The organism is Natrinema sp. 1APR25-10V2 (genome assembly GCF_031626495.1).
Lineage (GTDB): Archaea > Halobacteriota > Halobacteria > Halobacteriales > Natrialbaceae > Natrinema.
The window spans coordinates 57672-172470 of sequence record NZ_JAMQOJ010000006.1; the positions used below are offsets into that span (position 1 = coordinate 57672).

102 protein-coding genes and 3 pseudogenes (2 of these 105 only partly in view) are annotated in these 114799 nt (G+C 62.8%); 50 read left to right on the forward strand and 55 right to left on the reverse strand.

The window, feature by feature from the left end; genetic code table 11:
• Positions 1-228, forward strand: partial view of a dihydrolipoyl dehydrogenase gene (lpdA, locus tag NDO75_RS18660; protein ID WP_310908123.1) — the end only. 1176 nt of this gene lie to the left of the window's left edge; the window shows 228 of its 1404 coding nt (coding positions 1177-1404); the start codon falls outside the window, past its left edge; it ends in the stop codon at positions 226-228.
• A gap of 28 nt (positions 229-256) precedes the next feature.
• Here the strand turns inward: lpdA and NDO75_RS18665 are convergent, their stop codons facing one another.
• From NDO75_RS18665 to NDO75_RS18675, 3 genes are all read right to left on the reverse strand, one after another.
• Positions 257-1333 carry a zinc-binding dehydrogenase gene (locus NDO75_RS18665; RefSeq protein ID WP_310908124.1) on the reverse strand — a complete coding sequence of 359 codons (1077 nt, stop codon included), beginning with the start codon at positions 1331-1333 and terminating at the stop codon, positions 257-259.
• A gap of 203 nt (positions 1334-1536) precedes the next feature.
• Positions 1537-1737, reverse strand: coding sequence for a hydantoinase/oxoprolinase N-terminal domain-containing protein (locus NDO75_RS18670; protein ID WP_310908125.1), 201 nt, complete (start codon positions 1735-1737; stop codon positions 1537-1539).
• Between the two features lie 127 nt (positions 1738-1864).
• Positions 1865-2647 carry an acetoacetate decarboxylase family protein gene (locus NDO75_RS18675; RefSeq protein ID WP_310908126.1) on the reverse strand — a complete coding sequence of 261 codons (783 nt, stop codon included), beginning with the start codon at positions 2645-2647 and terminating at the stop codon, positions 1865-1867.
• 147 nt (positions 2648-2794) lie between these two features.
• On the opposite strand from NDO75_RS18675, the gene NDO75_RS18680 reads away from it, so the two are divergent.
• Positions 2795-4027, forward strand: a complete 1233-nt coding sequence (locus NDO75_RS18680) for an acyl-CoA dehydrogenase family protein (protein ID WP_310908127.1) — start codon at positions 2795-2797, stop codon at positions 4025-4027.
• Positions 4028-4112: 85 nt separating this feature from the next.
• On the opposite strand, the gene NDO75_RS18685 is transcribed toward NDO75_RS18680, so the two are convergent.
• Both NDO75_RS18685 and NDO75_RS18690 read right to left on the reverse strand, forming a co-directional pair.
• Positions 4113-5285 carry a thiolase family protein gene (locus tag NDO75_RS18685; protein ID WP_310908128.1) on the reverse strand — a complete coding sequence of 391 codons (1173 nt, stop codon included), beginning with the start codon at positions 5283-5285 and terminating at the stop codon, positions 4113-4115.
• 105 nt (positions 5286-5390) lie between these two features.
• A complete protein-coding gene (locus NDO75_RS18690; protein ID WP_310908129.1) occupies positions 5391-7037 on the reverse strand; it encodes an AMP-binding protein in 1647 nt (548 codons plus the stop codon).
• Positions 7038-7378: 341 nt separating this feature from the next.
• Between NDO75_RS18690 and NDO75_RS18695 the strand changes: the two genes are divergently transcribed.
• The 6 genes from NDO75_RS18695 to NDO75_RS18720 all read left to right on the forward strand — a co-directional run bounded on the left by NDO75_RS18695 (position 7379) and on the right by NDO75_RS18720 (position 14891).
• Positions 7379-8155 carry an SDR family oxidoreductase gene (locus NDO75_RS18695; RefSeq protein WP_310908130.1) on the forward strand — a complete coding sequence of 259 codons (777 nt, stop codon included), beginning with the start codon at positions 7379-7381 and terminating at the stop codon, positions 8153-8155.
• 294 nt (positions 8156-8449) lie between these two features.
• Positions 8450-8923 (forward strand): hypothetical protein, encoded by a 474-nt coding sequence (locus NDO75_RS18700; RefSeq protein ID WP_310908131.1) that lies wholly within the window; start codon positions 8450-8452, stop codon positions 8921-8923.
• Positions 8920-9987 carry a phosphotransferase family protein gene (locus tag NDO75_RS18705; protein WP_310908132.1) on the forward strand — a complete coding sequence of 356 codons (1068 nt, stop codon included), beginning with the start codon at positions 8920-8922 and terminating at the stop codon, positions 9985-9987. The genes NDO75_RS18700 and NDO75_RS18705 overlap by 4 nt, the downstream gene beginning before the upstream one ends.
• 157 nt (positions 9988-10144) lie before the next feature.
• The gene (locus tag NDO75_RS18710; protein WP_310908133.1) at positions 10145-12217 is read left to right on the forward strand and encodes a hydantoinase/oxoprolinase family protein; all 2073 of its coding nucleotides are present in this window, start codon (positions 10145-10147) and stop codon (positions 12215-12217) included.
• Positions 12214-13893: a hydantoinase B/oxoprolinase family protein gene (locus NDO75_RS18715; protein WP_310908134.1), complete on the forward strand. Its 1680-nt coding sequence runs from the start codon at positions 12214-12216 to the stop codon at positions 13891-13893. Before NDO75_RS18710 ends, NDO75_RS18715 begins: the two co-directional genes overlap by 4 nt.
• Entirely contained in the window at positions 13890-14891 is a 1002-nt protein-coding gene (locus NDO75_RS18720) for an LLM class flavin-dependent oxidoreductase (protein WP_310908135.1), read from the forward strand. The genes NDO75_RS18715 and NDO75_RS18720 overlap by 4 nt, the downstream gene beginning before the upstream one ends.
• A gap of 71 nt (positions 14892-14962) precedes the next feature.
• On the opposite strand, the gene NDO75_RS18725 is transcribed toward NDO75_RS18720, so the two are convergent.
• The 3 genes from NDO75_RS18725 to NDO75_RS18735 all read right to left on the reverse strand — a co-directional run bounded on the left by NDO75_RS18725 (position 14963) and on the right by NDO75_RS18735 (position 18643).
• Entirely contained in the window at positions 14963-16417 is a 1455-nt protein-coding gene (locus NDO75_RS18725; RefSeq protein ID WP_310908136.1) for a dihydrolipoamide acetyltransferase family protein, read from the reverse strand.
• A 259-nt stretch (positions 16418-16676) separates the two neighbouring features.
• Complete coding sequence (locus NDO75_RS18730) at positions 16677-17642, reverse strand: transketolase C-terminal domain-containing protein (RefSeq protein WP_310908137.1); 966 nt, start codon at positions 17640-17642, stop codon at positions 16677-16679.
• Positions 17643-17644: 2 nt separating this feature from the next.
• Positions 17645-18643: a thiamine pyrophosphate-dependent dehydrogenase E1 component subunit alpha gene (locus tag NDO75_RS18735; RefSeq protein WP_310908138.1), complete on the reverse strand. Its 999-nt coding sequence runs from the start codon at positions 18641-18643 to the stop codon at positions 17645-17647.
• 169 nt (positions 18644-18812) lie between these two features.
• On the opposite strand from NDO75_RS18735, the gene NDO75_RS18740 reads away from it, so the two are divergent.
• The gene (locus tag NDO75_RS18740; protein WP_310908139.1) at positions 18813-19562 is read left to right on the forward strand and encodes an SDR family NAD(P)-dependent oxidoreductase; all 750 of its coding nucleotides are present in this window, start codon (positions 18813-18815) and stop codon (positions 19560-19562) included.
• A gap of 613 nt (positions 19563-20175) precedes the next feature.
• Here the strand turns inward: NDO75_RS18740 and NDO75_RS18745 are convergent.
• The 4 genes from NDO75_RS18745 to NDO75_RS18760 form a co-directional block, all read right to left on the reverse strand.
• Positions 20176-21345, reverse strand: a complete 1170-nt coding sequence (locus NDO75_RS18745) for a thiolase family protein (RefSeq protein ID WP_310908140.1) — start codon at positions 21343-21345, stop codon at positions 20176-20178.
• 477 nt (positions 21346-21822) lie between these two features.
• Entirely contained in the window at positions 21823-23502 is a 1680-nt protein-coding gene (locus NDO75_RS18750; RefSeq protein ID WP_310908141.1) for an AMP-binding protein, read from the reverse strand.
• 127 nt (positions 23503-23629) lie between these two features.
• Complete coding sequence (locus tag NDO75_RS18755) at positions 23630-24619, reverse strand: MBL fold metallo-hydrolase (RefSeq protein ID WP_310908142.1); 990 nt, start codon at positions 24617-24619, stop codon at positions 23630-23632.
• Positions 24620-24783: 164 nt separating this feature from the next.
• A complete protein-coding gene (locus NDO75_RS18760; protein WP_310908143.1) occupies positions 24784-25782 on the reverse strand; it encodes a TIGR04024 family LLM class F420-dependent oxidoreductase in 999 nt (332 codons plus the stop codon).
• A 237-nt stretch (positions 25783-26019) separates the two neighbouring features.
• Here NDO75_RS18760 and NDO75_RS18765 point away from each other — a divergent pair, with 237 nt between their 5' ends.
• Together NDO75_RS18765 and NDO75_RS18770 are read left to right on the forward strand one after the other, a co-directional pair.
• Entirely contained in the window at positions 26020-26820 is an 801-nt protein-coding gene (locus tag NDO75_RS18765; RefSeq protein WP_310908144.1) for an enoyl-CoA hydratase-related protein, read from the forward strand.
• A gap of 93 nt (positions 26821-26913) precedes the next feature.
• On the forward strand, positions 26914-27159 hold the full coding sequence (locus tag NDO75_RS18770; protein WP_310908145.1) for a hypothetical protein: 246 nt from the start codon (positions 26914-26916) through the stop codon (positions 27157-27159).
• A gap of 507 nt (positions 27160-27666) precedes the next feature.
• Here NDO75_RS18770 and NDO75_RS18775 read toward each other — a convergent pair.
• Positions 27667-28542: a 3-hydroxyacyl-CoA dehydrogenase family protein gene (locus NDO75_RS18775; protein WP_310908146.1), complete on the reverse strand. Its 876-nt coding sequence runs from the start codon at positions 28540-28542 to the stop codon at positions 27667-27669.
• Between the two features lie 218 nt (positions 28543-28760).
• Between NDO75_RS18775 and NDO75_RS18780 the strand changes: the two genes are divergently transcribed.
• Together NDO75_RS18780 and NDO75_RS18785 are read left to right on the forward strand one after the other, a co-directional pair.
• The gene (locus NDO75_RS18780; protein ID WP_310908147.1) at positions 28761-29984 is read left to right on the forward strand and encodes an acyl-CoA dehydrogenase family protein; all 1224 of its coding nucleotides are present in this window, start codon (positions 28761-28763) and stop codon (positions 29982-29984) included.
• Between the two features lie 219 nt (positions 29985-30203).
• Entirely contained in the window at positions 30204-30689 is a 486-nt protein-coding gene (locus tag NDO75_RS18785; RefSeq protein WP_310908148.1) for an AsnC family transcriptional regulator, read from the forward strand.
• Positions 30690-30782: 93 nt separating this feature from the next.
• Here NDO75_RS18785 and NDO75_RS18790 read toward each other — a convergent pair whose 3' ends face one another.
• The 3 genes from NDO75_RS18790 to NDO75_RS18800 all read right to left on the reverse strand — a co-directional run bounded on the left by NDO75_RS18790 (position 30783) and on the right by NDO75_RS18800 (position 34963).
• On the reverse strand, positions 30783-32636 hold the full coding sequence (locus NDO75_RS18790) for an archaea-specific SMC-related protein (RefSeq protein ID WP_310908149.1): 1854 nt from the start codon (positions 32634-32636) through the stop codon (positions 30783-30785).
• 2 nt (positions 32637-32638) lie between these two features.
• Positions 32639-33223 carry a rod-determining factor RdfA gene (gene rdfA, locus NDO75_RS18795; protein ID WP_310908150.1) on the reverse strand — a complete coding sequence of 195 codons (585 nt, stop codon included), beginning with the start codon at positions 33221-33223 and terminating at the stop codon, positions 32639-32641.
• A gap of 81 nt (positions 33224-33304) precedes the next feature.
• A complete protein-coding gene (locus NDO75_RS18800) occupies positions 33305-34963 on the reverse strand; it encodes a class I adenylate-forming enzyme family protein (RefSeq protein ID WP_310908151.1) in 1659 nt (552 codons plus the stop codon).
• Between the two features lie 213 nt (positions 34964-35176).
• On the opposite strand from NDO75_RS18800, the gene NDO75_RS18805 reads away from it, so the two are divergent.
• Positions 35177-36148 carry an NADPH:quinone oxidoreductase family protein gene (locus NDO75_RS18805; protein WP_310908152.1) on the forward strand — a complete coding sequence of 324 codons (972 nt, stop codon included), beginning with the start codon at positions 35177-35179 and terminating at the stop codon, positions 36146-36148.
• Between the two features lie 485 nt (positions 36149-36633).
• Here NDO75_RS18805 and NDO75_RS18810 read toward each other — a convergent pair whose 3' ends face one another.
• Entirely contained in the window at positions 36634-37089 is a 456-nt protein-coding gene (locus tag NDO75_RS18810) for a PaaI family thioesterase (protein ID WP_310908153.1), read from the reverse strand.
• Positions 37090-37266: 177 nt separating this feature from the next.
• Here NDO75_RS18810 and NDO75_RS18815 point away from each other — a divergent pair, with 177 nt between their 5' ends.
• Together NDO75_RS18815 and NDO75_RS18820 are read left to right on the forward strand one after the other, a co-directional pair.
• Positions 37267-38247, forward strand: a complete 981-nt coding sequence (locus tag NDO75_RS18815) for an LLM class flavin-dependent oxidoreductase (RefSeq protein WP_310908154.1) — start codon at positions 37267-37269, stop codon at positions 38245-38247.
• 97 nt (positions 38248-38344) lie between these two features.
• Positions 38345-38812 carry a cupin domain-containing protein gene (locus tag NDO75_RS18820; protein WP_310908155.1) on the forward strand — a complete coding sequence of 156 codons (468 nt, stop codon included), beginning with the start codon at positions 38345-38347 and terminating at the stop codon, positions 38810-38812.
• 136 nt (positions 38813-38948) lie between these two features.
• Here NDO75_RS18820 and NDO75_RS18825 read toward each other — a convergent pair whose 3' ends face one another.
• A complete protein-coding gene (locus NDO75_RS18825; protein WP_310908156.1) occupies positions 38949-39491 on the reverse strand; it encodes a hypothetical protein in 543 nt (180 codons plus the stop codon).
• Between the two features lie 232 nt (positions 39492-39723).
• Between NDO75_RS18825 and NDO75_RS18830 the strand changes: the two genes are divergently transcribed.
• A complete protein-coding gene (locus NDO75_RS18830) occupies positions 39724-40722 on the forward strand; it encodes an LLM class flavin-dependent oxidoreductase (RefSeq protein WP_310908157.1) in 999 nt (332 codons plus the stop codon).
• Positions 40723-40876: 154 nt separating this feature from the next.
• On the opposite strand, the gene NDO75_RS18835 is transcribed toward NDO75_RS18830, so the two are convergent.
• Positions 40877-41932 carry a phosphotransferase family protein gene (locus NDO75_RS18835; RefSeq protein WP_310908158.1) on the reverse strand — a complete coding sequence of 352 codons (1056 nt, stop codon included), beginning with the start codon at positions 41930-41932 and terminating at the stop codon, positions 40877-40879.
• Positions 41933-42120: 188 nt separating this feature from the next.
• On the opposite strand from NDO75_RS18835, the gene NDO75_RS18840 reads away from it, so the two are divergent.
• Positions 42121-43329, forward strand: a complete 1209-nt coding sequence (locus NDO75_RS18840) for an acyl-CoA dehydrogenase family protein (protein ID WP_310908159.1) — start codon at positions 42121-42123, stop codon at positions 43327-43329.
• A gap of 19 nt (positions 43330-43348) precedes the next feature.
• Here NDO75_RS18840 and NDO75_RS18845 read toward each other — a convergent pair whose 3' ends face one another.
• The 3 genes from NDO75_RS18845 to NDO75_RS18855 all read right to left on the reverse strand — a co-directional run bounded on the left by NDO75_RS18845 (position 43349) and on the right by NDO75_RS18855 (position 46210).
• Complete coding sequence (locus tag NDO75_RS18845) at positions 43349-44539, reverse strand: iron-containing alcohol dehydrogenase family protein (RefSeq protein WP_310908160.1); 1191 nt, start codon at positions 44537-44539, stop codon at positions 43349-43351.
• 106 nt (positions 44540-44645) lie between these two features.
• Positions 44646-45041: a zinc ribbon domain-containing protein gene (locus tag NDO75_RS18850; RefSeq protein WP_310908161.1), complete on the reverse strand. Its 396-nt coding sequence runs from the start codon at positions 45039-45041 to the stop codon at positions 44646-44648.
• The gene (locus NDO75_RS18855; protein WP_345784909.1) at positions 45038-46210 is read right to left on the reverse strand and encodes a thiolase domain-containing protein; all 1173 of its coding nucleotides are present in this window, start codon (positions 46208-46210) and stop codon (positions 45038-45040) included. The genes NDO75_RS18850 and NDO75_RS18855 overlap by 4 nt, the downstream gene beginning before the upstream one ends.
• A gap of 156 nt (positions 46211-46366) precedes the next feature.
• Between NDO75_RS18855 and NDO75_RS18860 the strand changes: the two genes are divergently transcribed.
• From NDO75_RS18860 to NDO75_RS18870, 3 genes are all read left to right on the forward strand, one after another.
• Positions 46367-48010, forward strand: coding sequence for an AMP-binding protein (locus NDO75_RS18860; RefSeq protein WP_310908163.1), 1644 nt, complete (start codon positions 46367-46369; stop codon positions 48008-48010).
• A gap of 137 nt (positions 48011-48147) precedes the next feature.
• Positions 48148-48579, forward strand: a complete 432-nt coding sequence (locus NDO75_RS18865; RefSeq protein WP_310908164.1) for a cupin domain-containing protein — start codon at positions 48148-48150, stop codon at positions 48577-48579.
• Between the two features lie 628 nt (positions 48580-49207).
• The gene (locus NDO75_RS18870) at positions 49208-50002 is read left to right on the forward strand and encodes an enoyl-CoA hydratase/isomerase family protein (RefSeq protein ID WP_310908165.1); all 795 of its coding nucleotides are present in this window, start codon (positions 49208-49210) and stop codon (positions 50000-50002) included.
• A gap of 156 nt (positions 50003-50158) precedes the next feature.
• On the opposite strand, the gene NDO75_RS18875 is transcribed toward NDO75_RS18870, so the two are convergent.
• Complete coding sequence (locus NDO75_RS18875) at positions 50159-51391, reverse strand: hydroxyacid-oxoacid transhydrogenase (protein WP_310908166.1); 1233 nt, start codon at positions 51389-51391, stop codon at positions 50159-50161.
• A gap of 217 nt (positions 51392-51608) precedes the next feature.
• Complete coding sequence (locus NDO75_RS18880; protein ID WP_310908167.1) at positions 51609-52382, reverse strand: SDR family oxidoreductase; 774 nt, start codon at positions 52380-52382, stop codon at positions 51609-51611.
• 187 nt (positions 52383-52569) lie between these two features.
• Here NDO75_RS18880 and hisD point away from each other — a divergent pair, with 187 nt between their 5' ends.
• Positions 52570-53871, forward strand: coding sequence for a histidinol dehydrogenase (gene hisD, locus NDO75_RS18885; protein WP_310908168.1), 1302 nt, complete (start codon positions 52570-52572; stop codon positions 53869-53871).
• A gap of 170 nt (positions 53872-54041) precedes the next feature.
• Here the strand turns inward: hisD and NDO75_RS18890 are convergent, their stop codons facing one another.
• On the reverse strand, positions 54042-55793 hold the full coding sequence (locus tag NDO75_RS18890; protein WP_310908169.1) for an adenine deaminase C-terminal domain-containing protein: 1752 nt from the start codon (positions 55791-55793) through the stop codon (positions 54042-54044).
• 232 nt (positions 55794-56025) lie between these two features.
• Here NDO75_RS18890 and NDO75_RS18895 point away from each other — a divergent pair, with 232 nt between their 5' ends.
• Positions 56026-56787, forward strand: coding sequence for an enoyl-CoA hydratase/isomerase family protein (locus NDO75_RS18895; RefSeq protein WP_310908170.1), 762 nt, complete (start codon positions 56026-56028; stop codon positions 56785-56787).
• A 13-nt stretch (positions 56788-56800) separates the two neighbouring features.
• Here the strand turns inward: NDO75_RS18895 and NDO75_RS18900 are convergent, their stop codons facing one another.
• The 8 genes from NDO75_RS18900 to NDO75_RS18935 form a co-directional block, all read right to left on the reverse strand.
• Positions 56801-57589, reverse strand: coding sequence for an enoyl-CoA hydratase/isomerase family protein (locus NDO75_RS18900; RefSeq protein WP_310908171.1), 789 nt, complete (start codon positions 57587-57589; stop codon positions 56801-56803).
• 75 nt (positions 57590-57664) lie between these two features.
• The gene (locus tag NDO75_RS18905; protein ID WP_310908172.1) at positions 57665-58348 is read right to left on the reverse strand and encodes a cyclase family protein; all 684 of its coding nucleotides are present in this window, start codon (positions 58346-58348) and stop codon (positions 57665-57667) included.
• 46 nt (positions 58349-58394) lie between these two features.
• The gene (locus NDO75_RS18910; RefSeq protein WP_310908173.1) at positions 58395-59111 is read right to left on the reverse strand and encodes an ATP-binding cassette domain-containing protein; all 717 of its coding nucleotides are present in this window, start codon (positions 59109-59111) and stop codon (positions 58395-58397) included.
• A complete protein-coding gene (locus NDO75_RS18915; RefSeq protein WP_310908174.1) occupies positions 59111-59857 on the reverse strand; it encodes an ABC transporter ATP-binding protein in 747 nt (248 codons plus the stop codon). Before NDO75_RS18915 ends, NDO75_RS18910 begins: the two co-directional genes overlap by 1 nt.
• Positions 59857-60897 carry a branched-chain amino acid ABC transporter permease gene (locus NDO75_RS18920; protein WP_310908175.1) on the reverse strand — a complete coding sequence of 347 codons (1041 nt, stop codon included), beginning with the start codon at positions 60895-60897 and terminating at the stop codon, positions 59857-59859. The genes NDO75_RS18915 and NDO75_RS18920 overlap by 1 nt, the downstream gene beginning before the upstream one ends.
• Positions 60894-61817 (reverse strand): branched-chain amino acid ABC transporter permease, encoded by a 924-nt coding sequence (locus tag NDO75_RS18925; protein WP_310908176.1) that lies wholly within the window; start codon positions 61815-61817, stop codon positions 60894-60896. The genes NDO75_RS18920 and NDO75_RS18925 overlap by 4 nt, the downstream gene beginning before the upstream one ends.
• Before the next feature lie 22 nt (positions 61818-61839).
• Complete coding sequence (locus NDO75_RS18930; RefSeq protein ID WP_310908177.1) at positions 61840-63219, reverse strand: ABC transporter substrate-binding protein; 1380 nt, start codon at positions 63217-63219, stop codon at positions 61840-61842.
• A gap of 122 nt (positions 63220-63341) precedes the next feature.
• Positions 63342-65024, reverse strand: a complete 1683-nt coding sequence (locus NDO75_RS18935; protein WP_310908178.1) for an AMP-binding protein — start codon at positions 65022-65024, stop codon at positions 63342-63344.
• Between the two features lie 228 nt (positions 65025-65252).
• On the opposite strand from NDO75_RS18935, the gene NDO75_RS18940 reads away from it, so the two are divergent.
• Positions 65253-66431 (forward strand): MFS transporter, encoded by a 1179-nt coding sequence (locus tag NDO75_RS18940; RefSeq protein ID WP_310908481.1) that lies wholly within the window; start codon positions 65253-65255, stop codon positions 66429-66431.
• Positions 66432-66479: 48 nt separating this feature from the next.
• Here NDO75_RS18940 and NDO75_RS18945 read toward each other — a convergent pair.
• A pseudogene (locus NDO75_RS18945) lies at positions 66480-67619 on the reverse strand (3-hydroxyacyl-CoA dehydrogenase NAD-binding domain-containing protein); the annotation flags it as partial.
• 213 nt (positions 67620-67832) lie between these two features.
• Positions 67833-68249, reverse strand: coding sequence for a cobalamin B12-binding domain-containing protein (locus NDO75_RS18950; protein ID WP_310908180.1), 417 nt, complete (start codon positions 68247-68249; stop codon positions 67833-67835).
• Between the two features lie 148 nt (positions 68250-68397).
• Here NDO75_RS18950 and NDO75_RS18955 point away from each other — a divergent pair, with 148 nt between their 5' ends.
• Positions 68398-69648 (forward strand): transposase, encoded by a 1251-nt coding sequence (locus NDO75_RS18955; RefSeq protein ID WP_310908181.1) that lies wholly within the window; start codon positions 68398-68400, stop codon positions 69646-69648.
• Positions 69649-69892: 244 nt separating this feature from the next.
• On the opposite strand, the gene NDO75_RS18960 is transcribed toward NDO75_RS18955, so the two are convergent.
• Positions 69893-71590 (reverse strand): methylmalonyl-CoA mutase family protein, encoded by a 1698-nt coding sequence (locus NDO75_RS18960; protein ID WP_310908182.1) that lies wholly within the window; start codon positions 71588-71590, stop codon positions 69893-69895.
• Positions 71591-72342: 752 nt separating this feature from the next.
• Between NDO75_RS18960 and NDO75_RS18965 the strand changes: the two genes are divergently transcribed.
• The gene (locus tag NDO75_RS18965) at positions 72343-73539 is read left to right on the forward strand and encodes a hypothetical protein (protein WP_310908183.1); all 1197 of its coding nucleotides are present in this window, start codon (positions 72343-72345) and stop codon (positions 73537-73539) included.
• 150 nt (positions 73540-73689) lie between these two features.
• Here NDO75_RS18965 and NDO75_RS18970 read toward each other — a convergent pair whose 3' ends face one another.
• Positions 73690-74031, reverse strand: coding sequence for a HalOD1 output domain-containing protein (locus NDO75_RS18970; protein WP_310908184.1), 342 nt, complete (start codon positions 74029-74031; stop codon positions 73690-73692).
• A gap of 43 nt (positions 74032-74074) precedes the next feature.
• On the opposite strand from NDO75_RS18970, the gene NDO75_RS18975 reads away from it, so the two are divergent.
• Positions 74075-74299, forward strand: a complete 225-nt coding sequence (locus tag NDO75_RS18975) for a DeoR family transcriptional regulator (RefSeq protein ID WP_310908185.1) — start codon at positions 74075-74077, stop codon at positions 74297-74299.
• 362 nt (positions 74300-74661) lie between these two features.
• Here the strand turns inward: NDO75_RS18975 and NDO75_RS18980 are convergent, their stop codons facing one another.
• Positions 74662-75807, reverse strand: coding sequence for a hypothetical protein (locus tag NDO75_RS18980; RefSeq protein ID WP_310908186.1), 1146 nt, complete (start codon positions 75805-75807; stop codon positions 74662-74664).
• A gap of 832 nt (positions 75808-76639) precedes the next feature.
• Here NDO75_RS18980 and NDO75_RS18985 point away from each other — a divergent pair.
• Positions 76640-77461 (forward strand): ArsR family transcriptional regulator, encoded by an 822-nt coding sequence (locus NDO75_RS18985; protein ID WP_310908187.1) that lies wholly within the window; start codon positions 76640-76642, stop codon positions 77459-77461.
• A 730-nt stretch (positions 77462-78191) separates the two neighbouring features.
• On the opposite strand, the gene NDO75_RS18990 is transcribed toward NDO75_RS18985, so the two are convergent.
• Complete coding sequence (locus NDO75_RS18990; RefSeq protein WP_310908188.1) at positions 78192-78719, reverse strand: pantetheine-phosphate adenylyltransferase; 528 nt, start codon at positions 78717-78719, stop codon at positions 78192-78194.
• A 440-nt stretch (positions 78720-79159) separates the two neighbouring features.
• On the opposite strand from NDO75_RS18990, the gene NDO75_RS18995 reads away from it, so the two are divergent.
• Positions 79160-79321, forward strand: coding sequence for a hypothetical protein (locus NDO75_RS18995; RefSeq protein ID WP_310908189.1), 162 nt, complete (start codon positions 79160-79162; stop codon positions 79319-79321).
• A 1449-nt stretch (positions 79322-80770) separates the two neighbouring features.
• Here NDO75_RS18995 and NDO75_RS19000 read toward each other — a convergent pair.
• Positions 80771-81415 (reverse strand): MBL fold metallo-hydrolase, encoded by a 645-nt coding sequence (locus NDO75_RS19000; protein WP_310908190.1) that lies wholly within the window; start codon positions 81413-81415, stop codon positions 80771-80773.
• Positions 81416-81478: 63 nt separating this feature from the next.
• On the opposite strand from NDO75_RS19000, the gene NDO75_RS19005 reads away from it, so the two are divergent.
• The gene (locus NDO75_RS19005; RefSeq protein ID WP_310908191.1) at positions 81479-81613 is read left to right on the forward strand and encodes a hypothetical protein; all 135 of its coding nucleotides are present in this window, start codon (positions 81479-81481) and stop codon (positions 81611-81613) included.
• A 328-nt stretch (positions 81614-81941) separates the two neighbouring features.
• On the forward strand, positions 81942-82544 hold the full coding sequence (locus NDO75_RS19010; protein ID WP_310908192.1) for a PaaI family thioesterase: 603 nt from the start codon (positions 81942-81944) through the stop codon (positions 82542-82544).
• Positions 82545-82727: 183 nt separating this feature from the next.
• Here the strand turns inward: NDO75_RS19010 and NDO75_RS19015 are convergent, their stop codons facing one another.
• Positions 82728-83879: a hypothetical protein gene (locus tag NDO75_RS19015; protein ID WP_310908193.1), complete on the reverse strand. Its 1152-nt coding sequence runs from the start codon at positions 83877-83879 to the stop codon at positions 82728-82730.
• Positions 83880-84588: 709 nt separating this feature from the next.
• Positions 84589-85887, reverse strand: a complete 1299-nt coding sequence (locus tag NDO75_RS19020; protein ID WP_310908194.1) for a transposase — start codon at positions 85885-85887, stop codon at positions 84589-84591.
• Positions 85888-85937: 50 nt separating this feature from the next.
• Here NDO75_RS19020 and NDO75_RS19025 point away from each other — a divergent pair, with 50 nt between their 5' ends.
• Positions 85938-86081 (forward strand): hypothetical protein, encoded by a 144-nt coding sequence (locus NDO75_RS19025; protein ID WP_310908195.1) that lies wholly within the window; start codon positions 85938-85940, stop codon positions 86079-86081.
• Positions 86082-87755: 1674 nt separating this feature from the next.
• Here the strand turns inward: NDO75_RS19025 and NDO75_RS19030 are convergent.
• Both NDO75_RS19030 and NDO75_RS19035 read right to left on the reverse strand, forming a co-directional pair.
• Positions 87756-87944: a hypothetical protein gene (locus NDO75_RS19030; protein WP_310908196.1), complete on the reverse strand. Its 189-nt coding sequence runs from the start codon at positions 87942-87944 to the stop codon at positions 87756-87758.
• Positions 87945-87977: 33 nt separating this feature from the next.
• The gene (locus tag NDO75_RS19035; protein ID WP_310908197.1) at positions 87978-88268 is read right to left on the reverse strand and encodes a HalOD1 output domain-containing protein; all 291 of its coding nucleotides are present in this window, start codon (positions 88266-88268) and stop codon (positions 87978-87980) included.
• 425 nt (positions 88269-88693) lie between these two features.
• On the opposite strand from NDO75_RS19035, the gene NDO75_RS19040 reads away from it, so the two are divergent.
• Positions 88694-89044, forward strand: a complete 351-nt coding sequence (locus NDO75_RS19040) for a nuclear transport factor 2 family protein (RefSeq protein ID WP_310908198.1) — start codon at positions 88694-88696, stop codon at positions 89042-89044.
• A 73-nt stretch (positions 89045-89117) separates the two neighbouring features.
• Here the strand turns inward: NDO75_RS19040 and NDO75_RS19045 are convergent, their stop codons facing one another.
• Together NDO75_RS19045 and NDO75_RS19050 are read right to left on the reverse strand one after the other, a co-directional pair.
• Positions 89118-89318: a hypothetical protein gene (locus NDO75_RS19045; RefSeq protein WP_310908199.1), complete on the reverse strand. Its 201-nt coding sequence runs from the start codon at positions 89316-89318 to the stop codon at positions 89118-89120.
• Between the two features lie 421 nt (positions 89319-89739).
• Entirely contained in the window at positions 89740-90093 is a 354-nt protein-coding gene (locus NDO75_RS19050; RefSeq protein WP_310908200.1) for a DUF5658 family protein, read from the reverse strand.
• A 176-nt stretch (positions 90094-90269) separates the two neighbouring features.
• Here NDO75_RS19050 and NDO75_RS19055 point away from each other — a divergent pair, with 176 nt between their 5' ends.
• Complete coding sequence (locus NDO75_RS19055) at positions 90270-90620, forward strand: hypothetical protein (protein ID WP_310908201.1); 351 nt, start codon at positions 90270-90272, stop codon at positions 90618-90620.
• Positions 90621-90876: 256 nt separating this feature from the next.
• Here NDO75_RS19055 and NDO75_RS19060 read toward each other — a convergent pair whose 3' ends face one another.
• The 5 genes from NDO75_RS19060 to NDO75_RS19080 all read right to left on the reverse strand — a co-directional run bounded on the left by NDO75_RS19060 (position 90877) and on the right by NDO75_RS19080 (position 96214).
• Positions 90877-91458 (reverse strand): CDP-alcohol phosphatidyltransferase family protein, encoded by a 582-nt coding sequence (locus NDO75_RS19060; RefSeq protein ID WP_310908202.1) that lies wholly within the window; start codon positions 91456-91458, stop codon positions 90877-90879.
• Between the two features lies 1 nt (position 91459).
• Complete coding sequence (locus NDO75_RS19065) at positions 91460-92032, reverse strand: GNAT family N-acetyltransferase (protein ID WP_310908203.1); 573 nt, start codon at positions 92030-92032, stop codon at positions 91460-91462.
• A 301-nt stretch (positions 92033-92333) separates the two neighbouring features.
• The gene (locus NDO75_RS19070) at positions 92334-94472 is read right to left on the reverse strand and encodes a multicopper oxidase domain-containing protein (RefSeq protein ID WP_310908204.1); all 2139 of its coding nucleotides are present in this window, start codon (positions 94470-94472) and stop codon (positions 92334-92336) included.
• A gap of 44 nt (positions 94473-94516) precedes the next feature.
• Entirely contained in the window at positions 94517-95305 is a 789-nt protein-coding gene (locus NDO75_RS19075; protein WP_310908205.1) for a hypothetical protein, read from the reverse strand.
• Positions 95306-95935: 630 nt separating this feature from the next.
• On the reverse strand, positions 95936-96214 hold the full coding sequence (locus NDO75_RS19080) for a hypothetical protein (RefSeq protein ID WP_310908206.1): 279 nt from the start codon (positions 96212-96214) through the stop codon (positions 95936-95938).
• A 64-nt stretch (positions 96215-96278) separates the two neighbouring features.
• Between NDO75_RS19080 and NDO75_RS19085 the strand changes: the two are divergent.
• The 5 genes and pseudogenes from NDO75_RS19085 to NDO75_RS19105 form a co-directional block, all read left to right on the forward strand.
• A pseudogene (locus NDO75_RS19085) lies at positions 96279-96626 on the forward strand (PIN domain-containing protein); the annotation flags it as partial.
• Between the two features lie 88 nt (positions 96627-96714).
• The gene (locus tag NDO75_RS19090) at positions 96715-97059 is read left to right on the forward strand and encodes a HalOD1 output domain-containing protein (protein WP_310908208.1); all 345 of its coding nucleotides are present in this window, start codon (positions 96715-96717) and stop codon (positions 97057-97059) included.
• A 600-nt stretch (positions 97060-97659) separates the two neighbouring features.
• Positions 97660-97821: pseudogene (locus NDO75_RS19095) on the forward strand (helix-turn-helix domain-containing protein); the annotation flags it as partial.
• 276 nt (positions 97822-98097) lie between these two features.
• Positions 98098-98271, forward strand: coding sequence for a DUF1059 domain-containing protein (locus NDO75_RS19100; RefSeq protein WP_310908209.1), 174 nt, complete (start codon positions 98098-98100; stop codon positions 98269-98271).
• A 253-nt stretch (positions 98272-98524) separates the two neighbouring features.
• Entirely contained in the window at positions 98525-98932 is a 408-nt protein-coding gene (locus NDO75_RS19105; RefSeq protein ID WP_310908210.1) for a universal stress protein, read from the forward strand.
• Between the two features lie 396 nt (positions 98933-99328).
• Here NDO75_RS19105 and NDO75_RS19110 read toward each other — a convergent pair whose 3' ends face one another.
• On the reverse strand, positions 99329-100834 hold the full coding sequence (locus NDO75_RS19110) for an amidase family protein (protein WP_310908211.1): 1506 nt from the start codon (positions 100832-100834) through the stop codon (positions 99329-99331).
• Positions 100835-101127: 293 nt separating this feature from the next.
• On the opposite strand from NDO75_RS19110, the gene NDO75_RS19115 reads away from it, so the two are divergent.
• The 3 genes from NDO75_RS19115 (at position 101128) to NDO75_RS19125 (ending at position 105204) form a co-directional block, all read left to right on the forward strand.
• Positions 101128-102012 carry an oxygenase MpaB family protein gene (locus tag NDO75_RS19115; RefSeq protein WP_310908212.1) on the forward strand — a complete coding sequence of 295 codons (885 nt, stop codon included), beginning with the start codon at positions 101128-101130 and terminating at the stop codon, positions 102010-102012.
• Positions 102013-102186: 174 nt separating this feature from the next.
• Positions 102187-103590: a carotenoid oxygenase family protein gene (locus NDO75_RS19120; protein ID WP_310908213.1), complete on the forward strand. Its 1404-nt coding sequence runs from the start codon at positions 102187-102189 to the stop codon at positions 103588-103590.
• Positions 103591-103839: 249 nt separating this feature from the next.
• Positions 103840-105204 (forward strand): flavin monoamine oxidase family protein, encoded by a 1365-nt coding sequence (locus NDO75_RS19125; protein WP_310908214.1) that lies wholly within the window; start codon positions 103840-103842, stop codon positions 105202-105204.
• 320 nt (positions 105205-105524) lie between these two features.
• Here NDO75_RS19125 and NDO75_RS19130 read toward each other — a convergent pair whose 3' ends face one another.
• On the reverse strand, positions 105525-107039 hold the full coding sequence (locus tag NDO75_RS19130; RefSeq protein ID WP_310908215.1) for an aldehyde dehydrogenase family protein: 1515 nt from the start codon (positions 107037-107039) through the stop codon (positions 105525-105527).
• Between the two features lie 573 nt (positions 107040-107612).
• Here NDO75_RS19130 and NDO75_RS19135 point away from each other — a divergent pair.
• Positions 107613-108029 carry a universal stress protein gene (locus tag NDO75_RS19135; protein ID WP_310908216.1) on the forward strand — a complete coding sequence of 139 codons (417 nt, stop codon included), beginning with the start codon at positions 107613-107615 and terminating at the stop codon, positions 108027-108029.
• Positions 108030-108118: 89 nt separating this feature from the next.
• Here the strand turns inward: NDO75_RS19135 and NDO75_RS19140 are convergent, their stop codons facing one another.
• Positions 108119-108403 carry a hypothetical protein gene (locus tag NDO75_RS19140; protein WP_310908217.1) on the reverse strand — a complete coding sequence of 95 codons (285 nt, stop codon included), beginning with the start codon at positions 108401-108403 and terminating at the stop codon, positions 108119-108121.
• Positions 108404-108465: 62 nt separating this feature from the next.
• Positions 108466-109017 (reverse strand): hypothetical protein, encoded by a 552-nt coding sequence (locus NDO75_RS19145; protein WP_310908218.1) that lies wholly within the window; start codon positions 109015-109017, stop codon positions 108466-108468.
• 399 nt (positions 109018-109416) lie between these two features.
• Here NDO75_RS19145 and NDO75_RS19150 point away from each other — a divergent pair, with 399 nt between their 5' ends.
• The 7 genes from NDO75_RS19150 to NDO75_RS19180 form a co-directional block, all read left to right on the forward strand.
• Positions 109417-109542 carry a hypothetical protein gene (locus NDO75_RS19150; RefSeq protein ID WP_255473514.1) on the forward strand — a complete coding sequence of 42 codons (126 nt, stop codon included), beginning with the start codon at positions 109417-109419 and terminating at the stop codon, positions 109540-109542.
• On the forward strand, positions 109543-110769 hold the full coding sequence (locus NDO75_RS19155) for a transposase (RefSeq protein ID WP_310908219.1): 1227 nt from the start codon (positions 109543-109545) through the stop codon (positions 110767-110769).
• A 730-nt stretch (positions 110770-111499) separates the two neighbouring features.
• Positions 111500-112021 (forward strand): VTT domain-containing protein, encoded by a 522-nt coding sequence (locus tag NDO75_RS19160; RefSeq protein WP_310908482.1) that lies wholly within the window; start codon positions 111500-111502, stop codon positions 112019-112021.
• 360 nt (positions 112022-112381) lie between these two features.
• On the forward strand, positions 112382-113386 hold the full coding sequence (locus NDO75_RS19165; protein ID WP_310908220.1) for an ornithine cyclodeaminase family protein: 1005 nt from the start codon (positions 112382-112384) through the stop codon (positions 113384-113386).
• Positions 113387-113541: 155 nt separating this feature from the next.
• Complete coding sequence (locus NDO75_RS19170) at positions 113542-113727, forward strand: hypothetical protein (protein ID WP_310908221.1); 186 nt, start codon at positions 113542-113544, stop codon at positions 113725-113727.
• 296 nt (positions 113728-114023) lie between these two features.
• The gene (gene tnpA / locus NDO75_RS19175; RefSeq protein ID WP_310908222.1) at positions 114024-114428 is read left to right on the forward strand and encodes an IS200/IS605 family transposase; all 405 of its coding nucleotides are present in this window, start codon (positions 114024-114026) and stop codon (positions 114426-114428) included.
• 1 nt (position 114429) lies between these two features.
• Positions 114430-114799, forward strand: the beginning of a protein-coding gene (locus NDO75_RS19180) for a transposase (RefSeq protein WP_310908223.1). The gene runs 872 nt beyond the window's last position; 370 of the gene's 1242 nt are visible here — the first part of the coding sequence; the start codon lies at positions 114430-114432; its stop codon lies beyond the right edge, outside the window.

Consider the following 114799-nt stretch of genomic DNA (forward strand, 5'->3'; position numbering starts at 1 on the left):
GGGTTCGTCCGCGTCGTCGCCGGCGAGGACACCGGCCGGATCCTCGGGGCACAGATCGTCGGCCCGGAAGCCTCCGAGTTGATCGGTGAACTGGGGTTAGCGGTCGAGACGGGGATGACGCCCGAGGACGTCGCCGGAACGGTCCACATGCACCCGACGCTCTCGGAGGGAGTCATGGAGGCCTGTGAGAACGCGCTCGGGCAGGCGATACACACGCTGAATCGGTGATCGGACGACGGCTCGTCGCCGCGTTCGATCAGGGCTCGACGAGGACTTTGATCTGCTCGCTGCTGGGGTCGCGAAGCTCCTCGAATGCTGACCCGACACTGTCCAACGGCACCGTCTCGGTAATCATCGGTTCGGGATCGATGCGCTCGTCGGCGATCAGCTCCAATGCGGCGGTGAACTCGGACTGTGAGGCCAGCGGTCCGCCCTGGAACCCGAACGATCCGACGAGTTCCCGTTCCGCCTGCATAATGTCGTTGGGATGAATCGGTACTTCCTCCTCGAAGACGCTGAGGACGACGACGGTTTCGCCGTACGCGGTGCTCCGGAGCGCGTCGGTGAGGGTCGTGGCCGTTCCCGCACATTCGAAGGCCGCCTCTACTCGGTCGGTCTCTCGCTGAATGTACTCGACCGCGTCGACGTCTGTCGGATCGAGGACGACGTCGGCGCCGAGGGCCGTCGCGGCTTCCCGACGGGCCGCTCGAGGTTCGCTAACGTAGATGGCGCGAGCACCGGCCGCTGCGGCACCCGCGATCACGCCGAGGCCGATCGGCCCGGCGCCGAACACCGCGACGCGATCGGTCGGTCCGACCCCTGCTCGGCGGACGCCCCGAAGCGATACGCCGAGTGGTTCAGCTAGTGCCGCGTGGCGCAGCGACACGTCGTCGGGAACGGGAACCGCCATCGACGACGGGACGACGATCCGATCGGCGAAGCCGCGACTGGAGACGACGCCGCCGTCACCGCGCTCGCAGAGGTGGTATTTCCCCGTCGCACAGTAGCGACAATCGTGGCAGGCGGCGACCATATTCAGGGTGACGCGGTCGCCCGCTTGGAGATCGTCGACGTCGTTACCGACTTCTGAAACGGTACCGGCGACCTCGTGTCCCATCGGCTTTGGCAGGTACTCGTCCCACTCGGTCTCCGGAATAGAGTGATCGGTCCCTTCAGCGCGAATCGGTACGGGTCCGACCTCGTATTCGTGGAGATCAGTGCCGCAGATTCCGGTGTACTCGACGTCGACCGCGACCGTTCCCGCGGATACGGCACGCGGTTCGACGTCGTCGATACGGAGGTCTCCAGGCCCGTGCAGGTATACGGCGTCCATCGTTCGATCTGAATATCTGTTCTTTCTCCGCTAAGGTAAAGCTATGTGTCCGCAAGGACGCGGCTAGCGGGGTTTGTAGTCAGCCCGTGATCGAACCTCGAGGCGGTTCGCTGAGCACCAGGAGAGAGATCCTCTCGAGTGAGGACTGTAGTACGAAACGACTGCGGCGAACTCTCCTGCGCGGAGCGCGCAGCGAGACGGCGCTACGTGAGGCCGATGTAGGTGCCACGGATGTATTTGTTCTCCTGGGATTCCGTCGCGGGCCCCTCGAAGGAGTCGAAGAACCCCTTCGAGAAGTCGTCCGGTGTGGACAGGGCTTTCGACTCCGTCACCCGCCCGTCTTCGTCGATGACGACGGTATCGGTATGGGTCCAAACGGTGTCGACGTTGCATAGGTCTCCCATAGCGCATACTATCGAACAGAATGCGTCGTAAAAAGCGTTCGCCTTGTCGGACCGTTCTGAGACTCTAATTCCGGCGATGTCGTCTCGAGAAGTGGGGATAAAATGTGTGTGGCTTTCGCTGACGGCCTCAGTTGGACGTGTTGTCCAACTCGGGCCAATCGTTGCTCCGTCCGGTTCCGTAGGCGTACGGGAGAAACGACTCGGGGTCGACGGTGGTCACGTTCTCCTGCGTCGTGCGCAGGTCCGCTTCGGTGTACGACGCGCCGAGCACCGACTCGATCTCGAGGTCACCGAGCGGACCGTCGGGACTTCCGAGCGAAAGGGACCCGGTGCCGGATTCGTACGCGTTGAGGTCGCTATTCAGCGTAACTCGGACTAACGTCGGATCGAACTGGAACCCCCGTCCGGTCGCGTCGGGGAGCGCTTTGTAGTGATAGACCGTCTGCGAACTCGGCTCGGGCTGACGTTCCGTCTTCAGGGTCGCGTCGATCTCGATGATCGACTCGCCGTTCCGGGTAACTCGTCCGCTCACCTCGCTTCCGTCACGTTCGAGCGAAACGGCCGCCTTCTTCTTCGGTTCGCCGAACAGCTCTCGACCCCACGTAATCGCGGCCTCCGTCGACATCGGCATGGTCAGGCAGTACTCCCCGACATGGCCGTCGTGCCGCGCTCGGACGTAGATTCCGCCGCCACGGAACGAGCCGACGCAGTTACTTCGTCTGACGTCGACGACGTCGGCCCGTATCACCGGCTCTTCGGTCGGTTCGAGACCGGGCGGGAGAATCCGCTCGACCGTCGACTCGCGAGTGCGAAACCTGATCGCCACCTGCGTCGCGTCGACGAATCGATTCTCTGCCATCCGCTCCTGGATCGCTTCAATTTCGTCTCTCGATCGGACGAATCCGGACATAGGCGGGGGTTATCGGCCCGGATATTTACGGTTTGCCTCATTGGGAGTCAGTGAGACAGGACGTCGTCGCTCGAGTTCTAACGGTATCCGAAGCCGACCGCCACAGCTACCCGAACGGTAATGTATCAGTTCCGAATGTCACTAGGTATGGATTTCCGGATCCCGGAGCAGCTCCAGCAGTTGCTCGACGAACTCGACGCGTTCATCGAGGACGAGATCGAACCCCTTCAACAGGAACACGAGCGGTTCTTCGATCACCGACGCGAAGACGCGCGCACGAACTGGGAGGACGGTACGCCGACGGCCGAGTGGGAGGCGTTGCTCGAGGAGATGCGCCGCCGCGCCGACGAGGCCGGCCTCTACCGATACATGCTCCCGGAGGAGTACGGCGGCCGGGACGGGAGCAACCTCGGGATGGCGCTGATCCGCGAACACCTCGCCAGGAAGGGGATCGGGTTGCACAACGTCCTACAACAGGAGGCCGCCATCGTCGGCAACTTCAACGTCCCCGAGTTACTGATCGAGTTCGGGAGCGAGGAGCGAAAGGAGCGCCACCTCGAAGACCTGATCACCGGCGAGACGACCGCCGCGTTCGGACTGACCGAACCCGAACACGGCAGCGACGCGACGCACATGGACACGACCGCCGAGAAGGACGGCGACGAGTGGGTGATCAACGGGGCGAAGCGGTACAACAGCGGCATGCACACCGCTGACTACGACGTCATCTTCGCACGGACGGACGGGGAGGACGGCGACCACGAGGGGATCACGGCGTTCTGGGTCCCGACCGACGCGGACGGCCTCGAGGTCGACTACTTCCACTGGACGTTCAACATGCCGACCGACCACGCCGAGGTGACCCTCGACGACGTGCGCGTCCCCGAGGACGCGGTCCTGGGCGAAGAGGGCAGGGGACTCCAGCAGGCCTCGTATTTCGTCCACGAGGGTCGCATCAGGCAGGCCGCCTCGAGCGTCGGGGCCGCCCAGTACTGTATCGACGAGGCCGTCGAGTTCGCGAAGGAACGCCACACCTGGGACGAACCGCTCGCGAAGCGGCAGGGAATCCAGTTTCCGCTGGCCGACCTGCACACGGAGGCCGAGATGGTCCGAAACCTGGTGTACAAGACGGCGTGGCAACTGGACGAGGACAGTCAACAGAGCGTGAGCGACAAGGTCTCGATGGCGAACTACCGCGCGAACCTCCTCGCGTGCGACGCCGCCGATCGGGCGATGCAGGTACACGGCGGACAGGGGTACACTCGCCACAAGCCGTTCGAACACATCTACCGCCACCACCGCCGCTACCGGATCACCGAGGGGTCGGAGGAGATCCAGAAGCGCAACGTCGCCGGTCACCTATTCGGCTACCTCGGCTAGCGAGTCGAACCGACGCTCGCGGTTTTGTAGCGGACCGAGGAAAATTGTACGTTCGAATCGAGAGTTCGATCAGCGGATCAGCCCCTTACACTCGTTCGATGATCGTCGCGACGCCCTGTCCGAATCCGATGCACATCGTCGACAGCGCGGTATCTTGGCCGGTCCGTTCGAGTTCGTGGACGAGTTTGGTGACGAGTGCGGATCCGGTCGCGCCGAGCGGGTGGCCGTGAGCGATCGCCCCGCCGTTGACGTTCGTGTCCTCCCAGGAGGCCCCCGTCTCCTCGAGCCACGCGAGGACCACTGGCGCGAACGCTTCGTTGACCTCGAAGAGATCGATGTCCGAGAGCGTCATGTCTACTTTCTCTAACACGCGTTCGGTCGCGGGGATCGGGCCCGTAAGCATCGTCACTGGATCGACGCCGACGACCTCGGTCTGGACGATCCGGGCCATCGGTTCCCAGCCGTGTTCCGCGGCGGCTTCCTCGCTCGCGATCAGTAGCGCACTGGCGCCGTCAACGATCCCCGAGGAGTTGCCCGGGTGGATGACGCCATCGCCCTCCTCGCGGAACGACAGCGGCAGTTCGGAGAGGGTCTCGAGGTCGGTGCCGGGACGCGGGTGTTCGTCCTGCTCGACGACGATTTCTTCGCCGTCGAGTTCCGTCTCGACCGGGGCGAGTTGTGAGTCGAATCGCCCCTCTTCGTTTGCCTGCCCCCAGCGACGCTGGGAGTCGACCGCGATCTCGTCCACCTCGCTCCGGCTGAATCCCCACTGTTCCGCGATCCGTTCCGCGCTCTCTCCTTGGTGAACGAGCTCCTCGTAGTGTTCGAAGTAGGTGTCGGCCATATCCGGCTCCGCCGTCCCGGCGTCGCCGCTCCGATTGCTCGACATCGGCACGCGCGTCATGTGTTCGACGCCACCGGCGACGACGACGTCGTGGAATCCGGCGCGGACGTTCGCCGCGGCCAGATTGACCGTCTGCTGACCCGATCCGCACATGCGGTCGAACTGGAAGCCGGGAATGTGGTCGCCCCATCCGGCGACCATCGGCGCGATTCGTCCAATGTTCGATCCCTGCTCGAACACGGGCTTGACACACCCGTACATGACGTCCTCTATCGTCTCGGGGTCGAATCCGTTGCGTTCGCGTAACGCCTTCAACGGTTCGGCCGCGAGGTCCTGCGGGTGGGTGTCCCTGAACGATCCGTCGCGCTTTCCGAACGGCGTTCTGACGGCGTCGACGATCACTGCTTCGGTCATATGCCAATCGTCATCGCATGACATATTAGGGATTTGGGTCGTCGACGATCGAGCGAGGGAGTCGGCATCCGCTGCGAGCGTCAATACGGCGGGCGTCTTCCGCGGCTACGAGTCCAGTTCCGATCGCTTGATTTTCCCGCTCGAGGTCTTCGGGAGCTCGGCGACGAGTTCGATCTCGCGCGGGTACTCGTGTTTCGAGAGTCGCGATCGGGCGAACGACTGGAGATCCGACGCCAGCGCTTCCGAAGGGGTCGCACTCGACGTAGGGACGACGACCGCTTTGACGATGCGGCCGCGAGTTTCGTGCGGTGCGCCGACGACCGCTACCTCTTCGACGGCGTCGTGCTTCAGCAACGTTTCCTCGACTTCTTCCGGGCCGATCCGGTAGCCGGCGGAGATGATCACCTGATCCGCCCGCGAAACGTACCAGAAGTAGCCGTCCTCGTCGCGTCTGGCAAGGTCACCGGTCCGCCACCACCGACCGCTGTAGGCCGTGATCGACGTTTCGGACTTCCCCCAGTACCCGCTCGCGCGAGCGTTCTCGTCGCGCTCGACGGCGATTTCGCCGACCTCGCCGATACCGACGTCGTTCCCGTCTTCGCCGAGCAGCGCCACCTCGTAGCCGGGAACCGGCTTGCCCATACTCCCGGGTTTGATCTCCCAGTCGGGGAACGGGTAGTTGGCGACGACCATCCCCGATTCCGTTTGCCCGTAGGCGTCCAGCGGCTGCGTCCCGAACGCGTCGTCGCACCACTCGACGGTCGACTCGTCCAGCGATTCGCCGGCGGAGACGAGCACCCGGAGATCGATATCGTATTCGTCGGGCGACGCAGCCGACGCCCGGAGCTTTCGAAGCCCCGTCGGCGGTACCATCGCGTTCGTCACCTCGAACTGTTCGAATGTCTCGAGCAGTCGTTCGGGATCGAACGGACCGCGGTAGCAGCCGACGGCGGTCCCGCGTAACCCCGCCGCGAGCATCCCGACGGTGAAGCCGTACGACCACGCCGGCGACGCCGCGACGAAGTAGCTGTCCGCCGATCGCAGATCCACCACGTGCTCGAAGTACGAGTGGAGCCGAACCGTTCCCTCGTGCGTCGACGGACACCCCTTCGGTTGACCCGTCGTTCCGCTCGTGTATTTGATGGCGTACGTGTCGCTCGGATGGCTGTCGACCGTTTCGAACTCCGTCCCGGAACGTCGGATTGCGTCGTACGACTCGAGTTCGATCCCGTCCGGTCGATCGTCGGGATCGATTGCGTCGGTCCCGTCGACGACGAGGACGGTCTCGAGCGTCGGCACCATCTCACCGTCGAGCTTCGGGACGTGTTCGGCCGACGTCACCAGCACCGACGCGCCGGAATCCGCTAGCCGATACTGTAACGCTTCGGGACCGAACAGCGGCGCCAGTGGCACGTAGACCCGTCCAGATTTGATGACGCCGTACGCGGTGGCGTAGAGCTCCAACTGGGCCGGAAGCATGGCGGCGATCCGATCGCGCGGCTCCGCTGTTTCAGCGAGGTAGTTTGCCACTCTGTTGGACGCGTCGTCGAGTTCCGAAAAGGAATACGTCTCCTTCGAACCGGTCTCGAAGTCGCGCAATCGGAGGCCGATTTCCTCGGAGTCACCGTGGCGGCCGAGCGCCTCCTCGGCCACGTTCAACGACCGACGGTCACCCACCGTGACTAGGTCGTCCCAACAGCGTTCGCGGTCGTACAGTTCGACGACGGATTCGTATATGCTCTCGTACGTCATTCTATGCTCGAGTTATCTGCCTGAAGCCGGCCGCAGACGCTACCAGTGCGGTCGCGTTCGGATTCCTTGCCGTAGTCTCCGTCAACTCACTTCGATTCATGTTCCTAGTAGGCGATACCCACGGTCCATTGTGAAACTATCGCAGGGACGCTGTCGACGTCCGTCCTCTCCGTTCGACGGGAAGGGGAAGTGCTGTCATCGACGATCGTCTCGCGAGAACGCGAACCGTGGGTCGGCCGTCCGTCACCAGTTCGAGGCGATTGGACTGTTGTCTCGGAGAGTGACTGCGATCGGATCCATTCCGTAACGTTATATGAGCCGCCCCAAAACCTTGGGACTGTATGTCAGCCACCTCCTTCGCAGAGAAGTTCGACTTTACGGACGATGTCGTAGTTGTCACCGGCGGTGCGAGCGGAATCGGCAAAGCAGTCTGCGAAACGTTCGCGGCGCAGGGCGCAAACGTCACCGTCGCCGACGTGGACGTCGGCGGCGCCGAAGAGACCGCTGCTGCGCTGGAAGACGAGTACGATACTCGAGCCATCGCGATCGAGACGGACGTCTCCTCGTACGACGAAGCGGAAGACATGATCGACGCCACCGTCGGCGAGTTCGGTTCGATCGACGTGCTGGTAAACAACGCCGGCCTGAGCACGGGAACGTCGTCGTTCCTCGAGTCGACCCCAGAGGACTGGGACCGGTCGGTCGGCGTCACGTATTTCGGGACGATGAACTGTACGCACGCGGCGCTTCCCTACATGATCGAACAGGAGAGCGGGTGCGTCATCAACTACGCCAGCGACTCGTACAAGGGGAACGATCCCAGCCTCGCCGTCTACGGTGGCGCGAAAGCGGCCAACGTCGCGTTCACGATGAACGTCGCGAAGGAGGTCGGCGAACACGGCGTCCGGTTGAACGTCGTCTCGCCGGGGACGACCGAAACGCCCGCGACCGAGGACTGGCTCGCCGAATACGGCGACAAGGTACGCGAATCGTACGCGCTCGGCAGACTCGGTGAACCAGAGGACATCGCCGACACGGTCGTCTTCCTCGCCAGCGACGCCGCCGACTGGATCACCGCCGAAGTGGTGAGCGTCAACGGCGGTTACATCCGGGGCTGATCCCGACTTTCGACGACGTGACACTCGCCGCTGGTGCGGACAGTACTGGTCGGTTTCGACACAGTATGAGCGCCGTCGATGCGAGTTTCGTGAACTGAAGCGGCCCCGTCGACCACTGTGACGGCTGAACCGCCTTCCTCGATGGACCACACCGCCACCACCGCCGCTACCGGATCACCGAGGGCTCGGAGGTGATTCGGAAGCGCAACGTCGCCGGTCACCTGTTCGGCTACCCCGGGTAGCACCGCGAGACGACCCGCAGGTTTTTGTAACGATACCGTACTATACCGTGGTATGCCATACCTCGACCCCGAGCGGATACTGGACCGATTCGCCACCTTCACGCGCGAGGAAGTGCGACCCGCCGTCGGCGACGACGAGTTCGTCCACGCGCAGGTCGGATCGATGGCCTCGACGCTCCAGTTCTTGGCCGGCGAAGTCGCCGGCCGTGAGACGGCCGTTCGGACGCAGCGCCGAGCCCTCTGCGAGAGCCTGGACGAACTCGAGTCGGTGCTCGAGCGAGACGACGTTGACTCGCCGACGGTGCAAAGCGCGATCGACGACGCTCGCGGTGAACTGGATACCGTCGACGGGCCGACTCGGGACGTCGAAGAGACGCTGGTGACCGCTGCGGACGACGTCCTGGCGACGATCGACGCGGAGTTAGACGGGGACGCCGCTGCGATCGCTCGGCGACCGCTGTACGAGTTCCTCCGTACTCGCGTCGACGAGCAACTCCGACTGCTCGGTCGGGAGGGCGACGAATGACGGAGTTTTCCTCGGACACGCTCTCGACGTACCTCTCCGACACGCTCGGCGACGGAGAGGTGTCCGTCGACGACATCGTCGCTCACACTGAAGGGTGGTCGCGGGACACGGTTTCGTTCACGGCTCGCTATCGCGAGGGCGGCGACGAGGTGACCGAGCGACTCGTCCTGCGGGCGGAGAACGAACTCCAGCACGACGCCGACGCGGAATCGCTGCCCGGCAACGACATCCGGACGGAGTACGAGACGCTCGCGGCGGCGCAGGACGCACCCGTGCCGGTCCCGCGGGTCCGCTGGTTCGACGAGGCCGGCGGACCGTTCGAACGCGGCCTCTTCGTCATGGACCATCTCGAGGGAGAGCCGCCGATCACGTGGGATCCGCGCGATAGACGGGAACTCTACGACGCGTGGGACTCCCCGGACCGGACGCTTCCGGACCAGTTCGTCGATGCCACCGCGGGCGTCCACGCGATCGACGGATCGGCGGTGCCGGGGATCGAGGACGTGCCACCGGACGAGGTCGTCACACGCGAGATCGACCGCTGGGAGGAACTGTACCGGAACGCCGAAATGAAGCGGGAGCCGGCAGTCGAGGAGGCGATCCGCTGGTTCCGCGCGAACGAACCGACCGTTCCCGAAACGACGCTTGTCCACGGCGACTTCCGGATCGGAAACGCCCTCATCGACGACGATCGGATCACCGGACTGCTCGACTGGGAGTTCGCCCGCGTCGGCGATCCGCTGTTCGACCTCGGCTACGCGAGCACGCGGTACTTCGCCGGCAAACTCGTCGAGCCGATCGAGCGGCCCGAACTCGCCTGTTCGCTGCTCGAGCGGGAGTGGTTCTACGACGAGTACGAGCGCCGGACGGGACGGACAGTCGACCGCGAGCGCGTCCGCTACTGGCAGGCGTTCTCGGCGTTCGTCATGCTCACTATCTGCTGCTGGGGCGCCAATCAGTACGATACCGGCGCGAGCGACGACGTCCGCAACGCCTGGTTCCAGTACCCCGTTCCGGGATTGATCGAGGACCTGCTCGCGATCATCGAGGACGACCGTCTCTGAGAGTCCCCCGCTCGAATCGAGAGATCCTCGCGTCTTCGTTCGGTCGTTTCACGACTAGGTATGATCGTCCCGCCGGGATCGTGGCTTTTGAACTCCATTGCTAACATTCACCACAACATATATTGGACCGGCTGTGGACTCCGGGGACGAACAGCACATGTATACACTTGGCATAGACATCGGGGGTACCTTCACGGACTTCACGCTGGTCGATCGAGAGTCCGGCGAAGTCACCGTCGACAAGGAGCCGACGACGCCGGCAAACCCGGCTGAGGGGGCGCTGACCGGCGCTCATCGAATTCTCGAGGACAACGGCGTCGCGTTCGAGGAACTCGACACCGTCATCCACGGGACGACGTTGGTCTCGAACACGCTCATCGAAGGCACCGGCGCGACGACGGGGCTGCTGACGACCGAGGGGTTCCGCGATACGCTGGAACTGCGACGCGGGTCGCGCTACGACATGTTCGATTGGGAGATGGAGTACCCCGACCCGCTGGTACCCCGCCAGCGCCGACTCGAGTTGAACGAGCGTCTGAACGACGCGGGCGAAGTCGTCGAACCGCTCGACCGCGAAGAGGTCCGCGAGCGGACTCGGACGCTGGTCGAGGACCACGACGTCGATTCCGTCGCCGTCTCGCTGTTGCACTCCTACGAGTCCGACGAGCACGAGCGGGCTGTGGCGGACGTCATCGAGGACGAATACCCCGATCTAAACGTCTCACTGTCATCGGAGGTCGTTCCCGTCATCAGGGAGTACGAGCGGACGTCGACCACCGTCATCAACGCCTACGTCTCACCCGTTGTGGCGGACTACCTCGACTTCTTGCGGTCTGAACTGGAAACAGAGGGATTCGCGGGCGAAGTCTACATGATGACGTCGTCGGGCGGTGTCGTCGACGTTCGAACGGCGAAGGCAGAACCGATCCGACTCGTCGAATCCGGACCGGCGGCGGGCGTCCTCGCCTCGCGTATCTTCGGCGAGAACCACGATCAGGAGGACGTCTTCTCGTTCGACATGGGCGGCACCACGGCGAAGGGATCGATCGTCGAGGGCGGCGACGTGCGGATGAAGTACAAGGCCGACGTCGCTCGCGTCCACCGGTTCAAGGAGGGAAGCGGCTACGACCTCGTCTCGCCGCTGATCGATCTGACCGAGATCGGAGCCGGCGGCGGCTCGATCGCCTCCGTGAACGACGTCGGGCTCATCGAGGTCGGCCCGGAGTCGTCCGGGTCCGATCCCGGCCCGATCTGCTACAATCAGGGCGGCGAGGAGCCGACGGTGACGGACGCGTCGCTGTTACTCGGCTACCTCAACCCCGAGAACTTCTACGGCGGACGGATGGATCTGGCAGCGGAGAAGACCGAGTCCATCTTCGCCGAGGATCTCGCCGAGCCGCTGGACGTGTCGATCACGGAGGCGGCGTGGCGCGTGTTCGAGGTCGTCAACGAGAACATGGCGACGGCGTTTCGCCGCTACGCCGCCTCTCGCGGCCTCGATACGCGCGGTCTCTCGATGACCGCATTGGGCGGCGCAGGCCCCTCGCACGCGTTCCGGGTCGCCCGTAAACTCGACATCGACGAGGTCGTCTGCCCGTACGGTGCGGGCGTCGGTTCGTCGATCGGGCTCACGGAAGCGCCCCGTATGTACGAGGCGAGTTCGACGAGCCAGGCCGTCCTCGAGGCGCTGTCCGCCGAGGACTTCGACCGACAGTTCGCGTCCCTCCGGGAGGAGGCCGCTGACGTCCTCGAGCGGGCCGGAATCGATCCGGACGAGACCGAGGCGTCGCTCAGCCTCGACATGCGCCACGTCGACCAGGGACACGAGATCAAGGTCCCTCTCGAGGGATGCGACGTCGACGACGTGACGCCCGACGTCGCTCGCGAGGCGTTCGAGCGGACCTACCAGGAGACGTTCAACCGCGAGACTCTGGAGTTCCCGGTCGAGGTACTCACCTACCGACTCGAACTCAGCGAGGCCGACCGCACCGCCGAAACCGCACAGCTCGCCGTTCCGGAGGACGGGAACGACGAACCGGACAGCCGCGACGTCTACTTCGGCGCTGAGGAGGGAACCATCGCGACCGACGTCTACCGCTGGGACGGACTCGAGGCGGGCCAGACGATGGAGGGTCCCGTCGTCGTCGAGGCCGACCAGACGACGGTCGTCGCCGATCCCGACTCGAGCATCACCGTGGCCGACAACTACGACATCACCATCGAACTATGAGCACGACAGACGACACCGACACGGCCGATTCGGCAGGCCTGGAGACCCAGGTGCTGTGGAACCGACTCCAAGCGACCGCCGACGAGATGTACGACGCCGCCGAACGGCTGGCGTACTCCTTCTCTATTCGAGAGGGAGCCGACGCGTCGACGGCGGTCATGACGGCCGACGGCGACGCGATCGGCCTCTCAGACCAGTCCGTCCCCGTTCTCTCGGGGGCGCTCTCCCGAACGACGAGGCTCATCCTCGAGGATCACTTCCCGCCGGAAACGCTGGAACCGGGCGATACCATCATCACGAACGATCCCTGGATCGGCGGCGGCCACCTGTCCGACGTGGTCGTCCTGAATCCCGTTTTCCACGACGGAGAGCTCGTCGGAATCGTGGGCAGTCTCGGTCACACCGACGACGTCGGCGGGAACCGCGGCGGCTGGTCGACGGATGCGGAACAGGTGTACGAGGAGGGGATCCTGATTCCGCCGACGAAACTCTACGAGGCCGGCGACCGAAACGACGCGGTCGATTCCCTCATTCGGAGCAACGTCCGGATTCCCCACCAGGCGCTCGGCGATCTCGAGGCGTTGCGATCGGGGAACACGGTCGGCGAGGAACGCGTTCGCGAAATCGTCGACGAACGGGGCCCCGAGACCTTCGACCGCGTCGCGAGCGAGGTCATCGACCGCACGGAGCACGCGCTACGCGAGAAACTCGCAGACCTACCCGACGGCACCTACGAGGACTCGATCGAGTTCGCCATCGCCGACCACGACCTCGAGATCCAGGTCGCCGCGACGATCGACGGTGACGCCCTCGAAATCGACTTCGACGGGACGTCCGCGCAGGTCGACGGCGGCATCAACTGTCCGTTCGGGAACATCGTCACCATCACCGAGTATATCGTGAAGTGCATGCTGGTTCCCGACCTCCCGAACGCGGAAGGGTTCTTCCGCCCCATCGAGGTGACCGCACCGGAGGGTTCGATCCTCAACTGCGATCGGCCAAAGGCGACGATGGGGCGCCACCTCACCTACTCGCGGGCGGAGGACGCGCTCATCCGCGCCTTGGGACAGGTCGTCCCCGAATCGGCGCTCTCGGAGATGGCGGGCATTCAACTCGCGCCGTTCTCGGGCGCCGACGAGAACGGCGAGGAGTTCATCGCCGTCGGCGGGACGGCCGGCGGCCTCCCGCCCAGCACCGACAAAGACGGCATATCCGGCGTCTACTTCCCGTACAACGGGCAGAACACGCCGGTCGAGATGTTCGAGCGGTACAGTCCGCTTCTCTGGGAGGAGACGGCGTTAGTTCCCGACACTGAGGGGGCCGGCGAACATCGCTCCGGACCGGCGATGCGGACATCGTACTCCAATCCGACGGACAGACCGGTGTACTTCGCGCTCACCTCCGGCCGGGCCGACCGCGATCCGTCGGGCTTCCGCGGCGGTCGATCGGGAAAGCGGGCCACCACTGCCTCTTCAGACGACGAGAAGGAGGTGCCGCCGAACGGCCCCGGCGTGCTCGAGCCCGGCGAGACGCTCACGCTCGTCTCGGCGACGCCGGGTGGATACGGCGATCCGGAGGACCGCGACCCCGAGGCCGTCGAGGCGGACATCGAACGGGGACTAATCACCGAAGAGCGCGCCCGCGAAGTCTACGGCTACGAGCCCGACGACTCATGAAGTTCGGAGGGTTCGTTGCCACCGATTCGGTCGCCGATGCGACCGAGTACGCCCGCTCGCTCGAGCGGTGGGGCTGGGACGCCCTCTGGGCGATCGATTCTCAGCAGCTCTACACCGACCTCTACGTCACGCTCACGGCGTGTGCGATGGAGACCGACGAACTGACGATCGCGCCCGGCATCACCAATCCCAAGAGCCGACACCCCTCGGTGACGGCGAACGCGATCGCCTCGCTCGAGCAGATCGCCGACGGCCGAACCGTCTTGGGGATCGGTGCCGGCGATAGCGCCGTCTACTCGGTCGGCGAACAACCGGCCACCGTCGACGAGCTGGCGGAGAGCGCCGGGAAACTCCGGCGACTGCTCCGCGGCGAGGAGGTCACGTTCGGCGGCGAACCCTTCCGCCTCGAGTCCCGCCAGCGGGACGGCACCGTCTACGTCGCCGCCGAGGGGCCGAAGACGCTTCGAATGGCCGGCGAAGTGGCCGATGGCGTCATCTTCGGCGGCGGGCCGAACCCCGACACCGTCGAGAATCTCGGGTTGGCAAATATCCGTGAGGGGGCTAAACGGGCCGGGCGGTCGCTCGACGATCTCGATATCGTGACCCTCACGCCGACCTGCGTGGCCGATACGCGGGCCGAGGCGGTCGAGAAGCTCAAGCCGGTCATCGAACCCATCGCCTACCACAACTTCAGTTTCTCCGTCGAGGACGCGCCGAGCGAGGTCCGCGATGAACTGCGCTCGCTCGTCGACGCCCACGACATGCAGGAGCACGGCGACGAAGAGGCGACCGCGCTGGACGACATCGGCGACGAGGTGTGGGAGTACCTCGGCGACCGCTTCGCTGTCGCGGGGCCGGCCGAGGCGTGTCGCGAGCGGCTGCGGGCGCTCGAGGATCTCGGCGTCGATCACGTAATGTGTCTGTTTCCGCCCGAGCGGTCCGCGGAGAACGAGCGGTTCCACGACGAGGTCCTTGCGGATTCCGAGTTCGGGCCCTGACGGGGATCGACCAGCGGAGGGCCCTATTCGCCGCCTGTTTTGTCGAGCACTCGTCACGGTTTCGGCCCGGTTTACACGGCGTCGAACGCCCGACCGGGGTACTCGAGGTACTCGGCGAGTCGATCGAGGAAGGCGCCCGAGTCCGCGCCGTCGAGCACGCGGTGGTCGATCGTGAGGCTGAACGTGATCGCCCGCTCGAAGTCGACCTCGCCGTCGCGCTCGACTGGGATCGGCTTGCGGCGGCCGAGCGCGAGGATCGCCACCTCGGGCGGATTGATGATCGAGTAGGAGACGTCCATGTCGAAGACCCCGACGTTGGTGACGGTGAAGGTCCCGCCCTGGATATCCGACGGCGCGTGTTCGTTCTCGAGGACCGCTTCGACGAGTCGTCGCCGCTCGGACGCTAACTCCTCGAGGTCGCGACCCGGCACGTCGTCGATCACTGGCACCATGAGCCCGCGCTCACTGTCGACCGCGTAGCCGACGTTGACCTCGTCGATGAGGCGGTGTTCGCCGTCCTCGAAGTGCGCGTTGAACTCGGGGAGGTCCTCGAGCGTCCGGCCGACGAAGTGGAGGATGAGGTCGTTCAGCGAGACGTCGACACCCTTCTCCTCGAGTCGATCTCTGACCTCCTCGAGGCGCTCGATGCCGATGTCGCGCGTCCCCATGACGTGCGGTTTCTCTCGAGCGCTCTCGCTCAGCCGCTCCGCGATCGTCTTTCGAGCGCCGGTGAGCTCCCGCGACTCCGTGACGGTGAGACCGCCGGCGGTCGCCTCCTCGCTCGCGCCGGTCGTCTCCTCGGCCCCCGAACCGGTTTCGCGGCTCGTGAATTCCTCGACGTCGCTCTCGGTGATCGCACCCTGCGGTCCGGTTCCCTCGACTCGCGTCAGATCGACCCCGGCCTCCTCCGCGCGCCGTTTCGCCCGCGGCGTCGCCTTCACGTCCGTCGACGCGCTCGCTTCGCTCCCATCGCCGTCGTCCGCCGGCTCGACTTCGCCGCCCGCCGCCGGTTCCGCTTCGGCGGACTCGAGGTACTCCTCGACGTCGCTCTCGGTGACCGCTCCCTGCGGTCCGGTCCCGTCGATCCCCACGAGGTCGATGTCTTCCTCGTTGGCGCGCCGTTTCGCCCGCGGCGTCGCTTTGACCTCCGCGGCCGCCGATCCGCCGTTAGCTTCTGCCCCCTTAGCGGAATCGGCATCTGTGTCGGACGTCGACTCGCCGCTCGATACAGGTTCGCTACTCTCCTCGCCGCCTTCGAGTTCCGACAGCGAGGGTGCCTGTTCGTCCTCCTCGCCGATCACCGCGAGCGGTTTCCCCACTTCGATCGCGATCTCTTCGCCTTCCTCGACGTACTGAGCGAGCAGGGTCCCGCTCGCGGACGCTTCGATCTCGGCGCTCGCCTTGTCCGACTCGAGGACGGCGACGATCTCTCCTTCCGTGACGCGGTCGCCTTCGTCGACCTCCCAGGAGACCAGATCGCCGTAGTCGCTCAGTCCGAGCTTCGGGATCCGCACTACCTCTACCATGGTGGTATCGTGGTCCACCCTGATATTTAAAATCTCACCAAGCCCGGTCCGCTTTCCGTCGCCGGTTGTTACGCTACCGAGGGCCCGTTTGGTACGACAGTCTCGTATTCGCCGCGCTCGCCGACAGAGGTGTTCGCTTCTCTCGAAGCCATCGAACTAGAAACGTACCGGCTCACGTCCTCACCTCCGCCGAGCGAATGCTCGGAGACGACCGATCGACGGTCACGAGACCGCGGACGGGGACTGCGTCCCCGCGTCGTCAGAAGAGCGACTCGATTCCGTCGGCGATGCGGTCCGCGGATGGCAGAACCTCCTGTTCGAGAACGGGGCTAAGCGGGATCGGCACGTCCTTCACGCCGATCGTCTTCGGCGGCGCATCGAGGCTGAAGAAATCGTTCTCGACGATCTCGTTCGCGATGTGGCCCTGCGTTCCGTATCTCTCCACGGTCTCGTCGACGACCACTAACCGCCCCGTCTTGCGGACACTCTCGGCGATGGTCTCCGTGTCGAGCGGCGCGAACGTCCGGGGGTTGACTATCTCGACGTCCGCGTCGACATCGGCGGCGGCTTCCTTCGCTCGGTGGAACATGAGCTGTGTGGCAACGACGGTGACGTCCTCGCCCTCCTCCTCGACTGCGGCCTCTCCGAGCGGGAGCGTGTACTCGTCTTCGGGAACCTCGCCTTTCGTCTCGCTCAGCATCTTGTGCGGGAGGAAGAAGACCGGGTTATCGTCCCTGATAGCGCTCTTGAACAGCCCTTTCGCGTCGTACGGCGTCGTCGCGGTGACGACGACCCAGCCCGGAACGTTCCCGAGCCACGAATGGACGGACTGGGAGTGTTGGGCGCCCGCGCCGATGCCGGCCCCAGAGGGGGCGAAGATCGTGAGCGGCGCCTCGATCTGGCCGCCGCTGACGTAGGGCTGCTTCGGGATCTGGTTGAAGACCTCGTCCCCGGCCGTCGCCGCGAAGTCGGCGAACTGTAGCTCCGCGACCGGACGGATGCCGCCGACGGCGGCGCCGAGCGCCATCCCCGCGATACCGATCTCCGAGAGGGGCGTGTTGCGAACCCGATCGCGACCGTGTTTCTCGTACAGCCCTTCGGTCTCGCCGAAGTTGCCGCCGAACTCCTCGACGTCCTCGCCGAACAGAATGACGTCGTCGTCCCGTTCCAGTTCCTCGTCGATCGCCTCCGCGATCGCCTCGACGTACGTGATCTCCCGCGCCATCGTCACTCACCCTGCCCGTAGAGGGGCGTTCTGTAGACGTGATCGTAGGCCGCTTCTGGCTCCGGTTCGGGGCTCTCTCGAGCGAATTCGACGGCTTCCTCCACTTCCGATTCGATGTTCGCGATCATGTCTTCGATTTCGCCCTCGGTCACGATATCGTTCTCGAGCAACCGCTCGCGGTAGTTCTCGATCGGATCCTTCTCCTCCTTGAGTCGTTCGTACTCCTCCTCGTCGCGATACGTCTCCTTGTCGCCCTCGAAGTGAGGAACGAGTCTGACGACGCGGCTCTCGATGACCGACGGCCCTTCGCCGTTCCGGGCGCGTTCGATCGCGTCGGAGACCGCGCGGTGCACTTCCTCCACGTCGCTCCCGTCGATGCTCTCGGTCGGCATATTGTGCGGGATCCCGTAGTCGGAGAGGTTGTCCGGCGAGAGCGACTCGGCCGGCGTCGATATCGCCCACTGGTTGTTCTCGATGACGAAGACGACCGGGAGGTCCCAGTAGGCGGCGAAGACGAGCGCCGTGTGGAACGAGCCGCGACTCGTCCCGCCGTCGCCGATAGTCGTCACCGCGACGTTGTCGGTCCCTTTCATCTCTTCGGCCAGCGCGAGCCCGACCGCCGGGTTCTGTCCGGAGCCGATGGTCGCGGCGTGGCCGTACAGCTTCCGGTCGACGTCGGAGACGTGCATCTGCCCGCCGTGGCCCTTGTTAGACCCGTCGACGCGTCCGTACAGTTCCGCCATGATCTCGGTCAGCGGAACGCCCTTCGCGATGTACTGACCGATGAGTCGCGCACCGCCGACGGCCAGCCAGTCGTCCTCTCGCATCGCGGCCCCCATTCCGACGTGTGATCCCTCGTGTCCACCGCTCAGGTGGACGAACCCGGGTATTTCTCCGTCGCCAAATCGGTCCTTCGTTTCTTCCTCGAAGATGTCGATGCGGAGCATCTCCTCGAGGAAGTCCCTCGCCGTATCGTCGTCGACGCTAATCTCCTGTGCCATGCGCTATCACATATTGGGTTGCTTCGGTGAACCGTATAAAACTACCCCAGATGGTACATATGCCAGGAAGTGCCACTCTATGGTACAACGGAGGTATGATGAAGTCGGGAGAGATTCGGCGGAGGTCCATCCATACTTTCTTGTGGGAGACACGCATCTTTGGGGGCGAATGCGAGGGTTACGAGACAAGACTGCGGTCATCACCGGCGGTGCGTCGGGTATCGGCCGTGCGACGGCGCATCGGCTGGCCGAGGAGGGCGTCGACGTGGTCGTTACCGACGTCGACGACGACGGCGGCGAGGAAACCGTCGAACGGATCGAGGCGAACGAGGCGGCGGACGGGGTGGCCGAATTCCGATCGCTCGACGTCAGCGACTACGATCGGTTCGAGGAGTGTCTGCTCGCCGCCGCCGAAACGCACGACGGCCTGGACATTCTGTTCAACAACGCCGGAATCGGCGAGGCTCGCTCGTTCCGCGAGACGACACGGGAACACAGGGACGACCTGATCGACGTGAACCTGAACGGCGTCTGGAACGGCTGCCACGCCGCACTTCCCGTTTTCGAGGAGAGCGGCGGCGGGGCGATCATCAACACGGCATCGATGGCGGGATGGAAGCCGGCGCCCATCACGACCTATGCGCTCACGAAGGCGGCGGTACTTCACTTCACGCGATCCGTGGCCGGCGAGTTCGCACAGTACGACGTGCGCATCAACGCGGTCTGTCCGGGCCTGGTCGACACGGCGATGACCGACGAGTGGTACTCCGAAGCGGAGCAGGAGGCCATGCGTCGCCAGACCGCGCTCGACCGCTGGGGCGATCCGGAAGAGATCGCGTCCTGTGTCGCGTTCTTGGCCAGCGAAGACGCCTCGTACGTGACCGGCCGCGCGATGAAAGTCGACGCCGGATACGTCTGAACGAGTGGGAGACGCTCGCTCGTCGACGTCGTTCGATCGGACCTACGCGGAATCGAAGGACGATGGTCGCGATCGAGCGAGGACGCAGCCCGGCTCGAGGACGCTTTTGAGGCTCGTCCGGAGTCATCGTCTCCCGCCGATGGTGATCCCATCGTGGGGCTGACGAAGGTCGGTACGACGTCCTATCGCCGAACGAGTTGTTTGATACCGCACCACACACTTATGGTCGCCGCTGATGAATCTCCGTAACGCAGGGGTAGATCGCAGCCGCACAACCAGCCAAATCCATCCGTTGTCATCTCCCCTGCTCATGAAACCCCGTGTCGGGCCGGTTTCCCCGGCCTTTCACCGTTCTCCGCGCGATATCCGCACGAGTCGGATCTCCTCGCCCCGCTCTGTTCAGGTCGGAAGTTCGATCCAGCTTCTCCCTCGCCAGAGAGCGAAGCCGAACGAGCGCAGTGGCAGTGCGAGTTCCGCGTGCTCTGTGGCCCCGCTCTCGCCGGCTATGAGCGCGGAGCCGACAGCACGAGCGGTCATCACGATACGAATAGCGTTCTCTGTTACCCGCTGAAAACGAGCGAATCGGCGCAGTTAGCAGGACACGCGGTCGCCGCTAGACCCGCTCGAGGATGGTAGCGACGCCCTGGCCGAAGCCGATGCACATCGCCGACAGCGCGGTGTCCTGTCCGGTGCGCTCGAGTTCGTGAGCGAGCTTCGTCATGAGCATCGCGCCGGTCGCGCCCAGCGGGTGGCCGTGGGCGATCGCGCCGCCGTTGACGTTGACGTCCTCCCAGGACGCCCCCGTCTCCTCGAGCCAGGCCGCGACGACCGACGCGAACGCCTCGTTGACCTCGAACAGATCGATATCCGCGAGGTCCATGTCGGCCTGCTCGAGGACGTTCTCGGTCGCCGGAATCGGTCCCTTCAGCATCGTGATCGGATCGACGCCGACGACCTCGGTCTGGACGATGCGGGCCATCGGTTCCCAGCCGTGTTCCTCGGCGGCCTCCTCGCTGGCGATCAACAACGCTGCCGAGCCGTCGACGATCCCCGAGGAGTTGCCGGGGTGGTGGAAGCCCTCGCCCTCCTCGCGGAACGACAGCGGCAGTTCGGCGAGCGTCTCCTCGTCGGTGCCGGGACGCGGATGTTCGTCCTGCTCGACGACGATTTCCTCGCCGTCGAGTTCGGTCTCGACGGGCGTGATCTGCTCGTCGTAACGACCTTCGTCCCACGCTCGCTTCCAGCGGCGCTGGGAGTCGGCGGCAATCTCGTCGAGCTCCGAGCGCGAGAAGCCGTACTCCTCGGCGATGCGCTCCGCTCCCTCCCCTTGATGGGTCAGCTCGTCGAAGTACTCGAAGTAGGTGTCGGTGACGGAGCCTTCCCCGTCGGCGCCCTCGGCGCCGTCCGACCCCATCGGGACGCGTGTCATGTGTTCGACCCCGCCCGCGATGAGCACGTCGTGCTGACCGGCCATGACGTTCGCCGCGGCGAAGTTGGTCGCCTGCTGGCCCGAGCCACACATCCGGTTCAACTGGACGCCGGGGACGATATCGCCCCAGCCGGCGACCATCGGTGCAAGTCTGGCGATATTGAGCCCCTGCTCGTCTACGGGTGTCACACAGCCGTAGATGACGTCTTCGATCGTCTCCGGCTCGAAGCCGTTGCGCTCGCGCAGCGCCTCGAGCGGTTCGGCGGCCAGGTCCTGCGGATGTGTATCCCGGAACGATCCGTCTCGCTTGCCAAACGGCGTTCGCACTGCATCGACGATTACAGCGTTTCTCATGGGTGCGTGTGTCACTACCACTCGCGGTAGTAATAGGCTTTGTTTATGATTTGTAATATGTAAAACCGATCTCTGACCGGTCTGTTCGTCGTAATTCGATCGTGCCACTCTGTCACTCCCAGCGCCCGAATTTGGTATCTGCGCTACCTCAAAGCATTTCGACGTGGCTATAACGTCCTATGGGTGTTATTAAGAAAGGTCGTCGGTGGCATTTCGAATGAGGTGATTACGCATTCTCCACGACTCACTCTCCGGAGTGATCGGGTGCCGATCGACGGTGGAGAATCGCGCCGGCTATGGAGCGAGCCGACAGTGCTCGGTGTACTACGCCCTCGCGACTGCTCCGATCGTACTGTCAGGGAGACGCGCTGACGAGCGCGTGTACTTCTCCCGCTCACATGCACCTCCGAGCCGATATCACCGCACACAGGGGAGAACGGGAATCGTACGAGACTGTCCTCGAGTCTCAATACACGTTTACGAGTTCGCGACGCCCTCACGCTCGCGGAGGGACTTCCGTCGGATCTTCCCGGTGGAGGTCTTGGGGAGTTCCTCGATGAACTGGATCTCACGCGGGTATTCATAGGGCGCTAATCTGTCTTTGACGCGCGTCTCGAGCGTCTCCTCGAGTTCGGCCGTCGGCCGACCGTCGTCTGCAACGACGACGAACGCTTTCGGGACCGTTCCTCGTTCGTCGTCCGGGATACCGATTACTGCGACGTCGGCGACGCTCGCGTGGCTCGCTATCGTCTCTTCGATCTCCTCGGGACTCACGCGGTAGCCCGACGTGATGATCACGTCGTCTTTGCGACCCTCGAACGAGAAGAACCCGTCTTCGTCGACCGAGCCGAGGTCTTCGGTCAGCAGCCAGCCGTTCCGGACTTTCCGATCGGTCAGGTCCCGTTTCTTCCAGTACTCCTCGAAGCAGACCGGATCGCCCTCGTATCGGACTGCGATCTCGCCGATTTCGCCTGGTTCGTCGATCGGCTCGGCCGTCTCCGGATCGACGATCGCTACCTCGTGGCCCGGCGCGGCGAGCCCCATCTTCCCAGGCCGGGGGCGTTTCAACGAGCTACAGTCGCCGATGACGAGGTTCGCTTCGGTCTGCCCGAAGAGCTCTTCGAGGGGCGCTCCGTCGAACGTGTCCGCCACCCAATCGACGACGCTCTCGCCGACCGCTTCGCCGCCCGCACCGACTCGGTGGACGGACGCCAGGTCGTATTTCTCCGCCGGAGCATCGAGTTGCATCATCATCCGCAGGGCCGTCGGCGGCGCCCCGAAGTCCGTCACTTCGTACCGTTCGAGGAGTTCGAACGCCGACTCGGCGTCGAACCTATCGGCGTCGTAGGCGACCACCGGTCGTCCGTAGTACAGCGCCGGCATCACGAGCGAGAACAGCGAGCCGATCCACGACCACTCGACGGGCGTCCAGAACACGGTCCCGTCCGTCGTCCCCCTATCGATGAACGCCTCGGCGAACGTCGGCAGGTGACCGAGGAGTAGCCGATGAGCGTGCAGTACCCCCTTCGGGTCGCCGGTCGTCCCGCTCGTGTAGATGATGATCGCGTCGTCGTCGGCGTTCGTCGCCGTCGTCTCGAACCGCCGTGACGCTCGCGTCTCGAGCGCGTCCCACGACGTCTCCGTCGCCGTCGGTTCGGTATCGACTGTCACCACCGTCTCCAGCGCTTCGAGGTCGTCGCGCACGGACCGGAGCGTCTCCGCGCTCGCGTTGCCGACGACACAGGCCGTCGCGCGGCAGTCGTCGAGTCGGTAGGCGAGGGCGTCGTCCCCGAACTGCGTGCTGAGCGGCACCGAGACGGCGCCGAGCTTCCACGCCGCGACGTGGGCGACGGCGGCTTCCGGTCGCTGTCCGAGGCAGATCCCGATTCGATCGCCCGCGGCGACGCCCTCTTCCGAGAGGTAGTTCGCGAGGCGATTCGCGTCGCGCTGGACGTCCCGAAACGCGACCGCCCGGCGGTCGCCCGACTCGTTTTCGGCGAAGAACGCGACGCGGCCGCGCTCTCGAGCCCACCGGTCACAGACGTACTCCGCCATGTTGAGCATCTCGGGGATCTCCCACTCGAAGGACTCGCGAAGCTGCTCGTAGCTCTCCCACTCACGTTCGTAGAAGTGATACTGATCGATCCGTGACACCATGTGGCAAGGGGATCACGGCGCTCGTATTAATAGTATCGTCCGTCGAACGGCGCTGCTCGGCAACGAGTGCTCTCCCGAGCGGACCGGACGAGGGGACTCACTCTGAGCTCGAAGCCGTCGCACACCGCTACTTTTTCTCGTAGAACCGGACGCCGTCTTCGAGAACGCTTCGGACGTCCCCGCGATCCTCGAGATACGCGACGAGTCCGACGGTTTCCGCGAAGATACGACCGATGCCGCGTTTCGTGCCCGCTCTCTCCGCCGCGATCTGGAAGGCCGTCGTTCGACCCGATTCGATCCGATCGAGACACCGATCGAGTTTGGACTCTAGATCGGCGATCGATCTGTCGAGGCACTCCTCGTACTGCTCGTGTACCGGCCCGTGACCCGGGAGGACGCGCTTGAACTGATACGTCTTGAGGCGCTCTAGGGTCGCACAGAACGTTCGCACGCTGTCTTCGACACCGTCGTCGAAGTTGACGAGTAGCGCCGGGGCACGGAACGGTTCGATCGCCATGTCGCCGGAAAACACCACTCGTTCGCCACCGAGAGTCGTCCCGAAACAGCAGTGGCCAATGTGATGGCCGGGTGAGTAGATCGGTTCGATCTCGCGCGTCCCGACGGTGAACGGATCGTCTCCGATCCAGACGTCGACCCCGTCTGCGGGGAGCGACTCGCGCACCGTGCGGTGAGCGGTAAGCAAGCGGTCGCTGGCGGAATCGAGGTATTCGGGTTCGAGGCCGGCCTCGAGCAGATTCGCTCGCGTTCTCTCGGCGACCGCTTCCATGTCTCGCTCGAATCGATCTCGTAATTGCTTCGGCGCGTAGACGGTCGGCGATCCGACCTCGAGCAGTGTCGGCGTCTGGCCGACGTGATCCGTGTGACCGTGCGTGAGCACCACGTGTTCGATATCCGACGGCTCGTAACCGTGGTCGCCCAGTTCCGCGTGTAGTTCCTCGGAACCGCGCTCACCGGGCGTACCCGCGTCAATGAGAATCGGCTCGTCGCCCGGTATCACGTACGCCGCCGCGTGACCAGGCGGCCACTCGACGGAGAACTCCAGTCGGTGGACGATCGCATCGCGATCGCCGACGGCCGTCCGATCTGACTCGCTCATAGCGATAGCTGTAGTGAACCACGATCGATAAGTTTCGATTAGCGGCAAAGCCGTCCCCTACCGGCGACGTCGCTCGGCGAGCGGAGGCCTGTCATCCTATCGTGGCGCACGTAGCGGTCGGCCGAAGGCCGAATCCCCCCTCTCATCGAGACCGGTCGATCGAATTACGGCGCCATCGCTACCATGGTCTCGCGTATCTCCTCGGGGTCCGCCCCCCGCGGGAACGAGATATAGATCGCGTCGACGCCGTCGATATCCTCGAATCGTTCTAGCTGCTCCCGGGCCTCCTCGGGCGTCCCGGCGGCCCCCATCTGATCGCGGAGCTCCGACTGTACCAGCTCCGTGGCGTGCTCGCGGTCCCCCCGTTGCCAGGCGTCGTAGATCTCGTGGGCGAGTTCCTCGCGTCCCTGCCGCGCGAGGTTGTCGCGGTAGAACGTCCCCATTCCGCCGAGGTAGAACGCGATGTGCTGGGCGACGAGTTCGCGAGCGCGCTCGCCGTCCTCAAGGGCGCAACAGCTCACGGAGAGGGTGACGCGGCTGTCGTCCGGATCCCTATCGCCGAGTTCGGCGCCTCGACGGAGATCCGCGAGCCGTTCCGCGACTCCCTCTCGGGTGTAGTTGACGGCGTGCCAGCCGTCGGCGAAGCGGCCGGCGAGTTCGACGGCCTTCGGCCCGAGACCGGCGGCGTCGACCGGCGGTGTGGGATCGGGTGCGTCACAGCGGAGCCGAAAGCCGTCGAGGCTGAAGTACTCGCCGTCGTAGGAGACCGGGTCGCCGGCGAGGACTTCCTTGACGATCTCGATCGTCTCTCGGGTGCGACGGAGCGGGTTACCGAACTCCATTCCGTGCCAGTTCTCGACAACGATCGGGCCGCTGGGACCGACGCCCAGGCGGAACCGGCCGTCGCTGGCCTCCTGTAGCGTCGCGGCCGTCTGGCCCAGCAGGGCCGGCGATCGAGAGTAGACGTTGGCGATGCTCGTTCCGAGACCGATCTCATCGGTCCGCTCGGCGGCCGTCGCGATCGGCGTGACCACGTCACGGCCCCACGATTCCGGAAACCAGGCGCGATCGTATCCTAACTCCTCCGCAGTTACCGCCTGATCAACGAGATCGTCGAGCGTGGGCTGTGCACCGACCGGGAGAAAGACGTCTCGGTCCGTCATACGACTCACACGTTGGTTCCCGTCGTCTTAAATGTGCATCCCCGACCGAGCGACGATTTCGACTCCTCGATCGGCTCTACCGATCCACAGCGGGTGACTGCGGACTGACGGCGAATCCTCGCCGGGCGAGTACTCGAGTCAACTCGACGCCGCTGATTTTCCCCGACACCGAACCGAACTGTTCAACCGCTCTGATTGAACAGGAGAATTATAACACTCGATTGTATTACTGGTAACATGGCGCGTTCACTACCGGAGTGTGAAAACTTCGTCCTCGAAAGAGATGACAACGTATTGTCAATCACGATCGACAGCACAACGAAATTCAACTCGCTCAACGACACGATGGGCGACGAACTGCTCGAGTTAGCGGCGTTCCTCAACGTCGACGACGGTACGCGATGTGCCGTCATGACAGGTTCCGACGGCGTATTCTGCGCCGGCGCCGACGTCGAGGGCTTCGCCGAAGACGGCCACCGACCCGATTCCGTTCGACGCGGTGCGTCGATCCTCCACGATGCCATCGTCCAGTTCCATCAGGCGGACGTGCCGTTGATCACCGGGGTCAACGGCGTCGCGACCGGTGCCGGACTCGGAATCGCACTTCTGGGAGATATCGTCCTGATCAGCGAGGACGCTCGCTTCGAGTACGCCTACCCGCGTCTCGGGCTGCCGGGCGACGGCGGTGCGACGTTCCACCTGCCTCGATTCGTCGGTCTTCGGAAAGCGAAGGACATCGCCTTGCTCGATCGGCCGATCACGCCGGACGAGGCGGTCGAGTGGGGGTTGGCGACCGAATCGGTTCCCGACGACGAACTGGACGGCCGGCTCGACGAGCTAGCCCACGAACTGGCGTCCGGACCGACGCGAGCGTACGGGGCCGCGAAGCAGCTCCTCACGCGGAGTTTCGATCGATCGCTCGAGGAACAGCTCGCGGCGGAGACCGACGCAATCGCGACGGCGGCGGAGACCAACGACCACGCCGAGGGCGTCGCTGCGTTCGTGGAGAAGCGCGAACCGGAATTCGAGGGGCATTGAGCCGGGCTCGGTCGACCGATTTCCATCCCGAACGCGGTTTTCCGCCGAAGAAATATACAAACGGACGGAGCACACACTCTGTTACAGAATACCATGACAGAGAAAGTCGTACTATCGCGGATAGAGCATGTTCCGTCGGACGCGAGGGTCTACCATTACGATGAACTCTCCGAGAAGGCAAAAGAGTGTCTTCCCCGTCTGATCCGGACTGATACTTCAGAACTGGCCGGTTCCGAACAGGTCGTCGCCGCGTTCGAATCGTACGACCTCGTCAAGTTCGTCGATTACTACCGGATCACGGTTCGCGAGGAACCGCCATCGGCATCGCCCCCTCGCTGACTATTCCTCGTCTCTCTGTCTCGAGCGACACGACCGATAGCTTTCGGTATCACTGTCCCGTCGTCGCCAAAGCCGGTGCTACTTCTCCATGCCAAATTGTACCATACACCTCTTCGATTTGATTTCGCACACTATTCTCGTCCGACGAGATAGAGATAACACCCTAAGCCCGTTATTCTCTTCGATCGGACGATGGATCTCGAACACTTTCACTCGTACGGCGATCACCGAACATAAAAAGTCGACTTTCGCGACGGGGTTCCGTGCCATCTGACCGGAAAGATCGATACAGCGTCCGAAGCGGTTCTGTTCCTCGTCTCAGTAATTGCGGCCAATCGAGTCGCCGACGCCTCGCTCTAATTTCGTCGATATCGATTCTGCTGCGATACGCGGGTTACGGAGACGGTAGATGGCGATCGCGACCGGAATATGCCGCTATCTGATCGGCTGACTGGCGATCCGGATACCTCAAAACTGACGCTGAAAGCCGACTGTCGATCGGTAGAACTACTCCTCGCCGCTCACACCCACGATCTCGCCGTCCTCCCAGACGTAGAACCCCTCGCCCGTCTTTCGACCGAGTTTACCGGCGCGGAGTTTGCGTTTCAACAGTTGGGGTGGCTTGAACCGTTCGCCCAACTCTTCTCGAAGATACTCCATCACTTCGACGTTGACGTCGACGCCGGTGTGATCGACGAGTTCGATCGGCCCCATCGGGAGGTTGTACCCCAGCCGCATCGTCTCGTCGATGTCCTCGATACTCGCCACGCCCTCCTGGGCCATGCGGATCGCCTCGAGGCTGAACATCGCGCCGAGGCGCGACGACGCGAACCCGGGGACGTCGTTGACGGTCGTGGGCGTCTTCCCGATGCTCTCGACGTAGTGGTCCGCGAGCTCCTTCGTGTCCGCGCTCGTCTGTTCCGCGACGACGATCTCCACCAACGGCATGATGTGCGCCGGATTAAAGAAGTGGAGCCCGATGCAGCGAGACGGCTCCTCGAGGACGCTCGCGATCTCCGTGACCGAGAGCGACGAGGTGTTCGTCGCCACGACGGCGTCGTCGGGTGTGAACTCCTCGACCTCCTCGAAGACGTCCTGCTTGAGATCGAGCTGTTCAGGGACCGCCTCGATGACGAAATCGGCCTCCTCGACGGCAGCCTCGAGCGAGACCGTTCCGGTAATTCGCTCGATCGCGTCTTCCTTCTCGGCCGGCGTGATCTTTTCGCGCTTGATCCCTTCCTCGAGGTTCGCCTCAATGCGCTCGAGGCCTTTTTCGACGAGTTCCTGTTCGATGTCGCGGACGATAACAGAGTGTCCGCCGAGAGCACTGACGTGAGCGATACCGTTACCCATAGAGCCCGCTCCGAGGACTGCAACCTTCATGCTATGTCAAACCTCACCGCTTACATCCGGGTCCTTCGTAATATAGTTATTGCAGACCGTCAGGCTTCGCGGGCCTTCGAGATGTGAACTCCCCCCACGTGCCGACTGACGTTCCGTCCGCAGGCGCTTGACCGACACCGAACGCGGTTGGAAACCCAGCACGGGGTGGGGGTGATCCGAAGCTATTTGACTTCCGCGGTACGTCTTGTAGCTACCCTATGTGTGCAGCACCCGCAGACAGCGGTGTCTCTTTCGATACCGGCGACGAAACCGAGCTGATCCTCGAGAACCTCGATCAATTCATCGAGCAGGAGATCGAACCGCTCGAGGACGAGCACGAAGCCCTCCTCGCGAACCCCAGAGTCGGTCACGAGGAAGACGGTCGTCTCACTGACGAGTATCTCGATCTCATCGAAACGGTTCGGAAGACGTCGGCCGAGGCCGGATTCTACGCGATGAACATGCCCGAAGACGTGGGCGGCTCCGGCGTATCGACCGTAACGTGGTACCGCGCGATCACGCATGTCTTCTCCAAGGGACGCGGACTGAACGAGCACGTGCTGGCGGGTCCCGAGGGGCCGAAGCCGCTGTTGCTGTTAGCCGACGACGAACAGCGCACCGAGTACGTCGAACCCGTCGTCCGCGGCGAGCAGTCGACGGCGTTCGCCCAGACGGAGCCGACGGCGGGGTCGGACTCGCCCGCGATGCAGACGTCGGCCGAACGGGACGGCGACGAGTGGATACTCAACGGACAGAAGCAGTGGATCACGAACGCCCCGTACGCAGACTTCGCCCAGGTCTTCGCGCGGACGTCGCCGCCGGACGAAGCCGGACGCTACGGCGGGATCACCTGCTTCATCGTCGAGGAGGATGAGTGGGAACTCGGCTCGATCAACAACACGCCGGCCCAGCTCGGCCAACAGGCGGAGCTCCGCTTCGACGACGTCCGAATCCCGAACGAACGCGTTCTGGGGGAGGTCGGGGACGCCTTCTACGCCGCGATGGACTTCCTCTCGCTCGGTCGCCTGGAACTCGGCGCACAGGCCGTCGGGTTGGCGGACTACGTGCTGGATCGGGCGACCGAGTACGCACAAGAGCGCGAGGCCTTCGGCCAGCCCATCGGGAACTTCCAGCAGGTTTCTTCGAAGGTCGCCCGCGGCCGGGCAAACCGCTACGCGGCCGACTCCGCGGGACTCCGCTGTGCGTGGGCGATGGACCGGGACCGACCGGTCGTCGAGGAAACGTCGATATTCAAGTGGCTCGCGACGCAGACCTACTGGAACGCCGCAGACGCCGCCGTCCAGATCCACGGCGGCAACGGGCTCAGCGAAGAGTACGGCTTCATGGATCACCTCAACTACGCGCGACTCCTCCGCATCGTCGAGGGGACCGACGAACTCCAGCTTAACACGATCGCCAAGCAGAACGGCCTCCTCGAGTAAAGTCGACTATCACGGGAGTCAGTGAGTACCTGTCGTAATCGAGAGCGATATCCGGGGCACAATCGCCGTTTCGCTCCCGCGCAGGGCCGAGTCGGCAGTGATACCGAGACGATGGAAGCGCTTCGGCCGTATTCGGACGGCTTTCCCGACGGGGAACCGCCGTCCACCGACCCCGGTCCACCGCGAGAGTTTAAGAGGTTGTAGTCGAATCACTCGGGCATGTCAGACGGCTCCCGCGACGACCTTCTCGAACTGGACGAAATCGATCGACGTATCCTCGAGATACTGGCGAACGACCCGCGGAGCCCGTACGCGGACATCGCGGACGAACTCGCCGAACACGGTATCGATATGAGCAGCGAAGGCGTTCGCCGACGGGTGACGTCGCTGCTCGAGAACATGACGAGCTTCTTCCTGCCTCGGCCGGAGCGAAACAGCTGGGAGATCGTCCTCGTGACAGTTCGGACGGCCGACGAACCCGATGCGAAACAGGAGGTCTTCGACGCGATGTCGGACATGGACTTCTGGTTCGTCGCGGAGGGCTTCGGTACCGTCGATCTGTACGCGATCGCCACCGCGAAATCGAACCTCGAGATAGACGACTTACTCGTTCAAGTGAGAGGGCTTGAGTCCGTGACCGAGATGGATCACTTCATCGAAACCGACCGTGCCGTAAACATAAGAAACTACCTTCCTGTTTATTGAAGGGGTCCTATGAGGACTTCTCTCAGCGTCTCTAGTGGAGAAAACGGTAGCAATGTTGCGATAGATTAAACGACAGAAGATTGTGGCGCCTACTTATCCTCGAACGGGCGGTTCGAACGCGATCGTATCGAACGTCGCGTCGACGGCGGATTCCGGATGAACTGTCGCGACCAAATAGTCGGTTTCGTCGGCGAAGTGGTCGACCAGTCTCTGCGTCCGTTCCGCGTCGAAAGCGCCCAGTGAATCCAGGACCAGCACCGGCGTGATCTCCGCGACGTCATACGTGATGAACCCGGCTAGCGCGAGCACCAGCCCGACCATCTCCCGCTCGCTCTCGGCGAGGTGGTCGAGAGAGTCCTGCTGGGTCTTTCCGTCGACCTCTCGGGCGATCACGAGTTCGAACTCGCCGTCGAGCCACACGCGCTCGATCCGCTCGAACTCGAGCGCGTCCAACAGTTCGTCCATCGTCCCGTTGAACACCTCTCGGAGTTCGCTCTCGAGGTTCTCGATCCGGTCGGTCAGCGCCGTGATCTCGTCGCTCAACTCCTCGATCTCGTCGCGTTTGCGTTCGATTTCCGCCTGCGTCTCTCGCAGCGATTCACACGTGTCTTCGAGCCGCTCGATCTCCCGCCGGAGCGTCTGGATTTCGACGCGCGTCTCCTCGATCTCCTCGGTGAGCGCCGACTGCTCGGAGCGCTGATCGGCCGCCTGTTCGGCGATCTCGTCGTCGAGTTCGTCGAGCCGGTCGCGAACGGTCCGGAGCTGGCTCCGCCGGTCGTCGAGCGAGTCGCGCCGACTCGCCAGCTTCTGCTCGACGTCTCGCTTCTCCGATTCGAGCTCCTGCAGTTTCGTTTCCGACCGCCGGACTTCCTCGATCTGTTCGGTTAGTTCGTCGATCTCGGGTTCGCGTTCCCGCTTTCGCCGCTTGTCTTCCTTGACGAGTTCCGTCAGTTCGTCGACCGTCTCATCCAAGTCCTCGAGGGGGGCGGAGCGGCCGCAGGTCCAGCAGGTCACCTCGTCGCCCATGAGGCCGGTATCGCGGCCGAGCGCGCCGGTGAACTCGGAGTCGAGCATCTCTCGATTCGCGGTCAGGACCGACTGCAAGACGTCGAGCCGTCGGGTCACGTCGTCGAGTTCGGACCGGACGCTCTCGCGTTCTTGTTTGAGTTGCTCGAGATCGTTCGATTCGACGGCCTCCCGCGTCGATTCGATGTCGGCTTCGATCTCGGTTCCCCGTTCCTCGAGCCGGTCGATAGCGCTCTCGAGTTGCTCGATCTGCGTCTCGTGCTCGGTTTCGTCCGAGCGGAGGTCGGCTCGCTCGTCGCGGAGTTCCTGGAGGCCGTCATCGTCTTCGGTGCTGTCGGCCTCTTGCTCGTCGTAGAGTTCCTCGAGGGTCGTCTCGAGTTCGTCGAGTCGGTCGCGCTTTTCGGCGAGTTCGCGTTCGCGGTCTCCGAGGCGTTCGTCGACGTCGCCGGCCGATTCCACGTCGCCGGCGAGTTCCCGCTTCCGGCGCATCTTCGACGCGCGTTCCTCCTCGAGCGCCTCGATGTTCATCGGTTCCTTCAGTAGCGTCTCGATGTCTTCGTTGCGAGCGACGGCGCTCCTGAGGGAGTTCGTCTCCAGTAACGCCGCGAACCGCTCGAGGAGGGTGACGTCGTCGGAGTCGCTGATCCAGGCCTCACCGCTCGTTTCGACGCCGGCCTCGGTCCGGCGAGCGGTCCGTTCGACGCGCCGATCGCCGATCGAGAGCACTGCACGCGCCTCCTCGGTTCCGCTTCGGATCGGAACCGTCCTGGCTCCGAGAGCGAAGAGGAGGCCCTTGAGCAGCGAACTCTTGTTCGCTGCGTTGGGCCCCTGAATGAACGTCGTTCCCTCGGTAACCGAGATCTCTTTCCGTTCGATGCCACCGATGTTTTCGAGTTCGAGGTGTAGTGTTCGTTCAGACATGGTTATTCATTGCAGCGACAGACGTAGCCGCGACGAATCGCTCGTTCGGCGGGGACGCGGGCGTGACAGTTCTCGCACTCGAGTTCGGCGGTGACTGACACGGCGACATCGCCCCCGGCGGTCAATTGACCCTTATTCGTGAGCGATTGGACGGCCTCCGACATCTTCGAATCGGCGTGATTCCGGGCGATTTCGATCGCGTCCTGTTCCCACTCGCCGCTCGCGAGTTCGACGTCGGAGTCCAGACACTCCTTCAGATGGGTCCGGATTACGCCATAGGACACGAAGTCCTTCCGTAGTCGATCGATCGGGACGCCGGCGTTGGCCAGCTCCGTCGCGACTTCCTCTGCGATCGTCTCGTCCGATCGGAGCCGTTCGTACTTCGACTCGGCCTCGTCCCCCAGCGTCGAGAGGCCCGCGCGGTCCATCTCGCGGCGCAGCATGAGCGTGTTGAACCACTCTGCGAGCTGTCGATATCCCTTGCGTTGCGGTGGATCCGCCTGCCACTGCTCGAGCAACTCCTCCTCGTATCTGTCCATCCCGTACTCGTCTAATATTCGGCATACTTTACACCCGTATTCGCTCATTGGTCGTAGCTACGTCCGGGTACAAATAAAAACCCCGATTCGAGCAAGCTGCGGAAACGCTATTGATCGCGATCGGCGTCTTCAGTCGCTCGAGTCGGGACTCCGGACTCGCTCTCGGAGCTCCGTCTTGACCACTTTGCCGACCGGATTCCGGGGGACCTCCTCGACGACCTCCAGCCGCTCGGGCCGCTTGTAGACGGCGACGTCGTCGCCCATGTACTCCGTGATGTCCTCGAGTCGGAGGTCTTCGCCCGACTGTGGCACTGCGAAGACCGCCACCCGCTCGCCCAGGTCTTCGTGCGGTTCGCCGACGACGGCGGCGTCGGCGACCTTCGGATGCTCGATGACGATGTTCTCGACTTCCTTCGCGCTGATGGTGAACCCGCCTCGGATGATGACGTCCTTCTTCCGGTCGAAGAAGCTCATGTAATCGTCCTCCTCGACCTGGAACAGATCGCCGGTGTAGAAGTAGCCGTCCGCGTCGAACGCGTCCGCCGTGAGCTCGGGCTGGTTGTAATAGCCGGCCATGAGTCCCGGGCCCTTGAACGCGACTTCACCGACCTCGCCCGGCTCGGTCACTTCCTCGCCGCTCTCGGGGTCGACGATACGGATGTCGACGGTATCGATTCGCGGGTCGTCGATACCCCAGTCGACGTCCTCGGCGAACCGCGGAAAGTCCGTCGCGCGCCGCTCGAGGGGCGTCGTCTTCGGACCGCTGATGGCCGACGTCCCCTCGTTCTGGCCCCAGATGTTGATGATCTCGATCCCCCACCGCTCGTTGAACTCCTGCATCGCCCACTCCGAGGGAGCGGCCGAGCCGGTCGTGATCGTCTCGACGTCGCTCAGGTCGAACTCGTCCACGTCGGGGTGTTTGAGCAACTGGTTCAGCATCGCGGGTACGAGGATGGTGAACGTGACGCCCTCGTCCTGCATCTGCTCGACCATCAGCCCGAGGTCGATGGGGTGGTGAAGCACGAGCGTTCCCCGAGCGAGCAGCCACGGCACGTAATTGACGCCGAGCGCGGTCATGTTGACCAACGGCGCCGCACAGAGGACCACGTCCCCCTCGTTCATGTCACATAGCGGCGGCGTCGGGTTCGACTGCCAGTTGTTGTGCGTCATCGGGCACGCCTTGGGATCGGCGGTCGTCCCCGACGTCCACTGGAGGTTGAACACCTCGTTGGCACCGACCTCGACGTCGTCGAGCGCCGCGGTATCCGCGTCGGCGGTCGTAAACTCGCGAACGTCCGCGAACGAGATGACGTCCTCGAGCGTCGCCGACTCGTCGGCGAACGCCGTCGCCATCTCGACGTGGTCGAATCCGTTAAACTCCCGCGGCCCGACGTAGGCGACGGCCTCCGTCACGTCCACTACGTGCTCGAGTTCGTGTCGCCGCCACTGGATCGGCATGGGCGACAGGACGGCGCCCGCCCGGGCGACCGCCAGATACAACATGGCCAACTCCCACGTGTTTGGCAACTGCGCCACGACGAAGTCGTCCTTTCCAATGCCGCGCTCGCGAAGCGACGCCGCGACGGCGTCGACGGCGTCGGCGAACTCCGCGTACGTCAGTCGCTCGGGTTCCCGGTCGACCAACTCCGGCGTGTTCGGCGGATCGACGACGGCCGTCCGATCGGGATACCGGTCGACGGTGTCCGCGAACCGCTCGAGTAGCGTCTCGTCGCCCCAGGCGCCCGCTTCCTCGTACCGTGCTATCTGCTCGGGATCGTGTAACTCCATGGACACTGTATATAGCCAACACATACCGTGATAGATGTTTTGCCCACCGACACCGCGCCGGTGAGGGAAACGAGCGTACGCGTCGACGACCGTTCTCTGCTCGCGTCGACGCTATTAAAGGCGCGAAGGAATCGCGACGTTCGTGGCCGGTCGGCCGCTGACCGACGCTCACCACGGTCGACACTTATCATGGTGCCGTCCGAATCGGTGGACGTGAACGCTATCGAAGTCGCAGAACACGGTGACAGTACCGTACTCAAACTCGTCGACAAACCGATCCCGGAACCCGAACTTGGCGAGGTCCGAATTCGGGTGGAGGCGGCGGGTATCAACTTCGCCGACGTCATGCAGCGCCGCGGCACGTATCCCGGCGGTCCCGAACCACCGTACGTCCCCGGAGCGGAGGCCGCTGGAACGGTCGACGCGGTCGGAGAGGGCGTCGACGCCGAGGTCGGCGACCGGGTCGTCGCCATGCCTGGTGGCGGCGGGTACGCGGAGTACGTCACGGCGAGCGAAGAGTTGCTGTTCCCGGTCCCCGACGGAATGGGGTTCGCCGAAGCGGCCGGTTTTCCCGTCCAGTTTCTCACCGCTCATTCCTGTCTCTTCGAGTGGGGCGAACTCGAGGAAGGCGAGTCGGTGTTGGTCCAGGCGGCCGCGGGCGGAGTCGGGACGGCTGCTATCCAACTCGCCTCTCGGGCCGACGCGACGGTGTTCGGCACCGCGAGCACCGACGCGAAACTCAATCTCGCGGCCGACCTCGGTTGTGATCACCCGATTAACTACACCGAGACGGACTTTCGCGACGTGGTCGACCGCGAAACCGACGGTGACGGCGTCGACCTCGTTTTAGAGAGCGTCGGCGACGACGTCTTCGAGCGGAGCCTCGATGCGCTCGCCCACTTCGGTCGGCTCGTCACCTACGGCGTCGCCAGCGGCACTCCAGCGGCCGCCGAGAACAAGCGGCTGCTCTTCGAGAACAAGAGCGTCCGCGGCTTCCACCTCGGGCAGGCACTCGCGCGTGACCCGGCCCGGATCACGACGGCCGTTTCGGATCTGACGGTAGGGTTCTCGAGCGGCGACCTCGAGGTGATTGTCGGCAGTGATTTCGCGCTCGAGGACGCCGCGGCGGCTCACCGGTTCATCGAGGAGCGAAAGAGCACCGGGAAAGTCGTCCTGACGCCGTGACGGTCGGTCTCTAGTCGAGCCATCTCCGGTCTCCGCCTCGACCGGAACGATCTAGCGGACGCGTTGTGACCACTCGAACCGCCGAACGAATCCGGGTCACGGATCGCCACGTCAGCGACGTCGACTCCACTCTTAGGAACGGCCGACACGGACGGACGGACGGACGGGCGTTACCTTCGGTTCCGCTGCTGATCTCAGATCAGATTTGATGAATTTAATCATTTAAATAAATCTCATATAAATTTATATTGCCGGCGGCAATTTTGACGAGTTCTCTGTCTGTTCACGGATCAATTCGGATTTTATCGCCCAATTATCCCGGAATTCGACCGGATCGGTGAGTGTAGTTTCGATCGTTGGCCGTGACGGTAGCGAAGATAAATTATAATTCAGTTCCGTATACTTCGCTCACGCGTCGTTGGGGAAGGTCGACAGTGATGATCGCGACCAGGCGGACCTCGACCGACCGTTGGCCTCGTACTGCGTCAGTCGCTGCTATCGCCGCGGCCGCTCAGCCAGGGGTTATCGTCGGACTCGCTACCGCCCTCAGTCGACGAACGGCCGACCTTATAGACGCCGCGGGCGGTCGCCACGCACGTATCGTCCGCATCGCGGACTTCGATATCGACCGGCGCGACCTGTCCGCCGTGTCGAACGACGGTCGCGGTCGCCCGAAGGTCGCTCCGGACGGGTGCGAGGTAGTCGATGCGCATATCGATAGTCGGGCAGACTTCTCCGACGGCAGAGATAGCTGCCATTCCGCCGACGTGGTCCGCCAACGCGTAGGTGGCGCCGCCGTGTGCGATCTCGGTGTGCTGGTTCGAAGAGAGGTCGTCTCGAAACGGTAACCGCGCCTCGGCGCGGCCGTCTTCCGCCTCCACCAGTTCGATGCCGAGGAGTTGGGCGAACGGATTAGAGTCCGTAATCGTGAACGGATCCATCGAACGCGTCGACCACGTCGAGCGAGAAAAGTGTCCGGTTCGCGAACACCGATTCCGACTCGAGATACGGGCGAACGAGGTCGTTCTGCGCTGTCAGTCGATATGGCGGCGTAATCCGCGCACTGAACAGTCCGTTCAACCGACTGGTTTTTCTGGTTTGATGGTGTGCTATGATCCGTGCCAACGGATTTACTACTGCCGCAGTCGAGGGGATCGAACACCGAACTGGCGGTTCGCGCGGAGGAACTCGGGTACGACGGCCTCTGGCTCGGCGAACTCTGGGGATCGAGTTCCGTCGTCGAACTGACCGACATCGCGAACCACACCGACACCGTCGACATCGGCACGGCGATCGTCAACGTCTTCTCGCGAACGCCCGCCGTCCTGGCGATGACCGCCGCGTCGCTGGCCCGCGTCTCGGACGGCCGCTTCCGGCTCGGCGTCGGCACGTCGACGCGAAAGGCCGTCGAAGATCTGCACGGAATGGCGTGGAACGATCCGAACCCGGTCAGACGGGCCCACGAGACCATCGAACTCACCAAGGCGTTCCTCGAGGGCGATGGACGCGTCGAATACGAGGGCGAGATCTTCGACGTCCGGGATTTCCCGTCGCTGAACGTCGACGTTCCGATCTACCACGCGGCGCTCGGGAAGGCGAACCGGCGCGTCGTCGCCCGACTGTGCGACGGCTGGATTCCCCACAACGTTCCGTTCCCCGACCTCGAGGACGAGTTCGAGTACATCGTCGAGCAGATGGGCGAAGCGGGACGCGACGCGACGATCGACGTCGCGCCGTACGTTCCCGCAGCCGTCAGCGACGATCCCGACGAGGCCAGGGACACCATTCGCGGTCACGTCGCGTACTACGTCGGCAACGGACGAGGGTACGAACGGGCGGTCGCACAGCGGTTTCCCGACGGCGCCGCTGCCGTCGCCGAGGCTTGGCGCGACGGCGATCGAGCGGCCGCCGCCGGAAACGTCACCGACGAGATGGTCGACGCGCTCGGCGTCGCGGGAACGCCCGGCCAAGCGCGCGACCAGTTCCGTGAGATCGCTGCCATCGACTGCGTCAGTCGCCCGATGGTGACCATCCCGAGCAACGCGGACGATCGGATCGTCGAACGGACTATCGAAGAGTTAGCGCCAGCGCGGTACTGAGACCGGAAGCGACGCGGCGTCGAGCGCCGTTCCCCGGCCGATACTCGAGCCGGGTCCGACCCTCGAGTATATGACGGTGGCTCTCGATCCTTCGATCGTGAACAAAGTCACGATCACCGACGTCGACCGGCGCATCGACTCGGCGACCGTCTGCCGCCCGCTCACCGGTGCGTTGGACGCGTCGAACGTCGCGATCAATCACTACGAACTCGCGCCCGGCGATAGCTTCGCCTACGGATACCATGCCCATGACACGCAGGAGGAAGTGTTCGTCGTCACTTCGGGGACGGTGACCTTCGAAACCGAGGAGGGAGAGACCGTCGTCGAAGCGGGCGAGGCAATCAGGTTCGCACCGGGGGAGTACCAACAGGGAACGAACACCGGAGACGAACGAGTCGAAGCGATCGCTCTCGGTGCTCCACAGGACGGTGGCGGCCTCGACCTATTGTGCGACTGCGAAACCTGCGGCGAGCGCACGCCGCACACGATCGAATGGTCCGACGACCGCGAGGCGAAACTGACCGTGTGTCTGGACTGCGGTGACCGGACTGGCCGGTTCGACTGACCCGCGGTCGAGGCTCCGAGCGCCGTGCTTGCTCCCAGAAGGCGCCTCCGGAGGCCGCGTTGCGATTCAGCAGGCTGCTATCGGGAACATGCCGAGTCAGAGCTTCGAGCAGCGGTCCCTTTTCGGTAGGCGTCCGTCATCGTTCCGAAACGCAGTCGATCTCGAGCGCGTCGAGCCAGTCGAGGAGCGCGTCGAGGACAAAGATACGAAGGAGTATCAGGTCCCCGCGGTAGCCCGTGTCGACTGCGTCGTCGACCTCGGCTTCGTGGATTGATTTTACGTCCCCCAGTTCCTCTCGTGCGGTCCGTACCCGATCCGCGAGCGCGTCGATCTCTTCCCGTTGTTCGGGGAGCGGTAAGTGATGTAAGAAGCCCAGTTTCATCACTAACTGCGGTTGGAGCGGCGAACTCGAGAGACCGTCGACCGGGTCCCGAAGCAACGACTGGAGCCGAGCGATTCCCGACTCGGTGATCCGGTACGTACCCCCGTCGGTGAGCGTGAGTCCGACGTGACCGGCTTCCTCGAGCCTCGTCATCGTGGGACCGAGGACGCCGGTGCTCGCACCCCAGTAGTTACCGAAGTTGTGCTGGAGGGTCTCGTGAACCGCTCGAACCGTTGCGGTCTCTTCTTCGGCCAGTACGCCGAGCGCGCCGAGCGTCGCGAGTTCACGTTGGTTCATACGGACAATGTCCGCGTCGGGCGTGATAAACATGTGACTGTGTTTCACATCCCGTGAATACGACACCCGTCCCCGGCGTCGCTCCAAGACGGCGGCAACCCACGGCGTTCCCCTCCGAGGCGTTCCGCAGCGACTACTTCGCTGGCCGGATAGTGTAGCTTTTACTATACTTGGTATTCGCAAACGGAGATGAGCACGAAGCTTGAAGCCCACGGCGACGAACTGACGACCGATGCCCGAATTCGGACTCGTTCTCCCCGACGAGTTTTCCCACGTCTCGCTCGAGCGGACGCTGGCGTTCGCCAGGCGCGCCGACGAAGCGGGCCTCCACTCGGTCTGGAAACAGGAGGCCTCCGGAAGCAACGGGATCGCCACGCTCGCCGCGATCACGCAGTGTACGACCGACATCCGGATCGGAACCGGCGTGGCCAGCGTCTACTCCCGGACCCCCACGTTGCTCGGGATGAGCGCCGCGACGCTTCAGCGGCTCTCGGACGGCCGCGCGCTACTCGGGCTCGGTGTGAGTTCGCCGCCACTCGTCGAACGGTGGCACGGGCTGTCGTTCGACCGGCCCCTCCGACGGCTCCGAGAGGCGATCGAGATCATTCGCCGAACGACGGCCGGCGGGACCGTCGAATACAGCGGGGAGGTGTTCGATATCGGTCCGTACACCATGGCGCTCGAGACGTCCGCCGACGTCCCGATCTTCAACGCCGCGATCGGCGACGCAAACAGACGGCTTACCGGGGAGTACGCGGACGGCTGGTTGCCGGCGTTCGTCCCCCAGTCATTGTTTTCGGCCGCCGTCGCGGACGTTCGCGAGAGTGCGCAAGCGGCCGGCCGAGAGCCGGACGACGTGGTCGTGGCTCCGTGGGTGCCGACCGCAGTCGATGCGGACCCGGAGAGTGCCGAACGACGAGTGCGGTATCTCCTCGCACAGGAAATGGCGATGGGATACAACGAGCAGGTGAACGCACACGGCTTCGGAGACGCTCCCGACAGGGCACACGACCTGTTCCGTGAGGGCAACCGCGAGGAAGCGGTCGCCGCTGTCTCGGACCGGATGGTCTCGGAACTGACCGTCGCTGGAACCGAATCGGACGTTCGCGACCAGTTTCGGCGGTACTTCGAGGCCGGAGCCGACGTGATCATCGCGATGCCCTCGATGGACGCGTCTGCCACCGAAATCGAGCATCTGATCGATACACTCGGTGCGATTTCGAACGAGTAATCAACGCTCGGACGATATCGCTCCCCGGTCATAGTAGCTATCGATCGACCGCAGAGTCACGGCCGCTCAGCCGATCGATCGCTGCGGACGCCCGCGATGGCGATCCTCGTGGAACAGTACAGACTCTCGTTCGCCTTGCCGACGAATCGGCAATTCAGAATTCCCTCTCGCCGTCGATGACTTCCTTCGCCCGCCGGCTGATCTCGGGGACGAGCGACCCCATCTTGGGATAGAGATCGTCGTTGCTGTTCCCGTTCAGATACCGGGCATAGAACATCTCACACACCGCGATGAGCATGTAGAGTCCCAGTCCAACGTAGAATCGGCGGTTCGTGAACTCGAGGCCGGACTGCCGCTCGTATCGGTCGAGGAGTTCCGTACGGCTCAGATATCCCGGTCGGTCGAGAAACGCCGGCATGAGGTCGTCGATCAACGGTTCGGTGTCCCAGTAACAGAGCATCCAGCCGAGATCGGTCGACGGATCCCCGAGGGTTCCCATCTCCCAGTCCAGCACGGCGTCGATCTCCGGCGGCGTCCCCGGCGCGTACATGACGTTGTCGAGCTTGTAGTCGCCGTGAACGAGCGTGTGCTCGTAGTCTTCGGGCACGTTCGCCTCGAGCCACTCGCCGATCTCCTCGATGTGTGGGACCTCGCGTTCGTCTCTCGTCGTCTCGTACGCCCAGTCGAACTGCTTGCCCCAGCGTTCGATCTGCCGCTCCGTGTACCCCTCGGGACGGCCGAGATCGCCCAGCCCGACCGCTTCGTAGTCGATCGTATGGATCTCAGCGAGCGTGTCGATGAGCGTCTCGCTGACCCGACGGCGCTGCTCGGGCGTCGCGAACCGATCGGGTTCGTGATCGCGGATAACGGTCCCCTCGAGTCGATCCATCAGATAGAACTCACCGCCGATCACAGACGTGTCGTCACAGCTGAGCACAGGCGTCGGGACTGGGACGTCAGTCCCGGCGAGGGCGGAGATGACGCGGTACTCTCGGAGGACATCGTGAGCCGTGTCGGCCGTCTCTCCGGCGGGTGGACGGCGCATGACGAAGTCTCGGTCACCCCACTCGATGAACAACGTCTCGTTCGAGTGTCCTTCGTCGTGGTACTGAACGGTGACGGACCTGGCGTCGCCGAGCTCTCGTTCGAGATACGCTTTCAACGCGTCTTCGTCGACGAGTCGCTCGAGATAGGTTTCGTTTTCGGCCATTGTCGTCCCCTCGACACTCGTCACCAAGCCAGTTTAATCTTAACCCCGTTACCGAAGCCTATTGGCGTCGAACGCCCGACGAGTCGCCGTCGGGGACCGCGTCGGACTCGAGCCGGTCGACCGCGACGGTCTCTGGTCGCGGCCTCCCCGAAGATAAATATATGTCACTTTCTATCAAGCATATTGGTATGGAGTACCAAGACTCCGAACGAGCGAGGGAGCTAGCGCAGCGAGCACGAGCGTTCGTCGACGAGGAGGTCATTCCCCGAGAGCGCGAACTCGAGGGTGGGACGAAAGTTCCCGACGACGTCATCTCCGACCTCCGCGAGGAGGCTCGAGAGCGAGGCCTGTACGCGCCCCAGATCGACGAAGAACACGGCGGCATGGGTGTTGAATTCCGTGACGTCCTCCCGCTTTTCGAGGAAGCGGGGCGCAGCCTCCTCGCCCCGCCGGCGATGCGCGTCGACGCTCCCGACGAGGGTAACATGCACACGCTCGAACTCGCGGGCACCGAAGACCAGCAGAAACGGTGGCTCGAGCCGCTCCTCCGTGGCGAACTCACGTCCGCGTTCTCTATGACTGAACCCCGCCAGGGAGGTGGCGCGGACCCGAAGATGATCAAGACGACCGCGAAGAGAGACGGTGACGAGTGGGTGATCAACGGCCACAAGTGGTGGATCACGAACGGCGGCGAAGCGGATTTCTTCATCACGCTGGCCCGAACGGATCAGGAGAGTCACCCATACGAAGGCTGTTCGCTCATCGTCGTGCCCGGCGATACACCCGGCCTCGAGGTGAAGCGAGACATTCCGCACATGGGTGACGATATCACGTCTATGGTTCACTCGGAAATGCTCTACGAGGACGTCCGCGTTCCGGCGGAGAACCTCTTGGGGGAGGAAGGCGAAGGGTTCACCATCGCACAGAAACGTCTCGGTCCGGCGCGACTCACTCACTGTATGCGATACTCGGGTATGGCCGCCCGGGCGTTGGAAGTCGCGAAAGCGTACACGAGCGACCGCGAGGGGTTCGGTGGTCCGATCGCCGACAAACAGGACATCAGATTCGACATCGCGGAAGCCGAGACGAATCTGCACGCCGCGCGGACGATGGTGCGCCACGCTGCCGACCAGATTTCCCGCGGCGATCAGGCCCGCGTTCCGGTGTCCATGTGTAAGTTCTTCACCGCCAACGTCACGGAAGACGCGATCAATACGGCCCTGCAGCTCTGTGGCGCCAGCGGGATCGGCAAGGACCTCCCCATCGCCGACTTCTACGAGAACGTTCGACAGTTCCGCATCGTCGACGGCCCCGATGAGGTTCACAAACGCGTGATCGCCCGCGACGCGTACGAGGACGTCGACATGGACGAACTTGATCCGCTTCCGACCTTCTAGGTCGGACCGAACCGGCACCTCACCACGCGTTACGAAGCACCGCCTCGAGCTCGTCCTCGGTCGGCTCGAGTCCCTCGGGCGCGTTCTCCATCATGACGTCATTCGCCACGTCGGCCGCGACGTCCGGCAAATCGGACTCGTACAGATCGTCGATGGATCGAAGCCGCGACGGGAGCCCGAGCGCGTCGCGCACGCCCGTGACGGCTTCGACGACCGCGCTCGCGGTTTCCTCGGCGGTATCCGCCTCGTCGACGTCGAGACCTTCGGCGAGGAGATCGCGGCGGCCGTCGACGGTATCGAACAGGTATCGGAGCGCATGCGGGGCGATGATTCCGTGGGCCCCTCCCTGCTGGATCGCGTACCCGCGGGCGATACCGTGACCGAACGAGTGGATGACCGACGGAGTGAGCGTCTCAGCGCCTAACGCGCCGTACTGCGCGAGCACGGTTCCCATAATCGAGTCGTGTAGCGTCTCCTCGCTCCGGTCGCCGTCGCCGAGCCGCCGTAAGCCTCGGTCGAGAAGGCGCAGGCTCCGAACCGCGGTCCCGTCCGTTATCGGCGTAGCGTTGCGCGCGTACAGCGATTCGACGGCCTTGTCGAACCCGTTCATGGCCGACGCACAGAGGATCTCGTGCGGCGTCGTCTCGAAGAGCGCCGGGTCGTAGAACAGCGCGTTCGGCATCAGCCGATCGTCGATGAGCGCGCCCCGAGTGAGTCCGCCCTCGCGAGCGGTAACACCGGCCACCGCGGAGAGGTCCGACCCCGCGAGCGTCGTCGGTATCGCAGCGATCGGCGTGAGCTCCGTCTCCGGAATCGGAACCGTCCGCTCGCGCTCGAACGTCGATCGGATCTCGTCCGGAGACGCGTCGCTGGCCGCGACGACGCTCATCACCTTTGCGATGTCGAGACTGCTTCCGCCGCCGAGACTTACGAGCGCATCGACCTCCTCGTCACGCATCCGCTCGACGCCCTCGAATACGGTCGACAGTCGTTTGTCCGGTGTCGTCTCGTCGAACACGTCCGCGAGTCGGTCGCCGGTCCCATCGACGACGGGGCCGATGACTTCGTCGACCGAACCCACCGTCGATCCGCAGACGATCAACGCCCGCTCGACCCCGATCCGCTCGAGTTCGTCGCTGATTCGCTCGACGCAGTTTCGACCGTAGACGATGGTCCCCGGATCGTACGAGAATCGGTAGCCGGTTGACATACGCTAGCATAACAACAGACGTTGCGATATATATGTACAGGACAGTGACGCACCTCGCTCGCCGTCTCGCGTACGAGAGTCGCTTGCGGTCGGTGAACGCGGTGGATCAGTTCGGCTCGAAAACCGGAGCGACGGATCCAGCGTCGTCGACCGTCTCGGTCAGTTCGACGGTCTCCCCGATATTGACCCCCTCCGGAACGTGGGCCATTACTCGGGCGTCGCCGAGCGTGACGAGTGCGACCTGGTACGGGCCGTCGAAGTCCTCGGGGACGACCTCGAGCGTGGTCTCGGTGTACACCTCGCCCGCGGTCGGGAGTTCGGTGGTCGCGAGCGTCCGGCTTCCGCACTGCGCGCAGGCCGCCTTTGGCGCGCCGGTGAGGTGACCGCAGTCCCCGCACCGCTGTCCGAGGAGCGTCCCGTCGCGGAGCGCCTCCTCCCACTCGCCGTATGTCAGGCGGTTTTCCGCTGCTTCGTCGTCGGTCGTTAGATCCTGCTCGCTCATGCTGAAGCCTCCATGACGGTCACGAACGTGGTGGCGGTATCGCCGCCGAGGTTGTGTGCGATTCCGGTCTTCGCGTCCTCGACCTGTCGTTGGCCGGCCTCGCCGCGGAGTTGCTCCGTCAATTCGACGATCTGTGCGGTTCCCGTCGCGCCGATCGGATGCCCCTTCGCCTTGAGTCCGCCGCTCGGGTTGACCGGGACCTCGCCGCCGAGCGCCGTGAGCCCCGTTTCCGCTGCGGTTCCGCCTTCGCCTTCGTCGACGAGACCGAGCGCCTCGATCGCCAGTACTTCCGCGCCGGTGAAGCAGTCGTGGACCTCCGCGAAGTCGACGTCGGCGGCCTCGATATTGGCTTGCTCGTACGCTTCCGTCGCCGCATCGCGTGCCGCTCTCGTCTCCGTCAGCCCCTCCTTGTCGGCGATCGGCACGATGTCCGTCGCGTGTCCGAGGCCGGTGACGCTCACGCCGGCTCCGTCGTAGCTGTCCGCGAGCTCGGGGGACGTAACGACGACCGCGGACGCACCGTCGGAGAACGGGCAGCAGTCCATGAGATGGAACGGGTCCGCGATGATCGGACTCTCGAGGACGTCGTCGACGGTCGCGTCTTCCCCGAAGTGGGCGCGGGGGTTCAGACTGCCGTGATGCTGGTTCTTGACCGCGACCTCGGCCAACTGTTCCGAGGTCGTTCCGTGCTCGTGCATGTAGCGCTTCGTGAGGAGCGCGAAGATCCCGGGGAATGTGATCCCCGTCGGTTGCTCGTACTGCCGGTGGGCCGCGCTCGCGAAAATCTTCGTCATCTCGGCGGTGTCTTTCCCGGTCGTCGGCGTACACCGTTCGACGCCGCCGACCAGTACCGCGTCGTGGACGCCGTTCTCGACCGCCTGAACGGCGTGTTTGAACGCGTTCGAGGACGTTGCACACGCATCCTCGAACCGCTGACACGGGATCCCGCGGAGGCCGATGTGACTCGCCAGCGCGGGGGCGAGGTGAGACGCGTTCTCCGTCATTCCGCCCAGCGTATTTCCGAGATAGAAGGCATCGATCTCGTCCTGTTCGATCCCGGCGTCGTCGAGCGCCGGCAACGCGGCGTCGGCGAACAGCTCCGGTAACGGTTGCTCGTGCGGTCCGAATTTCGTCATTCCAGCTCCGATTACTGTGGCTCGCTCTACCATACACACCGGTTTTCTGCCTCGATTAGCATAAAGCTGAGGCGGCCTCAGCATCGGTTTCCACTGACGGTTCGCACGTTACTGTCTTGATAGTCGGTCACCGATCGCAGTCGACGGGCCGTAACTTTATGACAGATACTGTGTAATATGCCGGTAGTCATGTTAACAGGGGACGAGTACGAAACGGTATACGAGTCGTTCGACTGGGAGGGGGTCCTCGAGTCGTACGATTGGGACGCGCCGGACGAGTTGAACACGGCCCACGAAGCCTGCGATCGGCACGCCGGATCCGGCGATGTCGGCTTCGCGTGGGTCTCGGAAGAGGGGGAGCTTTCGGAGTTCACGTTCGCCGAACTGCGCGACGCCTCGAACCGCGTCGCGAACGCGCTGACGGAACTCGGTGTCGAGCGCGGCGATCGGGTCACGACGTTGCTCCCGAAGATTCCGGAGACGATCATCACCGTCCTCGGTATCTGGAAGACGGGCGCGGTTCACGTTCCGCTCTTCACCGCGTTCGAGAAACAGGCCCTGGAATTCCGCATCAACGACTGTGAACCTGAACTGCTGGTGTACCACACCGATCACGACGATACGGTCGCGACGCTGGACGTCGACGACGAACTTGAACGGATCAGCGTCGGCGATGGTGACGCGCAGGCCGCCGACCGTTCCTACGACGAACTCGTCGGCGACCGGTCGACCGAGTACGACGTCGTCCGGACGAGCATGGACGATCCGTCGACTATGCAGTACACCTCCGGGACGACTGGTCCCCCGAAGGGCGTCGTCCTGTCCCACAAGGTGTTACCCGCCCTCTACCCGCACACGAAATACGCGCTGGACGTCACCGAGGACGATCTCGTCTGGGGCGCCGCGGACCCGAGCTGGTCGTACGGGCTCTTCACGACCGGATTCGCACCGATGGCGTTCGGGGCGACTCGGCTACTGCACTCCGGACAGTTCGACGCGGATCGATGGATAGAGATCCTAGACGAACACGACGTCACTGTCCTGGGCGCCGCGCCGAGCGCGTATCGCGGTATCATTGCGGCGGGCGACGACGTCCTCGAGGGGCGATCGTTCGACGAGCTACGAGTGCTGAGCAGTGCCGGTGAACCGTTGAACCCGGAAGTGTACAACTGGTTCGAGGACCATCTCGGTCTACGAATTCACGACACGTACGGGCTCACCGAGGCGGGCATGATCGTCAACAACTACGCCGGGCTCGACTTGGAAGTCAAAGCCGGCTCGATGGGACGTCCCGCCCCTGGCTACGAGGTCGAACTGCTCGATCCCGAGACGCGGGAGCCGGTCGGCACCGACGAGATCGGCGAGGTCGCAGTGAAACCTCGAGAGTGGGTGATCATGGACCGATATTGGGAGATGCCCGAGAAAACGGAAGACGCGTTCCACGACGGCTGGCTGCTCACCGACGATCTCGCCCGAAGGGACGACGACGGGTACTTCTGGTATGAAGGCCGGAGCGACGACGTCATCATCTCGTCCGGCTACCGAATCGGTCCGTTCGAGGTCGAAAGCAGCCTCATGGAGCACCCGATCGTCGCAGAAGCGGCCGCGATCGGCGTCCCCGACGACCAGCGCGGGCAGATCGTCAAGGCGTTCGTCGTGCCGGTCGAAACTCCGGACGATCCGGACGAGACGCTCGCGGACCTCAAGTCCCACGTCAAGGAGGGGCTAGCGCGACACGCCTACCCCCGCGAGATCGAGTTCGTCGATGAGCTCCCGACGACGGCGACCGGTAAAATCCAGCGATACAAACTGGAGGAGCGCGAGACTGAGTAGTCGCGGTCGATGACCGACGACGGTACGGGGAATTGACCTCATCGACGAGCGCGTCTATCCAGCGGCAGCGCGCGGCCCGCGATCGTCCGATAGTAAACGGAAAATTATAGTCCCCTTGTATTGTGATTTCATTCGTCATGGAGTACAACGTCGCCGACACCGAAGACGTACCGATCACTGACCTCTCTAAGATCGACGAGATGCCGCCGGACCTCGACATCCGCGCCGTCGACGAGGAACTCGACTGCCAGAACACCGCGGTCAAGATCTGGTACTTCGACGAGGGCGAAGAGATCGGCTACCACGCCCACGCCGAGCAGGAGGAACTGTTCTACGTCCTCGAGGGGACGTTCTCGCTGAAGTTGGGTCGCTCGGGCGAGGAGGAGTTCGTCGAGGCCGACGAGGGAACCTTCTGGGTTGCCGCACCGAAGATCGGGCGCGGCCACCGCTGTGTGAGCGAAGACGGCGGCGCTGTGCTCGCGTTCGGCGCGCCGGCGGTCGAGGACCCTGGGCTCGATCCACACTCGCTCTCCGACGAGGAAATCGACGAGGCGCTCGAGGATTCCTGACTCGAGACACACCTTTGCAAAAACCGGATTGCTCGTCCAGATGCTCTCGTTGACGGGGACTTCGTATATCTCCTTACCTCGTGAGTCCCCGGTAGCGAAAGCGCCTGTCGACCGTATGCCCTCTCACGAATCATGTAAAAGCCCTGTACGTACTGCTATATCCAAAACATGTATCGTTCCGTGAGTATCGGCCTTTCTCTGATATCGATCAAATAACGGGCTTAGGGTGTTATTAGAACCTCGCCAGAGTTGCGTTACAAACGATAACAGTGCGCATTTGAGTGGCGGTCGTTATCGCAAGGTAGACAGTTTCACGGTTGATGTATTCGCTCCCCTCGGCAGATGATCCGTCTCCGGTCCGTGGCTACTCGCTCACCGTACCCGTAAAATCGGTAGGCGGAGCTGGTTGACACGGATGTGGATGGCTGGGTTGACTGTGGTTTTGCTCCGCCAAGCCCTGTTATGTTATGGCATATCATAAAAGCTCGTCTGCCGACCCGCTCCGCTTGCCGTTTAATTATGGGAGCCCGTTTCGGCGGTAAACGTTGCACCCCTTACTCAGTATGATAGACGATACGATAATTCGTCTACGAGAACACCTTTATGGTCGTCCGTTGACGGCTAGGGTATGCGAGACGAACTCGACACGACTATCGTTCAGTTCGACGAAGAGACCGGAATCGGACACCTGACGCTGAACCGCCCTGACGCACTGAACGCGCTGAGCGACCAACTCCGAAACGACATCGTTGACGGACTGCGGCGCCTCGAAGCGGAGAACGACGCAGACGACGCAGTAGTCCTGCGCGCTGTGATTATCGAGGGTGCGGACGACAACTTCTGTGCCGGTGCGGACATAACCGAGTTCAGCGGGGACGCCGCCGGCGCGAGGTCCGATCGCGAGCACTACGAGTTCATCAGGGACTTCCCCGTCCCCGTCATCGCGAAGATCCGCGGCTACTGTCTGGGTGGCGGCTTCGAGACCGCGATGAGTTGTGACTTCCGGTTCGCTCACCATGACGCTCGGTTCGGGCTTCCGGAAGTCGACCTCGGGATCATACCTGGGGCCGGCGGCGCGCAGTTCATCAGTCGGCTGAACAATCCATCAGTCGCAATGGAGATCGCGATGACCGGCGACCATATCTCCGCGGAGCGAGCCAACGAACTCGAACTCGTTAACCGCGTCTACGGCGACGACCTCGACGACGCTACTCGAGAGTTCGCCGAAACGATCGCATCGAAGCCGCCGCTCGCGATTCAGGCGATCAAGGACTCGGCTCGCGCGGCGACGGAAGTCGGACTGGCGGAGGGCCGGAAGTACGATCGGCGTCTCGTCGAACCGTTGTTCGCCACGGAGGACTTCGAGAAGGGAGCGCGGGCGTTCGCCGAGGACGAGTACGAGCCGGAGTTCAAGGGTCGGTAATCAATAGCGGAACGGCGCACGTACGTCGATTCGACGATTCTCTCGGCGCGTGACACGCTGGCACTCGATCGCGTCGTTCGACCGGTTGCTTGTATTAGTCTCGTCGGATGGAGAATATCCCGAGATCGGCATCCGAACGCCGGACCTTCCGGACTTTCACAGGGCCTGCGCGAAGATCGCTTCGAGGTCGTCCCCGGAGACACGGCGCGGATTGCCGACCAGTAGCCGTTGAATCTCTGCCGTTTTCTCCGCGAGGCGCGGAACGTCGTCCTCTGTGACGCCGAGTTCGGCGAGCCCCGACGGGATCTCGATATCCGAACTCAGCGCCTCGACGGCAGCTGCGGCGCGGTCGCTGGCATCGCGATCGCTCATCCCCTCGACTGGTTCGCCGAGGAGTTCCGCGATCGTCCCGTAGCGATCGGCCGCCGCTGGTGCGTTATATCGCATGACCTCGGGGAGGAGAACTGCCACGGTGACGCCGTGTGGCGTGTGGTTCTCTCCGGCGACCGGATAGGCCATCGCGTGGGTCGCCCCCAGGCCGGCGTTGGTGAACGCGATCCCGGCCAGCAGGCTTCCGAGCGCCATGTCGCGCCGCGCCTCGACGTCGGAGCCGTTATTGACCGCCCGTCGTAGGCTGGTGCCGATGAGTTCGATGGCCTTCTCGGCGAACAGATCGGTCACCCGGGTCCGGCCGCCGTAGTCGGGTCGCTCGCCGGCCCGTTCGGGCGACGGCTTCGCATCGTAGCGTCGCGTGGTGTACGCTTCGATCGCGTGCGTGAGCGCGTCCATCCCGGAGGACGCGGTGACCGCCGGCGGAAGCGACACCGTGAGGAGCGGATCGACGATCGCGAGATCGGGATACAGGTGTCTACTCGAAATGCCCACTTTGAGCTCCCGATCCGGCAGGGAAACGACCGCTGCGGGCGAACTCTCCGAACCGGTGCCGGCGGTGGTCGGAACCGCGAAGACGAACGTCTCGGAGTCCGGGACCCCAACGCCGTCGCCGATCGGCGGAGCGACGTACTCGAGCACGTCGCGGTCCGTCGGGGCGAGCGCCCCGGACACCTTCGCCACGTCGAGAGAACTCCCCCCGCCAACGCCGACGATGCCGTCGGGATCGAGCTCCGTTGCGGTCTCGATCGCCGATTCGTAAACGCCGACGTCCGGGTCCGGTTCGACTCCGTCGAACACGTCCACGTCGACGTCGTCGGGGACGGACGCTCGGACCGTTTCGACGACGCCGGCTTCCCGTAGCTGTTCGTCGGTGACGATCAGAACGCTCGAGACGTTCCGAGTCGCGATCTCGTCACCCAGTTCTTCCGTCGCACCGTTCCCGAACTTGACGTGATCGGCGACCGCGAACTCCCATACCGTGTCAGACTCATACATACTCTGATGTGGGATTCAAAGAGGAGGTACTTAACAGTATGCTGGGACCACCGATAGCGCGGCACCGCAAAGGGACCGGCGTCGAAGCGGGCGAGGCCGGTCCGTCTCATGGAACTGATATCCTTAGACCGAACCGGCCGAAATGCTCTTTCGGCCTCCCTCGCGGCCTCGGCTACGACGGAAACGGCTCTCTGCTGTGTGCGTCCGACGAGCGTCGCTAGTACCAGACCGTGCCGGCGTCGACGTTGATATCCTGTGCAGTGACGTGGCGCGCCCGCGGTCCGAGCAGGAACGACACCGTGTCCGCCACGTCCTCGGCGTCGACGAGTTCGCCGAGGGCCGCGTCGTCCGTGAACACCCTCTGCTTGGCCTCCTCGTAGGAGATACCGCGTTCCTCGGCTTGCCTAGTGATCACGTCCTCGATCCGCGGGCCCTCGGTCGCGCCGGGACAGACGGCGTTTACGGTGACGTCGTCGTCGCCCAGTTCGAACGCCAGCGTCCGCGTAAGTCCGATCACGGCCATCTTCGACGCCACGTACGGCGTCCGTCCCTCGAGTGGGCGCTTGCCGCTGATCGAGGAGATGTTGACGATACTTCCGCGGTCGCTCTCCGCCAGAAGGGGGGCCGCGTGCTTCGAGACGAGAAACGGTCCCCTCGCGTTGACTGCCATCGTCCGGTCCCAATCGTCGGCATCGGTGTCGGTCACCGGTGCGGTCGGCCCGGCGATTCCGGCGTTGTTCACGACGCCGTCGAGCACGCCGAACGCGTCCGCGGTTCGTTCTATCAGTTCCTCGATCGACGATTCGTCGGTCACGTCAGTTCGGACCGGGAATGCCCGGTCTCCAGCGTCGGCCGTCGCGGCGATCTCCTCGATACCGTCGCTTCGCGCCGCCAGAGCGACGTTGGCGCCTTCCTCGAGCAACTGGCGTGCGATCGTCCGACCGATTCCGCGACTCGCACCGGTGACGATGAACGTCTGTCCGTCGTGCATGACCAGTCTTTCCGGGGCCGGGATAATAACCTCTCCCCGGCCGCGCCGTCAGCAATCGCTTTCGACCGCCTCATGCCTGCGACGGGATAATGAACCGGAAGCGTCAGTGAGTGCCCCGACGCCGACGCGTCGGCGATGATTGGTCCATATATTTAACTATCAGCGGTGCAGTTGTAACTGCGTGACTATGTCTACCACAGTCGAGTATCTCAAACAGGCCGACGACGCGTCGATCGAGATCGATCGGGACGTAACGGACGCGGTGCGCGATATCCTCTCCGGAGTGAGAGACCGAGGCGACGACGCGCTCTTCGAGTTCACGGAGCGGTTCGACGGCGTCGAGGTCGACGATTTCCGCGTTAGCGACGACGAGATCGAGGCCGCCGCCGCGGAACTGACCGCCGCCGAGACGGAGGCGATCGAGAACACGATCGAGAACGTCCGCGCGTTTCACGAGGAACAGCGCGAACACATCGAGGGGTTCGAGAAGGAGTTCGAGGAAGGCGTTCGTCTCGGTCAGCGCATCGTCCCCGTCGAATCCGCGGGGACGTACGTTCCCGGGGGCCGCCACCCGCTCGTCGCCGCGCCCGCGATGTCGATCGTCCCGGCCGAAGTCGCCGGCGTCGATCGGATCGTCACGTGTGCACCGCCACAGGACGACGGGGGTATCCAGCCGGCGCAACTGTACGCGATGGATCGGGCCGGTGCCGACGAGATCTACCGAATCGGCGGCGCACAGGCCATCGGTGCCATGGCCTACGGGACGGAGACGGTCCCGGAAGTCGCGAAGATCACGGGGCCCGGAAACGTCTTCACCACCGAAGCGAAGCGTCAGGTCTTCGGTCACGTCGGTATCGATTTTCTCGCCGGCCCGACGGAGGTGCTCATCCTCACGGATGAGACCGCCGATCCCGAACTGGTCGCGACGGACCTGCTCGCACAGGCTGAACACGACCCGAACTCCCGTCCGATCCTCGTCTCGACCGATCAGCGGATCGCCGAGGAGGCCGTCGACGATCTGTACGAGCAGTTGCCCGACCTCCGCACGGAGGACGTCGCACGGGAGTGCTGGGAGGAGAACGGCGAGGTGATCGTCGCCGAGACGTTGGACGACGCGGTCGCCGTCGCCAACGACTACGCGATCGAACACCTGCAGGTGATGATCGATGAGCCGCGGTCGATCGTCGACGACCTCACCAACTACGGCTCGCTGTTCCTCGGCGACCACTCGCCAGTCGTCTTCGGTGACAAAGCCGTCGGGACGAACCACAGCCTCCCGACCCTCGAGGTCGCCCGCTACAGCGGCGGGATCTGGGTCGGTACCTACCTGAAGACGCTGACCCATCAGGAGGCGACCGAGGAGGGCGCGGCACGCGTCGCTCCGCTGGCGGCCAAAATCTGCGAACTCGAGGGAACGCACGCCCACCAGCTCTCGGCGGAGGCGCGCCTTCGACCGGACGTCGGTCCCGATTACGGGCAGCGGGAGTGACCGGTGATCGCGCTCCGATAAGCGAACCGGAGGGTGTGCGAAGACGACTCTCGTGCGACAGTGTACCGTTTCGCTCTCCAGTATCCGATGACGGGACTACCGCCGCCGCTTCCGACCGACCGATGCAAATACAGCCTCGAGAGGGCGAGCGGTCGAGGGTCCACCGGCGATCACGTCGCCGGATCGAGGCCGACCGTTTTCCGTTCGAACACGTCCTCGTAGCCGGAAAACGACATCCTGAGCGACGGCACACCGGTGAAAGGCAGGGCTTGCAGGATGAGTGCAGGCTCGTCGAGACGCGCCCCTAACTCGCGGAGCGTCTCAGTCACGGCAGCGACCCGTTCGGCGCTCTCGGCGATATCGCAGTCCGCACAGCGGGCTCCGATCGGGGTCGGGAAGGTGACTCGGGAGGTCTCTGCGTCTCGGACGACCCATCCGCCGCCTACTTCGACCACGTCCGCGATCGCGCGTCGCATCGCGTCTTCGTCGGCACCGACGGCGAGCACGCCGGGGGTCTGCCACGTGTGGGACGTCGCGACCGCCCCCGCCTCGAGACCGAAACCGGAGAGGAACCCCGTAAAGCCGGCGCCGGTTCCGTCCGGCGTCCGGTCGAAGAGGGCGACCTTGAGCGCGTCGCGATCGGGCGTCGCGATGAACTGACCGTCCGAGGTCGCCGGCTCGACGGTCGTTTCGCTGGTCACCGTCCCGCCCTCGCACTGGATCGCTCTCACTTCACCGTCCGAACCGGCCGTGGTCGGGACGCGCAGCGCCGATTCGTCCACCGTCAGCGATATCGAATCGCGGAACCAGTCGGGATACGTTCGCGGACGGGGTTCGACGACCGCCGTTCCGCCGTCGACGACGATTTCGCCGCCGCTGATGACCGTCTCGACGGCGACCGTCTCGAGATCGTCGAGGACGACGATATCGGCTCGCGAACCGGGAGACAACGACCCTACCTCGGGAAGGCCGAAGTGGCGAGCCGGGTTGAGCGTCGCCATTCGGACCGCGTCGACCGGCGCTATCCCCGCTTCGATGGCCCGTCGAACGACCGCGTCCATGTATCCCTCGGCGACGATATCGGTCGGCCATATCCAGTCCGTCGAGAGCGAGAGCTCGGCCGGCCCGAACTGCTCGTAGGCGTCGGCGAGCGCGTCGATGTCGTCCCGAAATGTGCCGTAGCGACCGACCGCGTGGATCCCGTTTTCGAGGCGCTCGGCGACGCCCTCGCTCGAGACCATCTCGTGATCGTCGGTGATCGCCGTAGCGAAAGCGGTCAGCCGGCGACCGGCACAGCCGGCGCCGTGACCGCTCACCGTTTTGCCTAGCGTCCGGGCTCGCGCGGCGAGTTGCTCGACCGGCGATGAGCGCCCGACGATCTGTACCCAGGGAATCTCGCCGATACCGACGATTCGATCCTCCGAGAGCAGGGCGGACAACTCCTCGCGGTCCGCGTCGTCGAACTGTTCGTATCCGACGCTGAACGCGTCGAGGAACGCCTGCGGCGGCACGGTCGCGAAGACCTGAACCGGAAGCTCGTCCGTCGCCTCGAGGAGCTGTCGGACGCCGGATTCGCCGAAGCAACTCCCGAACTCGCAGGTCTCGGTTACGACGCTCGTGGTTCCGGTCTCGAGCACACGGTGGTAGGCCCGCTCGAACGGCTGGAACGAGTCGATATGCACGTGCGCGTTGACGAAGCCGGGAGTGATTATCTGCCCTTCGGCGTCGACGATCGTCGTTTCCGGCCCCGTGACGTCGCCGGCGTCGTCCGTGACTGCCGCGACCAGACCGCCTCGGACGGCGATATCACGATCTACGATCGTCCGCGGCTCGGGCAGCACCACTCGTCCGTTCGCGACGACGAGGTCAGCGTGGGCGGTTCCGAGCGCGACGCTCTGGGGCCCGTCGGCGTCGTTCGTCATGTGTTGCCCCTCGTTTCTCGCGAGAGTTCGTCCGGAGAGCGAGCAGGGCTTCTATCGGTACGGCGCGACGGTGTGAGAAGTGAGGGCATACAGTGCAGTGGGAACACCACCCATATAAAACCGTACTCCGACGGAACCCGTCTTCCGATCGCTGCGTCGATAGACGCTCGGTCTGAGCTACGAAACCCATTCGATAACAACACCTAACTTTCCGGCCGAGAATATCATTGGTATGAGTGAACATAACATCCGCGTTGAAGAATCGGACGGACGAGCCACGGTCACGATCGATCGGCCCGAGAAAGCCAACTCCCTCACCGGCGCAATGTTCGTCGAGATCGGCGACGCGGTCGCCGAGTTAGCGGACGCCGGCGTCGATGTGGTGACGATCCGCGGCGCGGACGGGACCTTTTCCGCCGGCGTGGACATGTCGGACGTCCCCGAGTGGGGATCGGAGAATCCGCTCGCCGTTCGCGACCAGCTCGAATCGGTCCACGACGCGCTGCGGACCATCGAGGAACTGGACGCGCCCGTCGTCGCCGCGCTCGAGGGGCACGTGCTCGGCGGCGGCCTCGAGCTGGCTCTCGCCTGCGATATCCGTATCGCAGACGACTCCGCCCGGTTCGGGCTGCCGGAGTCCGAGATGGGCCTCGCGATGGACCTCGGCGGCGCACAGAAGCTTCCTGGATTCGTCGGCGAGGGGCTGACGAAGTACCTCGTCATGACCGGTCGATCGATCGACGCCGAGCGCGCCTACGACGCGGGGCTGATCGAAGAACTCCACGACGCGTCGTCGTTCGACGCCGAACTGCGGGCGCTCGAGGACGATCTCGCCGGAAAGCCCACATACGTCCACGGACTCGCCAAGCGCCAAGTTCACTCGGCCCGGCCGCCGAACATAGAGGAGTCGATGCAGCAGGCGATCCACCACGCCATCGCCGCTTATCAGGAGGAAGAGACCCAGCGACGGGTCACCGACTTCCTCGAGGACTGATCGCGTTCCGCGGCTATCGCCCCTCGAACTCCGCGTCCCGTCCCTCGAGTTGCGCTTCGAACCCCTCTTTCCGGTCGCGTGTCCCGTACACCTGCATCGCCAGCCTGTGTTCGGTCGAGAGGCCGTCCTCGAGGGGGACGTCGAACGTCGCCTGGAACGCCTCGAGGGCGTTCTCGAGGCCCAGCGGTGCCTTCTCGGTCAGCTCGTCGGCCAGTTCCCTCGCTCGGTCGTCGACCTCCGCTTCGGGGACGACGTCCGTGACGAGGTTACACTGCGCCGCCTCTTCGGGATCGATGTAGTCGCCCGTCAGGACCAGTTCTTTCGCTTTTCCGAGCCCGACGATCCGCGGCAGGCGCTGGGTGGAGCCCTGGTGGGGGAAGATGCCCAGATTCACCTCGATGATGCCATACTTCGCCTCCTCGCCCAGCACGCGGAGGTCCGCGGGGAGGGTCAGCTCAAACCCGCCGGCGATGCCGGCGCCTTTGATGCCCGCGACGATGGGGGTCGTCGTCTCGTCGATCGTGTCCAGCAGCTCGCGGAACGCGCGGTGGAACTCGTCGTGGTCCGCCACGTCCTTCGCGTGCATCATCTCGAGCTGGAACCCGGCACAGAACACCGAGCCCTCGCCGAGCAGGGTCGCCGCGCGAACGTCGTCGTCGGCGTCTACGTTCTCGATAGCGGCCGTGAGGTCCGCGACTGTCGCTTCGTTCATGGCGTTTCGCTTCTCCGGGCGAGCGATGATCACGTCGGCGCGGTGGCCGTCGTGCTCGATACGGACGTGGCCGTTTCCGATTTCGGACATACGAGGTTCTTATTCGGCAACAGCAAAAACGTTTTGTCGCTCACACTCGAGCGACAGGTCAGAACTCGTGATTTCCTACGGCGAGGTCGTTCGGGTCGCCACGAATCGCGCTGGTGCTCCGTCGCCCCCCGCGAGAGCCAGCGGAAAGCCGAAGACGATCGGACGAGTGCCGACCAGCGAACGCGGGATCCTGAGGTGTTCCGCGATGAGGACGCCCTCGGCCAGCAGCGTCTGATGGACGGGATAGTCGTCCCAGTCGTCGGGCCGCGTCGCCCGGGGCCGATCGGGACTCGGAGTGTCCACGGCCAGCAGCGACACGTCCTGCTCGAGCAACCAGTCGCCGACGTCGGCCGCGAGCCACGGATAGCGCTCGTACTCCTCGTCGCCGTAGCGCTCGCCCCAGCCCGTCCGGACGAGGAGAACGTCTCCTGATCGAACGTCGTCCGCGGCCGCCGCCAACTCGTCCACAGTGATCGCCTCGGACTCGTCGCGGCTCACGTCCGCAACAGTCGCGTCGCCGACGAAGCGCTCGAGCGACAGCTCGTCGATCGTCGCACCGTTCGGAATCATGTGGCGGGGCGCGTCGACGTGCGTCCCGACGTGGGTCGGCGTTCCGATCCACTGGGCGTTGACGCCGTCGCGATCGACGTCGCTGAGCGTCTCGAACTCGGGCGCCGGGAGCGCCGCCGAGTGCGGTACGTCGGCGTCGAACGGCTGGGTGAGGTCTATCCAGTCAGCGTTATCGAATCGGTTAGTCATCGGTCTCTCTGAAGGTGGTATATGGGGAGCCGCGGTCGGTGACCGGTCAGCCGCCACCGATGATCTGCATCAGCTCTTCGTCGTCGGTAATCTCTCCGGCCACGTCCGTCTCGGCGATGATCTCGCCGCGTTCGATGACGTACAGCCGGTCGACGAAGTCTTTGACCTGATTGATCTGCGATTCGGCGACGAACACGGCGATGCCGAGCTCGTCACGGATCACCGAGATGCTCTCGGTGAGGTCTTGCTTGATGCTCGGCGCGAGGCCCTCGAACGGTTCGTCCAACAGGACCAGCTCCGGCTCGGCGACGAGCGCGCGAGAGACGGTGACCATCTGCTGTTGGCCGCCGGAGAGCTTCCCCGCTGGCTGATCGAGGAACCGCTCCATGGCGGGGAAGATATCGAGGACGACCTCGAGACGGTCGTCGATATCGATTCCGTCGTCGTCGCTCCCCCACAGCGCCATTTCGATGTTCTCTCGTGCCGTCAGCTTCGATATCAACCGCCGGTCTTCGGGGGCGAAGCCGATGCCGAGGCGCTTGCGCTCGTGCGTCGGGTACACCGTGATGTCCTCGCCGCGGAACGACACCGAGCCGCGCTGGACGTGTTGGAGCCCCATCACGGATTTGAACGTCGAGGTCTTCCCGGCACCGTTCCGACCGATGATCCCGACGACTTCGGTCTCGTCGACCGCCAGGTCGATCTCGCGGAGGACAGTGATGCCCTCGATCGATGCATCGAGTCCCTCTAGTTCGAGCAGCATCACTCTTCACCCCGAATACGCTGTTTGACCGTCTCGTCCTCGAGCACTTCCTCCGGCGAGCCGTCGATTATCTTTCGGCCCTGATCCATTGCGACGACGCGCTCGGCGTAGTCGGCGATGAGTTCCATGTCGTGCTCGATGAACAACACGGCTGAGTCGGACGTCTCGAAGTAGTTCTGCAGTCGGTCCATGATCGCGTACTTATTTTCGGTGGCGACGCCGCTCGTCGGTTCGTCGAGGATGAGCAGTTTCGGTCGCATGGCGACGCTCATACAGACGTCGAGGATCTTCTTGTCGCCGTGGGGAATCGCTTCGGCGTACGCCTCTTGCTGATCGGCGAGGCCGAACTCGTCCAGCAGCGCGATCGCTTCGGCGCGAGTGTCGTTCTCCCAGTTGAGTACGGTAAACAGGGAGTTGTTCCGCTGCTCTCGGGAGAGGATCGCCGACCGGACGTTCTCGACCAGCGTGAGATCGTCGCAGACTCGCGGGATCTGGAACGACCGGACCAGCCCCGCCCTCGCGCGATCGTGGACCGGCGATCCGTTCAGCTGTCTCCCGTTGAAGACGATATCCCCGGCTGTCGGATCGAGAACGCCGGTGAGCAGGTTGACGAAGGTCGTCTTGCCGGCCCCGTTCGGACCGATGATCCCGACGATCTCGCCGCTACCGATCTCGAAATCCATCTCGTCGACAGCCCTGAGATCGCCGAACTCCTTCGTCAACTTCTGTGTTTCGAGTACCGACATTATCGCTCACCTCCGTCATTTCGATACTGACGAACGCGCCGACGGACACGGGCGCCTATGCCCGAGAGCCCCTCGGGTTCGAACACGATCACGAGGAACAGGACGAGCCCCATCAGGAAGTGCCAGTACTCAGTCAGCTGTTGAGCCTGACTGCGGATGAGGATGAACGCTCCTGCCCCAGTGATGGGTCCGAAGAACCATCCCGTGCCGCCGAGGACGGTCATGAACGCCAGTTCGCCGGAGCGAGACCAGTGGAGGACGGTCCCGGGCGTGACGTGGCCGTTGAGAATGGCGTACATCGCACCCCCCAAGCCGGTGAACAGACCCGACACGATGCTCGCGTACCAGCGGTAGCGTCGAACTGGAATTCCGATGGCTCGCGCCCGTTCCGGGTCGTCGCGGATCGTCTTGAGCGTGAGGCCGAAGGGGGAGTGCATGAACGTCCACAGCAGTACCATCGTGATCACGAACGCGATCAGGATGACGTAGTAGAGGACGCCCATCAGGTAGCCCGCGTACCCCCAGCTCGCGAGGTAGTCGACGCCGGCGATGGTCGGCGTCGTGATCGGAACGCCGTCGGTCCCGCCGGTGACGGTGTAGAGCTTCACCGTGATCACGTAGATCAGGTGAGCGAGCGCCAACATCAACAGCGCGTAATACACTTCGGTGTGTCGGACTGAGATGTACCCGATGACGACTGCGATTAGGCCCGCTGTGAGGACGCCGAGGGGCACGAGCAGCAGTAGCTCACTCATTCCGGTGTACTCCATCGCGAGGCCGATCGCGTACGCCGAGCCGCCGAAGAACGCCGCGTGCCCGAACGACAGCAGTCCGGTATAGCCGAGCAGGACGTTGTACGCGAGTGCGGCGATGGCGAACGCGAGGATCTGGCCGAGCAAGAACACCTCGTACTGGCCCGTCCCGGGCAGGTAGGGGAAGGCGAACGCGCCGACGAGGAGCACGGCGCCCGCCACGCTGGCCGGGTTACGGAGGCGTTGCCTGATGTCGATCGCGATTCCGGTGGTGGTATCCTGACTCATACTTCGATCTCTCCGAACAGGCCGGTCGGTTTGACCAGCATCACGGCCGCCATCAGCAGGAACACGATGGCGAGCTCTAACACTGGCACGTAGTACGACCCGTACGCTTGCACCATCCCGATGATGAGGGAGGCGGCGATCGCTCCTTTGAGGCTCCCCAGTCCGCCGATGACCAACACGGCGAACGCGAGGATGACGAACTCGAACGCGAGGCCGGTCGTCATAGAGGCGGTGGGCAGGTAGAGCGCGCCACCGAGCGCCGCTAGCGCGATACCGATGACGAACACTTTGAGGTGGATCGACCGCGTGTCGATTCCGGTGAAGCTAACGGCCTCGTCGTCCTCGGCCATCGCGAGCGTGATCTTCCCGAGACGCGTCTCTTCGAAGAAGTAGTAGAGCGTCGCAGCGACCAAGGCGGTGACGAGGATGGTCAGTACTGCCCACCACGGGTACGTCTGTCCGGACAGATTGAACGTTCCGAGGAGGTTCGACGGCGCCGTCGCGCTCACCGGCTGTCCGCCCCAGACGTACTTCATTGCGTCTTCCATCATCAGAATAACGCCGAACGTCGCCAGCAGCTGGTAGTCGTCTTCCAGACCGTACAGCGGCCGGAACGCGGTCCGTTCCATCGCCAGGCCGATCGCCGAAACGACCGCCGGCACGACGATGACCAACAGCACGAGAAAGACGACGAATAACCCCGCGAAGCCGAGGGCACCGCCGATCGCCCCGACGGTCGCGTGAATGAGACTCGCCGCCAGATACGCCCCGAGGGGCAGGAAGGCAGCGTGGGCAAGGTTCAGGAAGTTGAGCATGCCGTATATCAGCGACAGCCCAGTGCCGAGCAGGAATAACGTCGCGGCTCCCGATAACCCGTTGAGGATTATTATCAACTGTTCGCTGATGAATTGGTGGATCATAGTTTGGCCTACTGACGGTGGGTTAGAAACTGTCGATCCACTCGGAGGTGGTCATCGACGCCGGCGGATTAACGTATTCGGGAGTGATCCAGACGGTGTCCCGGAGGGCGACGCGACCATCTCGCTGCTCCGAAAATCCGTAGAAGGACGGTTCGACGACGTTGTGACTCCCCTGCGGCATATTGACGAACCCACTCGGCGAGTTAAAGCCGATACCCTCCATCGACTTCACCCACTGGTCTTTCGTCGGGTACTGACCGCTCAGGTTGTACGCTCGTTCGATCGAGTAGACGTACGCCCAGATCGCCTGCCAAGCGTGGAAGGCCCCGTGAGCGTACGGCGGTTCGTTGTACTCGTTTTGGTAATTCTTGACGAATTCCTCGTGGAGCGTATTCCACTGCTGATCGCCGAACGGATAGTGCGGGCCACGAGCGCCGAAAAGGATTCCCTCCGGGATTTCGTCCGGAATGTTCCCGATAACGTGACTCCCCGCGGTGAAACAGGGGATGGTATCGTCGAACAGGCCCTGGTTGTTCGCCTGTGTGATGAAGTTCACAGCATCACCGCCCCAGTGACTCGAGTAGATAAAGTCCGGGTTGATGTCGTTGAGCGCACTGATCGTCGAACTGTAATCGTCGTTCGGGAACGGAGTGAACCGCGACTCGACGAGTTCGACGTCGATTCCCAGACTCTCGACGGCCTGACTGAAGAGGTCCCAGTTGTTTCGACCGAAGGCGTAGTCCTGATTGACACCGGCGACGGTCTGGACATCGGGGAGCGCGTTCTGCAGCAGCCGTGCCGCACCGACGGCGTCCGTCGAACTGCTCGCACACGTTCGGAACACGTACTGTGGGTCTTTATTCGCTTTGTCGAACAGGTCCGTCGTCCCCGTGTCCCAGACGACCGTCGGCTGACCGAGCTCCTCTGCGATCGGGGCGACCGATAGGATGTTCGCGCTCGAGATGTAGCCGACGATCACGTCGAAGTCCTCCTGTGTCGCCAGCCGCCGGTACTGCTGGACGACCTCGTCGACGTTCTCGTCGAACTCCTCCATCTCGATCTCCCGCTCGCCCAGGATCCCACCCTCCTGGTTGATCCGGTCGACGACCATCCGCGCGGACTGCATCATCGGCGTACCGAACACGGAGGCCGGACCGGACGTGAACCCGATGCAGGCCATTCGGAGCGGTTCGCTGGGAATTTCGCCGCCGCCCGTACTGCCGCCACCCTGTTGCGCGGGGTTGCTACAGCCGGCGAGCCCCATTGACGCCGCGACGGTCGCCGTACCTGCGCCTTTCATAAAGCGCCGCCGACCGATTTTCTCTCTGATATTTGGCACTCCGCTCTTTACGATCTCTCCGTCTGGATCAAATGACGATGCCATCGTGTGCCGAATTAGCATGGTACATGATAAACATTATCCCTAGGATGAAACAGTATCGTAATGACAGTTAAGAGCAGAATATGTTAGATACGGATGATATCCCCGCCGATGAAAGGCGAATCGAGAAATCGACGAAGCGATCAGAGTATCCCTTCGCGCTCCTCGAGCGAGGTGCGTCGGATCTTTCCGGAGGAAGTTTTGGGGAGTTCGTCGACGAACTCGATCCGCTGGGGGTACTCGTACTTCGCGAGCCGGTCGCGGACGTCCTGCCGGAGGGACTCCTCGAGACCCTCCGACGCTTCGAACCCGTCCGCGAGCACGACGAACGCCTTCGGAACCTCACCGCGCTCGTCGTCGGGGACACCGATGACGCCCGCGTCTGCGACCGCGTCGGTGTTCGCTAGCGCCTCCTCTATCTCGACGGGACCGATGCGGTAGCCCGCGCTGATGATGACGCTGTCCTTCCGCGAGACGAACTCGAGGTAGCCGTCCTCGTCGAGACAGCCGAGGTCTTCCGTGAGCAGCCAGCCGTTGCGGACCTTCTCGCCCGTCTTGTCCGGTTTGTTCCAATATTCCTTGAAGCAGACCGGATTACCCTCGTATCGGACGGCGATTTCGCCTACGTCGCCGGTTTCGACCGTCTGTTCGGCCGTCTCCGGATCGACGATCGCGATCTCGTGGCCGGGAGCCCGCCGCCCGATCTTCCCCTCGCGGAACTCAGTGAGTTTCGTACAGTCGCCGACGAGCATGTTGGCCTCAGTCTGGCCGTACGCTTCGTGGACCGCGGCCCCGTCGAAGACGTCCCGGGCCCACTCCACGATCGACTGTCCGAGCGATTCGCCGCCGCTGGGGAGACACCGAATGCTGGAGACGTCCCATCGGTCCGGATCGTCCATCTGTTCCATCATTCGGAGGGCTGTCGCCGGGCCGAAGAAGACGGTGACACCGTAGCGTTCGATGATCCCCATCGCGGTCTCGGGATCGAACTGTTCGTCGGCGCTGTAGGCGACGACCGGGCGCCCATAGAACATGGCCGGGAAGACGACGTCGAACAGCGTCGCTACCCAGGCCCACTCCGACGGCGTCCAGAAGACGTCACTGTCGTGCAACTCCATGTTACAGAATCCAGTGATGACCAGCGGGAGGTTCCCGAGGAGGACCCGGTGTGCGTGTCGGACGCCCTTCGGATCGCCCGTCGTCCCCGACGTGTAGATGATGATGGCGTCGTCCTCGGCGTCGGTCTCTACGGTCTCGAACTCTCGGGAGTGAGCGTCTACCAACTCCCGGAACGCGACCTCGTCTGCTTCGGGGTCGACATCGCCGACGGTGACGATGGTCTCCAGCGACGGGGAGTCGGTCGCCACGCTCCGGACCGTCTCGACGTTCGTACCGTCGACGAAACAGGCGACCGCGTCGGCGTCGTTCAGCCGGTAGGAGACGGCGTCGGTGCCGAACAGCGTACTCAACGGAACGGAAACCGCGCCTAGCTTCCAGCATGCCACGTGCGCGATGACCGTTTCGGGCCGTTGGCGCATGTTGATGGCGATCCGGTCGCCCCGTTCGACGCCCCGATCACGCATGGCGTTGGCCAGCGCGTTGGTGGCGTTTCGGACCCGCCGGAACGTGTACGTTTCACTCCCACCATCGCCGTCGTCGGCGAACAGCGCAACCCTCTCTTCGTCTTCGGCCCAGCGGTCGCACACGTACGTCGCCATATTGAACGTTTCCGGCACCTCCCACTCGAACTCCTCGAGGAGCCGGTCGTAGTCGTCCCAGTCGCGCTCGTAGAAGTGGTACGCCTCGAGCCGATCCGTGGTACTCATACAGTGATAGATAACCAGGTGAGTAATACAAGTTATGGTAAGATATATCATGACAAGACGGAGTGGACGGTTCGAATCCGGCGCTCGGCGCTGGTGTCTCTCTCAGTCTGATCCCGGTCGCCGCCAACCCATCGGTACAACTATAAATAACAGGCTCGGCTAGTTTCCCAGCCAGTACAGTATGCGTACACGTTACTCAGTGGTGCGAGGAGCATGGGTGTGAGCGAAATGGTCACGCAGCGCACTCGAGCGGGCGTTTTCGCGGCGTGTTTTCTCGCTTCGGCCGGAATGAACGCGTACATGATCGCCCCGGCGAGCATCATTCCGCTGCTCGTGGAGGCGTTCGACGTCGACAAGGCCGGGGCGGGGATCGCCATCAGCGCGGCCGTATTAGGGTCTGTCGTCGTCCAGATCCCGTTCGGCTTCCTGATGGATCGCTACGACAACCGACTGCTGATGACCGCTGGAACAGCCGTGTTCGTGCCGGTCGCGATCGCGGGTTCATTTGCGACGAGTTATCCGCTCTTTCTCGTGAGTCGGGCCGTCGCGGGAGTCGCCGGCGGTGCCGTGTTCGTCCTCGGAACCAACGTCGTCGCGCAGGTGTTTGCCGGGGAGCGACAGGGGGTCGTGACGACGGTGTTCATCGCGAGTGCCCCCCTTGGATTCGCGATCAGCCAGTTCGGCGGTCCGCTCCTCGCTGCCGCGTTCGGCTGGCAGGCCGTGTTCGTCGCCTACCCGCTCCTCTCCGCGCTGGGCTATCTAGTCTTTCGCCTCTCGAGACCGACGGCGATCCGCACCGGCGATCGGACCTCGATCCGGGAGTTCGGCAATGCGTTACGAAATCGAGCGGTGCTGCTCGTCTCGCTCTCCGGGTTCTGCTCGTACGTCCTTTACATCTTCATGAACTCGTGGATGCCGACGTACGCGACCGAACGGCTGCCGCTGACGCTCGGCGAAGCGGGGGCGATAACGGCGCTGTTGCCGGCCGTCGGCATGCTCGCGCGACCCGCCGGCGGCTGGCTTTCGGACTACGTCGGCTATCGTCGACGGTTGATCGTCGTCTGCTCGCTCGCGTTCGCGCTCCCGGCGTTTTTCATCGTCTCGCGGACGATCTCGATGCTCCTCTTCTCGGCCGTGATGCTCGGTGTCGGCTTCTCACTCCAGTTCGGTATGGGCGTCTACTACGTCTACACGCGAGAACTCGCCGCAGACGGGACCGGTGGGACGAGCCTCGCCGTGTTCACGTCGATCGCGTTCAGCGGCACGCTCGTCTCCCCGACATTGGGCGGCTGGCTGATCGGCGCGTTCTCGTGGGAGATGACGTTCTTCCTGTACGCCCTGATCGGCATCGCTGGAATCGGCGTGCTGTTCCTCACGCGCGACTCGAGTCCGGGTCCGACTGGGTGATCAGGCCGAACCCTCGCTTCCGCCGTCCGCATCCGGACCGCCTTCGATGGCCCACTCTTCCAGCCGGTCCGCGGGGGCGTATCGAACCGCACCCGTCTCGTCGTGTAGCGCGATGAGGAGATCTCGAAGCCGATCGTAGCCGTGTTCGGCGGCTAGACGCGTCGGTCCCTCCGGGAAGCCAGCGCCGAGACGCAGCCCCTCGTCGATCTCGTTTGGATCGGCCGCGTCGGCCGCGACGAGTTTCGCCGCCTCGTTGATCCCGACGGCGACTAGCCGCGCTTCGATCTCCTCGCGCACTGCGTCGTTCGGCACGTCCGCACCGCTGTCTTCCCAGTCGTAGAAGCCGCGTCCGGCCTTCTTTCCGAACGCCCCGTCCTCGACCTTCGCCTCGAGCAGCGGACATGGGGCGTACCCCTCACCGAGGGTTTCGTGCATGTACTCGAGTACGTCGACTGCGACGTCGATCCCAATCTGATCACAGAGTTCGAAACAGCCCATTGGGAGGTCGAGGCCGAATTTGGCGGTGCTGTCGACCTCGGCGACGGTGGCGTCGTCCTCGTGGACGATCCAGGCGGCTTCGTTGAGCATCGGCACGAGGACGCGATTGACGATGAATCCGGGGGTATCCTTGCGGACTCGGATCGGGGTCTTGTCGAACGACTCGGTCAGGGCTTCGGCGAGATCGAGCGTCTCCTCGGCCGTGTGTTCGCCCCGAATGACTTCGACGAGCGGCATCCGTACGGGTGGATTGAAGAAGTGCATCCCGCAGAACCGCGCCGGGTCGTCGACCGTTTCGGACAGTTCGCTGATCGAGAGCGTCGACGTGTTCGTCGCGTACACCACGTCGTCGGGGGCGTGGGCGTCGAGTTCTCGGTACACATCCTTTTTCAGAGCCATTCGCTCAGGGACGGCCTCGATAACGACGTCCGCGTCCCGCACCGCGGCCTCGACGTCGACGAACGTCTCGATGCGTTCGAGCGCCGCCGCGGCGTCGTCCTCCGCGATCCGTCCGGCGTCGACGAGTTTCGTCAGACTCTGCTCGATTCGGTCGTAGCCGTCCCGAACGAGGTCCCCCGAGACGTCTCTGAGGTGGATCGTGTATCCGGAGAGGGCCGCGACTTCAGCGATTCCGTGGCCCATGCTTCCCGCACCGATGACCGCGATCGTATCGATCTCTGTCGTGTCCATGGAAAGCGTTCACTAGCTGATCGTCGTTCGATCGTATAAAATAGGGTGACGGTCCTGCCACGAATCGAAACCGCATACCGGATTCCGCCACCGCGTGCACAGCCTGTTTTCGGGGGAACCATTTCTGTCTCGCGAGAGCGTCTAGTGGACCGTAGCGACAGCCGCGGGGACCTCTCTCGGCAGCCGACGATCGGCCACTCGCTCCTCCGTCGGTCAGCGCTCCGGAGCGTTCTCCCGGACGAATTCGACCGTCTCTTCGATCGACGTACCCGGGCCGAAGATCGCCGCGACGCCCTCGTCTCTGAGCCCCAACCGGTCTTCTTCGGGGATTACGCCGCCGACGAGGACCAGCGTATCGTCCGCGGCGTCGTACTCCTCGAGCCCGTCCATGATCTTCGGGACGAGCGTGTCGTGGGCGCCCGAGAGGATGGAGATCCCGAGGACGTCGACGTCCTCTTGGACGGCGGCCTGGATGATCTCGTCGGGGGACTTGTGCAATCCGGAGTAGATAACCTCGAACCCGGCGTCGCGGAACGCACGCGCGATAACGTGCGCACCGCGGTCGTGACCGTCGAGTCCGACTTTCGCGACCAGGCACCGAATCGATTGCTGTTTGGTCTCAGTGCTCATGGGAGGATCTATCTTTCCTCAAGGAGAGAACCCCGCCGTTTACGGCGGGAGCGAATCCGACACTTCCCACACAAACCACCGTCGATGGCACGGTGGATATTCAACGCTAATCCGTAGCATTAAGTAACTTTACCTACATAGGCTATATATGGCGATTCGGGCCACTCGTACCTACGTTGGTTCCATTCAGAACCACAGACAGGTCTGCGATGGCCTTGACTCGCTCGGAGATTCCGCCTCGAAAATCTGGAACGTCGCACGATGGACAGCCGACCGCGTATGGGACGAAATCGGTAAAATCCCAGACGAAGGTCCGCTCAAATCGTATATGAAGAACCAAGCGTGCTGGAAAGACTTGAATGCACAATCCAGTCAGAAAGTCATCGAAGAACTTTCTGACGCTTTCCAGTCATGGTTCGACCTGCGACACAAAGACGACAAGGCGAATCCCCCCGGCTACCGCAAACACGGCGATGAACGACCACGTTCCACGGTCACGTTCAAAGCAGACGGGTTCAAACACGACCCCGAGAACAACAGAGTCCGACTCTCGAAAGGCTCGAACCTCAAAGAACACTTCTCGGACTTCATCCTCTGCGAATACCAGACTCGTCCCGACGTTGACCTTTCGGAAGTCAACAAGGTACAGAACGTTCGCACTGTCTGGAACGGCGATGAGTGGGAACTACACTTTGTCTGCAAAGTCAGTCTCGAAACCAACGACTCAGCAGGCGACGAAGTGGCCGGTATTGACCTCGGTATCAAGAATATCGCCACGGTCGCGTTCCCTGACGAGTACGTCCTGTACCCCGGCAACTCACTCAAGCAGGACAAGCACTACTTTAAGCGTTCTGAGTACGACACGGAAGGTGAAAACGGCCCGTCTGAGAAGTCGATGTGGGCGCGTCAGAAACTTGCTGACCGGGAGTCACACTTCTACCACGTCCTCTCAGACACCATCATCACAGAGTGCGTCGAACGTGATGTTGGAACGCTCGCAGTGAGTTGGCCCGAGAACGTTCGTGACTCAGATTGGGGGAAGACTGGGAACAAGAAGTTGCATACGTGGGCGTTCGACCGTATCTACCAGTACCTCGAATACAAAGGCGAAAAACGCGGTGTTGAGGTGTTGAAGGAGGACGAGTGGGACACCTCAAAGACCTGCTCGAAGTGTGGTGACGACACTAAGTCCAACCGCAAACATCGTGGGCTGTACGTCTGCTCGTCGTGCGGGTTAGTCGGAAACGCGGATTGCAACGGGGCAGAGAATATGCGCCAGAAGATAACTCCGAGTCCTCATGGTGAGGATAGGAGTAACGGCTGTGTGGCACAGCCATCGGTACACCTGTTCGACCGCGAGAGTGGGATGTTTCACACGAGAGAACAGGCCGTGTCGTAAACCATCAAATATCCCACCTTCGGTACGGGAAGCCCCGTTGTTTACGACGGGGAGGATGTCACTCTCGTCGGGCCTATTGTTCTATCGGACACGCAGACGGTCCGCCGTCACCCATCGTCGAGCAGGTGCGCGGCCGAACGGAACTGATTTTCCCCAGTCCGCCGATCGATCGTTAGCTGAAAGCGAGGGCGCTAAGCCCCCGTCCTCAAGGAGCGACCGAAGAGAGCGAGTAGGCAGAGGTAGTTCACACGGGGGCGACCTCTTCCTGATAGCTGCCGTGGTGGTCCTCGAAGACCGCCATTATCTCGCCCATCGTCGCGTAGGCCTTCACGGCGTCGACGACGTACGGCATGACGTTCTCGTCGTTCTCGATCGCGTCGGAGAGCGCCTCGAGGGTCGCATCGACGGCTTCGTCATCGCGTTCGTCTTTGACGCGCTCGAGGCGGTCGAGTTGGCGGTCCCGCGTCGTTTCGTCGATCTGGAGGATCTCCGGCGACGTGTCCTCCGCGATCGTGTACTCGTTGACGCCGACGACGACCTCCTCGCCGCGCTCGACGCGCTCCTGGTACTCGTATGAGGCCTCGTGGATCTCGCGGTGGAAGTAGCCCCGTTCGATCCCGGTGAGGACGCCGTCGCGGATCGAGCCGTCGCCCATCTCGCGGATCTCCTCGAGGTAGTCCATGATCTCGGTTTCCATCTCGTTGGTGAGCGTTTCGATGGCGAAACTCCCGCCCATGGGGTCGACGATGTCGGCCGCGCCGGACTCTTCGGCGATGATTTGCTGCGTTCGGAGGGCGACGCGGACGGCCTTCTCGCTGGGCAGCGCCAGCGCCTCGTCGAAGCTGTTGGTGTGTAACGACTGGGTGCCACCGAGGACGCCGGCCAAGGCCTGAATGGTGACGCGGACGATGTTGTTGAGCGGTTGCTGAGCCGTTAGCGACTGGCCCGCCGTCTGCGTATGGAATTTCATCCGCTTGGACTCGTCGGCCTCGGCGCCGTACCAGTCGTCCATCACGCGGGCATAGAGGCGGCGCGACGCCCGGAACTTCGCGACCTCCTCGAAGATGGAGTTGTGCGAGTTGAAAAAGAAGGAGAGCAGCGGCGCGAAGTCGTCGATGTCGAGCCCGCGGTCGAGACAGTCCTCGACGTAGGCGAAGCCGTCGGCGAGCGTAAATGCGGCCTCCTGGGCGGCCGTCGAGCCGGCCTCGCGGATGTGGTAACCCGAAATCGAGACGGGATGGAACTTCGGCGTCTCCTCGACGGCGAACTCGATCGTGTCCGTGACGACCTCGAGTGCGGGCTCCGGCGGGATGACCCACTCCTTCTGGGCGATGAACTCTTTGAGCATATCGTTCTGGAGCGTGCCCCTGATCTCCTCGCGGGGTACGCCTTGCTGATCGGCGAGCGCGATGTACATCGCATAGATCACCGGCGCGGAGGGGTTGATCGTGAACGACGTCGAGACCTCGCCGATGTCGATCCCGTCGAACAGCACTTCCATGTCGGCGAGCGTGTCGACGGCGACGCCCTCCTTCCCGACTTCACCCTCGCTCATCTGGTGATCGGAGTCGATGCCCATCAGCGACGGCATGTCGAACGCCGTCGACAGCCCCGTCTGGCCCTCGTCGATCAGATAATGAAAGCGCTCGTTTGTCTCCTCGGCGGTGCCGAAGCCGGCGAACTGTCGCATCGTCCACGTCCGCCCGCGGTACATCGTCGGATACGGCCCGCGCGTATACGGTGGTTCCCCGGGAAATCCGAGGTCGTCCTCGAAATCGAGGTCAGCAATATCGCCGGGGGTGTAGAGTCGGTCGACCTCGTGATTCGAGACAGTCGCAAATCGGTCCTTTCGCTCGCCGCGTTCCAGCGACGGCTCGAGCGTGTCCGCTTCCCACTCTTCGCGCCGCTCTCGGATCTCCTCGAGCTCTCGATCATCGTACATTGATATGATCATCCGTACCAATATTCTAAAGCTTTGTCCTCGAACTTCCAAACTGGCCTTTTGACACCCTTGGTGAGAAATAAGCGTCCAATTGTAATTGATATATGCATATATAATCAATATGCAGGATCGAACACCCGAATAGACCGTCGACCCGGACAAAGCACGAAGGGGAGACACCGTAGTCTATGGCACCTAGATGTTGCTACTGGTTCCTAGTACTAGGTGCAGCTTATGGCTCGCTTTCAATGACCAGCCGTCACCTCCTTTGTGAGCAAAATCGTCGGCTTCCGCTATCGCTGGTTTTCCCTGGGCGCGCATTAGGCCGGAGCATGCTGGATAATGAGCGTGCGGCCGCCACTTCCCCTCAGTACGACCGGAAGAAAACGCCTGGCACCGACTTTTAAGGAACTGACCGATGAACCCGGTCGGCTCCGTGTCGACGGCGCGCCCGTCAGCACTGTCACCACCGCAGCGGACAGCACCGTCAAGGCTCCCGGCGCTGTACCGGGATCGGCCACCGGGAGCGATGTTCCCGTCGTTGCCGCTCATGATGGCAGCGGCTCGAGCCGAGTCCGCGCGCTAAGACCTTTTCACATCGTGAAATCGCGGCCTAGTGGTAGCCCCCGTCATACAGTAGATAGTTTCGTATGTTGAAGCATCGAGGAGATGATTGATGGCAAGAAAGTATAACTGTGTGGACATGGTCGGCTTCACGTAGCGCGATTTCGGAGAGCGAACGAAGGGGGAGCATGAGTAAGACACCAGCATTCGATACAGTACAGAGTAATGATAGTGGTCCGGCCCATCCACGAGCAGTCATCCACAAGCGGATCCTCTCGGTCGCAGAGGACCGACCGGGGGCGTCGATGGATGAGATCGCTGCAGCGGTCAGCGCTGCGTCGCCTCCGTTGGTTGAACAGGTCCTCGAAGAATACGGCGATCCAGGCAGGCCTACAGCCGACGCCGCCGAGACCAGAGCGGACGGTTCCGCAGCACAGGCGTCGACATCCGACGCCGACCATGAGCCGATCGAGAACCACGAGACAGCGATCGACGACACAACTGTGAACAACCACGAGGAAAGTCCCGAACTATCGATCCCCGAACCGGACGAAGTGACCGAGAAACAATTGGAGACGTTACATGCGATCCGCGACTGGCCGAACGCGACGCAGGCGACGCTCGCTGAGCGTCTGGGCGTGACCAGCGCGACGATCAGCCAGCGGGTCAACGGGATCGATGGCTTCGACTGGGCGACCCGCCGGGCGTTCGTCGATCGGTTCTTCGCTCAGGCCGAGTCGGCAGGCGACGAGGCCGAGGCAGTCGCCGACTCGGTCACTACGTCGCCGGAGCCAGCCGAGGATGACACGCCGACGAACGACACTGCCGCCGCAGCGAGTGCGGCTACGAGCGATGAGACTGACGAGGAGGCCGCCGACGATGACGCAGCCACCGATACGGCATCGACCGGTACGCCGACCGCAGCAGCACACAGCGGCGACACCGCGTCCGAGGCCGTCGACCGTGATGCGACGGCAAACGACGCGCCGAACGCAGCGCCGTCCACGGATCGACCGACGAGCCCCAACGCGGAGGCACCCAGCCAAGTACCTGCTGACGACCGCACGAGCACCGATCGGGCGGCCGAGAGAGGCAGCGAGAGCGAAGCGGTGGGACAGCCGACCGAACAAACGGTCGCGGCGCTCGCCGACAACGTCGCCGACCTTGCCGCCCGCCTCGAGCGGCTCGAAGGACAACTCGTGCGCGGCCGCCAGCACACGGTCGATCCAGCGCTCGCTCATAAGGTGCTTCGCGCCTGTTTCCGCTCCGACGAGATCTCGGCCGCCGAGGAGGTCGAACTCGTGGACGGGATTCTCGCCGCGGACAGTGCGGTGATAAGCCCACCGGACGAACCATCGGCGTCGGACTCCTCGAGTCCGGACTAGTGCGGTCAGAGCTGTCGCCGACGCTTCTCGCGGCCGCGACCCGATGAAGGTAGTATCCCTCGACCCGAGAGGACCACCCAGGGTGACCTCCGCCCAAAGACGGCCGAAGGCGCTATCGGCCCGTATCAGCCGTGCGTACCGTATCCCGTGTCAGCGTTCGTGATAATCGATCGTCCCGTCTTCGTACACGCTGATCCGATAACCGGCATACGTGAACGACAGCTGCAACTGCTCTGTGTCCGCGCTGGCAACCAGTCGCTCTAGCGCGTCGGGGTCAATCGTGTCGTGCAGCGGCGGCAGATGGGTCGGCGGTTCTCCCGTTTCGTCGGCAACAGCAGAGATAATTCGGTGAAGTACGGTCATTGGCTCAGTCGATGGTGGGGGCGACGCCTTGAGACTCGCAGTGCGAATCGTTGCTACTAGCTCCATTTGCATAAGCTCCACCATGCGCGTTAAAGCAAACACGGCAGTCACCAGTTCCGAAACCATCATATCACTGTATCGAATGGTGGACGGTATTGGTGATCACCCTTACATGGCGGAAGACGATGACGGCGGCTCGTTCGGGAAGCGACACTCGGACGAGGATCTCGTGGCGTTCATCGCCGCCGAAGAGGTAGTGACGACTCGAGAGGTGGCGGACCACTTCGACTACCACCTGCAGACTGCGCGGCGGCGGTTGAAGCAGTTGCATGCGGACGATCGCGTCCGACGCAAGGACGTCGGGAAACGGTTCGTCTGGTGGCTGCCCCGAGACTAGCACCGGCAGCAAACCACTAGACGGGGCCGTAGTGACACGCAGCGAGCGGAAGCCCACCCCTTTAGGGATGGGAGGATGTCAAATCCGGTGGACTTCGTCTATGTGGCCCGCCAGCGACGCTGCAACACAGCGCGCACCTCTGTGTCCGAGAGCGGAATTCCGTCGCGGATAGCCTCTTCACTCCTCGTATGCGTGGCGACCTAGCGCCGGTGCGGACGCCCTCCCTGCCCTACCATGTCACTCGGCCGTCGGCCTGCGTACTCATCGCAAACCGGACAGTAGCACCCGTCTCTTCGGTCATTCCGGGCTGAGACTGGTGATCAACCACTGCCTCGGTTCGAGGTAGCGCTCCAGGCTTCTCGTCACGTCTCATCGCTGTCAGCCGCAGCAGGCGCATCGGTGGCGACTACCGCCGAGAGCCGTCGGCGCCACTCCTGTTGTTCCTCGAGTTCCGCATGCAGCGTCTCGAGACGGGCGTCGATGTCGCCCACCTCCTCTCGAACCTCATCCACGACGGTCTCGATCTGCGTATCGACCCGCGCGAACTCCGCCTCGACCTCATCTGCCGCGGGAGCGGTCGCCTCCAGCTCGGTGAGCCGCGTTCGAAGCTCCTCCCGTTCGGTGGCGGCCGACTCCAGGTCGTCACGGAGGTCACCGAGTTCCGTGTGGATCTCCTCGAGGAGCTGTTGGGCCGTCCCTTCCTCGTCGAGGAACTCCTCCAGTGCGTCGAGATAGGCGGCGAACGTGTCCATTCGCTCCTGGACATGGTTCAGCCGCACTTCGAGGCTGGTCTCCGACCGCTGCCGATCTATGTACTCACAGAGCGTCGCTACGTCGGTGGGGTCAGCGGTGCCGGCCTCGAGTTCCGCGACGAGTGCCCCCAGGAGCGAGTCAGTCTGTCGCCCGGACGTCGTGTTCTCGGCATCTTCCTCACCGTCGGCGCCCGAGAGCAGTTCCGCGAACTCGACCTCATCGTCGGAAAAGCTCACGGTACACGGCTCGGTAAACTCGAACGTCCCGGTCCCGAGATCGGTCGCGGTCTCGTCCGCGTCGGCCGTATACTGCTGGCGGAGCTGCTCGAACTCCGCGGCGGCACTTCTGCCATCGGCTTTGGCGGTCTCAGCGACCTCGAGATCGAAGGCGTCCGGATCGACTACCCAGTACGTGACGCTATCGATACAGTCGTGATCGAGCGCCTTGACGACCGACTCCGGCTCGATCCGCGTTTCGAGGAGGAGCTCGATCTCGGTATCAGCCGAGCTGAACTCCTCGAGTTGCGGCCGCGCGCTGCGGATATCGAGGGCGTTATCGAGCTCGACCAGGATGCGTTCCCGGTGGGCCAGTTCCGAGTACGAGTCGTCGAACTGGATCCAAACGTAATACAGAGTCGCATCTGGACTCACGACTCGAGACGTTTCCGTCAGTAGGGCTTCAACCGCCTTCCGTCGCTCTGGCGCCGACTCGCTCGACGCATCGCTGGCAGGCAGTAAATTCTCGGTGTCTGTCATCTCCTTCCCCTGCTCCGGCGAAATAACAACCGTGCGTATATATCTATCTACTAATCAATCCTAGCTAGCACTAATATCCGCACCTACCGGTCGCAACCCACCGGTCCGGTCGCACTGGCGACCCTCCACCGACGGACTGGCACCCCCGGGTCGTGATTCCCGTGCAGGGCGCCTGAGCGAGACTGTACGACCTAGATTAGCGACGCCCCTCGGCTGCGAGCGCCGCCGCGGCGGTAAGCACGACCCAGCGTACAGGTCGCCGGCGCAGCATCGGTTTCCCCACCGATATCCGCGCTGCCAGCGTGAGCACTTCGATGTGGCGTGATCACCGTCGGCGTGCACCTATTCGTCGGTCCCGGGATTCGAGACGTAGAACGACGGTTCTGGTGAACGATCGTCTGAACCCATTCGATCTGTGCTGGGATAATTCGACGGACCAAGAATTAAAGCCACTGCCAGCATGGTCTTTCTCCTTCTGCCAACGTCGGTATGCACTTTCGGTCTGTCTCACAGCCAGTCGAGTTCGCCCACTGCTACCGTTTTCTACAGGCGCGGAAGGCGAGTGCCTCCGGGTCGGTCGAATGCCCGGCGATGTGCCGTCATGCCGAGACGCCTGCGCGCCGCGACTCACTCGTCCTCGAGCCGGTTCATTCCCTCGCTTAAAACTCTACTAGTTCGTCTGCTTTTCATCACTCAAACAGCTAGTGGTCGATCCGACTTCTGACCGCTGAGAAGATGCGAGCTTCAACGAAAATTGATGGATTTAAATTCTGAAACTGTAGATGCGAGTGGAGCCATTCTCCTTATTACCCAACAAGAATATTCCTTTGTAATGGATTCGCAGGACGAAGAACTCATTCGATTACTTGCTGACGCTACTAACCGAGCGATATTAACCGCTCTCAACGATGCTCCTCAGGAACTCGCTGTGACCGAACTCGCCGACCGACTCGGTTCGGCGGACGAAGCCGAACTCGAGCGGACGGTCATCTCGCTCCACCACAAGTACCTCCCCCGACTTGACGAAGCGGGGCTGGTCGAGTACGACCGCGAGAACAATGTCGTCACCAAGGGGGACTCCTCGGCAGTGACCGCCGATTGGATGGACATCGACGTCTGCGACGTGCTGCTCTCTGAGGTACGGACAGGCCGTAGACCCGACGAGAGTACCGTTGGACGACTCGAAGGGCGAGAAGCCGTGTACGACTACAGCCGAGAGCTGGCCGATCGAGCCGAAGACGAACTGTTTCTGATTTACGCCTCCGACGAACTACTCAGCGAGGAGTGTCTGCCGTCCGCAGAGAGAGCCATCGACCGGGGAGTTGAGTTTTACGCTGGGACGGAAAACCAAGAGGCCAGGGAGTTCTTTCGGGAGTGTCTGCCGGATGCGACAGTATGGGACCCGCAACTGGATTGGATGTACGAACAGGCGAGCTACCCCAAGCTGAGTCGACTGATCGTCGCTGATCGAGAGAACGTCGTTGTCGGACTGTGGGACGAAGATGCCGATGAGACGAAAACGGAGATCGCGATGATCGGTGAAGGAAAGACCAATCCCTTGGTGGTCCTCGTTCGCGAACTGCTCGGTCCTCGGCTGGATCATCTCGATTACCAGAGCGACGAGTTCCTCGACGATCTTCCGTTCGAATCGTAACCAGAAATCTGCAATCTGGTAGGTTCACTCTACCTCTACGACGTTCTCCACACCTTAGCTGATATCGTGTTCGATGAAGCGATTGACGGCCAGCTGCCTGGTCCATTCGACGAGTTCGGGACCGGCTTATTCGATAGGACGGTGACGTCGATCAGTGCACGACAATCAGGAGCCTTCCTCGTCGATCGATACGCGTCTCGCTGATGTTGGCCGTGGCTTTTCTGATAAATGCGAGTGTTCTGTACCGCCGACCGTGGTCAGCGGTTTCTGCCCCCTCCTAGATGCGTCACTGGAAGGTCCGAGATCGAGTGTGACAATCTGGCAATTGACTCCACGTTGGGACGATCTCGGACATGGCGAGGTCTGTCTCGGAGCAGATCGGTGTCGGGTCTTCGACCAGATCCTTTCCCCTCGCCAGAGAATCTTTAACATTGCGAGGTGATAATACTGTTGGCCGTTTGATGCCATCAATAACTGTTAATAGTTATCACCGAAAAGAACTAGTTGCTTCTAGCCCCCATTCAGACGCACACTCCTTCCCCCCTGCTTTCGGGTTCCAACTGTCCCCTGTGAGCATTGCTGTCCTGCTCGCTGTCACCTCTTTGAGAAAGCGTCAGGTCGAATCTCCGATTGAAGGCGCGTATAGATGACAACGGCGGGTCACGGACTGGTGTTTCCATCACAGATGGCGCAGGCGAAAGCCCACGGCTTTAGCCGTGCGATGAAGCCGTCACTTCGGATCAGTGAGTAACTGTCCGTGCGCGTCGATCTCACCGTTTCGGATACGGGTGCTACTGATCCGAACTCCGTCGTCGGCGGTGACGAACGGGGCGGTGTGAATCTCGAGGGGTGCGAGCCCGTCGGTCACCCGTTGCTCGTTCAGTTCGTGAGCGCGGTGCTGGGCTTTTCCTTCGGGGGAGACGATCAGCGCATTGATGTCCTCGCGGGTCGCCGCTGGACCGTGCGTATCCTCCAGTTTGATGATCTCGTGCGACGCGGTGTAGGCACCACTCAGTTGGTCCAATTCGCTCTCGAGTGCGTCGCGTCGCTGGTCGAACGGGCCGAGGAGTTCGGCGTGGGTCGGATCGCTCCGTGTCCGTTTCGCCAGCGCCGTCGCCGTCAGGGCGACGATCACGTGGCCATCGCCTGTCCCGTCGTGGCTCGCGGTCTGGAAGGCTTTGTGCAGGAGTGCGCGGTGGCCGTCGTGGATCGGCGTGAACGTTCCGCCGAGGATCGCGATGCGGTCACTGTCGTTCATGGGTGGCTGTACGTAATTCATTCACGTATATTGATTGGATACGCGATTGCGGCGGCTATCCACTTCACAGGCGGTACGAGGCGGATAGTCCGGCCTTTGCGGTCGGGGAGGAAGCCGACGCCGGATGACACTAACCACGTTCCGTCGGGGTCGTGCCCCGGGGTACTCGCCTTGCATGTCCATCGAACGAACGCCCATGACGCCTGACCCGCAAGTCGGATCCGGTCTGCGCAGTAGGTGGTGGACGGGTGAGGTCGTCGCTCACACAGAATTAAGCTGTCGCGGTGTGCGTTTGTGGGTGGTCTCTGTGTGGGGCCGTGTGGCAGGACTCGTGGTATCGATATTCATGGGTCAGCCAGTGTTAATATCGACTAACAATGGCCAGAAGAAGGCTGGGAATGGCCGTTAAACCTATACGCACTGTGTAGAACGTGTTCTCTATGATTGATGGGTCACTCTGCCAACCCGACCGATCGCCGGACGTAACGCAGGTCAAGATCGCCCAGCACTTGGATGCGGCACTCGTCGCAGAGGAGGCCAGCGAGAAGGACTACCACGTCCGGGAGGCGCTCCAACTCTTCGCCGCGCGAGAGCAACTCTGAGGGGATAGCGGCCCCACTCCTCGAAGGCTCGATTTCCTTCTCGAAAGCGAATCGCCGATACGTGTGGCCCTTAGTAGGAGATGTTCGTAGTGGCAGCGTCCGTGTTCGAGCCCTTTTCGAAGAATAGGTCCAGTAGCTACCTATTGTTCTGTCTCACTCTCTGAGTGCCGCTTTCAGTCACCGAGCCCACGAACAGCACGCTTGGCAGCGTTTTCGCTACGCGCGGTGAAGGCGAACGATCCCTCGCTGACGGACGGCCGGCGGAAGCAGACACCGTCGCATCGACAACCGAGTCACGTACCACCAGTGTGGCCAGTCTGGTGCCTGCTTTCACCTTGGGTCCGACGGGCCAACGGCCGCGCCCGCTTTTGCGACGGCCGCGAGAATGCCCGTCAGCACCAGCCCGACGCCAGTGAGGACGAGCGCGCAGAGGCGCGTACGTGAGAGTACAGTCTGCACCGCCGCCGAGTATGAGGCGTTACCGACATCCAGCCGGACTGGGCACGCGACCGGACGTGGCCACTTACCCGGACCGCGACCTCCGGTGCATGCCTGTCCACAGTGAAACGATCGAAGCCTGGCCAGCGACAGCAGCGCAGCCGTATGCAGTCGGAGAACGATGCGAAAGGTGGAACACGACGTCTGCAGTGGGGGTGCTGTTCCCTGGTATCCCTGTCAGCCGGTCCGTCATACCGGCTAATCGTCCTGATACAAGTCAGTCTAATAATGGTTTGGGTACGTATGCGGACTAGCGGATGAGAGCCACTCACTGAGCCACGGCCACGCGGTCGACGTATGCACGTGCGGCAGGAGGGGGGCTCTCAGACGCTGTGCGTATTCGGCGCCACAACCCGGCGGTGTGTCCGCACTGACATCCTCCCACGGCTAAAGACGTGGGGTTTCCCCACTGGGGGTTGAACCCACGTAAGTCAGGGTAGCTCGAAGCGGGGCTGCTCGGCGATAGGTGATGGGACGTTCCGCACCTAGTACTAGCAGGCTGGCGGGCCCAACGGGGGACCAACGTAGCTCGCCGGTTGGGCGAGGTGACTGCTGAACCTCACGGCGCGCCCTCTCAAGGCGGTTTTCGGACGAGTCAGGCCGGGGGGTGTACGAGTGCGCGCCGCTTCTGACGTGTCCGATCGGCGGCGGAAGCGGAGTGGCCAGTAGCTATATCAATTCGAGATGGCCACTCACGCCTGGGACGGGGCAGCCGCTCACTGCGTAGGGTCGCCGCCGAGTGCCTCTGACAGCGACACTTGGCGCCCCGTCCCGCATGCTCTCGCTATGTCACAGTGGGTCATCGCCAGACAGCACTAGCACCGGCAGGCGCAGCACCCGGTGCATCAAGTCCGCCTCCGTACTGGCCACGACTGCCGGACATCGAGGCAGGTTGAGTTGATTTCACAGGCGAAACATGGTGAGCGCCTCGGGGCGTGCCCTCGAGGGACTTCACGTTGTCTTCGGTTGATCGAAATCTTCGATGAGCGTCTCGACCGGGTCGTGTCCGTTTTCAGTGACGTTCGCCCCGTGGCTGAGCAGGACCGTCTCGAACTCGTACTCGGCGAGGACCGCGACACTGTCGCGTGCCTGCTCGTCGTCGGCGTTGTAGTCCGCGTCGATGACGGCGAACGGGCCGCTCCAGTCCCCCGCCGCGGCGAACGGCGAGTCAGCGGCGACGACGGTATCGCCCGCCACGAGGATCTCCTCGTAGAGATAGGACATATTGCCGGGCGTGTGGCCGGGTGCCGCAATCGGTCGAATGCCCCAGTAGGTGTCGTTAGATGCCAGCGGGGTGTCGACCTCGAGGCCGGCCGCCTCGAGAGCCGCGACGTCGTCAGCCGGGGCAGCAACGACAAGCCCGTCGATGGCAGCGCGCAACGCCGGGACACCGCCGTAGTGGTCGGCATCGCCGTGTTCGACGATGACAATGTTGATCTCGTGATCAGTGGCGATGTCGGCCAGTTGGTCGGTTGTAGCCTCGCTCCCGGCACCGAATAGGATCGTGGCTTGATCGGTGTCGAGCACGTGGACCCCGAGCGGTTCGTCATACGTCCAGTCGAGTTCGTAGCTATAGACCTCAGGTCGGATTTCCATACCACTGCTCATCTCACTACGATCATTGTTACTGTGCCTCATATAGTGCGAGGGGATGATACAATGATCGCGAAAGCCCACAAGTTCAGCCGTTCGGAGGACGTCACAGCGGTCGACTTCCGCCACAGCAGCGCGTTTGCGGGTATGCCGTCGTCGGTCAGCGGGATGTGCCTGGATGAGATTCTCGGCTATCGATGAACGGACAGCGTTACATCGGCAAACGAGCCGTCGGTAAGAACAATCAGAGTCCGCTATCCATGGTGGGGGCTGTTGTGGCTCAGCCCGAAACACAGGTCGTACTCAAGAGAACCAACGGTGAGATGGAACCTGCGAATCCCCCAGAAGACGTGGGGTTACCCCTCAGTGAGGGACGCCCACGACTAAAGTCGTGGGAGAAGTCACACAGCGGTCGAGCTAGCGTCGATCCCTCCTCTCAGTCTCGTCCATGCACGTAGACGGCTTCGAATATTCCAGTACGCCTGCCGGAGGCATAACCTCCACATAGTAATCTATCGTATCGGGTGCCATGACAGACACCGAGGACGACACGCGGATGGTCGAGTTATCAGTACCAGCGGCCGAGTACGACCGCCTTCAAACGGTGAGCGACGATCCCGACACGGTTCTCGCGGACGCCCTGCGCCGGGAACTGCGCGTCCGGGAGGGGATGGCCGCCGTCGAGGCGCGGCGGCGCGGGGAGGCCGACGAGTCGATTGATCTCCCGTCGCCGGGCCCGCCATCGGACTCCCCCATCGGCACCCTGCTCGGCTGGGAAATCGAGTCGCTCGGTGATGGCGAGGCCGTTCTCTCGATGGAGGCGACCAGCCGGCACGCGAACCGCGGCGGCCCCGTCCAGGGCGGCGTCATCACTGCACTGGCGGACACGACGACCGCGGTCGCGTTCATGACGACCCTTGAGGAAGGTGAGTCGACGACGAACATCGAACTCAAGATCAACTTCCTCCGGCCGGTGTTCGAAGACCGCCTCGAGGCGACGGCCACCGTCGTCAACCGGGGTCGAACCCTCGGTCTCGTCCAATGTGATGTGCATACGTCGGAGGGGAAACTCGTCGCGCGGCTCTCGACCACCTACATGGTGCTGCGTGGCGATCAGGCTGAGGGACGGTGAGGGGAGCGCTGTAGCCCTCCCCAGGAACGCAGCGGTTGGTCGCATTCCGAACCGCGAGTCGGCGTGGCAGCACAGCAATCCGTTATTCTGCGCAACGCACTCCCCATCAGCCTCTACCTCTTGGCGTGGTTTGCGGGAACAGCGAGCCGGCCGATACGAGGGCCAGTGGGTGGCGCGTAAGACTCAGAAATGGTAGCCGTACTGGGCGGTGAGCTGGTAGGCGGCCGTCCCCCAGATGTAGTTCTGCCCCGGCCACCAGGTTCGGGCGGTGTTGAAGCCGGCGACGAGCACGCCCCGTCCCGGGGCTGCGGGATCCGATCGATAGCTCACCGAGCCGCTGTCGCCGTCGGCCATGTCGCGTTCGTCGCCCCACCGGAGTTGACCGTGTCGACACGTCTCGCCGGTGAGACACGTGACGGCGTCGATCCCCTCGATCCGGCCGGTCGTGTGGCCGGTCCGAGCGCCGACTTTTTCGAGCGATTTCCCCCGCGCAGCGAGGTCGGCCAGCCCCAGCCGCGTGAACTGACCGCGGACGCGCTGTCGCGTCGGGCCGGCGATCACGCTGGCGGGGCGACACGGGCCGTCCGAAGCGACCGTCAACACGTCTGCAGTCGGATGCGCGGCGGTGACGCGACCCAGGGGCACCGTCTGGCCGCTGGCAAGCGGGAGCCAGAGCTCGCCGTCGGTGGGTGTCGCCCCCGGAACGGCATGGCTGGCCGTCGCGAACAGCGTCCGCTCGGCGCGCGGATCGTAGAGCGCAGGCGTCAGCGTCGCCAGACTGGCCGTGAGTCCGGACTTCGCCCGACAAGTGATGCCACCGGGAACGGGGCCGTTATCGATGTGCTCAGCGAATCTAAGGGGACGTTTCGACCGATCGGCAGCCTGGGCTGCATCCTGTTCGATCGTTTCGACGTCATAGGCGATCCCCTCGAGGAGTTCCTCGAGGATCGGGCGGGTCCGGTCGAACGCCGCTGCCGACACGCCGACCGAGATGGTCGCCCCCGGATCGCGGTAGTCGCCGGGGACGACCATACTGCCAAGATAGCCGGGGAGGCGCGTCCGGGCGAGACGCCGGTTGAGGTCACACGCCGTCGTGACCGCGGCGTGCCAGTCGGCGGGGACGGTCTTCGTCCGCTCCTCGAGCGTCCACGGCTCGGCCGGCTCCGGCCTGACGAGGGCGGTGGTGATCTCGACCTCGCCCGCAGCGTCGAGGACATCCTCGACGCCCAGCACCTGTGCGATGCCGAGCGCGTAGCCGGCCGTGCCGACCGTCCGGAGGAACTCACGGCGGTCGCGTCCGCCCGCAGCGCGCTGGTCTCGGGATGATGGAGTCATCGTTGCCTGTGGGGCCCCTCACCGGGCGCGCCCACGCGCCACGGCGTCTCCTTCCCCTCTCGGACCGCGTGCAATGTCTAGTCGTGAAAACCATGTTGCTAGTTCTCAGTCTGTGAAAAGCTACCACTTCTGCTGCTGCGCGGTGGGGTGATGGCCGTGCCTGTCGGCAGCGCAGCGAGCCCGAGCGCCGCGCTCGTCAGAGCCACAGCCCCAGTCGGTGTTCTGGCTTCCGTTGACCGGCGATACCTCGACATCGAGTGCTTCGAGCGACGTACCGGGCGAATGGATCGCCTCGGGGACGAGTGGGACGAGACGCCGAAGGGTCTCGGCACCACGGCCGATTGTTGGCCTTTCGAACGCCCTCGAGGCCTCCGGTCTGCGCAATCTGGGATTCGGAGACCGAATGCATCGCGGAGATCTCCAGCAATTATGATAGGTTCAATAGCTACCTATTGTATCTGAACTACCTATTATTGCTGTCTCCCTGAGACCACTCGTACAGAGGGCCGGTGACCAACGCGTTCGTGGGAAACACGGTGCCTAACGAGGGGACAGTCGGGGCATCCGTTATGGCCATTCACCACACCTCCCATTGGCCGTCGCTCTGCGGTACTACGCCGGAGTTCGGCCGGACAGCATGCGAGGGTACCTGACGCTCTTGACATCCTCCCACCCCTAAAGGGGTGGGATTCCTCCGGTGGGATGTTGGCTATGCCGTACCCACGGAGGCAAGTTTCCCGTCGTCGGTACTCTGGTTTGTGCGCTCCTCGTTGGGACTTGCCCTCTCGGGAGAGCGTGACGACTCCGACCACGTATAGTCGTCCCACTTGAGGCGCACGGGCCGTGCCATCGACCCGACTTCTCTGCCAGCCTGTCGTTCGAGGAACGTCCGCGAGGCACCGAGGTCGGCGTGTCCCTCGTAGCCACACGAACACCGGAACACGTCGCCGTCCCACTCTGTATCGTCTCGCTCGCCACACACGGGGCACTCCGCCGTCGTGTATGCTTCTGACTCGATTTCGACCGCGATGCCGTACTCCTCGGCGGTCGTGGCGAGACGGTCGATGAACGAGCGATACGCCCAGAATTGGTGCGTTTTCTCGTTCACCCGCGCCGACCACTGTTCCGACAGCACATCGGTGAGGTCGCCCACGTATACGGTGGCAACGCCCTCGTCGTACAGTCGTCCCATCAAGTCTCGCACGAGCGTGTCCTGTGCGTGGTCGCGTCGACGTGTCCGCTTGCGGTAGAGGCGTCGAATCCGTCGGCTACTGTACCGTCCCTCGCGGAGTGTCGATTGCAAGCGGGCGATTTCCTCGGTGGTTTCGCGGAAGCGGGCGAACAGGTCACGGCCCTCGTAGAGGTACTGCTGGCCGGTCGTGGTAGTACAGGCGACGAGGTTGTTCGCACCCACGTCCAAGGCAGCCGATTCCTCGGCTAGTGGTGAATCCCGTCGAGAATCAGGCACGGTGATGGGTTGAATGGCCCTGAACGTGTCGTCCACCTCGTCGTAGTACAGTTCCAACCGACCCTGTTCGCCCTCCCATTTCGGGTCGCCAGCGACTTCGAGGCGTAGGCGCTCGTGGTAGCCAAGTCCGTACTCGTCTTTTCGGTCTTGGCCGACAGGGATTTCGAGGCGGCTCCGTTCGCCGATTTCGAGGATGTACTGGTCGTTGCGGATGAACGTGCGGAGTTCCCGACCCTCATCCTCGTTGCCCCAGTAGCCCGGCGGGGCGGTGTATTCGCCGTCTTCTCGGGCGGCGAAGAACGACCGCCACGCCTCGCTGTTCTTGCGGATGACCTGTTGGGCGGTGGCGGAGCCGAGGACGCCGACGTACTGCTTGCGGTAGTCGGCGGTATCCCACACCGTATCGCCCTCGAAGAAGTTCTGACGACGTTCGTAGTTCAGTTCGTTCCACAGGCTGGCGGAGGCGTCCAACAGGTCGCGGAGCAGTTGCTCGTCCTGCCTGGAGAGCGGGCGCACCGCGAACGTGTTGGTTCGCCTCATAACAACAGACATTTGTAGTTCTATGTCTAAATGTCTTTTGGACATAGACGATGCGACCGAACATCGACATTTCTCACACGTTAAACGGGCGCGTGAAAGACTACGCCGAACAGCAGGACGTGAGCCTCGAAGAAGCCTATCAGGAGATTATCGAAGCGGGGCTGGAAGCGGTGGAACCTCCAGACGAGCAATAGCGTGTGGATTGCCGAGCCACGCTGTCGCTTACACCCACCCCTAAAGGGGTGGGCTTCCGCTCGCTACGTGTCAGTTGGAGGCAAGGACAGGACCCCGACGCTGGTGATCGTCAGATCGGCGTCGAGCAGTGCGTGTTTGGGTGAGCCCCCTATATCCTGTCCGACTTCACGTATCACGAACCGCTATCTAAATCTACTGGCCGGCAGTCTAGCCCTAGAGCCGTGACTGCAGCGGCATTCGACCGAAGCGATGCGCCGCGGTCGCCTATCATCGTACCCCCGGCTGCCCCGATATTACGCGCGCAAAAAATACGCTGTAGATGTTAGAATCTACTAGTAGGTACTACTAGTGCACTAGCCCTGCAGCCTCTGAGAGTTAGGTATGGCGCTGGTCGATCGGGAAGCACCGCCGGGGAAGGGCTCATCTTTGATCAGCGAGGAAGTCCCGCCGTTTACCGCGGGGAGGAATCGCGTCACTTGACTGTTTGTCCGACATTACAGCAGTCCTTCAATGAGGGCGGGGAAGATGTCACTGGGTGTGTCGAAGGGGAAGGGGGAGTAGTAGGCAGGACACCATGCCAGGAGAGCGGTCGGTGGTGAATGCCGCCCTGCCTATCTCCAACCAGATGGCCGATATATTATAGTTCTTTCCCCGAGCCAGTTTAATGTTCGAAAATGTTGGCCGAAACTCAGCGGTGGTGTTCTCGTCCCAAGTCGGGCCAGGGCTGAGGTCGACTACCAGTCTGCCGAGTGGCTTCCTCTCGTAGGGAAGCCGCGCCGTGTACGGCGGGGAGAATGTCACGGTATCGAGCAACCGGGAAGCTACTACGGCTACCTCGGAAGAGATGGCGAAGGATTCCACCATCACATCAGTGAGGCCACAGACACCGTCTACGTAACCCCGAACCGCCGTCGCCCGGCTCGCGGGTGGTCCGACCGTGCGGATAGCCGTGGACCGTGGCGGTAAACAGACTCAACTGACGCCTCGCAGTGGGGGCCGAACTTTCCGCCCGACCCCGCTCAATGGAGACGAACAGATAGCTATCCGGTCAGAATTTCTCTGATGGGTACATTTAACAGAGTGAGATTCAATCTAGCACGTATATATAATATATAATTACTATATATGGAAAGAGAGTGTTTAAGAATACAACTAGTGGGCAGGGAAATCAGGGGGGACGTGTGCGCGTAACTGCCCCTCAAAGGACGAACGCCTCGCCCTGGCGCTCGGTCAACCGGTTCGCGTCGGCCACCGTCTCGGTCACCACGTCGACGTTCACCCATGATGGGCATAAATCCCTTTCGCCGACTGGCCGGCACCCAGCGACGCGCCTCTGTTCTCGGCCGTTCGCTCGCCCTCTTTCGGGAGGCCCGCGCCGCTGTCCGTGACGAGGGGCCGGTCGCCACTGCCAGTGGTATATGACCTAATGAAAGTCTCATACGTTGAAACACGCTGATACGTTTTTTTTTCGCTATCCGCGATTCTCTCAGGTGATGGAAGCGCAATGCGAATCGCTCTTGATTCGGTGCCTTCGCTGTGGATCGACGAAAATCGGCTGCGTACCGAAGGACGGCAGGGCCACACCGCAGAATCGGAACTCGTGTTCGAGCTGTGGCAATAACCGTTTTCGGGTGGTGGAAGGGGACGCCTGACCAGAGCGCCCCGTTAGACCATTACGGCCACCGTTCGTGACGAGCCGTTGCTCGTCGGATAGGGGCGCCGCCGGCCGTTACCGGGACCGGCTGGGTGGTCGCATCGGTAGCGATCGGTTCGTCGGTTAACTCGCGCTCACGGTTGGCGAGTACATCGAGGATGCGCTGGCCGTGGCGGGCTGACGGACTGCTGGTCGGCCAGTCGGCCATGACGGCCGCTCACCGACACTCCACCGCTAGCGGCTACTCACACGGCTCCTCCTCGACGGCGTCTGCCGTCGAGTGGCTGTCGACCTGCAACGAGTCGTCATCGACGACATCAACACCGCCAGCACTGTCGACGCGGACCGTATAGCCTAGATAGCGGAACACCAACTCACCATCAGATCCGTCGCTGGTAGAGAACAACGCGTCGAGCGCATCCGTCTCGATGACGTCGTGAAGCGGTGGCGTTAATTCTACCGGATCAACGTTTTCTCGAGCAGCCACTTGTTGGACGACGCTCAGACTGACTGCCTCCCCCTCTCCTCTCATGGCATGCGCTGCAATACCCCCGTATAAGAAAATAGTGGATTTGTCGGACTCATGTCAGACGTTTATTTCATAGAAGTAGCCCCATTTCCCTACAGAACCACTCGAAAAAGACGCCTATCGATAGCTCACCTGAATACGGAAACCGGTCCCGAACCGGGAGCGGGACCGCGCAACGTCGGTAGGTCGCGAGCGGCGAGCAGTGCTGGCAGCGTCCCACTGGGGGTTAGGACGCCGACACTGTGAACTAGTCCCACGGACACGGAGCCGGCTCTTGCCTATCGCGGGCGTCGATCGCGGCAAGGGCGGCGAGTGGATCGAGCGCCGCTGTGTCGGCGGTCTCCGTCACCAATCAACAACTCAACAGAAACGTTATGGCATACTCTGTCAAAGCGTCTCACACCCACGAGACGAGTGGGGGACAGACCATGCCACCGACCGAAGATATCCTAGAACACCACCTCGAGGCCTTCGAGGCACAGGACCTCGACGCCGTCATGGAGGACTATACCGATGAGTCGACGGTCGTCACCACTATGGGAACGTTCCGCGGGCGCGAGGAGATCGAGGGCTTGTTCGAGGACCTGTTCGACGAGTTCGACGATCCGGACGCATCGATCACGATGGACGAACAACGCGTCGAGGGCGAGTTCGGGTATATCGTCTGGCACGGTGAGACACCGGCCAACGAATACGAGTTCGCGACAGACACCTTTCACATCCCCGAGGACGTGATCCGCTTCCAGACGTTTGCGGGACAGATCACCCCGAAAGAGTGACCGCCGGCCACCGTCCACCGGCGGCCGGCCTGGAAGCGGTGTCCCGACAGCGCCTCACCCGGCCGCGGCCCGGCTACTGCCTACGGCTGGCCGGCGACTCGAGCGACCGGATCCCCGCAACTTCGAGGGCCGGACTCGTCGCCACTTCCTCGAGTTCAAGCGTTGCATGAACAGGACAGTAGTAGACCACGTCCGCCGTACCCGCGGTCACATTGATCACCTCGATCCGGTGGGTCGCGTCATCAGCGCAGGTCGGCCACCATTCGCAGGACATGTTGTATGCTAACTACTCCCACAGTATAGTAGTTCGCTGCCAGTCCCGGTTCAGTCTCTCCCTGCAAGGGGCGTAGGGTCCGCTTGGACGCGCCCGTTCCGCAGCATGATCGATGGGACGCCGTGCGGGGCTGCCGCGCGAAACACCCGCTGTCCACGCCGGTACCGACCGTGACCCGTCGACGGACACCACCACCGAGCGGCGGCCTGGACCGCCCATCCGTCGGCGGGGCGCTATCGCACTGGCGCGTAGGGACCGCGCCGCGACTGGGCTCTCGGTCCAAACGACGCGGTGGTTCGTGAGGGGAGTCGGGGTGTCGGCTGCCACGGGTCACCGAAGGCGCGTCCCTGGGCGCCTGTCCGACGTGTCTGCTGGGAATCGGTGGGCGATCTGCGTCTCGTTGCCGCCACACTGGCTGCGCTCAGACTAGCGTCGCTCCGGAGAGTCCGAGATGCAGATTCCAGACCGAGACGAACCCGCCGACTAACACCAATCCGATCGGCACGCCGCTTTGCCACTTCCGAGGAGTAACGCGATAGAGGCCGTAGAACGCCCCCAATCCGAGTATCTTCACCGGCACGAGGATCCAGATGCCTGCGGCGTTAATCGCCGTGGCAAGCACGGGGTTCCCTTCAACGAGGGCCGATGTCGCGAGCAAGTACACCGTACTCACAACGTCGGCGATACCGAAGAGGAGCACGGCAAGCGCCCAAAGCGTGGAATGCATAGACGACCGGGAGAACAGCCCCTCGAGTGTGTGGGCGACGGAGTGCATGGACGCACGTGCTCGACATGACAATAATAGAAATTACCGCGACACGGCCGCTTAGCCGGTGCCTTCTTCACCTCTCCCTCGCGCCCTTCAGTCAAATGATCACGTGCCGCTCTCGGTCGGTGCAGGGCCGGCAGGGAATTCAAGCCCCAGGCCACCGATACGCGAGACTGACGGCCATGACGCACTCGAGCAACGACAGCCGTGTGATCAGCCCGGGTGACCGCGTCCGGGCCGACGATCGCTCCGGGCTCCTCTTCGTCGTCTGTCGGACCGGGATTCCGGCGGCGGAGTGGGCCGACGGTAAGGGGCAGAGCGTTGCCGACACGCAGTGTCGGCCGGCGGCCGACGCGCCGCGAGACGACGAGATCATCGTCACCGTTCAGGACCTCGCCCTCGAGTTGCACTACGGTGACGCGGTCCGTGACTGGGAACCTTGGGAGGTCGGCGAACGGGTGCGCGCCGATCGGGCAGCAGACGCACCAACGCTCGTCCCGTATCCGCGCTCTCGGCTCACCCCGGTCGAGTAGCTGGCACCGGGCCCATGGGCCCGCGGTGCTCACCGCCGCTCGACGGAGCCACAGCGTGCGGCACACTGATCGACACCCCTCGGTACCAGCTCGACAGCGACTGCGTTGTGGCGCGCGGGGAACGACGGGCAGAGCCGCCGTGTCGGCACCACCCTGCCCATCCCCGGCAGGCCGAAGACGGCGACCCAGACAGCAGCACCGTGACGTCGCACTCTCGGCTCGCCTGCGTCTCGATCTCCGAAGCGAGAGCGACCGCTTAGACGAGCGTACCGGCCGTAATGAGCGAGCCTACGACGACCGCACCAACGAACTGCGGCCGCGTCACGTAGATCCGAAACGAGGCGATCATGAGCGGCGTGACGCCGACGATCGCGAGTGCGCCGAGCAGCGCCGGGACGACCTGCAGTGCAACCCCCACGCGGACGACAAGTGCCCAGGCGGCGATATGAAAGGCCGTGAGGCCGCGATAGTACGGTGGGCCGTCGGTCAGAGTCGCACTGTCGCCCGCATACCGGGCGAGCCGCATGACGCCACACCCAACGACGGCCGTCCCGGCGAGGCTCTCGAGCACCGGTGGCCCGGCGAGGAGCGTGGACACGATGATCCCCGTCGGCACGAGGTAGATCACCACGTCTGCCAGCGCGTCGAGGTGGTGCCCGAGCGCCGACCCGAAGCCACGGCGCGCCAGCCAGCCGTCGGCCTTGTCACAGAGAAATGCGACCAGCAGCGTCAGCGTGGCCGCGTCAGGCTGGCCGAGGAGGAACAGGTTGACGGCGAGCCACCCCACGCCCAGGCCGGCGAGCGTGGCATAATCGGCGAGTGCGAGTCGCTGGAACACCTTACACCCGCCCTCTGTGCTGCCACCCGAACAGTCGATAGTACGAGCGGACCCCCGTGCGCTCGAAGCCGACCCCCCGGAGCACCTGCTTTGAGGGGGCGTTATCGATGCCGACGAGCGTCTGCACAGATGATTGCGCCGTCTGCTCGGCGACGACCGCGAGCGCGCGAGCGACAAGCGCCGTTGCGACGCCCTGCCGCCGCCACTCGGGAGCAACGGACAGCCCCCAGAAGTACGCGCCCGGGAAGTCGATCGGTCGCTCGAGCGGCTCGACGTAGAACGTACGGTCGAGTGTGATGGGTTGGACGCCGACGACACGCTCGTCCGCGACTGCGGCGACGACTAGGTCATGGTCGGCCAACGCTGGCCGATTCAGCCGCCCCGAGAGGGAAAACTCCTCAGGCGAACCGACGCGGAGCGAGACTTCCTCTGGAACGGATCTCGCCGGGAGCGGGCTCTCGAGCGCGTGGTCGAATTGGGCGAGCCGTGAGAACACCACCCCGATATCGGCCAGTGAGTCGAACAGGTGCCGGCCGACCGACGTCCGAGTAAGTTTCCAGACTGGGATAGTCACTAAATAGAGTGATTATGTCTATATAATATGTTTTCTGGTTGGCTCGCTGAATCCACCACCGTCGGTAATTGTTCCACTCTGCCCAGTCGTATCGCCAGCCTGTATCTCCCAGCGGACCGTTTCCTCGCGGTCCGCGACGCTGACACTCCCCGGGCCCGCGGCCGGTTCGTGGCGGCGGCCGTGCGTCCGGTCCGAGCATTTCACGGACAAGAACCACCAAGGGATTGGGATTGGTTGTTCCGTCACCGGCCAGTCCAATTTCCGGTTGCGTCCCTCCGTCGGGGATGGAGAGCGGGGTAACTTATGACCCACTCAGTCGCCAGAGAGAGAGAATCACGCCAATACACACGCCTGTCCCAATTGAGAACGGAAGCAGAAGTGAACTGCCTCGCTGTCTCGCGCTCGCCGCAGCGGGGGCGTCTTGAGCCGTATCCGACGTGTCCTGCGTTGGGTCAGCGGGCGACCCGATAACGAGGCGGCCATGCATTCCTTTCTGCTCATGTTGGGGGAGCGAACAGTGAACCAGTAACGATTGCTCAAAGCTGGGGGTGATGAACGTCCCGGTCACCGTTCCGTTCGCTCGGGCTTCGAGATTGAACATCTTCATCGGGTAGGTCGCCTCCGGGAGGCCATGGATCATCCATTGATGGCGGACATCGTCGTGGTTCTCGAGGGTCACTGTCACCCGTGTGCAAGGCTCTGCGGTAATCGTGTCTGTACTAAACCCGAACATTTCGCCCTCGTCAGCATACTCCGTCCCTGCTTTGATGGTGACGTGCTTGTTGCCCTGTACGTTCGTACAGCCATACGGCAATGTTTCCGTGTTCTCGTTGACGATGGTGCCATCGTCCACCATCGTCATCGCCATCATCCCGTCCATCTCGTCGTTATGCCGTATATGGGCACCATGCCGAACCGCATCAGGGATGATTGTCTCAGGCGAGCTGGGACTGAACGTCTCGTCGGTAAAGTACGGAATCTCACCGTCGTAGTATGACGTGTTGAAGTACCGCGTCAGATTCGTGGGTGTCCGTGGCATCCCAGTTGACCCATTCAAGTATCGCTCATACGTGATCGTGGTGATGCCACCACCCGGACTAATTCCATCAGTCGTAATGGCCTTCTCCCGATGGTCGTGAGTGAACCAGACGCCCGGTCCGTAACTGTTCACGCCGTCGTCGGTCGTGTCGAGACGGAGCGTGAGTCGCTGCGCGGGCGAGATTTGCACGACATCACGCTTCGTCTGCTGTCCCGCAGGCACGTCGACACCGTCTGTTGCAGTGATATTGACTTTGTGACCGTGCGTATGAAGCGATACCGTGCCGGGCCCTGCGTTCGAGACGTGGAGCTTGTACTCCTTGTCCGGTTCGACGATGAGCTGCGATTCCTGTACCGTGTACGGGTACGACCGCCCATTGAGCAAGAAGTAATCTGCCGTCTCATCGGTCGCATCGTACTCCCGGTTGATCGTCCGTGCGATGGTGCGTGGCTCGTTGTACTTCTGCGGGATCTCAGAGAGGGTCTTATCGAGACTCTGGTAGTGGAGGTCATACTCCGCCGCATACTCCTCACGGACAGCTTTCGATGGATGCCGGACCTTGCCACCGCCAAAGTTGAACGTCTGTACTGTGTTGTTCGACCGGTTTTCTTCGATGATGAACTGGCCGTTCAACCCCATTTCGACGTGGACGTTCGGAACAACGTGGCAGTGATAGAACATCGTCCCTGCCTCACGAGGTGTGAACTCGTATGTCCGTTCGTCGCCCGGCTGAATGGGGCGCTCACCCGTCTGCGGGACACCATCATTCCCGGAGCCGTTTGCCTCGTACGGATGGTCGACACCGTGGAAATGGATGGTGTGGGGCATGTAATGCGTGTTCTCGACGGTAACGTACACGGTGTCACCCTCTTCGACCCTCAGAGGGGGACTCATGGTTTTGATGGCGGCATCGGCCTTGGAGCCAGCATCAACCATTCCCCGTGTCTTTGGGGAGAACGTCCACATTGCGGGCTCAACGCCGGGCGCGATCTGTTCCGTGTTGGTGGCGTTGTACTCATTGACGCCCGTAATTTCGAGTGTGATGTGGATTTCGTCTGGGTCGCCGTCCCCGTCACGGTCGTTCTTCTTGACGACAGCGTTCCGATTCAATCCCGACTTCATCAGCGTCTCCATCCCGACGTTGTTCGTCCCCTCGACGGCAGCTGCGACCCGATACGGGTTATCGGGACGGCAGTGCTGGGATTCCTGCAGCCGGATGCCGTCAATCGTCTGTGCTGATCGCCATTCCGGATGGGCAAACCCACACGTCGTGTTTGCCGTTCCGATGTGACCGTCGTCGGCCTCGCCGTGGGCAGCAATAGGATTGACAGCAACGATACTCAGTAGTGCTGTTACGCCGACTATGAGGATAACCCAGCGTAGGCTGTTCTGGATCTTCATCCGAAGTATAGGGGGTCTATATTTGTCAGAAGTGAGGGACTCGTCTACTGACTACTCTCCGTGTAGTCCGGGTTGATCGGTTTGAAGACACCGCTGGGATTTTCCACGTGCACCCAGACGTGAACCGTCGTGAGACTCGGGTGATGCGACACGAGGTCGGCGATACGGGTCTCTTTCTCGCCTTCCGTCCCGCGTGCCGTCCCCCAATTCAGTGCGACTTCGTCGCCCGCCTGCAAATCCTTGTTCGGCGGCTGAAACTCTGTCCAGTAACTGTTCGTCGTCCATTCATCGAACGTGATCGATTTGGGGTCGTTTTTCGTCCCGTCTGGCTTGGCAAACACGTGGGTAGCCGCATCATGCGAATGCCACTCTTCGGTCGCCTCCTCGCTCGTTTCGTCGGCGAACAGATCGGGTGTCTCGTCAACGGCCTGTGCTGGCAGCCCATATTCGAGCGATGCGAGTTGCAGCTCACCGTCACTCTCGACGTAGGTGAGCATGGGCGGCTCGTCGATGGAGAGCCCATTGTTTGCCGCCTTCTGTAATCGCTCCGGATGCGTAAAGTGCCAGCCCATCCCGGGGACGTATGGGCCACCGAGTTTGAACCCATCCTCGAGTGCCTTTTTCGGGTCTGTGTATTTTGTCGTCGCGTCTTTGGCCGTGTCGAATTGTTTTTGGAGTTGAGACGTCTCTGTGTCTGCATCTGAATCGCCGTCGGAACTCGTATTCGGGTTGTCATCTGTCCCTGACCCGCTAGTACAGCCAGCAAGTGACGCCATTGTTCCTGCACCGATGCCCTTCAGAAGTCGCCGCCGTCTTGCGTTTTCGACGTTCATCAGTCGGCCATATCGACAGCACACAGTTAAATATTACTGACCTCTGATAATACCTCTCCGTTGCCACCAATAAGTTATATCCTAGTCATGTATATAAACCACTTATAGAGATAATTCAGACTCTGCAAGGCTACAACTCCTGTTACTGGCCAATCGACGAGGCCTTGGATGGTCGCCTCTCCCTGTTATAACAGGTTGATTCCAAAGATAACGATTGCTGGCTGGCCCAGCAGTTGTGGGGATCAGTCGAGTCCACTCGACCAAACCAGCGTCGGTGAACCCGCAAGCTCACGGCTGGGGTAATCCACTGGCCGAATTGCTCACGGAGGAATCCCACGACTTCAGTCGTGGGGAGGACGTCAAGTGCCTGAGAAAATCTGATCGAGGTCGTGAGGTCGAAAAGCGATCAGTTGTCGCCCCGATCGTAGAAGGTCATACTCTGGCTAATGATTACTGCGATAATGACTTGTGTTTTGGTACGCTCAGACGGACATGACTCCCGAAAACCGCCGGGACGCCGCACACCAGCACCGGTAACCCCTACTCGTTATCACCCAACACGCCCTACTTCGTTCACCTTGATGGGTTCGCTTGTTGAGGGCGGAGCGTGCTCGAGACTCTGCTTCGAACTTACTCGTTCTGTAGCGCAGCGGCGATAGATTTGAGTTCTTCCTTGCGGAAGGGGGTCGCTGCCATCTCGGGGTCGTCTTCCGCTAACAGACCGACCTTCCAGAGAATTCCTGCTCGCATCTGAGATTTGGGAGGAAGCCGGCTGGTATCAATCTCGTAGTCCACGGCGTCACAAATCGCAGCAAGGGCTTCTTTGGTGAAGGCAGTGGACTCCTGGCGTTCGTATCGCCCCACAGCCAGCCGGATCTCGTTTCGCAGATCGTCGACAGTTCGTGTCATAGTACCGAGAAAGGGTGGCCTCGCCCTGTAGATTTCGGCTCCGTGGGGTCGCAGAGCGCGTCGAATGATTGTTGATACGGGCTTCGTCCTCGACGGTATCGACGACATCGAACCCGCCGTCCAGAAAGAACAGGAACTCGAAACTGAGAACGTCCCGCTAGTGGTCCCCTCGATGACCGTTCTGGTGCTCTATATTGGCGTCGAGAAGGTAGCAAACACCCGCGACGAGTGCCAGACGGTAGAAGCCGTGCTTGACTCCTACCCGGTGGTGGAGATGACGCCGAGTATTTCCCGACGCGCTGGACGGCTGTTCGGAAAAGAGCTTGGTATCGGGAAAGGAGACGCAGCAACCGCGTTGGAGCGTGATGAGCCTGTTCTTGCTGGCGACAGCCACTTCGGGAATATCCCCGGATGCAACGGGAACTCTCCAATGGCTTTCCAGACGCCGAATTCACGTTTGACCCGGTCTTCGTCGGCAGTGAGGAATAAAGCACCCACCAATGGTGGCTGAACAGTTATTTCTCCTTACCCCCTTTGAAGGGCAGGATCAGAATCCACCGAACGAATCAGCAGTCAGGGAGACTATGACCGAGAACGGAAACGAGAGAATCTATCGATTCGACTTTGCAGCGGACGAGACAGCGACAGAGGCGGTGATCCGCGGCCACGCGACTCTTCGCAACAAGCGACCGACAGACCTCTCTCCACTCGCTGAGGTGATCCCGTGTGACGCACTCGATACGCTCGTCGATGCTGGAGACGAGGTCACGGTGACGTTCACCTACGAGGGAGCCCGGACCACCATCCACGGCGATGAGGAAATCATAGTGTACGACCGGGAGTAGCTCAGCCGGGGCGGTCCTGCTCTACACAGTATTCGAGACAGAGATCGGCGAGTTCCGGCGGATCGCTCAAGAGGAGTTGCTCGGATCGGCCATCGTACTCGATGAGGGGAGTTCCTCGAGCGCCGGGAGACGCTCCTTCATGTGTATGGGCCAACTGTCTCTTCAGGTCCGCCACTGCGTCATCCGGGACAGCGGGCGGTGGCTACTCCTCGTTTCACGCCGCACCCTGCTCGGCAGTGGCAGTGACCGAGGTCCGTTCAACGTCCCGCAGATGATTACCATAGATCCGTCGCCCTCGCCAGAGACCCATTGACATCACGCGGAAATGATGCTGTTGGCCAATTGAGTCTAGTGCCAACTGTTAATAGCTATTACCGTAAACTACTATTCGCCTCTGATGCTCCCTTCCAGAGGCTGGATCCTTTCCCCCACATCCCCCTTCCCCTGTTCTGAAACTCAGACGCAAGTCTTCCTCGAGCGGATCGATGTCATCATCGCGCCCGAGTATCCAACATGGCCGACATAGCTTACGCTGAGCGCGCTAGTGTCGGTCGTCTACGGCGTGTATGGCGTGTCCCTTCGTTACGCGATGCCAATTACGAGGACGACCTACCGGAGTAGCGCGATCACGAGGGGGTAAGCCAGGCCGATCTCACCGCTGTGGTCGACGTAACGCGACAGTCGATCGGTCCTATCGAACGCGGTCGCTACGCTCCATCGCTCGAGTTCGCGTTCGAAGTTATCGATCGGTTTGACTGCTAAGTTGTCGGTCAACTCGAGTCAAACTCTGGAGTGTTATCTCAAAGACCGAATAAAGAACCCACGCTACCAGTTATTGATACTACATTTAGTGAGAGAGAACTGCAGTTGCCACAGACTGAAGGGTCCTGACAAAATCGATAGACAGATTCTCAGCCCACCTTGTGTATACTTTTCAGCAAAATGAACTAAGTAATCTACCGTGGTGGGATTCCACGGTGCTCGGTAACAGGGCACAGGGGTTCGGGCACTCCCGAACGCGATAGAATAGGGGCACCAATGACCAAAGCGCACAAACTCGATTGCGAATCGGTATCCGATACGTGCCGATTCATCATCCAATCGGAAAACGAAGAAGAGGCGGTCGAATTGGCTCGGAAACACATGAAGGAAGTTCACGGACAAGAGTTCACCGACGACGAACTCCAAACGGAACACATGCAAGTCGTCTAGTGATCGGACGACTCTGCGTGTGTGTTTTCTTCCGCTTTCGGGTTAGTTCTATTCGACGACTAGCAGAGGGATCAGTATTCTTCTGTTGGGCGATACGTTCATCGATGAGCGAGTGGGTTACCACGGAGGGATTCAGAGTCGCTCCGCGACCACCCTGGCCTGTTGTCAGATCCGGTCGGTTTGCCATTTCCAATCCGTGATTCGGGCCAGCAAGGCGGGTGGGATTCATTTGCTGGCGCGGTGTGGGAGTTCCATGAGCCGCACCACACTGTTAGTGCCGATCCGGTACCCTCCCCAAGAGGCCAGCGTCCAGACGATGAACCGTGCCATCGATTTCGCCGAGCAATTCGACGACGCGCACGTGCTCATTCTTCACGTGAACGTGCGGCACAAGGGAGACGACGTCGACCGGACGGAGTTCCGTCGCACCGTCAAGGACGAGATCGAGCCACCGACCAACGCGAGCTATCACGTCCGCGACGCGTACCTGATCGAAAAGGCGATTCTCGACGAAGCCTCCCAACAGAACGCCGACTACGTCGTCATCGGCAAATCGATGCGATCGCGCTGGCAGCTACTGCTGGCTGACCGCCTCGGCATCGGTATCGACATTGAGACGTTCCTCGACCGACGACTCGATACCGAACTCAGAGTTATCTGAGGGGGACTCCGCTCGCTGCTCAGGAAGCGGAGCGAGCAGAAGTGGTGTCCGGTCTGGGGGCTGGGTGAGGTGAGCGGAGCGGGACTACACCGAAGTCGAGGTGGGCCCACAGTGGCGAGCGATTAGTCTGATGTCTAGGCGGGGCGTACCCCCGCTAGCCGACTTCCTCGCCCACTAGTGAACTGAGTAGACGAGTCTGGGCGAACACGATCAGGATGAGGAACCCGAACCCGAGGTCGGTCGCCTCGAGCAGAAATGGGTATAGCTCTCGGACGGGCGAATTCGAGAAATCCGAGATGGGGTGTCCGAGGAGGCATGAACCGCCAGTGATCGTAAACGAACAACGGCCGGGAGCAAGAGCGCGACAGCTTCCCATTCGCCGAGCCTCCGAGCGCGCTAGTCGAGTGCCGCGAACCGTTCGGGAGGCTGCCGGTGGTCGGTTGCCCGTTCGAAGGCGTACGCCAACTCGAACAGTCGCGGTTCGGCGAACGACCGGCCGAGCAGTTCGACGCCGACCGGGAGACCGGCGTCCGTGAAGCCGGCCGGCACGACGATCGCGGGCAATCCCGTGTGTGCTGACAGTTCGCAGTTCATCTCTTCGAACGGCTGGTGCTCGGGAATTTCGACCGGCGGAATCGTCGACGGCGGGTAGAGCACGGCGTCGAGATCGTGTTCGGCGAACGTCGAGAGGACCGCGTCTGCGAGTCGCTGTCGCCGCCGGAGCCGCCGGAGGTACCCGACGCCTTCGTCCACCGATCCCATATCGAGGATACCGGCGTCCACGATCCGCGATTCGATCGCCGGGGTGACCGTTCCAGTGTCGACGATCGCGGCCAGCGAGTCGTACGGCGCCGCGTCTCCGAGTTCGGACAGATAGTCGTCGACGTCGCGTGCGAACTCGTACTGGAGCACGCTGGCGCTCTTGAGGCGGTCGACGTCGACGACCTCGACGGGGTCGACGACCGTCGCGCCGGCCGCCGCCATCTCCTCGACAGCGTCCTCGATGACGGTCGTCACCGCCGCAGCGTCGGCTTCGGGTGCGCTCTCCTCGTTCTGGAGTCCGAAGAACTGTCGGGCGACGCCGATGCGGGCACCGTCGAGGCCGTCCTCGTCGAGATGTGCGACGTACCCGTCCGCCGGAACCTGCCCCGCCCCCCTGACCGTGACCGGATCGTCGGGGTCGTATCTGGCCATGACCTCGAGCATCCGCGCGGCGTCCGTGACGGTCCGGGTGATGGGGCCTGCCGTGTCCTGGGTCTCGCTGAGCGGGACGATGCCCGTCCGGCTCACCAGCCCTCGCGTCGGCCGGACGCCGACGAGGGCGTTGAACGCGGGCGGCGATCGTACCGACGAGCAGGTATCGGTTCCCGTCCCGATCGCGCCGAGATTCGCGGCGATGGCCGCGGCAGTGCCGCCGCTAGACCCCGACGGCCGTCGGTCGAGGTCGTACGCGTTCCGCGTCGCACCGCCGTGCGAGCTGATCGTGTCGACGCCGAACGACAGCTCTTGCAGGTTCGCCTTCGCGACGACGACGCCGCCGGCCGTTCGGAGCTGTTCGACGACGAACGCGTCGCGCGACGGTGTGGACTCCGCGAGCGCTGTCGACCCCGCTGTCGTCGGCATGTCGTGCGTGTCCTGATTGTCCTTGAGGACGATCGGAACGCCGTGAAGCGGGCCGACGAAGCCGTCGCTCTCGAACTGCGCGTCGAGCCGACGGGCGCGCCGACGTGCGTCGTCGTTCACCGTCAAAATAGCGTTCAGTTCACCGTCGTACGCGTCGATACGTGCCAGGTAGCGATCGACGAGCGCTTCGGCGGTGAGACGCCCGTCCGCCATGGCCGAGTGAATGTCAGCGACGGTCGCCTCGACGAGGTCGAACGAGTCAGAAGGCGGTTCAGACATGGTGGAATTCGACTCTGTACAGCGTAGTCCCGGACCGACCACCTGAATCTATCGCCCGGTAAAGTTCCACTCGGACTCCGTCGGTTAGTGGGGCGCGTGCCGGTGCCCCTCCGAGGACGGACACCGGCCTCGACGCGGTCGGGATCTCGTCCCGTTCGAGGCCGACCACTTCGTCGACGGCCTCGCGGAGGACCCGTGCCGCACAGAGGCCCGCTACGCTCCCGCCGACGTCCCTCGTTGAAGAAGGGGGGTTAGCACCTCATTCATTAAGGTCGCACGGTGTAGAGTGCTCAATGGACCGCTCCGGTCATGACGGCATCGACCCCTCTCTCAGCGAGGCCATTTCTCCGGATATCGCGGCCCTTGTTGCAGATCTCGAGACACACGAGACCGGGTTTTTCGGACCCGATTCGATTATGTGGCGGGTCAGTCGGGAGAAAGTGCTACTGTTGAGCGGCGTCAGCACGATCCTGCTGCAGTTCGCTCATCCACTGGTCGCTGCTGGCGTCGCCGAGCACAGTCGTTTCGATGCCAGTCCTATCGGTCGCTTTCGACGCACCTTCGATTTCGTTCATGCGATTATCTTCGGCGATGCTGACGCAGCAATCGAGGCTGCACTCACGATTCGCGAAATCCACGGCCAGGTCACTGGGACGCTGGAGGAGGACGTCGGACCGTTCGTGGCCGGTGAACGCTATGCGGCGGCTACCCCCGAACTCCTGTTGTGGGTTCACGCGACCTTGATCGACCAAGCGCTGACTGCCTACGAAACCTACGTCGCCCCGCTACCCGAGACGGAACAAGCGGAATACTACCAGGAGAGCAAAGTGTTCGGGCGACTACTCGGAATTCCAGAGGAGGCGTATCCCGAGACGCTTGCGGACTTCTATGACTACTACGAGCGGATGCTCGTCGAGGAACTCACTGTCGGGACGCAGGGCAAGAAGCTCCAGCGCACGTTGTTCAGACAGGGACATGTGTTTGGGCCGCTGTATGCGTTTCTGGGTGCTGGCACGCTCCCCGACTCGGTCCGTGCGGAATTTCAACTGCCCTGGTCGCCCCGGAGACAACGAATATTCGAAGCAGTATGCGCTCTCGCGCGCTCCGTCGTGCGCTCTCTCCCCGCCCGACTCAGGTACGTTGACGCCTACCGACACGCCCAGATCCGCTTGCAGTGACAGGACTGCGACCGCTGAGACGTTCGTGCTGAAGCAGATGTTCGGCGGCGTCCCAGGACGGTGAGCGGATGCCCTGATTCCGTACAGCTATCTGTGATGTGCCTCTGCTCGTCTGGGGCACTCTGAATCGACGCGCACGAAGGATTGATTGCCGCGTTACCCGAATACGTGGCCGTGACGGTATCCGGCGCTGGCTTTCACTCGCTGACCACCGAAGTCCACGACCACCGCCCGACGGTCGAGGGCACCATCCCCGACTGGCTCTCCGGGACACTGATCCGCAACGGTCCCGCCCGCTTCGAGGTCGGTGATCGCCGGGTTAACCACTGGTTCGACGGGTTAGCGATGCTCCGCCGCTACGCCTTCGACGACGGCGGGCTCCGCTACTCGAACCGGTTCCTCCGCACCGATGCCTACGCGGAGGCGATGGACGGTCGGCTGACCGGCCAGTTCGGCACTGACACGCGTGGCTGGCGTCGTCTCCTCGAGACCGTAACCTCCCCGGGAGTTCCCGAGCCGACCGACAACACGAACGTTCACGTCGCCCGCATCGACGGCGAATACGTCGCGCTCACCGAGACCCCGCGCCGGGTCGCCTTCGATCCCGAGACGCTCGAGACACGCGGACGCTTTCGGTTCCACGACGACCTGTCCGAACACATCACGGCCGCGCATTTCGTCGACGACCCTCATCGGGACGAACTGGTCGGCTTCGCCACGCAGTTCGGCCGGACGCCACAGTATCATCTCTATCGTCTCCCGACCGGGAGTCGCACGCGAGAGGTGATCGCCTCCATCGACGCGAACGGGCCGGCGTATATCCACGACTGCAGCGTCACCGCCGACCACGTCATCGTCGTGGAGTCGCCGCTCGTCCTATCGGTGTTTCGGGCACTGAATCCGTTTACCGAGGGCGCGATCGACATGCTCGACTGGCAGCCAGAGCGCGACACGCGCGTGCTCGTAGTCGACCGGAATACCGGCGACCTTGTGGCCGATCCGACGTTCGCGCCGGCCTTCACCTTTCACCACGTCAACGCCTACGTCGACGGCGGGACGATCGTCCTCGATCTCGTGGAGTTCCCGAACGGCGACATCGTCGACACTATGTCACTGTCCGAACTCGACGGCGACGGGTTCCCGGACGTGTCCGATGCTCACCTGATGCGGTACCGTATCGACCCCGACTCGAATACGATCAGCCGAACGCGACTCTACGATGGCGCGATGGAGATGCCACGTGTCGCTCGCTCGGTCGTCGGCCGACACCACCGCTACGCGTACGGGCAAGCGACCGACCGCAGCGGGGCAAACGGACTCGTCAAAGTGGATTGTGAGACGGGCTCCGCCAGGGAGTGGTGGAAGCGGTCGGTCTACATCGAGGAACCAGTGCCCGTCCAGCATCCTGCTGCAGACGACGAAGACGAGGGAGTCGTGCTCGCGACGGCGCTGGACCCTCACCGTGAGCGGACGGAACTCATGGTCTTTGACGCAGCGACGCTCGATGTCCAGGCGCGGGCCGTTCTCCCACACGCGGAACCCTTCGGCTTCCACGGCCGGTTCTTCCGGAACGTGTAGCTCGCCATGCGCAACTTATGTGAATAGATTTATCTGAAGGGCTGGATTCGGGCGTGGAATATCCAGCCGTGCAATCGAACGGTGGATGGTGTAGAGTGTTGTCGGATTCATCCACACTCCAAAGGGCGGGGGCTTTTTCCTCGCACTTCCGTAAACCGCGCAACATACGACAGAATAGTTAACATGGAACAGAATGATAACGCTCACCATGGTCGTTTCAGGGCGGAGTGCGACCGAGGTGGAGATACGATGACAGAGGGAGAAGACGGGCGAAGCGATGCCGTCGTCGTCGGAGCCGGCCTGGCAGGACTCACTGCGGCTCGAGAACTCGTGAAGGACGATTACAGCGTCACGGTACTCGAGGCCCGCGACCGCGTCGGCGGTCGAACGCTCAGCCACAGATTGGCAGACGGTGAACGCGTCGACCTCGGTGGGCAGTGGATCGGGCCGACGCAAGACCGCGTGAACGAACTCGTGGAGACGTACGATCTCGACACAATCCCCCAGTTCGACGACGGACTCGACCAGATTGCGATCGACGGTGTGGTGAAGGAACACGAGGACGCGCTCAGAGCCCTTCCCTCGGCGGCGTATTCGGAGCTCATGGACGCGTTCGGACGGCTCGAGACGCTCCGGACGCAGATCCCCCTCGAAGAGCCGTACAGCGCACCGAACGCCGAAAAGTGGGACGGGACCACCGTCGAAGCATGGAAACGAGAGACCCTCGAGACGACGGCGGCGCGAGGCGCCTTCGATTCGCTCCTCCGCGCCCTGTTCACAACCGAACCGTCCGAGATATCCCTCCTGTATTTTCTGACGTACCTCCACGCCGGCGGCGGCATCGAGAGGATAACCGGTGTAGAGGGCGGCGCCCAAGAACGCCGAATCGAGGGTGGGGCCCAGCAGCTGTCCCAACTGCTGGCGAACGAACTGGGTGACTCGGTCCAGCTTGAGTCACCGGTCAGGGCCGTTACGCACGACGATTCGGGGGTAATCGTCGAATCGGACACTGGGACGTACACCGGGTCGTTCGCGATCGTGGCGATTCCGCCGACCCTGGCCGGGCGGATCACCTACGACCCGCCCCTTCCGGCCCGACGGGATGCACTCACGCAGCGCATGCCGATGGGGGCGACGATCAAATGCATCGCGACGTATGAGGAGCCGTTCTGGCGGCGGGCCGGCTATTCCGGGTTCGTGCTCACTGACGACGACGTGGTCGGGTTCATGTTCGATGATACGGCGCCCGAGAGTACGACCGGGGCATTGGTCGGCTTCATCGCGGGGGAAACGGCGCGCACGTGGAGCGAGAGAGAGGCGTCTGACCGACGTGATCAGGTATTAGCGGATTTCGCTCGATACTTCGGCGAGCGGGCCGGCGACCCGCTCGAGTACGTCGAGCAGTCCTGGTCGAACGAACAGTGGTCGGCGGGCTGTTACGCCGGAAACATGACGCCAGGAACGATGACGGGGTACGGTGATGCACTCCGCGAACCGGTAGGACGTATCCATTGGGCGGGAACGGAAACTGCAACACAGTGGTGTGGCTATATGGACGGCGCGATTCGATCCGGCGAACGAGCGGCAGACGAGGTAAGCAGACGACTCGCCTGAGTTCTCCCGCGACTGAAGGCGTGGGGTTCTGCTAGCCACAGACCAGCGCCCGTCACAGACGGGCGTCCCTACAGTGTGAGTTCCCCGGTCGAATGCCGAAGTTCGGGCCGAACCGGTACGGCCTCCGCTCGGACAGGGGCTTTGGAAGACTTGCCCGAGACTCGAGATCTTCCAAGAAAACAGAACAGCAAACGTCCAGCGGCACGCCGAGCGACTCGCGCTGCCACGTTCTAGTTTGCTCGGAAGAGACAGACCACTCTCATCGGAGCCCATATTTCCTAGTGCCTACCGCTAAAAAAGGGAGAAACGGTATCGGAGGACTAGAGCGAGAGATTGATCGTCTTGGTCTGTCGGTAGTGATCGAGCGTCTCGGCGCTGAGTTCGCGCCCGATGCCCGACTGCTTGTAACCGCCGAAGGGGAGCCCCGGGGCGAGGTCGTGGTAGCTGTTGATCCAGATGTAGCCCGCTTCGATGTCGCGCGCCGTTTTGTTCGCCTGCGAAATATCCTCGGTGATGACGCCGCCAGCGAGGCCGTACTCCACGTCGTTCGCCAGTTCGATCATTTCGTCGTAGTCGTCCCAGCGGAACACCGTGAGGACGGGGCCGAAGATCTCCTCCTGAGCCGCGGCCGCGTCGTGGCTGAGACCGTCGATGAGCGTTGGTTCGACGTAACAGCCGTCCGCGAGGGCCTCGTCGTCCGGCTGCCCGCCACCGGTGAGGAACTCCCCACCGTCTTTCTGGGCCCGCTTGAGGTAGTCCAGCGTTCGGTTCACCTGGGCGCGCGAGACCTTCGGGCCGAGGTCTGTCGCGTCGTCTAACGGATCGCCGATGGTCATGTCGTCGACGGCCGCCACGAGTCCGTCGAGCACCTCGTCGGCGATCTCCTCGTGGACGAACAGCCGCGAGCCGGCCTCACAGCACTCGCCCGTGTTGTAGAAGATCGCCGCCGCGACGAGCGAGACGGCTGTCTGCACGTCCGTATCGGGGAAGACGACGATCGGGCTTTTCCCTCCGAGCTCGAGGGTCACGTCGGTGACGGTGTCGGCGGCACTCTTCATAACCTGCTTGCCGACAGCCGTCGACCCCGTGAAGGCGAGCTTGCGGATATCATCGTGATTCGCCACCGCCGCTCCGGCCTCGTCGCCGTAGCCCGGGACGATGTTCACGACGCCGTCGGGCACGATATCGCCGATGAGTTCCGCGAGACGGAGCGCCGACAGCGGCGTCTGCTCGGCCGGTTTGAGGACCGTGCAGTTCCCGGCCGCGAGGGCCGGCGCCAGTTTCCACGAGGCCATCATGAGCGGGAAGTTCCACGGAATGATCTGGCCGACGACGCCGTAGGGCTCTTTGATCACCTGTGCCTGCCGTTGGCTATCGGTCATCGTTTCGCCGGGATTCTCGCGGACGATGCCGGCGAAATACCGGAACTGCTCGGCCGCGCCCTGCACGTCGGCGGCCGCCTCCGAGACGGGCTTGCCGTTATCGAGCGTCTCCAGTTGCGCGAGTTCGTCCGCGTGGGTCTCGATCGTGTCGGCGATGGCGGTGAGGACCCGCTGGCGCTGTCCGGCCGAGTAGTCGACCCACGTCTCGTCGAACGCTTCCCACGCGGCCTCCACTGCCCGGTCGACATCGGCCCGCCGGCCGCGCGCCACGTCCGTGAGAACCGCGCCGGTCGTCGGATCGGTCGTCTCGAACGTCTCGGTCGCTGCTGCCGGGACGAACTCTCCACCGATATAGAGGTCGGTGTGCGCGGGGAGCACCTCGGCAGCCGCGTCTCGGTGGCGCTGTTGGACTGCCGTCGGCTCCGCCATCTCAGTGTCCGAATCGCTTGACATGCGGTCGGGCCGTTTCCAAGCGCTATGTATTAAACTTCTGAATAGTGTCTCAGAGTGTCTGTTTGTGGTGAAGGCTACTAGTGACCGTTTAGACCGACTCGGGACTTCCTAGTATGTCGCCCGCCTGAGCGCTCGATGGCCGCTGGCTTTAGGCGATGTATATATGACAACAAATATCATTGATAAGTTAGTAATCTTTTTCGCGCTGTCTTGTCACGAACACGTCATGAGTGACGACCGGTTCGACCACCAGCCGACCAAGGCCACTCAGGCAGCGGTCGACGCTGTGATCACCGCAGTCGAGCAAGACGACGATTGAGAGAAGATTCTGATCGTCTCGTAGGGGCCCGCGGCTCCTCCGTCGCGGACAGCCGGCAACTCCACGCACTACTAGACGTCCGAGGGACAGTCGCGGAACCGGCATCCCGGCGGGCCACGCAGACTGTGTGAAGCGTGGTTGTCCACTCGCGTCATGGCGTTCAGTGTCGGCCTTCGATCGCGGTGGCGAACTGCTCGAGCATTGGTGATTTGTACTAGGGCGCGGAACTCATTCATATGCCGGGGCGCATCTTGGTGGCACTCGACGAATCGCCTCAGGCCCGTCACGCACTCGAATATACCATCGAAGCGTACCCAGAGGCGGAGATTACGGCGGTACATGCCATCGACTTCTCTAACTACCGGTGTGGACAGTCGTATCTGTACTACGCACCAGAGCTGCTCGACCGGCTTGCCGACGTAGAAAACACGGTGTTCGACCCTGCGCACCAGCTCGCAGCCGATTACGGCCGCGAGATCACGACATCCCTCAAACCAGGCCCCCCAACGGACACGATCGTCGAGTATGCGGTGATACAGGAGTGTGACCAGATCGTCATCGGGAGCCACGGGCGGACCGGACTCAGCCGGCTGTTAGTGGGCAGCATCGCGGAGACCGTTGCGCGACGAGCCCCTGTACCAGTCACGATCATCCGATCAGCGCCGGACTGACGACGAAATTGACGGCTTGATGCGAACCGGACCGTCACCGGCTGTTTCTGGGTCCGAGGACACCTTACTCCGCGCCGGTAGTAGCTCCATCAGTGGAAACCCTCGGTGGCATTGTCGGCTGGTGGGGTACCCGAGTCGGCGGGTCCGTCACCGCTGGGTGGATCGGCCGGCTGAGTGGGCTCATCGTCGTTGGACGGGTTGGTCGGCTCGGTGGTCCCATCGCCGTCAGAAGGGGTAGTCGATCCGTCGGACACATTGTCGTCAGGAGGGTTTTCCGGTGGCTCCGGCTTTTGTTCTGCAGCGATCGGCTGCTCGAGAACGATGGTGCCGCTGGCATCGCGCACGATCGCGACGCCGCTCTCTTCGTTCCACATCTGGGATTCATACCCTCAGTAGAGCGTCTCGGCCGTCTGTTCACCCTTGCCAGTGTAGATAGTCATAGCCGTATCCGGTGCCAGCGTGAACCCGTTCGGGAATTCGAATGGGGAGGCGTTGATGCCCACTCGGCTACCTCTCGCCGATCCCGAATGGTCCAGCCGGACATCCGAAGCGGACTGTCGCCACTGTTTCGGAGCGTGATATACTCCTCATTGGCCCGTTCGCCGAGGATACGGTAATCGACGAACTCGAGAGCATCAGGATCGCTGGAGGCCCCACCGACGTCGGACGAGCCATCGTCATCAGGTGCTGGATCGTCGTCCCCATCGGCCGAATCGTCTGCCGTATCGGCTAGCTCATCCGGCTCACTAGCGGCCGGTGTGGGCTCGGGCTCGGCCGCCGTATCGGGGGTCCGATAGACCGCCATGCGGGCCGTCTCGGTGTCGAGATCCACGACGATCGTACTCCACGTTCGGCCGTCGGCAGCGAGGGCCCCGCATCCGGGGCCGACATCGTGGGACTCGGTCCAGATCGTTTTTCCCTCGTTGACGACGACGAACGCACCCGCACCGCGATCGGCGACGAAAACATGTAACCCGTCAGAGGCCACGCTGAGGTCGGCGGCGGGCCACACGCCGATGTCGGCCGTCCACGAGACCGACGGGTTCGTTCGGAGAGAACCGGGCCGAACTCGCCGCCCAGTGGATCTGCGAATTGAGCAAAAGTTTCGTTCAGAGCACTGCTGCTGTTACTACTCCCGTATTCACACCGACGTTTAACTGGAATTAGGCGCTAAGTCCCCTTCCTCACAGAGCAACGCAGGGAGCGAAGCGACCGAGTAGCGCAGTAGGGAGGGGATACAGCGTCCCCAGAAGTCTCCGACTTCTGGTGTGCGAACGAGACGCTTCGCGTCTCGTCAACGCCGCACGGTTCTCAAACACGTTCGACGCTCGGCCCACAGGCCCACGCAATCGCAACCACTATATGTGTATTTTGTGTATAGTGTGTTGTGGCGACTCGCAAAAACATCTCCATTCGCGACGACCAAGAGGAGTGGATTCAGGATAACCACCTGAATCTCTCTTCGTTCGTCCAAGAGAAACTGGACGAACTTATCGAGGAACGAGAGTCATAGATGCACTACAACTACAAGTATCGACTCGACCCACCGGAAGCCCTCACCGAGACGCTTCTGCACCACGTGGATACTTGTAGGCAACTCTACAACCACGTTCTCCACCTGCTCAACGAGGCAGACGACATTCCCGCCCGCTACGAGGTACAGGGCACACTCCCCGACCTCAAATCGTGGTGGGTCGACCTGACCGACGTTCACTCGAAGGTATTGCAGATGGTCGTCAAGCGTGTCTACGACAATCTCTCCACGCTCAAAGCGCAGAAGGAGAATGGACGTGCCGTGGGGATGCTCAAGTGGAAACCGCCTCGGGAGTATCGATCGCTCACCTACAACCAGTCCGGCTTCAAACTCAAGAATACGAGTGGTCGGCCTACGCTGTGGTTAAGCAAAATCGGTGAAATTCCGATTCACCTTCACCGAGACATCCCCGAGAACGCGACCATCAAACAGGTCACGGTCAAGCAGGAACCGACAGGTGAGTGGTACGCCGCGTTCGGTATTGACGTGGACGAAGCCACGCCTGAGAAACCGGAGACACCCGAGAAGGTCGTCGGGATTGACGTAGGTATCCTGAAGTACGCCCACGACACCGATGGATACGCCATCGAGAGTCCCGACTTCAGCGACGAGCGCGAAAGGTTGGAACGCGCACAGCGCGACCTCTCGCGGAAACAACACGGCTCTGCGAATTGGGAGAAACAGCGCCAGGTCGTGGCCGAACGTTACGCCGAGTTGAAGAACAAGCGCCGTGACTTCCTCCACAAACTCTCGAACTACTACGCCCGCGAATACGACCTCGTGGCCGTAGAGAATTTGGACGCGAAGGGCTTGGTCGAACTACCGGGCAACTCCCGCAACCGTGCGGGCGCGGCGTGGGGAACGTTCCGTCGGATGCTCGAATACAAGTGCGAACGCGAAGGGACGCACTTCGTCGCGGTGAATCCCCGTGGAACGACGAAAGAGTGTGCGTTCTGCGGAGTTTCGACTGACAAGCCGCTGTGGGTGCGCGAACATTCATGTCCGTCGTGTGGGTTCGAGGTGGACCGGGACGCGAACGCGGCGTGGAACATCCTTTCTCGCGGTATCAGGAAGCGGTTAGGAGCGGGACGCTCCGAATCAACGCCTGTGGAGACTGCGCTCCCTGTGGATACCTCAGTATCTGCAAAGCGCGTCGTGGAAACAGGAAGCCCCACCCTCAAGCGCGAGCCGTCAGGCGAGCGGTAGGGTGGGGTAGTTCACTAGTGCAAGCAAATAGGGGCGCTGATGACGTGTGATTCGTCCGGACAAGAGATCGAGGGGAAACGGTTGTATACCGCAAGCGAGGGGACAACAGCGGCCTCGATGTCTATCACCCGCGTTGCCTCCAGAGAGAAGAGTGACTGCACGGTGTCACTACCGCTGAACTCCGCCGCTTTTGAAGGCGACGGGGGATGTCGGTGTCTGGTCCAATCGCTTCTCTTCCCGTACGCAATGCCTCGAGCTACGTCGGTATCGGCCGCGCAACTCGACTCCAGCGATACTCTGAGTCTGTTTCCGCGGGTGAGCGACACCGTCGTACGGCCCGCCACCGGCGCTGAATCGGCCTGCGACGCGGTCAGGCACGGATGGCAAGGATGGTCGTGCGGCTCTAGCAGTCTGTCTAGTCCTCCGCCGTGATGTACTCATCACGGACCGGACATAGATCTGCCTGCCACGAGACAGTGAGCCAGACGGCACGTTCGGAGCCGCGATCGGGCGGTACACGCGTCGGCGCCTCGGCTAGGCCTGTGCGCCGTCCTCTGGACCCTGTTTCGAACGGATTTCGAGGGGCGATTCCCGGCCGTGGAAAGGTGTCGGTTCCGGACACGGTCGGAGCCAGCGGTGACCCGCAACACGAACGTTTACCATCGACATCGTGCAACTTTGAGCTGTGATCGCAACGGCCGCAGAGGGCCTTCTTTTCAGTTCCGAGCTTTTGCCGCGTGCCTCCGAGAGCGCTCACGCCGTCATCAAGAGCGCGACGGGGTGGCCCGGCCTCGGGATCGTCTTCGTCTACTCGTTTCTGATCGCGTTCGCGTTACCCGGTCCGAGCGAGGTCGTCCTCGTTGCACCTCTCGACCTCGGGATCCCGCTCTGGGTGCGCTTCGGCCTCGTCATGGGCGTCAGCGCGGTGGGGAAAACCGTCGGGAGTCTCGTCGCCTTTCACCTGGGTCAAGAGGCAAAGCAGGCAGGGCCGATCGTTCGCTCGCTCCGCCGCTCTCGGTTCGACGTCATCGAGTGGTCAGAGAGACGAACGGTGAAAGTGGCGCGTCGATACGGATACGGTGGCTTAGCACTCGCGCTGTGTGTGCCGTTCTTCCCCGATACGCTCTCGATCTACGCGTTCGCCGTTCTCGAGGAGGATTATCTGAAGTTCGCTGTTGCGACGTTTCTCGGTAGTCTCGGACGGCTTACGCTCGTACTTACGATCTTCGGAAGCGCGGCGACGATCGTGTAAGGACGGGAATTCGCTCGCTGCGTTCTGAACGTTGCGATAGAGTAGTCGCCTCGCGTAGGATGTCACCCGCAGGTACTACGATTGCACGTGGCCGATCAATGGGTCATCGCGGATGCCGATGGGCCGAAACAATACCCCCACTCGCGGTCGGCGCTTCTGCGCGGACTTCTTCTCGGCGAGCGGGGTAGTTAACCAACGCCAGCTCGAATACCCCAACCGCTGTTGGTTAATCTCACACGTTGCCATTCAGAATACTTCACCAGGTGATCCAGATCGATAGCGCATACCTCCGTAGTATCGGATCCCTCCAAGCGGTGCTGTCATGCGGCTTTTTTTACGTCGCACGCGATATCCAGATGTGTGACAGACGCGTTATTTATCACCAGCGACGGGACTGACGGACTCGCGACGCCGGCCGAATACGTCGATGTCGTCCGCGACGGCTACCGCCAGCGCGGCGAGGGCGCGCCGGCGCTACCGCGACAGACCCTCCACCACGAGAGTCCCGACGGGGAACTCACGCACTACTCGGCCATCCTCCCCGAGACGGGCGCGATGGGCGGCTACATGTACACGTTGGGCTTTGCCGGGCCCAACGCCTGGTTCGTGACGCCGGTGTTCGACGCCGAGAGCGGCGAACCCCTCGCGCTTATCGACGGGGCGAGCATGAACCCGTTCAAGACCGGCGCGGCCGGTGCCGTCGCCGTCGACGCGCTCGCACGAGACGACGCGAGCACCGTCGGACTCATCGGTAGCGGCGCGCAGGCCCGCGGACAGCTCCACGCCACCGCGACCGTCCGCGACCTCGAGTCAGTCCGCGTCTTCTCGCCGACTCCCGATAACCGGGCGGCGTTCGCTGCGGAGTTCGACGATCACCTCGAGGCGGCAGTCGAGTCGGTCGACTCGAGTGCGGCCGCTGTCTCGGGCGCGGACGTCGTAATCACGGCGACGACGGCCGCCGATCCGGTGTTCGATGGCGACGACCTCCAGCCCGGGACGCACGTGACGGCGATGGGACAACATACGCCCGATCGGCGTGAACTCGATACGACCACTATCGAACGATCGACGTACGTCCCCGACCTCCGCGCCCGTGTGATACAGGACGCGGGATCCTACCTCGCAGCGCTCGAGGCGGGCGTTATCGACGAGGACCACGTCCACGCCGAACTCGGCGAGGTGGTCGCGGGGGTTGCCTCCGGGCGGACGAGCGATGACGAGATCACGGTCTTCGACAGCGGCGGAACCGGGATCGAAACGGTCGCAGCCGCCCACATGCTATACGAGAAAGCACGGGCGGAGGGACTCGGGAGCGAGATCCCGATCGCGCCCGCCAGCGAGGCCCTGACCGGCCGGCTTCCGTAGGCCGGCCGGGACGCGCTTTTCGACCGGGCAGACGCGAGCCGCCCGTCAGTCGGCGATGGAACCGACAACGATCGTTCGGTGACTCAGTTTCGTGGCGCTCTCTCGTCGTGAGCACCGCCGAATTAGTTAAATAGCATTATGGTATTTGGTAACACATGCCAAGTTGCAGTGAGTGTGGCGAGCACGTCACGCGAGATTACGTCCGGGTCTTCGGCGTCGACGGTGCGGTCCACGGCTGCCCGACCTGTTCGACGTACCGCGACCTCCATGGCGGGACTGGTGGCGACCAGCCGACCAAGTCCGCGCAGCAGTCCGCGCGCCCGCGCTATCCCGCCCAGTGAGCCGCCACGCGGTCGAGGTGCCAAGAAGCGGCGGGGCCGAGAACGTCCGATGTCTCAGCGTCACGGCGAGCGACATCCCGACAGGCGCAGTACCCGGACCCTGAGCCCGAAATCGCGTAGTTAGCTGAACTGAGGTGCTAAGCCCTCTTCCTCAGCGAGCGCCGACCGAAAGGAAGGCGCGAGCAGGGAGGGGATACAGCGCCGCACAATTCTCATATACGATTCGATGGCTGGCCCACAGGCCCACGCAGTCGCAACGGTTTTGCAGTAGGGTATCATAATATTGATCGAACCCAATGGAATACGACCTCGACTCGGAAGCGCACTCGACGTATTCCCTACACTACCACCTGATACTCACCACGAAGTATCGGCGTGGAGTGCTAACCGAGGAACGAACCCAATTCATTCATGAGGTCATCAGCGGGTTCACGGACAACTACGGTGTCGGACTGACAAACCTCGACGGTGAGGACGACCACGTACACATCCTGTTCCGAGCGAAACCCACCACGGACCTCGCGAAGTTCATCAACACGGTCAAGGGCGCAACCGCCCGCCGTATCCGCAACGAGTACGCGGACGAACTGAAGACCGAACTGTGGGGCGACTCGTTCTGGAACGACTCCTACTGTCTCATCTCGACGGGGCAGGTGTCACTGGATGTGCTGAAACAGTACATCGAGAACCAACGCGAATAGAATGTACTACGCCTACAAATACCGTCTCAAGCCGTCCGACGCCCACCGTGAGGAGTTGGACCGCCACCGAGACATTTGTAGGCAACTGTACAATCACGCGCTCTATCGCCTCAACGAGTACCAAGAGAACCACGGCGAACTACCGTCCATGACTACACTTCGGTCGGAGCTACCCGACCTCAAGACGTGGTGGGACGGCCTCTCGGACGTGTATTCGAAGGTTCTCCAAACCGTTGTGGAACGGCTGTTCGACAACCTCAAAGGCCTCTCCAAACTCAAGGAGAACGGCTACGGCGTCGGCCAACTCACGTGGAAACCGCCACGGGAATTCCGAAGTTTCACCTACAGTCAGTCTGGCTTCAAGCTCGACA

What these genes read in the sequence shown, in the direction of transcription:
- NDO75_RS18665 (WP_310908124.1), bottom strand. Translation starts at nt 1,333, where the DNA reads ATGGACGCCGTATACCTGCACGGGCCTGGAGACCTCCGTATCGACGAC.
- NDO75_RS18670 (WP_310908125.1), bottom strand. Translation starts at nt 1,737, where the DNA reads ATGGGAGACCTATGCAACGTCGACACCGTTTGGACCCATACCGATACC.
- NDO75_RS18675 (WP_310908126.1), bottom strand. Translation starts at nt 2,647, where the DNA reads ATGTCCGGATTCGTCCGATCGAGAGACGAAATTGAAGCGATCCAGGAG.
- NDO75_RS18680 (WP_310908127.1), top strand. Translation starts at nt 2,795, where the DNA reads ATGGATTTCCGGATCCCGGAGCAGCTCCAGCAGTTGCTCGACGAACTC.
- NDO75_RS18685 (WP_310908128.1), bottom strand. Translation starts at nt 5,285, where the DNA reads ATGACCGAAGCAGTGATCGTCGACGCCGTCAGAACGCCGTTCGGAAAG.
- NDO75_RS18690 (WP_310908129.1), bottom strand. Translation starts at nt 7,037, where the DNA reads ATGACGTACGAGAGCATATACGAATCCGTCGTCGAACTGTACGACCGC.
- NDO75_RS18695 (WP_310908130.1), top strand. Translation starts at nt 7,379, where the DNA reads ATGTCAGCCACCTCCTTCGCAGAGAAGTTCGACTTTACGGACGATGTC.
- NDO75_RS18700 (WP_310908131.1), top strand. Translation starts at nt 8,450, where the DNA reads ATGCCATACCTCGACCCCGAGCGGATACTGGACCGATTCGCCACCTTC.
- NDO75_RS18705 (WP_310908132.1), top strand. Translation starts at nt 8,920, where the DNA reads ATGACGGAGTTTTCCTCGGACACGCTCTCGACGTACCTCTCCGACACG.
- NDO75_RS18710 (WP_310908133.1), top strand. Translation starts at nt 10,145, where the DNA reads ATGTATACACTTGGCATAGACATCGGGGGTACCTTCACGGACTTCACG.
- NDO75_RS18715 (WP_310908134.1), top strand. Translation starts at nt 12,214, where the DNA reads ATGAGCACGACAGACGACACCGACACGGCCGATTCGGCAGGCCTGGAG.
- NDO75_RS18720 (WP_310908135.1), top strand. Translation starts at nt 13,890, where the DNA reads ATGAAGTTCGGAGGGTTCGTTGCCACCGATTCGGTCGCCGATGCGACC.
- NDO75_RS18725 (WP_310908136.1), bottom strand. Translation starts at nt 16,417, where the DNA reads ATGGTAGAGGTAGTGCGGATCCCGAAGCTCGGACTGAGCGACTACGGC.
- NDO75_RS18730 (WP_310908137.1), bottom strand. Translation starts at nt 17,642, where the DNA reads ATGGCGCGGGAGATCACGTACGTCGAGGCGATCGCGGAGGCGATCGAC.
- NDO75_RS18735 (WP_310908138.1), bottom strand. Translation starts at nt 18,643, where the DNA reads ATGGCACAGGAGATTAGCGTCGACGACGATACGGCGAGGGACTTCCTC.
- NDO75_RS18740 (WP_310908139.1), top strand. Translation starts at nt 18,813, where the DNA reads ATGCGAGGGTTACGAGACAAGACTGCGGTCATCACCGGCGGTGCGTCG.
- NDO75_RS18745 (WP_310908140.1), bottom strand. Translation starts at nt 21,345, where the DNA reads ATGAGAAACGCTGTAATCGTCGATGCAGTGCGAACGCCGTTTGGCAAG.
- NDO75_RS18750 (WP_310908141.1), bottom strand. Translation starts at nt 23,502, where the DNA reads ATGGTGTCACGGATCGATCAGTATCACTTCTACGAACGTGAGTGGGAG.
- NDO75_RS18755 (WP_310908142.1), bottom strand. Translation starts at nt 24,619, where the DNA reads ATGAGCGAGTCAGATCGGACGGCCGTCGGCGATCGCGATGCGATCGTC.
- NDO75_RS18760 (WP_310908143.1), bottom strand. Translation starts at nt 25,782, where the DNA reads ATGACGGACCGAGACGTCTTTCTCCCGGTCGGTGCACAGCCCACGCTC.
- NDO75_RS18765 (WP_310908144.1), top strand. Translation starts at nt 26,020, where the DNA reads ATGGCGCGTTCACTACCGGAGTGTGAAAACTTCGTCCTCGAAAGAGAT.
- NDO75_RS18770 (WP_310908145.1), top strand. Translation starts at nt 26,914, where the DNA reads ATGACAGAGAAAGTCGTACTATCGCGGATAGAGCATGTTCCGTCGGAC.
- NDO75_RS18775 (WP_310908146.1), bottom strand. Translation starts at nt 28,542, where the DNA reads ATGAAGGTTGCAGTCCTCGGAGCGGGCTCTATGGGTAACGGTATCGCT.
- NDO75_RS18780 (WP_310908147.1), top strand. Translation starts at nt 28,761, where the DNA reads ATGTGTGCAGCACCCGCAGACAGCGGTGTCTCTTTCGATACCGGCGAC.
- NDO75_RS18785 (WP_310908148.1), top strand. Translation starts at nt 30,204, where the DNA reads ATGTCAGACGGCTCCCGCGACGACCTTCTCGAACTGGACGAAATCGAT.
- NDO75_RS18790 (WP_310908149.1), bottom strand. Translation starts at nt 32,636, where the DNA reads ATGTCTGAACGAACACTACACCTCGAACTCGAAAACATCGGTGGCATC.
- rdfA (WP_310908150.1), bottom strand. Translation starts at nt 33,223, where the DNA reads ATGAGCGAATACGGGTGTAAAGTATGCCGAATATTAGACGAGTACGGG.
- NDO75_RS18800 (WP_310908151.1), bottom strand. Translation starts at nt 34,963, where the DNA reads ATGGAGTTACACGATCCCGAGCAGATAGCACGGTACGAGGAAGCGGGC.
- NDO75_RS18810 (WP_310908153.1), bottom strand. Translation starts at nt 37,089, where the DNA reads ATGGATCCGTTCACGATTACGGACTCTAATCCGTTCGCCCAACTCCTC.
- NDO75_RS18825 (WP_310908156.1), bottom strand. Translation starts at nt 39,491, where the DNA reads ATGAACCAACGTGAACTCGCGACGCTCGGCGCGCTCGGCGTACTGGCC.
- NDO75_RS18830 (WP_310908157.1), top strand. Translation starts at nt 39,724, where the DNA reads ATGCCCGAATTCGGACTCGTTCTCCCCGACGAGTTTTCCCACGTCTCG.
- NDO75_RS18835 (WP_310908158.1), bottom strand. Translation starts at nt 41,932, where the DNA reads ATGGCCGAAAACGAAACCTATCTCGAGCGACTCGTCGACGAAGACGCG.
- NDO75_RS18840 (WP_310908159.1), top strand. Translation starts at nt 42,121, where the DNA reads ATGGAGTACCAAGACTCCGAACGAGCGAGGGAGCTAGCGCAGCGAGCA.
- NDO75_RS18845 (WP_310908160.1), bottom strand. Translation starts at nt 44,539, where the DNA reads ATGTCAACCGGCTACCGATTCTCGTACGATCCGGGGACCATCGTCTAC.
- NDO75_RS18850 (WP_310908161.1), bottom strand. Translation starts at nt 45,041, where the DNA reads ATGAGCGAGCAGGATCTAACGACCGACGACGAAGCAGCGGAAAACCGC.
- NDO75_RS18855 (WP_345784909.1), bottom strand. Translation starts at nt 46,210, where the DNA reads ATGGTAGAGCGAGCCACAGTAATCGGAGCTGGAATGACGAAATTCGGA.
- NDO75_RS18860 (WP_310908163.1), top strand. Translation starts at nt 46,367, where the DNA reads ATGTTAACAGGGGACGAGTACGAAACGGTATACGAGTCGTTCGACTGG.
- NDO75_RS18865 (WP_310908164.1), top strand. Translation starts at nt 48,148, where the DNA reads ATGGAGTACAACGTCGCCGACACCGAAGACGTACCGATCACTGACCTC.
- NDO75_RS18870 (WP_310908165.1), top strand. Translation starts at nt 49,208, where the DNA reads ATGCGAGACGAACTCGACACGACTATCGTTCAGTTCGACGAAGAGACC.
- NDO75_RS18875 (WP_310908166.1), bottom strand. Translation starts at nt 51,391, where the DNA reads ATGTATGAGTCTGACACGGTATGGGAGTTCGCGGTCGCCGATCACGTC.
- NDO75_RS18880 (WP_310908167.1), bottom strand. Translation starts at nt 52,382, where the DNA reads ATGCACGACGGACAGACGTTCATCGTCACCGGTGCGAGTCGCGGAATC.
- hisD (WP_310908168.1), top strand. Translation starts at nt 52,570, where the DNA reads ATGTCTACCACAGTCGAGTATCTCAAACAGGCCGACGACGCGTCGATC.
- NDO75_RS18890 (WP_310908169.1), bottom strand. Translation starts at nt 55,793, where the DNA reads ATGACGAACGACGCCGACGGGCCCCAGAGCGTCGCGCTCGGAACCGCC.
- NDO75_RS18895 (WP_310908170.1), top strand. Translation starts at nt 56,026, where the DNA reads ATGAGTGAACATAACATCCGCGTTGAAGAATCGGACGGACGAGCCACG.
- NDO75_RS18900 (WP_310908171.1), bottom strand. Translation starts at nt 57,589, where the DNA reads ATGTCCGAAATCGGAAACGGCCACGTCCGTATCGAGCACGACGGCCAC.
- NDO75_RS18905 (WP_310908172.1), bottom strand. Translation starts at nt 58,348, where the DNA reads ATGACTAACCGATTCGATAACGCTGACTGGATAGACCTCACCCAGCCG.
- NDO75_RS18910 (WP_310908173.1), bottom strand. Translation starts at nt 59,111, where the DNA reads ATGCTGCTCGAACTAGAGGGACTCGATGCATCGATCGAGGGCATCACT.
- NDO75_RS18915 (WP_310908174.1), bottom strand. Translation starts at nt 59,857, where the DNA reads ATGTCGGTACTCGAAACACAGAAGTTGACGAAGGAGTTCGGCGATCTC.
- NDO75_RS18920 (WP_310908175.1), bottom strand. Translation starts at nt 60,897, where the DNA reads ATGAGTCAGGATACCACCACCGGAATCGCGATCGACATCAGGCAACGC.
- NDO75_RS18925 (WP_310908176.1), bottom strand. Translation starts at nt 61,817, where the DNA reads ATGATCCACCAATTCATCAGCGAACAGTTGATAATAATCCTCAACGGG.
- NDO75_RS18930 (WP_310908177.1), bottom strand. Translation starts at nt 63,219, where the DNA reads ATGCTAATTCGGCACACGATGGCATCGTCATTTGATCCAGACGGAGAG.
- NDO75_RS18935 (WP_310908178.1), bottom strand. Translation starts at nt 65,024, where the DNA reads ATGAGTACCACGGATCGGCTCGAGGCGTACCACTTCTACGAGCGCGAC.
- NDO75_RS18940 (WP_310908481.1), top strand. Translation starts at nt 65,253, where the DNA reads ATGGTCACGCAGCGCACTCGAGCGGGCGTTTTCGCGGCGTGTTTTCTC.
- NDO75_RS18950 (WP_310908180.1), bottom strand. Translation starts at nt 68,249, where the DNA reads ATGAGCACTGAGACCAAACAGCAATCGATTCGGTGCCTGGTCGCGAAA.
- NDO75_RS18955 (WP_310908181.1), top strand. Translation starts at nt 68,398, where the DNA reads ATGGCGATTCGGGCCACTCGTACCTACGTTGGTTCCATTCAGAACCAC.
- NDO75_RS18960 (WP_310908182.1), bottom strand. Translation starts at nt 71,590, where the DNA reads ATGTACGATGATCGAGAGCTCGAGGAGATCCGAGAGCGGCGCGAAGAG.
- NDO75_RS18965 (WP_310908183.1), top strand. Translation starts at nt 72,343, where the DNA reads ATGAGTAAGACACCAGCATTCGATACAGTACAGAGTAATGATAGTGGT.
- NDO75_RS18970 (WP_310908184.1), bottom strand. Translation starts at nt 74,031, where the DNA reads ATGATGGTTTCGGAACTGGTGACTGCCGTGTTTGCTTTAACGCGCATG.
- NDO75_RS18975 (WP_310908185.1), top strand. Translation starts at nt 74,075, where the DNA reads ATGGCGGAAGACGATGACGGCGGCTCGTTCGGGAAGCGACACTCGGAC.
- NDO75_RS18980 (WP_310908186.1), bottom strand. Translation starts at nt 75,807, where the DNA reads ATGACAGACACCGAGAATTTACTGCCTGCCAGCGATGCGTCGAGCGAG.
- NDO75_RS18985 (WP_310908187.1), top strand. Translation starts at nt 76,640, where the DNA reads ATGGATTCGCAGGACGAAGAACTCATTCGATTACTTGCTGACGCTACT.
- NDO75_RS18990 (WP_310908188.1), bottom strand. Translation starts at nt 78,719, where the DNA reads ATGAACGACAGTGACCGCATCGCGATCCTCGGCGGAACGTTCACGCCG.
- NDO75_RS18995 (WP_310908189.1), top strand. Translation starts at nt 79,160, where the DNA reads ATGATTGATGGGTCACTCTGCCAACCCGACCGATCGCCGGACGTAACG.
- NDO75_RS19000 (WP_310908190.1), bottom strand. Translation starts at nt 81,415, where the DNA reads ATGGAAATCCGACCTGAGGTCTATAGCTACGAACTCGACTGGACGTAT.
- NDO75_RS19005 (WP_310908191.1), top strand. Translation starts at nt 81,479, where the DNA reads ATGATCGCGAAAGCCCACAAGTTCAGCCGTTCGGAGGACGTCACAGCG.
- NDO75_RS19010 (WP_310908192.1), top strand. Translation starts at nt 81,942, where the DNA reads ATGACAGACACCGAGGACGACACGCGGATGGTCGAGTTATCAGTACCA.
- NDO75_RS19015 (WP_310908193.1), bottom strand. Translation starts at nt 83,879, where the DNA reads ATGACTCCATCATCCCGAGACCAGCGCGCTGCGGGCGGACGCGACCGC.
- NDO75_RS19020 (WP_310908194.1), bottom strand. Translation starts at nt 85,887, where the DNA reads ATGAGGCGAACCAACACGTTCGCGGTGCGCCCGCTCTCCAGGCAGGAC.
- NDO75_RS19025 (WP_310908195.1), top strand. Translation starts at nt 85,938, where the DNA reads ATGCGACCGAACATCGACATTTCTCACACGTTAAACGGGCGCGTGAAA.
- NDO75_RS19030 (WP_310908196.1), bottom strand. Translation starts at nt 87,944, where the DNA reads ATGGCCGACTGGCCGACCAGCAGTCCGTCAGCCCGCCACGGCCAGCGC.
- NDO75_RS19035 (WP_310908197.1), bottom strand. Translation starts at nt 88,268, where the DNA reads ATGAGAGGAGAGGGGGAGGCAGTCAGTCTGAGCGTCGTCCAACAAGTG.
- NDO75_RS19040 (WP_310908198.1), top strand. Translation starts at nt 88,694, where the DNA reads ATGCCACCGACCGAAGATATCCTAGAACACCACCTCGAGGCCTTCGAG.
- NDO75_RS19045 (WP_310908199.1), bottom strand. Translation starts at nt 89,318, where the DNA reads ATGTCCTGCGAATGGTGGCCGACCTGCGCTGATGACGCGACCCACCGG.
- NDO75_RS19050 (WP_310908200.1), bottom strand. Translation starts at nt 90,093, where the DNA reads ATGCACTCCGTCGCCCACACACTCGAGGGGCTGTTCTCCCGGTCGTCT.
- NDO75_RS19055 (WP_310908201.1), top strand. Translation starts at nt 90,270, where the DNA reads ATGACGCACTCGAGCAACGACAGCCGTGTGATCAGCCCGGGTGACCGC.
- NDO75_RS19070 (WP_310908204.1), bottom strand. Translation starts at nt 94,472, where the DNA reads ATGAAGATCCAGAACAGCCTACGCTGGGTTATCCTCATAGTCGGCGTA.
- NDO75_RS19075 (WP_310908205.1), bottom strand. Translation starts at nt 95,305, where the DNA reads ATGAACGTCGAAAACGCAAGACGGCGGCGACTTCTGAAGGGCATCGGT.
- NDO75_RS19080 (WP_310908206.1), bottom strand. Translation starts at nt 96,214, where the DNA reads ATGACACGAACTGTCGACGATCTGCGAAACGAGATCCGGCTGGCTGTG.
- NDO75_RS19090 (WP_310908208.1), top strand. Translation starts at nt 96,715, where the DNA reads ATGGTGGCTGAACAGTTATTTCTCCTTACCCCCTTTGAAGGGCAGGAT.
- NDO75_RS19100 (WP_310908209.1), top strand. Translation starts at nt 98,098, where the DNA reads ATGACCAAAGCGCACAAACTCGATTGCGAATCGGTATCCGATACGTGC.
- NDO75_RS19105 (WP_310908210.1), top strand. Translation starts at nt 98,525, where the DNA reads ATGAGCCGCACCACACTGTTAGTGCCGATCCGGTACCCTCCCCAAGAG.
- NDO75_RS19110 (WP_310908211.1), bottom strand. Translation starts at nt 100,834, where the DNA reads ATGTCTGAACCGCCTTCTGACTCGTTCGACCTCGTCGAGGCGACCGTC.
- NDO75_RS19115 (WP_310908212.1), top strand. Translation starts at nt 101,128, where the DNA reads ATGGACCGCTCCGGTCATGACGGCATCGACCCCTCTCTCAGCGAGGCC.
- NDO75_RS19125 (WP_310908214.1), top strand. Translation starts at nt 103,840, where the DNA reads ATGACAGAGGGAGAAGACGGGCGAAGCGATGCCGTCGTCGTCGGAGCC.
- NDO75_RS19130 (WP_310908215.1), bottom strand. Translation starts at nt 107,039, where the DNA reads ATGTCAAGCGATTCGGACACTGAGATGGCGGAGCCGACGGCAGTCCAA.
- NDO75_RS19140 (WP_310908217.1), bottom strand. Translation starts at nt 108,403, where the DNA reads ATGTGGAACGAAGAGAGCGGCGTCGCGATCGTGCGCGATGCCAGCGGC.
- NDO75_RS19155 (WP_310908219.1), top strand. Translation starts at nt 109,543, where the DNA reads ATGCACTACAACTACAAGTATCGACTCGACCCACCGGAAGCCCTCACC.
- NDO75_RS19170 (WP_310908221.1), top strand. Translation starts at nt 113,542, where the DNA reads ATGCCAAGTTGCAGTGAGTGTGGCGAGCACGTCACGCGAGATTACGTC.
- tnpA (WP_310908222.1), top strand. Translation starts at nt 114,024, where the DNA reads ATGGAATACGACCTCGACTCGGAAGCGCACTCGACGTATTCCCTACAC.